The following is a 108,817-nucleotide window of genomic DNA, read 5'->3' as shown; positions in this document are numbered from 1 at the left end:
CGCGCAGGGTGGTGTAGAGGTTCTGCAGTTCCCGCGTGCGCTGGACGATCAGGCGCGACAGCTCGTAGCTGCGGTTCTCCAGGCTGATCCGGTACTGCTGGAACACCAGCGCATTGATCCCCGCGAACACCGGAAGGATCAGCAGCATGGCCACGAGGATGGCGGCGATCTGGCCGAGGCCCGCGACGCCCATGCCGCCGACGATGACCGGGCCCTCGACCGCCAGCAGCCAGAGGCCGGCCAGGGCGAGCGCAAACAGCACCCGTTTGGCGGCCACATAGCCCACCAGGGAGCCGAAGAAAGCGCGGGTGTAGCGGCTGATCACATTGCGGATGTCCCGGTCGCCCGGGAACCGCTCATCGATGCTGGCCTCGTAGAAGTCGTAGAAGCGGTCGGGCTTGCGCGCATGTTCCGAGAACGGGAACATATCCAGCGGCGTGTTGTAATAGCGGTCGATCTCGGCGCTGAGCTCGGCCTGCCGCTCAGGCGTCGGGTTGATATAGTCCGACTCCGAGATCTGACCCAGCTCATGGCGTGCGCGGTCGGGCGCCGGATCGGAACTCTCGCCGCTCATCTTGCTCATCCCATAGCCCTGGTCGCGCAGGTTACGGCATGCGCGGGCCGCGAGCCAGACGCCTCGCCGTAGACGAGAGCGTTCCTCGCCTCAGTGTTCGTGGTGATCGTCCTTGTCGGGGTCGAGCAGTTTGTGGGCATGGATGATGAAGTAGCGCATCAAGGCGTTGTCGACCGTCGACTGGGCCTTGGTCCGCCAGGCGGCGACCGCCTCGGCGTGACTGGCGTAGGCCCCAACCAGGTCGACCTTTGTCAGGTCGCGGAAGGTGTTGTGCTCAAGGTCTTCAAGTTCGCCGCCGATGACGAGGTGCAGGAGCTGCTTGTCGGGCATTGTTGAGGTTTTCCGAAGTGAATCAATTCCTCAAGGCGATATGCCCGACACGGTTAAGGATCAATGGCGCCAATCGCGGCGCCGCGCAGACAAGGCTCGGTTGCGAGGGATCTGCACGGTTGTAGGCGAAGGCCTGGCCCAGGTGGTCGCCGCAATAGGCGCCGGCCTCGCGGGCGATCAGGTCGGCGGCGGCCAGGTCCCAGTCGCTCTTGCGCACGATGGCGATGGCCGCATCGAAGGAGCCAGCGGCCACCAGGCACATGCGATAGGCCGTGGAGTTGCGGGCCTCGATCCGCATGGCGGGCCAGGGCTCCGGCCAGGCGGGATGGCCGAACATCCGCTCGTCGCCGATCATGCCGCAGCCCTCCACCAGGCCGCAGTCGCTGGCGCGGATACCGGCGTCATTGAGCTTGGCGCCCTGACCGGCGATGGCGGTGTAGGTCTCCTCGACATCGGGGGCGAAGACCACGCCGGCGATCGGCAGGCCGTCCTCCACCACGGCGATGGACACCGACCACCAGGGCCGGTCGCGGATGAAGGCCCGGGTGCCGTCGATGGGGTCCACCACGAACAGCCGGCGCTTGGCCAGCCGGTCGGCATTGTCGGCGGTCTCCTCCGACAGCCAGCCATAGTCGGGTCGCGCGGACCGTAGGCGCTCCGTCAGCAGGGCGTCGGTGGCGAGATCGGCGTTGGTGACCTGGGTCTTGTCGGACTTGATCTCGACGGTCAGGCCCTCGTCGCGCAGACGCACCGCGAGATTTCCGGCCTCCACCGCCGCGGCGACGATCAGCTCGAGATCGGCGTCCGCATCGGTCATTTCCCGGCGATGGCCAGGCCGTCCACGAGGATCGACGGCGCATTGGCCGAGCCCCGGAATTCCAGGTCCGATCCGGGGATCAGGCGGGCATAGATGTCGATCAGGTTGCCCGCCACGGTGATCTCGGCCACCGGATAGGCCAGGACGCCGCCCTCGAACCAGAAGCCCGCGCAGCCCACCGACCAGTCGCCGGTGTTGCCGTTCAGGGACGGGCCGAACATCGAGGTGATCAGCACTCCGGTCCCGGCCTGGGCCATCAGTTCGGCCTGGGTCTTGGTCCCCGGGAGCAGGGTGAGGTTGGTGGTCGAGACGCCGGGCGGACCGGCTAGGCCGCGCGAGGCGTGGCCCGTGGTCTCCAGGCCCAGCTGGCGTGCCGAGGAGGAGTTCATCAGCCAGGTGGTCAGCACGCCGTCGTCGATGATGTTCCAGGCGCGGTTAGCCACGCCCTCGTCGTCGAAGGGCGAGGAGCCCAGGCCGCGCACCTTGTGCGGGTCGTCGGTGACGTGGATGCCCTTGGAGAAGACCTGGCTGTGCAGCTTGTCCTTCAGGAAGGAGTTGCCGCGCGCGATGGCGGGACCCGAGATGGCGCCGATCAGCGGGCCGATCAGAGACATTGCCAGGCGGTTCTCGAAGATCACCGGGGCGGTGGTGGACGCGATCTTGCGGGCGCCCAGGCGGGCGGCGCCTCGGCGGCCGGCCTCGGCGCCGATGCTTTCGGGGGTCGGCAGGTCGGCCTGCCAGCGGGTGGTGCGGCCGTCATAGCCGCCTTCCATCTCGTCGCCGTCGCTGGCGATCACCGAGACCCCGATGGAGTAGCTCGACGCGCGGTGCACGCCGGAGAAGCCGCCCGACGTCACCAGCCGCCATTGGCCGGAAGAGGTCGAGGCCGAGCCGCCGTCGGAATTGCTGATGCGCGGCATGGCGCGGCCGGCGTCCTCGGCGGCCCGCGCGCGATCCTCCAGTTGCTCGGGTGTCGGCTCGGCGCCGTCATAGAGATCAAGGTCGGGGAAGGGGCCGCGGGCCAGGCGCTTGGCGTCCGCCAGGCCGGAATAGGGATCCTCCGGCGCCAGGCGGGCCATGGCCACGGCGCGCTCCACCAGCTTGGCGCGGGCCTCGGCGGAAACGTCGGAGCCGGAGACGGTGGCCTGCTGCTTGCCGACGAACACCCGCAGGCCGAGGTCGCGCGACTCCTCGCGCTCCACCTCTTCCAGCTTGCCCAGGCGGACATTGATCCCAAGGGCGGCGCGCTGGGCGCCAACGGCTTCGGCGGCGTCCGCGCCAGCCTTCAAGGCGGCGGCGACGACATCGGCTAACAGGCTCTCTTCCATCCCGTGGATATGGCCGGGTGGAGCGGCGGGGGCAAGCCCGCTTGACGAGACCCCGTCCCGCGCCGGCGACCTGCCGGACCAGACCCTGTCCCGGCTGACTTGGATCACGTCAGCCAGGATGAACTGGGTCGTGGGCTCTAGGGCCGCGCAGGGCGCTTCGGCGCCGGAAGCCCCAGAGCCAGACGCATGATTTCGAAGATGTCGGGCTGGTCGATCAGGCCATGGACGCGTTCGGCCCCCGGTCCTTGGGCGTAGAGCGCGACATCCTCCCCCGTGTGGGCGGCGCTCGACATGGGAATGGCCGCCTGGGCGACGTAGGCTGGGTCCAGGGTGTCCTTCGTGGCGGGATCGAAGCGGGTTTCGCCCGCTCCGGGAGCGCCAGGCCCGGTTTCGTAGTTCAGGATGCCGTAGGGTTTGCCGTCGGCCGCCAGTTTCGGCTTGCCGTCCGCGTCGGGAACCAGGCCCAGGATCGGACTGTTTCGCGCGCCCCCGCTGATGGTCAGGCCGTGGCTGTGATCGGCTGTGACGAGGATCAGGGTGTTGCGTGGATCCGTCATGGCCAGGGCCTGGACGATGGCGGCGTCGAACTCCACGGTTTCGTTCAGGGCCTCGTGGGCCAGGCCCACATGGTGCGCCTTGTCGATCAGGCCGCCCTCGACCATCAGGAAATAGCCCTTGGGGTTCTGCGACAGGAAGCTGATGGCGGACTTGGTCATGTCCGCAAGACGAGGCGCGTCGCTGGGCCGATCGGTTTCGCGTCTCATGTTGTTGCTGGCGAACAAGCCCAGGACGCGGCGGGTTCCGTTCGGCAAGGCAACCAGGGCCTGAGCGGTGTCGACGAATACCGATCCGGGCCGCCCGGCCCACTCGTGGGTCAGATCTCGGCCGTCCCGACGCTTGGCGGCCTTGAAGAATTCCGCGCCGCCGCCCAGGGCCAGATCGAGCCGCACGGCCTCCGGCGCTTCGACAAGCTGGCGGGCGATGTCGATACAACCCGCCGCCGCCGCCTCCGGCGGTATGACGAAATCCCCCTGCCAACTCCTTGCGCCGGTATGGGCGTAGAGGGCCGCCGGGGTGGCGTCGGTGATCGCCGCGGTGCTGACCGCGCCGGTCGAGAGGCCCCGGGCCTTGGCGAGTTCGGCCACGGTTTCAACCCGGGCCGCCAGGGCCGAGGCGCAGCTGTCGCGATCGACGCTGGCGTCAACGCCGAGCGCCCCATTGATGGTCCGCACGCCCGTCATCATGGCCGAGGCGCCGTTGGCGGAGTCGGTGACCAGGCTGTCGGCGGAGTAGGTCTTCACCAGAGCCAGGTTGGGGAATCGCTCGAAGCTCAGCCGATTGGACGCGCCGTCGGCCCCGCGCAGCTGACCCTGGTAGATCCGCGCCGCCGTCAGGGTCGAGACCCCCATGCCGTCGCCGATGAACAGGATGACGTTCTTGGCGTGGGCGGGCTCGGCCGCCGGCGCGGACCCGCAGAGGGCCAAGCCGGCGGCGAAGGCCGCAACCGCGCTACCAGCGCGTCGAAATCCGTAGGAAATACTCACGTCCGTCCACTCCCAAACCACCGGCCTCTGTGAAGGGCCGCCCGTCGTTGGAGCCGACAACCCGATCCGGACACTCATCGACCACGTTGATCACACCCGCATGAAGGCGGACGCGATCGGTGAGGTCATAGGCCGCCGAGATGTCCAGGGAGAGCTTCGACCCGAACACCTGGGTCGGACCCAGCGGCGCGGCGATCGCGCTGAGTACGTCGGCGAGGCGATAGCCAGCGCGCGTCAGGCGCCGTTCTAGGCGATGGCGTAGAACAGCAGGGCCACGCCGATGAAGACATAGGCGACCCAGGTGGCCAGGACGCCGATCACCCTCGGGAAGGAGGTGCCGCCGCTATTGGAGAGGCCGACGGCGTGCAGGCAGCGGCCGGCGAACATCACGAAGCCCGCCAGGTGAATGGCCAGGCTGGGGGCGTTGACCAGGGCCAGAACCGCAAGTCCGCACATGGCGGCAGGAACGTATTCGGTGGCGTTGCCGAAGGCGCGGATGGCCTGGGCCAGTTCCGGGATGCCCTCGTCGCCCAGCGCCACCTTGTGCTTCTGCCGCTGGCGGACCACCAGCAGGGACAGGACCAGCAGCAGGAACATGTGCAGGCCGACCCAGAGGGCGGCGGCGTTGCCCGATGTCGATGTTACGGCGTCCATGATGTCACTATCCCCGATTAGCGGCGGCAGTTGGGGTGGAAATCCCTGAAAGGGCAAGCCCTGCCGCTATTTGACGGGCGCGCCGCCGCCCGGCAGGCCGAGCCTCGACCACTTCTCGGTCACCAATTTTACCGTGGCTTCGTCCATGCCCAGCTTCTCGCCCCACTCGCGGTGGGTCTCCGGCGGCCACTTGTTGGTGGCGTCGAGGCCTACCTTCGATCCCAGCCCGCTCTCGGGCGAGGCGAAGTCGAGATAGTCGATGGGGGTGCCCTCGATCAGGGTGATGTCGCGGGCCGGATCCATGCGGGTCGACAGCGCCCACATGACGTCCTTCCAGTCGCGGGCGTCGATGTCGTCGTCCACGACGATCACCCACTTGGTGTACATGAACTGCCGCAGATAGCTCCAGACGCCCATCATCACGCGCTTGGCGTGGCCGGGGTAGGCCTTCTTCATGGAGACCACGGCGATGCGGTAGGAGCAGCCCTCCGGCGGCAGCCAGAAGTCGACGATCTCCGGGAACTGCTGGCGCAGCAGGGGGATGAAGACCTCGTTCAGCGCCTCGCCGAGCACCGACGGCTCGTCCGGCGGCCGGCCAGTGAAGGTGGTCAGATAGATGGGATTCTTCCGCATGGTGATGGCGGAGATTTGGAAAACCGGGAACTTTTCGACCGAGTTGTAGTAGCCGGTATGGTCGCCGTAGGGGCCCTCATCGGCGTATTCGTCCAGCAGGACGTGGCCCTCGATGACGATCTCGGCGTTGGCCGGGACCATCAGGGGGACGGTCTTGGCGGGAACAAGCTCCACCTTGGAGCCCCGCATCAGGCCGGCGAACTGATACTCCGACAGGGTCTCAGGAACCGGTGTCACCGCCGCCAGGATGGTGCCGGGATCGGCGCCGATCACCGCGCAGGCGGGCAGGGGCTCGCGCTTGCCGGCGCTCTTCCAGCGGCGATGGTGCTGGGCGCCGCCCCGGTGGGCCAGCCAACGCATGATGGTGCGGTCCTTGCCGATCACCTGCATGCGGTAGATGCCGAGGTTGTAATTGTCCTCGCGCTCTTGCGAAGGTCCGCGGGTGACCACCAGGGGCCAGGTGATCAGGGGGGCGGGCTCGCCGGGCCAGCAGGTCTGGATCGGCAGCTTGGAAAGGTCGATCTGGTCGCCGGTCCAGACGATCTCCTGCACCGGCGCCTTCTTCACGATGGCCGGCCGCATGGACATCACGGTCTTGGCCAGCGGCAGCATGTCTAGGGCGTCCTTCAGGCCGCGGGGCGGCTCGGGCGCGCGCAGGAAGGCCAGCAGTTCGCCCACCTCCCGCAGGTCGGCGGCCGTGGTGCGTTCGCGCCCGTCCAGGGTGACGCCCATGGCCACCCGTTTGACGGTGCCGAACAGGTTGACCAAGCAGGGCATGCCCGACGGCTCGCCGTCGGCGCGGGTGACATTCTCAAATAGGACCGCTGGCCCGCCCGTGGCCAGCAGCCGGCGTTGGATCTCGGTCATCTCAAGGACCGATGAGACCGGCTCGGTGACGCGCACCAGCTCGCCCGCGGCCTCCAGCTTGGCGATGAAATCCCGCAGGGACCGATAGGCCATGTGCTCTCCGAAACAGTTGGCCGGAAGCTAGGGCCGAGCCTTGCGTCTGTCACCCTTTGCGGCGCGAGACGGGAGGGGTAAAATCAAAGCCATGAAACGCCTCGACCTCGACGACCTTCCCCCCAAGCTCGCTCATCTGCTCACCGGCCTGGCCGAGGGGGAGGAACTGCTGCTGGTCCAGGACGGCATGGTGGCAGGCCACCTGACCGGCGGCGCGCCCGTGGCCAAGGCCGGCGAGAGCGAACCGGAACCGCCGCCCGAGGAACAGGCCAAGGAAATCTTCGAGCAGTTCCGCTCGATGATGGAGGACGAGTTCTAGAGCCTGATCCGTTGAGGTGGAATCGCTTCGCGATTCCGCCGATGCGGTGAATCAGGCTCCAGATTTAAGCGAGAGCATGATTCACGCTTCAGCCGGGACCGCGACGCGGTTCCGTCTAAAACGATCATGCTCTAGGCCCTGGCCGCGTCGAATTCCTTGATCAGCTTCTTCGGCGCGATCTCGCGCCACTTGCGGTCCAGGAAGTTGCGGAACGACCCGGGATGCAGGGTCTCGATGCGGGCCAGCACGCTGGGATAGTCCTTGTAGTGCGGGGTGGTGTGGAAGGTGGCGGGCTCGGCCTCCATCAGCATGTCGCGCTCGTCGAAGCTGACGCCGGTGAGCACGACGCTCTGATCCTCGCGGCGCAGGCGGGTGAAGAACTTGCCGTGCACCTTGTAGGCGGGCGCGCCATAGGACTCGCCCTCCTCGGCGCCGGGAAACGACAGGATGATCTCGCGCATCTCGTCGGGTGTCATGGCTCTCTCCGTTCCTTGAGCGAAGGCTCGCCCTGAGCGCCGCCGCCGTCAATTGCGTCGTGGGCCCGGCCTTGCCCGCGATGCCGCGCCGTCGCCGCCGGAGGACACTGCGCAGGGCGCCCGACCCCACCTTCTACAAGCCGACCGCAATCTCGGTTTCGCAGAACAGGGAATCCATCAGTAGCCGAGCGCTACCCCGTCCTTGCGCATCTCGGTGGCCGCGGCATAGCGGCCGGGCCAGCGCTCGATGGCCTGGTAGCCGCCATAGCCGCCGGGTTCGGGCGCCAGCACCCAGCCGATCTTGGCCAGGGCCTGCCTGGTGGCCTCAGGCACGCCGCTCTCCAGGTTGAGCACACCCACCCCCTGCTGCGCCTCGCCGGTGGGTTCGGTGGAGCCGCCGTGGTGCCAGCGTGGCGAGTCGCCGGCCTCCTGAACGCCCAGGCCGAAGTCCACCATGTTGGAGATGATCTGGGCCTGGCCCTGGGGCTGCATGTCCCCACCCATGACGCCGAAGGACAGCCACGGCTGGTCCCCCTTGGTCGCGAAGCCCGGGATGATGGTCTGGAAGGGCCGCTTGCCCGGGGCGTAGATATTGGGGTGGCCGTCGGTCAGGGCGAACAGCTCGCCGCGGTCCTGGAACATGAAGCCCAGGCCGTCGGGCATCAGACCTGAGCCCATGCCGCGATAGTTGGACTGGATGATGGAGACCATCATGCCGTCGGCGTCGCTGGTGGTGAAATAGGTGGTGTCGCCGTGGCTGGGCGCCTGGCCGGGATTGACCGGGGTCAGGATGGCGTCAGGGCGGATGAGCTTCGCGCGCTCCTTGGCGTAGGCCTTGGAGATAAGCCACTCGGTGGGGATCTTGGCGAAGTCGGGATCGGCGTAGTAGCGGGCACGGTCCTCGAAGGCCAAGCGCTTGGCCTCGACGCTGTGGTGGATCGCGGCGGCCGACTGGAAGCCCATCACCTTGAGGTCGAACTGCTCCATGATGTTCAGCGCCTGCAGGCTGGCCAGCCCCTGACTGTTGGGGGACAGGCCCCAGACGTCGACGCCGCGATAGTTGACCTTGTGCGGCGGGTCCCAGCGGCTGTGGTGGGCGGCCAGATCGGCCTTGGTCATCCAGCCGCCGATGCGTTTGAAGTAGCGCTCGATGGTGGTGGCGATCTCGCCCTCGTAGAAGCCGTCGCGGCCGCCATAGGCGATCAGGCCGTAGGTGCGGGCCAGCGCCGGATTGCGGAACACCTCGCCTTCCTTCGGCGTCTTGCCGTCGGGCGCCCAGATCGACTTGAAGTTCTCCACCTCCTCCAGGCCGGCGCCGGGCTTGGTGAAGTTGGTGAGCGAGCGGTCCAGATAGTAGGCGACGTTCTGGGTGACCGGCGCGCCCTCTTCGCAGTGGGTGATGGCGGGCTTGAACAGGTCCTTCCACGCAAGCTTCCCGTAGCGCTGGTGCAGGGTCCACCAGGCGTCGACCGCGCCCGGCACGCTGACCGAGACGGCGCCGTAGGATGGGATCAGGCCGTTCCTGGCGCGGCCGCGAACGGTCTCCAGGGAAAGACCCTTGGGGCTGCGGCCCGAGCCGTTGAGGCCCACCACCTGTTTGGTCTTCGGGTCCCACAGCATGACGAAGCAGTCGCCGCCGACCCCGCAGGAGATCGGCTCGACGAAGCCCAGCACAGCGTTGGCGGCGATGGCCGCGTCCACCGCCGAGCCGCCGGCCTTCAGGATCTCGATGGCGGCCAGGCTGGCCAGGGGATGGGCCGTGGCCGCCGCGCCATGGACACCCCAGGCGGCGCTGCGGCTGGCGAAGGTGGCGCCGTCCACCCGGTCGCCGCCGTGCACGTCGGGGCGGTTGCGGTTGGGATTGTCGGACCGGGCGTCGGCCAGGGCGCGGGTGGCGAGCGCCGCGGCGGGCAGGGCGGCGAGGAAGGTGCGGCGGCGCATGCGGACTCCTAGACTGGCCGCCACTATGGCGCCGGTCTCAGGCCTGAGTCAGATTTTCCGTGGGCAGGGTCCTCTAGCACCATCGATATCAGGGTGCGGCTTGCAGGTTCAGAAAGTCCAGGGCGTCGCCGATGGGGATGAAGAAGTTTAGCGTCGCGGGCTCGCCGTCCTCCCGGTGACCCCAGTCGGTTATGCCGATCACGGCGCCCTTTTCGTTCAGCAGGGGGCCGCCGCTGTTGCCGTGCGCCACCGCCACGTCGCTTTGGATGAAGGTGAACCCCTCGAAGATGCGATTGGCCGAGACGATGCCCTTGGTCACCGTGGTCTGAAACTTGAGGTCCAGCGGCGTCCCGACCGCGAACACTGTCGCGCCGGGAGCGGGGGAGCCGCGGTGGACATAGAGCGGCTGGCGCCCGTGCGGATTGGTGCGGATGAGCGCGACATCTCGGGCCTTGTGCCTGCGGACGACCTCCCCGTCGCTCTCGAAGCCGTCGGACCAGCGGATGCGGACCTTGGTGTCCTTGCCCACGACATGCTCGTTGGTGATAATATAGCCGTCGGCCGACACGAGGAAGCCAGTCCCATGGCCGGCCCCAGCCAGGACGGCGACCACCGCACCCGACGCCTCGGGAATCGCTTTCGCGCCGGGCGCCGCGCCCGTCAGCACGATGAGATTGTTTGACTGCGGCTTCTGCTCCTGAGCCGCCTGTTCAGCGTCCGCCACGAAGATTGTGCGGAACGCTTCTGACTCGGTCAGGGCGCGGACATTCTCCCGGAAGGCGCCCACCATCAGGGGGTTTATGACCCCGTCTCTTTGGAACCGGTCAATGGCGAAGGCGCCGCTGGTGGGGATGGTGGCCACCACCTTTCGCTGCAGCTTCGAATAGACCTGCCATTCGATCGTGAAGGACATCGAGCCCTTTTCGCGGTGGGAAACGTACTCGGATTCGGCGCTGCAAGCGTCCGCCGTCATACCTTTCACGCGTGCGCCGATGGTGAACTCGCCCGCGGAATCGGCCTCGTTGTCGAAAAGATCGTCGCTTCCGCTCTCGAACCCTGCGGCCCGCACTTCCCGTCGGAAAGTGTCTGGGAAGATGTTGTCGCTGACCTGCATGCGGCCTTCACGCCACTTCAGCTTCGACCATGGAATGCAAAGAAGCCCGCCCCGCCAATCCCCCAGCACTTGGCCCGGCGGAATATCGAAGACGACGCGCGCCAGATTCACCGGCAGGGTTTTCGAGCCGACAGATATTGGCTGGGCCATCGCCGGCCCGGCCATCAGCGCCAGCAACAATCCAACGAAGGCCACGCGACGCATACTCAGCCCCCCAGCTATCCGACTGGAATTACAGCACAGGCTCCACGCCCAACTCAATCCTCGGTGAAGACCGCCAGCTCATTCCCGCTGGGGTCGCGGAAGTGGAACCGCCGGCCGCCGGGGAAGCTGAAGATCGGCTTGACGATCGCCCCGCCAGCCGCGCTCACCTTGGCCAACATCGCCTCGATGTCGGTGGTGAAGATCACCACCAGGGGCGCGGCCGGCGCCTCGGCCGGATCGGCCTGGAAACCGCCGTCGAGGCCTGCGTCGCCGAAGGCGGCATAGGTCGGGCCGTAGTCGGTGAAGGTCCAGCCGAAGGCCTGGCCGTAGAAGCTCTTGGTGGCGGGCAGGTCCGCGCCCGGCAGCTCCACATAGTCGATCTTGCCGTCTTCGCGCATTTCGGTCGCCGCTTTCAGTTCTGTGTTTGTTCCCTTTTAGAAGGTCAGGCCGCGAGAGTCCAGACGGAGGTTTTCTTGACCTCCTGGTCCTCCAGCTCGCGGGTGGTGGCCACCTGGTACTCGGCCAGCTTGGTGAGGCCCGAGCGCGGGAAGTAGGAGCGCCCCGGATCGCCGATCAGGACGGCGGTCCCCCGCGCCCGCGCCTGCGCCAGCCAGGCCATCACCGCGTCGGCCATGGGCTTTTCGTAGCAGATGTCGCCGGCCAGGATGACGTCGGCGGCGGGGGCTGGGGTGTCGAGCAGGTTGGCGTCGGTGAAGTCCACGGCGACCCCATTGGCCTTGGCGTTGAGGGCCAGCGCCGCGCCGCAGAAGCCGTCGATGTCGGCGGCCAGGACGTGGGTCGCGCCGGCCTGCATGGCGGCGATGCCGACGATGCCGGAGCCCGAGGCAAAGTCGATCACCCGCTTGCCGGCGACCAGCTTGGGATTGTCCAGGATGTAGCGCGCCAGGGCCTGGCCGCCGGCCCAGGCGAAGGCCCAGAAGGGCGGCGGCAGGCCGATCTCGGCCAGGGCCTCCTCGGTCATCTTCCAGATCGGGGTGATCTCATCGGCGAGATGCAGCTGCAGCTCCGGGGTGTGGGGCGGGGTCTGCAGCCGGGTGTTTTCGAGGATGAAGGCGCGGCGGCCCTCGAAACTGGGATCGATCATCCCCTCGCTTAGCCGGACGCCTTACCTGCCGCCAGAGCCAGCACCTTCAAATACCCGCCCGGCTCCACCAGCATGCCGTCGGTTATTCCGGCCTTCGCCAGCGCCCGGTGCGCGCGGGGCAGCTGGTAGCAGGGCAGGTGCATGAACATGTGATGTTCGCAGTGGTAGTTCACATAGTAGGGGGCCAGCAGGGCGCGCTCGATCAGGTTGGCCTTGGTGGTCCGGGCGTGGCGCAGGGGATCGGGCTCGTCCTTGGCGATGCAGGCGTGCTCGGCGATGTTCCTCAGCCGCGTGATCATCGGATACCAGGTGGCCTGGGGCAGGACCCACAGCACTGGCCAGGCCCACCAGGCGCCGAAGGGGGCGCCGAGGGCGGTGATGACCAGGCCGCCCAGCAGCCAGCGGCGCTTGCGGCGGACCTCTTCGGCCAGGATCGGAGCCAAGGGTTCGCCCGGCTTGCGGGCCTTCAGCCGGGCGACCAGGTCGCCGAACCGCTGCTTGAAGAAGGTCTGGCCGGTGAGGTCGCGCACCAGCTTGCGCCGCAGGGACACTCGCGTGATCGGGAAGGGCGCCGAGAGGCCAAGGTCCGGGTCTTCCGCCTGCTGGGCGAAGCGGTGGTGGGTCAGGTGATAGGGGCGATAGCGGGCCAGGCCGCCGCCGGTCATCCACTCGCCGGCCCAGTCGTTGACCTTGAGGTTCTTGTGCAGGGCCCCGTGGGCGGCGTCATGCATCAGGATGGCCAGGCCCAGCTGCCGGCCGCCGATGATCATGACAGCCAGCGGCAGGGTCAGGGGCCAGACCACCACCATGGCCCCGGCCGCCAGGATCACGATCCAGGCGTGGGCGACGAGCGCCAGGCCGCGCCAGTTGGAGTGTGCGGCGAGGCGCGCCCAGGTCTCGGGCGGGAAATAGGTCTTGGGATCGACGCGGGCTGCGGCTGCCATGGCGACATAGTCCCACAAAACGTCGTGACGAAACAGCGTGACCCTAGGTCACGACGGCGGTTGGGGAACCGGCGGCCATGTCCTAGGCTGGAGCCTCGTCGCCTGGAGATCAGCATGCGCCAACGCCTCGCCGTCCTCACCCTCGCCGCGGCCCTCCTGGGCACGGGCGCCCAGGCCGCCAGCTTCAACTGCGCCCGGGCCCGCAGCCCCGACGAGAAGGCGATCTGCGGCAGCCTGACCCTGAACGACCAGGATGTGAGGCTGGCCCAGCTGTACGATATCACCCGCCACCTGGTGGCCATGGGGGGGCGTGGCGCGATCCAGGACGACCAGCAGGCCTGGCTGCAGAGCCGGCGCGCCTGCGGCGCCAACCGCGCCTGCCTGACCAAGTCCTATAGCCGCCGGATCGGCGAGCTGAACAAGGTGCTGGACCACGTCTACAGCCAGGGGCCGTTCTAGATACTGGAGGCCGGCCCCGACCACATGCCGGCGGCCATGGCCATCACCAGCAGCAGGCCGGCCAGGCTGTTGGACTTGAAGAGCGCCAACGCGGCCACGCCATCCTTCACGTCCAGCCGGGCGGCCTGCCGCGACAGGTGGACGCCGAACAGGGCGGCCGGCGGCAGGAAGAGGGGGCCGAGCCCTCCGACCCAGGCGGCGGCGAGCGCCAGGACGAAGGCCGCCACATAGAAGCCCAGCACCGCCTTGGGGGCTGCGTCGCCCAGCCGCAGGGCCGAGGACTTCACGCCGGCGAGCGCATCGTCCTCCAGGTCCTGGACCGCGTAGATGGTGTCGTAGCCCAGGGTCCAGAAGAAGCCCGAGGCATAGAGCAGGCCGGCGGGCCAGGACAGGTGGCCGGTGGCGGCGGCATAGCCCAGCAGGGCGCCCCAGTTGAAGGTGAGGCCCAGCCAGGCCTGCGGCCACCAGGTGATCCGCTTCATGAAGGGATAGGCGGCCACCAGACCCAGCGACGCGACGCCCAGCGCGATGGCGACCCAGCCCATGGTCAGCAGGATGGCCAACGAGACCAGGGCGCAGGCGACCACGAAGGCCCAGGCCTGCTTGACGCTGATCTGGCCCGACGGGATCGGGCGGCCCGCGGTGCGGGCCACCTTGGCGTCGAAATCGCGGTCGACGATGTCGTTATAGGCGCAGCCGGCGGCGCGCATCAGGGCCGCGCCGAGGAAGAATTCCAGCATCAGCACGGGGTTCGGCGCCTGACGCTCCATGGCGGCGGCCAGCGCGATCCCCTGCCAGCCCGGCAGCATCAGCAGCCAGATGCCGGTGGGCCGGTCGAAGCGTCCCAGCTTCAGCCACGGGCGCAGAGCTGCGGGCGCATAGCGGTCCACCCAGTTGGTGGGGGTGGCGTCGGGGAGGTGGTCAGTGGCGGTCATCTTGGCCCCTGCATACCAGACCGTGGCTTTCGCGCCGCAGTCAGAATTTGGCGTAACGCGGTCGCTTGACGCGGGAATCCCTCCCGCCTAGCTTCCCGGCTCCACAGACGACGTGACCGGAAAGGAGGGTCAGCAAAGATGAAAGTCATCCCAGCCACCGCCCTCACCGCACGCGCCGCCGCCGGGTCCTCCTGCTGACCTGAGACTTCCCCGGCCCGCGCGCCATCCGCGCCCGCCCCAAGGAATTCTCCCCTGTCCGCCGACCCGCGCTGGACGTTCCAGCCGCTCCCCATTTTCCATGACGTCGCCGATGCGCGGACTCTCGCAGCATCCCCCGCCGTCATCCGACACCAACGGCTCAAATGACCGACCTTCACGACGATGAGGACGATAACCGTCCCCGCACCCTGACCAACAGCCAGGTGATCGCCTTCATGGCGGGACACTGGATGGGCGAGCCCCGGCGGTTTGTGCTGATCGCGGTGCTGATGCTGGCCTCGACGGCCTGTGACCTGTCCATCCCCTGGGCGACCCGGGGCCTGATCGACGCGGTGGCGACCCCCACCTCGCCCACCGACAAGGCCTGGATCGCCTGGGCCAGCCTGTCGGCCCTGTACCTGGCCTTCTACAGCCTGCGCAGCGGCATGTTCCGCCTGTCCAACGGCTACTATTCGCGGATCATGGCGCGGATGGTGACGGGGGCGTTCGGGCGCGTGCAGGCCTTCTCCGCCGACTGGCATGCCTCCAACTTCGCCGGCGCCACGGTGCGGCGGGTCAGCCGCGCCATGTGGGGTTATGACAGCGCCTCTGACGCCCTGCTCTGGATGCTGACCCCGACGCTGATCGTGCTGTCGGGCCTGGCCATCTCCATCGGTCTGAAGTGGCCGGCGGCCGGCGTGTTCGTGGCCGTGCTGGTGGTGGCCTTCGCGATCTTCAACATCGTGGTCTCGACCCACTACATCCGCCCGGCGAACCTGGCCTCGACGGCGCTGGACTCCCAGATCGGCGCCAACCTGGCCGACGCCATCGGCGGCAATCCGGTGGTGAAGGGCTTTGGCGCCGAGGCCCGTGAGGAGCAGCGGTTCTCCCGTCACGTGGACACCTGGCGGGCGGCCCAGCACAAGACCTGGAACGCCTTCAACACCGTCAGCTGGGGCCAAAACCTGTTCCTGGTGGTCCTGCAGGCGGGGCTGACGGGGCAGTTGGTCTATGCCTGGAGCCATGGTCAGGCGACGCCGGGCGACGTGGCCTTCGGCATCACCTCCTTCATCGTCATGGCCGGCTACATGCGGAACTTCAGCGAGATCACCCGGATGCTGCAGAAGGGCCTGGACGACATGGTGGACGTCGCCACCTACATGCGGACCGAGCCGCAGCTCGCCGACAAGGCCGACGCCAAGCCATTCCGCGGCGAGCTGGGGGAGGTGATCTTCGACCGCGTCACCTTCGGCTATGAGAACGCCGCCCGGCCGCTCTACCAGGACTTCACCCTGGTGGTGGCGCCGGGCGAGCGCGTGGCCCTGGTGGGGCCAACGGGGGCCGGCAAGTCCACCTTCGTCAAGCTGCTGCAGCGGCTCTACGACGTGCAGTCCGGCCGCATCCTCATCGACGGCCAGGACATCGCCCACGTGGCCCAGGGCTCCCTGCGGCGCGCCATCGCCGTGGTGCCGCAGGACCCGGCCCTGTTCCACCGCACCATCGCCGAGAACATCAGCTACGCCCGGCCCGAGGCGACGGAGGAGGAGGTGATCCTGGCCGCAAAGCGGGCCCGCGCCCACGACTTCATCGCCGGCCTGCCCAAGGGCTACGACACCCTGGTGGGCGAGCGCGGCGTGAAACTGTCGGGGGGCGAGCGCCAACGGGTGGCGATCGCGCGCGCCTTCCTCGCCGACGCGCCGATCCTGGTGCTGGACGAGGCGACCTCGTCCCTGGACGTCGAGACTGAGCGTCAGGTGCAGGCGGCGATGGAGGAACTGATGGTGGGCCGGACCACGGTGGTCATCGCCCACCGGCTGTCGACCATCCGGGGCGCCGACCGCATCCTGGTGTTCGAGGGCGGCCAGCTGGTGGAGGAGGGCCGTCATGCGGACCTCGTGGCGAGGGGCGGCGCCTATGCCCGCCTGCATGCTGTGACGGAGGCCGGCGCGTGACCGAGCACTACGAAGAGGCCGACGAGTCCGCCAACCGGGTCCTGAGCAACCGCAAGGTCCTGGGATTCGTGATGGGCTACTGGCTGCGCAGGCCCTGGCTGCTGGCCGGCACCCTGGTGACCACCCTGGCCGGCATCGGTTTCGACCTGGCCCTGCCCTGGGCCTCGGGGCGGTTGGTGGACGCTGTCGCGGCGGGACCGTCGTCGCAGGACCTGGCCTGGGGCGCCTGGGGTCTGTTCGTGGGCGTCTATCTGGTGGGCTCCCTCATGCGCAACCTCGCGCCGCGGTTCTGGATCCCGCTGGCCGCCCGCAACATGCGCGAGATCACCGAGGAAGGGTTCGGTAAGGTGCAGTCGTTCTCGGCCGACTGGCACGGGGACAACTTCTCGGGCGCCACGGTGCGCAAGCTGAGCCGCGCCATGTGGGGCTATGACGAGGTGTCCGACGCCGTGGTCATGTGGCTGGGCCCGGCGCTGGCGGTGCTTCTGGGCCTGTCGGTGATGATGATCCTGCGCTGGCCGCTGGTGGGGCTGTTCTCGCTCGCCACGGTGGTCTTCTACATCGCCTCCAACATCTTCCTGACCACCACCTTCGCCCGGCCCCTGAACCTCAAGTCCGTGGGTCTGGACAGCCGGATCGGCGGGGCGATCTCCGATTCCATCGCCTCCAACGCCACGGTGCGCGGCTTCGGCGCCGAGGACCGGGAGTCGACGCGCATCGCCGGCGTGACCGCGCTGTGGTCCACCGCCGTCCAGCGCACCTGGACCCGGTTCACCGACATCTGGCTGGTGCAGAACCTGCTGCTGGTGCTGTTGCAGGCGGGGCTCACCGGCCTGCTGCTGCGGCTGTGGGCGCGGGGCGAGGCGACCGCAGGCGACGTGGCCTTCGGAGTCACCTCCTTCATGCTGATGAGCGGTTACCTGCGCAACATCGGCGACAACATCCGCATGCTGCAGAAGGGGCTGGACGATGTCGAGGACGTGGCCCGCTACCTGACGCTCGCGCCCCAGGTGGCCGATGCGCCCGGCGCTCCGGCCTTCGCCGGAGACCTGGGGGAGGTGGTCTTCGATCACGCCACCTTCGGCTACAAGTCGGCCCAGCAGACGCTCTATCGCGACTTCTCGCTGACCATCGCGCCGGGGGAGCGCATCGCGCTGGTGGGGCCGACGGGGTCGGGCAAGTCGACCTTCGTCAAGCTGGTGCAGCGGCTCTATGACCTGGACTCCGGCCGCATCCTGATCGACGGGCAGGATGTGGCCAAGGTGACCCAAGGCTCCCTGCGGCGCGCCATCGCCGTGGTGCCGCAGGACCCGGCCCTGTTCCACCGGACCATCGGCGAGAACATCAGCTATGCCCGGCCCGGCGCGACCGCCGACGAGATCGAGCTGGCCGCCCGCCGCGCCCGGGCCCACGACTTCATCACCAAGCTGCCCAAGGGCTACGAGACCCTGGTGGGGGAGCGGGGCGTGAAGCTGTCGGGGGGTGAGCGCCAGCGGGTGGCGATCGCGCGCGCCTTCCTCGCCGATGCGCCCATCCTGGTGCTGGACGAGGCCACCTCCTCCCTGGACGTGGAGACCGAGCGGGAGGTGCAGGCGGCCATGGAGGAGCTCATGGTGGGCCGCACCACCATCGTCATCGCCCACCGCCTGTCGACCATCCGCGGCGCCGACCGCATCCTGGTGTTCGAGAACGGCCAGGTGATCGAAGAAGGCCGCCACGCCGAGCTGGTGAAACGGGGCGGCGCCTATGCCCGGCTGCACGCGGTGACGATGGGGGTGGGATAGCCCTCTCCTGACCGTCATGGCCGGGCTTGTCCCGGCCACCCATGATCTCCGAGGTCCAGCAAGCACCCCCGGCGACGCCGTGTTTCCTGCGGCGAGGCGGAGATCATGGGTCCTCGGGACAAGCCCGAGGATGACGGTTGTTATGGTTGCAAGGCCGCGGACAACGAAGTCGCCAAATCGCCCTTGGGTTCGACGCGCACCGAGACGAGCCCCAGCCAACCCGCCATCAGCTTCAGTTCCGCCGCCAGCAGCCCGGGCGTTTCTGCATTGGCCCAGGGTTCGGCGTGGGCCGACTGCACCACCAGGACGCCGGCCTTGCGGTCGGCCTTGAGGTCGACGCGGGCGGTGATGGCCTCGCCCTGCAGGAAGGGCAGGACATAGTAGCCGTGCACCCGCTTGGGCGCTGGCGTGTAGATCTCCAGCCGCACGCGGACGCCGAAGATCCGCTCGGTGCGCTCGCGGAACCAGATCAGGTTGTCGAAGGGCGACAGCAGGGCGTTGGCGGTGATCTTGCGCGGGCGGCGCGCGGCGGGGTCGAGATAGGCCGGCTGGTCCCAGCCCTTCACGGACACCGGCGTCAGATCGCCGGCCTCAACGAGTTCAGCAAGACGCGCCTTGGTGTCGGCCACCGGCATGCGGAAATAGTCCCGCAGGTCGCGTTCCGTCGCCACGCCCTGGGCGCGGGCGGCGATGCGCAGCAGTTCGCGCTGGGCCTCGTCGCGCGGCGGGGTGGGGGCGTCGCGGACCGACTTGGGATGGACGTCGCCCGGAAGCCCGTAGACTCGTTCGAAGGTGGTGCGCCGGGTGGCCGTCGTGATCTCGCCGGCCCAGAACAGGCACTCCATGGCCCGCTTGCCCTCGCTCCAGCCCCACCAGCCGCCCGCCCCCTTCTTCTCGCCGATCTCCAGTTCGCCCGCCGAGATGGCGCCGCGGGTGTGAATCTCAGCGAGCGCCTTGTCGATGAAGGGCCGGTTCTCGCGCAGGAAGCGGGCGACGCCCTTCCAGAGGCCGACGCCCTCGCGAGCATCCTGCATCCGCCAGCGCATCAACGGCTGCAGGGCGTGGAGGGCCAGGGACGCCTCGTGCATCCAGTACTCGAACAGGACCGGCTTCCTGCCCCAGGCCAGGGTCTCCAGCAGCGTGCGGGGATAGACGCCCAGCCGAGAGAACAGCGGCAGGTAGTGGGTGCGGCTGACCACATTGACCGAGTCGATCTGCAACAGGCCCAGCCGCTCGATAGTCTTGATCAGGTGGCGCTTGCCGGGTTCAGCGGGTCGACGGTCGGCGAAGCCCTGGGCGGCCAGGGCGATGCGCCGCGCCTCGAGGGCGGTGAGGGTGTGCGTCATGAGCGGGTGAGGCCGAGGGCCTGGATGATGATCTCGGCGGCCTGCTCGGGCGCATTCGCCCCGGTGTCCACCACCAGTTCGGAGGCGATGGCCGGATAGTCCCAGACCCCCTTGGCGCGGAGATCCCGCAGCATCTCCAGATCCCGCAGCTTGCCGAACTGGACGCGCGACTCCGCATCGATGCGCCGCTCCTGCTCGGCGACGGGGGCGGTGAGCTCGACGAACCGCACTCGGCCGCCGTGCCGCTCCACCACCGCTTGCGTATCGGCTGGGAAGGTCACGGGAACCGAATGTTCGGGCGCGAAGGTGAAGACGAGCGACCGGCCGATCTTCGCGGCCTCCTCGAAGACCGACAGCCACATCTGCTCGCGCAGCCGGATGAAGGGCTCAGTCCCGAACTCGAACACCGCGTAGACGGCGTCCACCACCAGGTGATTGTGGAACAGGGCGAACCCGGTGCGGGCGGTGAGCTCGCGCGCCACCGTCAGTTTCCCGACCGCGGCCGGGCCGTGCAGGAAGATCAGCTCCATCGCGCGCCTACCGCTCCAGGCGCCCGTCGGTGAGAGCCTCGATCTCGAAGGGGAAGACCACCTTGGGGTCCGGGTCCTTGATCTTCTTGGCGATGTCCTTGGGCGCCATGGCGTTGACCAGGTAGCGCAGCACATTGAGCCGGCCTTCGGTCTTGTCGTCGTTGCGCACGCAGACCCAGGGGGTGCGGGGCGCATGTGTGCGCTTCAGCATCTCGTCGCGCGCCTTGGTGTAGTCGTCCCACTTGGATTGGGCGGCGGCGTCCAGCGGGCTGGACTTCAGCACCTTCAGGGGATCGGTGCGGCGTTCCTCCAGGCGCTTGGCCTGCTCCTTCTTGGAGACGTCCAGCCAGAGTTTCACCACGACGAGGCCGCTCTCCACCAGCATGGCCTCGAATGTGGAGACGTCACGCAGGAAGTTCTCGTGCTCCTCGGGGGTGCAGAACCCCATCACAGGTTCGACGCCGCCACGGTTGTACCAGGAGCGGTTGAGGATCACGACCTCGCCGGCCGCCGGCAGGTGACCGACATAGCGCTGGAAGTACCACTGGCTGCGTTCGCGGTCGGAGGGTTTGGGCAGGGCGATCACCCGGGTGGCGCGGACCGAGAGGTGCTCGATCACCCGCCGGATCGTGCCGTCCTTGCCGGCCGCATCGCGGCCCTCGAAGATGATCAGCACCTTGGCGCCGCTCTCCATCGCCCTCTGCTGGGCGCGGACCAGGGCGAGCTGGGCCTGCTCGAGATCGTTGAGGTCGTCGGATTTATCAGATTTGGACATGACGCAAGCCTAGTCCAGAAACGCGGCGCGGGCAGGGAAAAATCCCGCCGGGAGCCGCTGATGACAGACCTCGAAATCACCCTGGCCCAGCCGCACGAGCGCGAGGTGCTTGAGAACCTGATGCAGCTCTATGTTCACGACTTCTCGGAGCAGTGGTCGGACCAGCCCCGCGGCGAGGTGGGAGGGGACGGCCGGTTCGAGCCCTATCCGCTGGACCCCTACTGGAGCGATGCGAGCCACGTGCCTCTGCTGTTGCGCAGGGGCGGCCATATCGCCGGCTTCGCCTTGCTGGACGCCCACAGCCATGCGGGCCGCACGGTCGACCGCAACATGGCCGAGTTCTTCATCCTGCGGAAACACCGCCGGGGCGGGGTGGGCCTGGCCGCGGCCCATGCGATCTTCGCCCGCTATCCTGGTGTCTGGGAGGCGGCGGTGGCCCGGCGCAACATCGGCGCCCTGCACTTCTGGCGTAGGGCCGCGGCGCCCTATGCGGACGTCGAGGAGACCGATGTCGCCAGTGACGACTGGAACGGCCCGGTGCTGCGCTTCCGGGTCTAGGCGACCGGCAGGGGCTCCATGCCGAGCGCCCGGCGGAAGGTGTTGTGGTAGTGGTGCAGCGGGGGCTCGTTGCGGCCAAACAGCAGCTGATCCTGCAGGCCGGCGGCCAGGGCGCGCTGGGTGGTCTCGGCGGTGGCGTAGTCCTCGGCGGCCACGACCGCGGTGAACCCTTCCGCAAACAGCATCGCCATGCCCGGATTCTCCGCCAGGACCTCGCGGTCGAAATAGTAGCTGATCTGGGAGATCGAGCGTCCGGGGTCCTGGGGATCGGGATAGACCCGCACCACCGCGATGCGCTTGTTCCCGACGTTCACCACCACGTTGGGAAACAGGAAATAGACCGGGAAGCCGCCCTGCTCGATGGTCCAATCGGCCTCCGGCTGACCACGCAGCTCGTCGATCCCTCTCAGGCACAGGATCATCCGATGGTTGCGGTCGTAGGACCGGTAGGACAGCACGTCGCCGTGGAAGTTGTTGGCCAGGGTGTCCTTGTGCAGGCGCTTGAAGTGGTAGGTCTCGCCGAAGGTGTCGGTGGCCAGCTTCCAGTTCAGCTTCATGTCCAGGGTCTGCTCGTGAGCCAGGACGTAGCGGCCCCAATCCCAGTGCTCCAGATCGTCGGCGACACCCTGGAAAAGGGTCTCGGTGTCGATCACGCCCTTCGGATCGGAATGGACAAGCAGGAAGCCGAACCGCTCGGCGGCCGGCAGTTCGATCAGGCCCAGGCACGCCTTGTCGATGGTCCCGAACTGGTCCTCCTGCGGCACGCCGATCAGGGCGCCGGAGGAATCATAGGTCCAGGCGTGGAAGGGGCAGGAGAACCGCGACTTCCGGCCCCGGCGGGCCTGCTCCACCATCGGGCCGCGATGCCGGCAGGAATTGAGGAAGGCGCGGACCTGGCCCGCCTTGTCCCGGGTCACCAGGATCGGGATGCCCAGGTCGCTGCAGGTGATGAAGCTGCCGGGCTCGGGCAGGTCGGCGGTCATGCCGACGATCTGGGGATGGCCCCGGAAGAAGGTCTCCCATTCGCGGCCGGCCAGGTCAGGACAGGTATAGGTGCTGGCCGGGCAGGACATGACGCCGCCGGCGTCGGCGTTCACGCCCTCGTCGAGTTGGGACATCAGTTCACGCAGGACTTCGATCTGGACAGCGGGTTTCATGTCGCGGGAGCCTCGGTGGGGATGGCGGCGCTGAGCACGCGGAAGGTGGTGGCGATCTGGTCACGGCGGGCCTGGAGGGGCTGGGCGCGGCGGCTGGACACCCGCATGCCCTGGTTGACCAGCATGAGGAAGGCGGCGAGTTCGTCAGCCTGGTCTGGAGCGCATCCAGCGTCGCGCAGGCAGTCCTCGAACCCCGCCTGAACCTGCGCCAGCCGCGCGGCGGCGTGGGCGCTGAGCCCGTCATCGACATCGGCCATTTCCAGCACGGTGTTCACCAGCAGGCAGCCCCATTCGGCGTTGCCGCCGGGCGGGTCGACGACGCTACGGTCGAAGAACTGGCGCAGCGCCTCCAGGGGCGGTTGGCCGGTGCGGGCGCGGGCCAGGATCTGCAGGGTGCGGCGGGCGAACAGGTCGAGGCATTCGACCATCAGGCCGCGCTTGTCGCCGAAGGCGGCGTAGAGGCTGCTGCGGCTGATGCCCATGTCAGCGAGCAGGTCGGGGAGGGAGGCGGCCTGGTAGCCCTGGCGCCAGAAGACCCGCATCGCCCGGTCGAGGGCGGCGTCGCGGTCGAATTCCAGGGGGCGGGCCATGGCGATGTTGTGGACCGATCAGTCCAGAATCGCAAGCGGCGTTTGACGCGCTCGTTTTGGGGCTGTGAGCAGGCGTTTCCTCTCAGGCCTTGCCGCACTAGAAGCGTCCCATGATCCGCCTCTTCGTGCCCCAAGATCTCGCCGCCACCCTCGCCCTGCCGTTGGATGACGGGCAGAGCCGCTATCTGGCCGCCGTGATGCGCCAAGTGGTGGGCGACGAGCTGCTGGTGTTCAACGGCCGGGACGGGGAGTGGCGGGCCACCATCATCGAGACCGGCAAGCGCCGGGTGATCCTGCGGGCCGACGCGCTGGAGCGGGCGCAGAGCGTGGGACCGGACCTCGACCTGGTGATCGCGGTGGTCAAGCGTGGGCGGCTGGAGACCATCGTCGAAAAAGCTGCCGAGCTGGGCGCCCGCCGGGTGCAGCCGGTGCTGACCGAGCGGACCAACGCCGACCGGGTCCGCGTGGACCGCCTACAGGCCATCGCCGTGGAGGCCGCCGAGCAGACGGGCCGTCTGGACGTGCCGGAAATCCTCGAACCGGTGAAGCTGGACAAGCTGCTGAAGGGCTGGAGCGGCCGGCGTCTGCTGTTCTGCGACGAGGCCGGCGACGCCAAACCTGTGATCGAAGCGCTCTCAGGTGTGGCTTCCGAGCCATGGGCGATCCTGATCGGACCGGAGGGCGGGTTCTCTCCCAGCGAGCGCGAACGCTTGCGCAGCCTCGATTTCACGGTCCCGGCGACCCTTGGTCCGCGTATCCTGCGGGCCGACACCGCGGCCATCAGCGCCATGACCCTGTGGCAAGCTGCGCTGGGCGACTGGCGAACCACTTGAGCTTTCGAGAATTGCGCCCACCTGAGTGAACGGCGTAAAGATCGCCGCCGTTTGGGGATAGACGCCCGTGCGGCGTGTTTGTGTGGGTTGGGGAGATACATATGGCCGACGTCCTGGGCGACGACCGACCCCTCACGTTCGAGGATCTGGTTCACTGGTTCGAAGAAGGCGAGAAGCCTGCCGAACAATGGCGCGTGGGGGCCGAGCACGAGAAGTTCGTGTTCCGCCTGGGGTCCCACCAGCCGGTGCCCTATGACGGCGAGAAGGGCATCAAGGCGCTGCTGGACGGCCTGACCCGCTTCGGCTGGAAGGGCGTCTATGAGGGCGAGCACATCATCGCCCTGGAACGCGGCAAGGCCAATGTGAGCCTGGAGCCGGGCGGCCAGTTCGAGCTTAGCGGCGCGCCGCTGGAGACCATGCACGACATCTGCGAGGAGACCGGGACCCACCTGCAGGAGGTAAAGGTCGTGGCCGACGAGCTGGGCCTGGGCTTCCTGGGCCTGGGTCACACGCCGATCTGGAAGCGTGACGAGGTCCCGGTCATGCCCAAGGGCCGCTACAAGATCATGCGGGAATACATGCCCAAGGTCGGCGGTCTGGGCCTCGACATGATGTTCCGCACCTGCACCGTGCAGGCCAATCTCGACTTCGGCTCCGAGGCCGACATGATCGCCAAGTTCCGGGTGAGCCTGGCGCTGCAGCCCATCGTCACGGCCCTGTTCGCCAACTCGCCGTTCGTGGAGGGCAAGCCGTCGGGCTGGCTGTCGAGCCGCGCACGCATCTGGACCGACACCGACGCCGACCGCACCGGCATGCTGGGCTTCGTCTTCGAGGACGGGTTCACCTACGAGACCTACGCCCGCTACGCGATGAACGTCCCGATGTACTTCGCCAAGCGCGACGGCAAGTACATCGACCTGGCGGGCAAATCCTTCGTCAAGTTCATGGCCGGCGAACTGCCCGAGATGCCCGGCCAGCGCCCGAGCATCAAGGATTGGGCCGACCACACCACCACCCTCTTCCCGGAAGTGCGCCTCAAGCAGTACCTGGAGATGCGCGGCGCCGACGCCGGGCCCTGGAGCCGGCTCTGCGCCCTGCCGGCCCTGTGGACCGGGATCTTCTACGACCAGGCGGCCCTGGCCGCGGCCTGGGACCTCTGCAAGGACTGGTCGGTGGACGACCACGAGCGCCTGCGCGCCGACGTGGCCCGCATCGGCCTGAAGGCCCAGGTCAATGGCCGCAGCGTGCAGGACGTCGCCAAGGACATGGTGGCGATCGCGCGGGCTGGCCTGAAGAACCGCAACCGCCTGAACGGCGGCATGATCGACGAGACCGGCTACCTCACCGAACTGGAGGAGATTGCCGACAGCGGTGTCACCCCGGCCGAGCGCCTCCTGGAACTGTACAATGGCCCCTGGGCCGGCGACGCCAGCAAGGTGTTCGAAGCCTTCGCGTATTAGGATCGCGATCCCTTCTCCCCTTGCGGGAGAAGGATACCTCTCGATTAAACTCCCTCGGGCCTCGGCTTTTCATCGGTGTTGGCCGGCCAGTGTTCCTTCTGGCTAGCGCCGGAGCCTGAGTCGGTGTGCTGCACAGCCTCGTCTATAGTGCGACGTTCGGTGTGGACGTGGGTGGGGTCGACCTCGCCGTCGGCAACCTCGTAGATCTCGAACTTGTCGGGGTAGAAGGCCAGCCGCTCCCGGATCTGCTCCATGGCGGGGTAGGGCTCCTCATAGGTCCAGACGCCGTTCTCGGCGAACTCGCCGTCCATCAGCACCGTGTAGTAGGCCGCGTCGCCCTTGTACGGGCAATGGGTCGAACGATCGGTGCGAGAGAAGTACTCCATGGAGACGTCCTGCCGCGGGAAGTAGATGGCCGGCTTGTAGGCGGCCTCCTTCAGCACCAGGGCGTCGCCCGAATCGGCGATGACGTGGCCGGCGAACTTCACGCGCCAGCGGGAGCTGCCGGGGCTGATGGTGATGGGGTGGTCGGGACCGGGGATTTTCATGGGACGCGCCTCCTAGGCCTGCTTAACGCCTGAGATGGGGAGCCGGGTCCAGCCTTGCCATGGCAGGGGTGGCGGCTTGCTTGTGCTGGCGCCTTGGCCGTGATCTTCTCGCGCCAAACAAGCCCGGCGGGGGTGAAACAACCCCGATCGCTGCCGGCCTCCCAAGGATCGGAAGACCGACTTCATGTTCAACCTCGTCGTCATGCTCGGGATCGTCATCACGCTGGTGACCGGCCTGCCCGTGCTTCTGCAGCTTTTGAAAAATCACCCGCGCGGGCTGATCATCCTGTTCTTCGCCGAGATGTGGGAGCGGTTTTCCTATTACGGGATGCGCGGCATCCTGATCTTCTACCTGACCCAGCACCTGCTGTTCGACCAGGCCACGGCCTCGGCGCAGTACGGCTCCTACACCGCGCTGGTGTACCTGCTGCCGTTGTTGGGGGGACTGCTGGCCGACCGTTATCTGGGCACCCGCAAGGCCGTGGCCTTCGGCGCCCTGCTGCTGGTGGCCGGGCACTCGATGATGGCCTATGAGGGCCGCCCCGCGACCCAGACCCTGGAATATGCCGGGCAGAAGTACGAGGTGGCCGCGGAAGGTCGCGTCGACGCCCGCGAGGTGCGCCTGATCGTCGGCGGCAAGCCCTATGAGTTCGGTCCCGCCGACGGCGGCGGCCTGGAGATCAAGGGCCTGACGGGCGGTCCCCTGCCCTCGGTCCTGCCCAAGGACAGCTTCAAGATGGAGACCACCCAGGACAAGAGCGGCGTGAACGCCTTCTACCTGGCCGTCTCCCTGATCATCATGGGGGTGGGCTTCCTGAAGCCCAACATCTCCACCATCGTCGGGCAGCTATATCCGCAGGGCGATCCGCGGCGCGATTCAGGCTTCACCCTCTACTACTACGGCATCAATCTCGGCGCCTTCTGGGCCTCGGTGCTGTGCGGGCTGCTGGGCCAGACGGTGGGCTGGTGGGCGGGCTTCGGCCTGGCCGGGGTCGGCATGGCGGCCGGCTTCGTGGTCTTCGTGCTGGGCAAGAAGCACCTTCAGGGCAAGGGCGAGCCGCCGAACCCCGAACTGCTGGCGCGCCCGATCCTGGGCCCCATCAACCGCGAGTGGCTGATCTATATCGGCGGGATCCTGGGCGTGGGCCTGGTCTGGCTGCTGGTGCCGCGCAACGATCTGGTGGGCCTAGCCCTGTCGGCCTCCATCGTCGTCTCGCTGCTGGTGATCGCCTATGTCATCGTCGTGGCCTGCAAGACCTGGGTCGAGCGCCAGCGGATGATGCTGGCGGTGATCCTGATCTTCGGGGCGGTGGTGTTCTTCACCCTGTTCGAGCAGGCCGGGACCTCGCTGAACCTGTTCGCTTCCACCAATGTCGACATGACCATCACCCAGCACGCGGTGAGCGTCCTGGGCGTGCCGATCGGGACGCCGGACCAGATTCGGGCCATCGGCCTGGACCCCACCCGCGACCTGTTCATCGACTCCACCATCGGGGCGGCCCAGACCCAGTCCTTCAACGCCGCCTTCATCCTCATCTTCGCCCCGATCTTCGCGGCGCTGTGGGCCTATCTGGCCAAGCGCAACCTCGACCTGAACCCGACCATGAAGTTCGGCCTGGGCCTGCTGCAGGTGGGCCTCGGCTTCCTGGTGGTGGTCTGGGGCGCGGGACTGGCGGACGCCAGCTTCCGGGTGCCGCTGATGCTGCTGGGCTTGCTCTACCTGCTGCACACCACCGGCGAACTCTTCCTGTCGCCGGTGGGCCTGTCGGAGATCACCAAACTGTCCCTGCCCTCGGTGGCCAGCTTCATGATGGCGGTCTGGTTCCTGTCCTCCTCCATCGCCCAGTTCGTGGGCGGCAAGATCGCCGGCCTGATGGGCACCGAGAGCATCGGCGGCCAGGTGCTGGACCCGCACGCGGCCCTGGAGGCCTCGCTCGCCGGCTTCACCACGCTCGGCTGGGCCGGTGTCGGCTGCGGGGTGTTCTTCGTGCTGATCAGCTTCCTGGTCCGAGGCTGGGCGCATGGCGTGGAAGCCACCAAGCACCCGGACCCGGAGCTGCTTTAGGCGGCTGACGCCCCCTCTCCCTCACCGGAGACGGGGCGTCCGGCTAGAAGGTTTTTCTCACCCGGATATAGAGGCCGCGCCCGAACTGGATGTCGCTGTCGTCGACATACTTCACCGGGGCGGTGTTGCGTGGTCCGGCATAGGCTGTCGTGGTGTGACGAAAGCCGCGCTCGGTGGCGTTGTTGAGCTCCGCGCGGACGGTGAGATCGGGTTTGGGCTTCCACTCGGCGAACAGGATGACGAAGGTCTTCAGCTTGTCGGTGTAGATCGCGTTGTATTTGTAGGAGGTCTGGCGCCAGGCGCCGAACACGTCGGCGCCCCAGTTCATTCGCCACTGGGGAAGGTCGTGGGTGAAGTGGGCCTCCCATTCCAGGGGCCGCAGGCGGGAAATCTCGCGTTTCTCGCCCGTTGTGGGGTCGGTGACCTCTGACCGCCGCCACGTGGATTGGCCGCGCAGCTGGGCGCCCTTCAGGACCCTGTCCAGGGGCAGGGTGGCGTTGAAGATCAGCTCGTCCTTGGTCCCATCGCCGATATTGCTGGGGGCGTCGAACACCTGGGTTCCGGCGAAGATCGGCGCCCGGTCGATGACGTCGGTGAGCTTGGAATGGCGCAGGGTCAGCACCACCGCGCCCTTGGTCCAGAACCGGCGCTCGAAGGCCAGCTCGCTCACCCAGGCCTGTTCCGGCGTCAGGTTGGGATTGCCGACCGCGAAGCCGCCGTTGTTGGGGGAGGAGTCGGCCACGAAGTCCTGGAAGTTGAGCTGGCCCACGACCCGCTCGTAGCTGAAGCGGACCTGGCTCTTATCGTCGGGCGCCCAGCTTCCCGCGACCCGGGGCTTGAGGAAGTAGAGGGTCTTTTCCAGGGCCACGTCGCCCTCTGAGGTGAGGGAGGAGCCCTCGTAGCGCAGGCCGCCCTCCAGGGTGAGGGTAGAGAAGGGCTTCCACACCGCCTTGCCGAAGGCCTCGCCCCGGGTCTCGGTGACCTTGACGTCGGCGGCGGGCAGCTTGTCGGGGACGCCGTTGCTGAGCTGGTCGGTCTCGCTCTCCAGGATGTTCAGCGCGCCTTCGCCGCCCGCCTCGAAGGACAGGGTCTCGCTCTGGCGGTATTTCAGCACCGCGCGGCCGATGGTCTCGCTGGTCTTCTGGTCCAGGTAGAAGTCGCCGTTGAAGCCGGCCGACCGGAACGGCGAGACGATGTCGTGCCCCGCCAGCTTCTGAAGGCCGATAAGTTCCAGGTTGGTGCGGCCGCCCAAGGCCCGCTCGTAGCGGGCCCCGAACTCGGCCTGGTACTCGTCGTCGCTATAGGCTGACGACTCCAGGGCCGGGGCCGGGAATTTGATCCAGTCGAGTTGGTTGAACTCGTACCAGTTCCAGAAGCCGCGGGTGTTGAGCTTCAGCTTGCCGCCGGCGAAGGGGGTCTCATAGGCGCCGGTCACCACCCACTGATAGGCGCGGCCATGGCTGTCGATGTCGGACGAGATCAGCGGCGTGCCGGCCGCCGAGACCTGCACGTGGTGGCCGGGGCCGGAGCCGTCGTCGATGCCCTGGCCATAGCGCAAGCCGCCTTCCCAGTTCCCAGGCCCGGCCTGACCGGAGGCTTCGAGCCGGATGCCGGAGCTGTTGCGGCCGTCGTCCATGACGTGATTGTTGGCCAACGCGATCAGGCCCTGGAAGCCCGAGCCCTTCACCTTGACCACATTGGCCAGGACCGACTTGCCTTGCATGTCGATGCCCGGCGCGCCGCCGCGGATCAGCTCGACATGGTCCACCTGCTTGGCCGGGATGCGGCGCAGGATCTCCTCGATATCGTCGGTCTTGGAGGTGGGCCGCGCGCCGTCGATGAGGATGTTGCCGGCCGCGCCCTCGAAGCCGCGCACGTCGTCGCCGCCATCGATGGAGAAGCCGGGCAGGCGCTGCACCATGTCCAGGGCCGTGGTCGGGCGCTGCTCGGCGAAGTAGGCCGGGGGATAGCTGATCACACCCTGGGTCGCGGGCGGGGCTTGCGCAGAGGCGATGGCCGGTGCGGCGGCGGCCAGGGCGGCGATGAGGCTCAGAGCGTGTATCATGTGACGGTTCCCCCAGTGCCCGCGCAACTGGCCAGCGCCCTGGGCGCCATGCCAATTAAATGCCCGTAACCTGGATTAATTCGCCGAAAGGTTCGGGGTCCTGCGAGAACTACATTTGTAATTCTCAATGGAAACTACAAACGTAATTTTTTCTGTCAACCGGTGTTATCGAGCGCGCGATCTTTACCGTCGCGCGCCCTCGGGCCTTTTGCATTTTGCGTGCGACGGGCGGCTGAACCGGTATCCAGTTCAGGCTGTCACGCTTTAAGGTGGCGGCCATGCGCGCCGGCCAACTGAAGCTGAAGATCCAACTGCTATGCGGCGATGACCTGGCCATCGGCCCAGGCAAGGCCGACCTCCTGGAAGCCATCGACCGTGAGGGCTCCATCTCCGGCGGCGGCCGCGCCATGGGCATGAGCTATCGGCGCACCTGGCTGTTGGTGGACACCATGAACCGCTGCTGGACGACGCCGCTGGTGGAGGCCACGCCGGGCGGTGGCCAGCAGAAGGGGGCGCGGCTCACCGACGCCGGTCGGGAGGTCCTTTTCGCCTATCGCACCCTAGAGGCGCAACTGCTGGGCGCCGCCGACAGTCCGGCCCTGGCGGTGCTGTCGGGGTTGTTGCTGGCCGACCCCAAGCCGCCGCGCCAGGGGGTCAGCCCCGGCACGTCCTCGGCAGGGAAAAGCGCGGGTCGGTCCCGAAAGTCCGATCCATAAGGGTCGCCAGGAAGACCGTGAGGTCGGCCACCTGGTCGTCGGACGCGAGCCGCATGCTGGACGGTGTTAGACGCTGGTCCCGCCGACGGTCAGTCCCGTGATCTTCAGCGAGGGCTGGCCAACGCCGACGGGCACGCTCTGGCCTGACTTGCCGCAGACCCCGACGCCGGGATCGAAGCCGAAGTCGTTACCGATCATGGTGATGCGGGTGAGCGCCGAGGGGCCGTCGCCGATCAGGGTGGCGCCCTTCACCGGGCTGGTGATCTTGCCGTCCTCGATCAGGTAGGCCTCGGTGCACTGGAAGACGAACTTGCCGTTGGTGATGTCCACCTGGCCGCCGCCGAAATTGGCGCAGTAGAGGCCGCGCTTGGTGGCCTCGATCATCTCCGAGCGCGGGGTGTTGGTGGTCCCGTTGTCCATGCCGGTATTGGTCATCCGCGGCATCGGCATGTGGGCGTAGGACTGGCGGCGTCCGTTGCCGCCGGCCTTCATACCCATCAGCCGGGCGCTCATGCGGTCGTGCATGTAGCCGACGAGAATGCCGTCCTCGATAAGCACGGTGCGCTCCGTGGGGGTGCCCTCGTCGTCGACGGTGAGCGAGCCGCGGCGGCCGGGCAGGGAGCCGTCGTCGAACACGGTGACGCCGCGGGCGGCCACCTGCTCGCCGATGCGGCCGGCGAAGGCCGAGGTGCCCTTGCGGTTGAAGTCGCCCTCCAGGCCGTGGCCGACGGCCTCGTGCAGCAGGATGCCGTTCCAGCCGGCGCCGAGGACCACGTCCATCTCGCCGGCGGGGCAGGGGACGGCGTCCAGGTTCATCAGGGCCTGACGCAGGGCCTCCTCCGCCTGCTCCTGCCAATTGGCGGCGCTGATCCAGTTCTCGAAGCCGGCGCGGCCGCCGGCGCCGGTGAAGCCGTTCTCGCGGCGGCCGTCTTTCTCGACGGTGACCTGGACATTGATGCGCGACAGGGGCCGTACATCGCGGATCAGCCGGCCGTCGGCGCGCAGGATCTCCACCGTGCGGCGCTCACCGGACATCGAGGCCATGACCTGTACAACCCGGGGGTCGCGGGCGCGGCACCAGGCGTCGATCTCCTGCAGCAGGGCGACCTTTTCGGAGAAGGCCGGCGAGGCGGTGGGATCGTCCTCGCCATAGAGCTTGGTATTGGTGGCGCGCGGCGCTTCATCGGAACCAGAGATGCCGTCATAACCGCGCTTGGCGAGCGAGGCCGAGGCCGCCGCCCGGCGGATCGAGGCCTCGGAGATTTCGCTGGAATGGGAGTAGCCGGCGGTCTCGCCCGCCACCACCCGCAGGCCGAAGCCTTCGGACGAATCATAGGCCGCCGATTTCAATCGTCCGTCGTCGAAGAGGAACGATTCGCTCTCGGAACGCTCGACGAACAGTTCGCCGTCATCGGCGCCCTGGAGTGCGTCCCCAAGGATTTCGCGGGCCCGTTCGGGGGAGACGCCGGCGGAATCCAGGATGGAGGGGGCGGGGGAGTGGGCGTTCATGAGCGCATTGCCTTGACTGACTTGGACCAAGAGATAGGGGCTCCAGAGCCCCCCGTCACCCCAAACCGCGCCCCGCAGCGCCTTTCGGGCCCCGCAAGCGCCGCCCGCCCGTTCATCGATCATGGGTCGGCGCGGCGTGCGTCACATCGTCCAGAGCCCCTTGGCCCACCGCAGATTCCGCCCTCTGGCGACCTGCTCGCGCCATAGGGGGCTCTACCGCCTTGGCAAGGCGTCAGCGAGCGCGTATGCACCGCGCTGAAGGGCCGGGCCACGTCAGTTTGCGGGGCGCGTTCCTCTAATACGGCGGTGGCGGCGGCGATCGTATCGGCGAGACGCGGCCGGCCAAGCAGACCGAGGGGACATGAAGTCGAGGTTTCAAGGGATGCGAGCGCTGGCGGCAGGCGCCGCGGCGGGCGCGATGACAGCGTTTTGGGGCCTTTCGGCCCTGGCGGCTGAAGAACTCGTGGGGCAACCCACGCCGGGCGCGATCAATCTGCAGCCGGGGGTGACCCCGCTGCGCGACGACGCCATCTTCTTCCATGATAAGATCCTGCTGCCGATCATCACGCTGATCTGCTTGCTGGTGCTGGGGCTGATGATCTGGATCGTGGTTCGCTACAACAAGCGGTCCAACCCGATCCCGGCCAAGTGGAGCCACAACACCCCGATCGAGATCATCTGGACGGTGCTTCCGGTCCTGATCCTGATGGGCATCTCCATCTTCTCGTTCAAGCTGCTGTTCGCCTACCACGACATGCCCAAGCCCTACATGACAGTGAAGGCCACGGGGTATCAGTGGTACTGGGGCTTTGAGTATCCCGACAACAAGATCGGTGAATACGTCTCCAACATCCTTCCCGAGGACGAGGCCAAGGCCAAGAACGTCCCCTATCGCCTGGCGGCCACCGAGCCGCTGGTGGTTCCGGTCAACCAGGTGGTCCGCGTTCTGGTCACCGGCGCCGACGTGATCCACGCTTTCGCGGTCCCCTCCTTCGGGGTGATCACCGACGCCGTCCCCGGCCGGGTCAACGAGACCTGGTTCAAGGTGGACCGTCCGGGCATCTATTACGGCTCGTGCCGTGAGCTGTGCGGCGTCGATCACGCCTTCATGCCGATCGAGGTCCATGCCGTGAGCCAGGCCGAATACGACGCCTGGGTCGCCAAGAAGGGCGGCTCCGCCGTCGGCGCCAAGCCCGAGGCTCCGGCCGCGGCGGACGCCGCGGTTGCGGTCTCGGCCACTGCGCCGGCCCCCGCCTCGCCCATGAATCCCGCCGCGCCGGCTCCGGCGCCGGCGACGCCGACTTCCACGCCGCCTGCGCCCGTTCCGGCGCCGGCCGCGCACTGATCTAGGACACGCGTACGATGGCACACGCCGCCGCTCACGATCATCACGACGATCACGACCACAAGCCCGGGTTCTTCACCCGCTGGTTCTTCTCCACGAACCACAAGGACATCGGCACGCTCTATCTGATCTTCGCCATCATGGCGGGGATCGTCGGTGGGGCCCTCTCGGGCCTGATCCGCTGGGAGCTGTACGAGCCGGGGATTCAGATTTTCTCCCCGACCTCGGGCATCCACCTGTTCGGCCTCGTGGAGCAGTCCAAGCACGGCTACAACGCCGTGGTCACCGCCCACGCCCTGATCATGATCTTCTTCATGGTCATGCCCGCCATGATCGGCGGGTTCGGCAACTGGTTCGTGCCGCTGATGATTGGCGCGCCGGACATGGCTTTCCCGCGGATGAACAACATCTCCTTCTGGCTGCTGGTGGCCGCCTGGGTGATGCTGTGCATCTCGCTGTTCGTCGACGGCGGCCCCGGCCGCGGGTTCGGCGGCGGCTGGACGCTTTATCCGCCGCTCTCCACCTCGGGCCACACAGGTCCTGCCATGGACTGCGCCATCCTGTCGGTCCACCTGGCCGGCGCCAGCTCCATCCTCGGAGCCATCAACTTCATCACCACGATCTTCAACATGCGCGCGCCGGGCATGACCCTGCACCGCATGCCGCTGTTCGTCTGGTCGATCCTGGTGACGGTCTTCCTGCTGCTGCTCTCGCTGCCCGTCCTGGCCGGCGCGATCACCATGCTGCTGACCGACCGCAACTTCCACACGCACTTCTTCGACGCCGCCGGCGGCGGTGATCCCGTGATGTACCAGCACCTGTTCTGGTTCTTCGGGCACCCGGAAGTGTACATCCTGATCCTGCCGGCCTTCGGCATGATCAGCCACATCGTCTCGACCTTCTCCAAGAAGCCGGTCTTCGGCTACCTCGCCATGGCCTACGCCATGGTGGCCATCGGCTTCATCGGCTTCGTCGTGTGGGCCCACCACATGTACACCGTGGGCATGACCATCAACCTGCGCGCCTACTTCGTGGCCGCGACCATGGTCATCGCCGTGCCGACGGGCGTGAAGGTGTTCTCCTGGATCGCCACGATGTGGGGCGGCTCCATCGACTTCAAGACGCCCATGCTGTGGGCGATGGGCTTCATCTTCCTGTTCACCGTCGGCGGCGTGACCGGCGTGGTGCTGGCCAATGCGGGCGTCGACTACAGCCTGCACGACACCTATTACGTCGTGGCCCACTTCCACTACGTGCTCAGCCTCGGCGCGGTGTTCGGAATCTTCGCGGGCTTCTACTACTGGTTCGAGAAGATCTGGGGCGTGAAGTACCGTGAGTGGCTGGGCGCCACCCACTTCTGGATCACCTTCGTCGGGGTGAACCTGATCTTCTTCCCGCAGCACTTCCTGGGCCTCCAGGGCATGCCGCGCCGTTACGTGGACTATCCCGACGCGTTCGCGCTCTGGAACAAGGTCTCCTCGATCGGCTACATGATCACCGCCTTCGGCGTGGTCATCTTCCTGATCCTGCTGGCCGAAGCCGCCATCTCGCGCCGCAAGGCCGAGGCCAATCCCTGGGGCGAAGGCGCCACGACGCTGGAGTGGACTCTGTCCTCGCCGCCGCCGTTCCACCAGTTCAACGAACTGCCGGTGATCAAGCCCGACCTCCACTAGGGTCCAGCCTCACCCGAGACTTCAAGAGGGGCGCGGGCTGGAACAATCCGGCGCGCGCCCCTCGACCGTTGAGAGTAGAACCATGACGATGTCGTCAGCCCTTCCCACGAGCCGTGCGCCCGCGCGCTGGCAGGACTTCCTGCAGCTGCTGAAGCCGCGTGTGATGTCCCTGGTGGTGTTCACCGCCATCACCGGCATGGTCTGCGCCGACTCCCCGATCAATCCGATCCTGGGCGCCATCGCCATCCTCTGCATCGCCGTGGGCGCGGGAGCCTCGGCCTCGCTCAACATGTGGTTCGACGCCGACATCGACGCCAAGATGCGCCGCACGCGGGGCCGTCCGGTGCCCGCCGGCCGTGTCCAAGGCGCCGACGCCCTGGCGCTTGGGATCGTGCTGTCGATGTTCTCCATCATGCTGCTGGGCATGACCGTGAACTGGCTGGCGGCGGGCCTGCTGGCCTTCACCATCGTCTTCTATGCGGTCGTCTACACGATGTGGCTGAAGCGCTCGACGCCGCAGAACATCGTCATCGGCGGCCTGGCCGGCGCCTTGCCGCCGGTCATCGGCTGGGCCGCGGCGACGGGAACCGTGCCGCTTAACGCCTGGCTGCTGTGCGCCATCATCTTCATGTGGACCCCGCCCCACTTCTGGGCGCTCTCGCTCTACACCAGCGAGGACTACGAAAAGGCCGGCGTCCCGATGATGCCGGTGGTGGCCGGCGCCAAGTCGACCCGCAAGCAGATCTTGATCTACAGCCTGCTGTTCACACCGCTCTGCCTGGTCCCGGCCTTTACGGGCCTGGGCGGCCTGACCTATCTGGCTGTGGCGGCCGGCGGCGGCCTGATCTTCCTGATTCTGGCCTGGCGAGTGTTCAAGAGCCGGGCTGGCGATGCCGCCGATCCGCGCCAGGACGACGGCCTCTATGACGTCAAGGCCGCGGCCAAGGATGCGCGCAACCTGTTCGCCTTCTCGATCCTCTACCTGACCCTGCTGTTCGCCACCCTGCTGGCCGAGCACCTTCTCGACCTGCCCGCCTTCGGAGGATTCCAATGAGCGACCCGCAGAACGAAGGTCCCGTAGACGCCAAGGCGCGACGCGGCCGCAATATCGCGCTCGCGCTCGGCCTGGTGCTATTCGTGGTCCTGGTCTTCATCGTGACGGTGGTGCGCATGGGCGCCAACACGCCCCATGGCTAAGCGCCCCCTTACCCCCCAGCAGAGCCGCAACCGCAAACTGGGCGTCATCTGCTTCGTGACCTTCCTGGGGATGGTGGGCGCGTCCTATGCCGCGGTGCCGCTGTACAAGGCCTTCTGCCAGGCCACCGGGTTCGACGGCGCCGTGCGCCGGGCCGAGAAGGCCCCCGACACCGTGCTGGCCCGCAAGCTGCAGGTCCGCTTCGACACCAATGTCCGCGACCTGCCCTGGACCTTCACGGCCGAGCAGACCAGTCAGGACGTGCGAATCGGCGAAACCGGCCTTGCCTATTTCAAGGTCACCAATAACGGCAAGACGCCGATCACCGGTCGGGCCATGTACAATGTCGTGCCCGAGGCCGCCGGCGCCTACTTCCAGAAGCTGGAATGCTTCTGCTTCTCCGACCAGACCATCCCGGCCGGAAAAACCATCGAGTTTCCCGTGGTTTACTTCGTAGATCCGAAATACGCGACCGACTTCGAGACCAAGGGCAAGCCCGAGGTGACGCTGTCCTACACCTTCTACCCGTCCGTTGACGCGGAGAAGGCGAGCCGGCGCGCCGATGCATCGCAGGCCAAGGCGCCTTCGGCCCTTGGCGGGACCACCAAGGCGGGGCTATAGCCTCCGTTACGACGGCTGTGGGACGCGGAGAGGCGCCCACGGTTTTGAGATTTGAGAGGGGTTAGGACCGATTATGTCTGCCGGCGATGTGAAGCACGACTACCACCTGGTGAATCCCAGCCCCTGGCCCCTCGTCGGCTCGATCGCCGCGACGGTCATGGCCCTGGGCGGCGTGATCTGGATGAAGGGCCTGTTTGGCCTGCCCGTCCACACGCCCTGGGTCTTCTTCGCCGGTCTGGCCGGCGTGCTCTACACCATGCTCGGCTGGTGGATGGACGTGGTGAAGGAAGCCAACCAGGGCGACCATACCCCGGTCGTCGCCATCGGACTGCGCTACGGCATGATCATGTTCATCGCTTCGGAAGTGATGTTCTTCGTCGCCTGGTTCTGGATCTTCTTTGAGATGGCCTTGTTCCACGAGGCCCGCACGCTGTCCTCCATCGAGGAAGTCCGCACCGCCTGGGCCACCTGGCCGCCCGCCGGCGTCGAGCTGGTCCCGGCCTGGAACCTGCCCCTGGTCAACACGCTGACCCTGCTGCTCTCGGGCACCACGGTCACCTGGAGCCACCACGCGCTGCAGACCGGCGACCGTAAGGGCGCGAAGATCGGCCTGGTGCTGACCATCCTGCTGGGCGCGATGTTCACCGCCATCCAGGCCTACGAGTACCACCACATCCTGGAGCATAAGTACTTCTTCAGCGAAGCGGCCTCCAACGCCGGCCTCTATGGCTCCTCCTTCTTCATGGCCACGGGCTTCCACGGCTTCCACGTTCTGATCGGCACCATCTTCCTGACGGTCTGCCTGATCCGCATGCTGGGCACCGGCTTCACCCCCAAGCAGCACTTCGGCTTCGAAGCCGCCGCCTGGTACTGGCACTTCGTGGACGTGGTCTGGCTGTTCCTGTTCGCCTTCATCTACGTCGTGTTCGGCGGAGCGGCTGGCGCCCACTAATCCGATGAGGGGTCACAATCCGCTGCTGGCGGGGCTCGCGGGCCGCTGCCCAAACTGCGGAGAAGGGCCCCTCTTCTCGGGCTTCCTCAAGGTGGCCGAACGCTGTGAGGCGTGCGGCTACGATCTGGCCAAGGCCGACTCAGGCGACGGCCCCGTGGTCTTCGTGATTCTGCTCGCGGGCTTTCCCTGCGTCTTCGGGGCCCTCTTCACCCAGTTCGCCTTTGATCCGCCGATCTGGGTGACCATGGTGATCTGGATGCCCCTGATCCTCATTCTCAGCTTTGGCCTGATGCGACCGCTGAAGGGCGTGTTGTTAGCCGCCCAGTTCGCCAACAAGGCCTCCGAGGCGCGTCGTGACGGACAGGACTGACACCCTCTCCCGCAAGGCCTTCCCCCTCGGCCTGACGATCGCGACGCTCATCGCGGCCGGGATCCTGGTCTGGCTGGGAGCCTGGCAGCTGCACCGCCTGGCCTGGAAGGAAGACCTGCTGGCCCGCATCGCCGCCCTGCAGGCCGCGCCCGCCCGCCCCCTCGGCCCCGTCCTCGACAGCCTGGCCCACGGCGGCCAGGGCGACTTCATCCGGGTGAAGGTAGACTGCCCCGGCCTGGGCGCCGCGCCCTATCTCGAGCTCTATTCGGTCCGTGAAAGCGGCGCCGGCCTGCGACTGATCTCCGCCTGCGTGGTGGAGAGCGCCAAGTACCGCACCATCCTGGTGGACCGCGGCTTCATCGCCGACACCATCTCCGCCCGGCCTCCGATCGACCTTGCGGACAAGACGCCGGTGTCGCTGGTGGGGGTCCTGCGCTCGCCAGACAAGGCCACCTTCGTGACCCCGCCCAACGACCTGGCGGGCAACCACTGGTATTCGCGCGACATCGCCGCCATGTCCGCCCACCTGAAGGCGCCTGCGCCTGCGCCCATCATCCTGGCGGCGGAGACCAGCTCCAATCCCGGCTGGCAGGCCCTGAAGCCCCAGCCTCTGCCGGCGGAAATCCCCAACCGCCATCTCGAATACGCCCTGACCTGGTTCGGCCTTGCGGGGTCCCTGGCCGCCGTCTATGCCGCCATGCTCTGGCGGTGGTGGAAGGCGTGATGCGATACGTTTCTACGCGGGGACAGTCCCCCGCGGTCGGCTTTGTCGATGCGATCCTGGCGGGCCTGGCGCCCGACGGCGGCCTCTATGTGCCGGAGGAATGGCCGACCCTGACCCACAGTCAGATCGCCGCCTTCGCAGGCAAGCCCTACGCCCATGTGGCCACCGAGGTGCTGGCCTGCTTCGTGGGCGACGAGATCCCGCGCGAGACCCTGGCCGAGATGTGCGCCGAGGCCTACGGCACCTTCACCCACGCCGCCGTAGTCCCGGTGAAGCAGCTCTATCCGGGCGGCTTCCTATGCGAGTTGTTCCATGGGCCGAGCCTTGCGTTCAAGGACGTGGCCATGCAGCTGCTGGCCCGCATCAGCGACCATGTGCTTGCCGCCCAGAAGCGCACCCAGACCATCCTCTGCGCCACCTCGGGCGACACCGGCGGGGCGGCGGTGGAGGCCTTCCGCGGTCGCGCCAACACCCGGATCGTCGCCATGTTCCCGGACGGCCGCATCAGCGAGGTGCAGCGCCGCTTCATGACCACGGCCGGCGATGACAATGTCCGTTGCGTGGCGGTCTCGGGCACCTTCGACGACTGCCAGGCCATCCTGAAGGACGCCCTGTCGGATCAGAGCCTGAAGCAGTCGGTGGGGCTGTCGGCGGTGAACTCCATTAACTTCGCCCGCATCGTCGCCCAGGCGGTCTACTACTTCACCAGCGCGGTCGCGGTCGGCGCGCCGCATCGGCCGGTGGCCTTCTCCGTGCCCTCGGGCAATTTCGGCGACGGCTTCGCGGGCTTCATGGCCAAGCGCATGGGCCTGCCGATCTCCAAGATCATCGTGGCCACCAATTCCAACGACATCCTGGCGCGCGCCTTCCAGGACGGCCGATACAGCCGCGGCGCGGTGGCCCAGACCCAGTCGCCGGCCATGGACATCCAGTCGGCCTCCAACTTCGAGCGGCTCTATTTCGAGGCCGTCCGACGCGACGGCGTCGAGACCGCGCGGGCCTTCAAGGCGTTCAACGATACCGGCGTGATCGACATCCCGCCCGGCGCGCTGGCCACCATGCGCGAGACCTTCGTGGGCGTCTCCATCGGCGAGCGCGAGACCAGCGGCTCCATCGTCGCCACCCTCAATGAGACCGGCGAACTGATCGATCCGCACACCGCCGTGGGTATGGCCGCATTCCGCAAGGCGCGCGAGATCACCGACCCTGTCGTGATCCTGTCGACCGCCCATGCCGCCAAGTTCCCGGAGGCCGTCAGCGCCGCCTGCGGCGAGACCCCGGTCATGCCGCGCAGCGCCCAGAACCTGGCCGGCAAGGCCGAACGCTTCGACCGCCTGCCGGCCGACGCCGACACGATCAAGGCCTACGTCCGGGCCTTCGCGGAAAGCTGACCCTGGCCACGCTCCACACCCTCTCCAACGGCGTCCGCGTCGTCTGCGACCCGGTCCCGGGCCTTGAGACCGTGGCGCTCTCCGTCGTCGCTGGCCGCGGCGCGCGGTTCGAGGACGAGGCCCGGTCGGGCTGGTCGCACCTGCTCGAACACATGGTCTTCAAGGGGGCCGGTGATCGCTCGGCCCGCGAGATCGTCGAGGTGGTCGAGGCCGAGGGCGGCTCCATCAACGCCGCCACCGGTTATGAGCGCACCAGCTTCCAGATCCGCGCCCTGGCCGGCGGCCTCGAGCTGGGCTCGGCGGTGCTGGCCGATCTGATCCAGCGACCCGTCATCGACCCCACCGATCTGACCCGTGAGAAGCAGGTGGTGGGCCAGGAGATCGCCGAGGCCACCGACACCCCTGACGACGTGGTCTTCGAGATGGCCCAGGGCGCGGCCTTCCGCGACCAGGCCCTGGGGCGGTCCATCCTCGGCACCGACGCCTCCATCGCGCCCGCCACCCAGGAGACACTGGCCGACTGGCGCGCAGCCCTCTATGCGCCACAGACCCTGATCTTCGCCGCGTCCGGCGCCGTCACCGAGGACGAGGTGCTGAAGCTCGCCGAGCGGGACTTCGGCCAGGCTGCCGGCAAGCCCATCCCGGACGCCTCGCCCGGCGCCTTCACCGGCGGGACTGAGACGGCGTCCAAGTCGCTCGAACAGGCTAACCTCGTCTTCCTGCTGCCGGCGGTGGGCGTCCGTCACGACGACTATTTCCCCCTGCGCCTGTTCGCTGAGATCCTCGGCGGCGGCATGGCCTCGCGGCTGTTCCAGGAGGCCCGCGAGAAGCGCGGCCTGGCCTATGCGGTCGACGCCTATTCCGAGACCTATGCCGACACCGGCATCCTGGGGATCTTCGCCGGCTGCGCGGCCAAGGACGCCGCCGAACTGGCCAAGGTGGCGGCCGGCGAGATCCAGGGCCTGGCCGAACGCGTCGAGCCCGCGGAGCTGGCCCGCGCCAAGGCCCAGTTGAAGGCCGGGATGTTCATGGCCCGAGAGTCGCTGCAGGCGCGCGCCGAGCAGGCCGCCGGTCAGGTGCTGCTGTTTGGCCGCCTGCTGTCCACCGCCGAGATCGCCGAGCAGATCGACGCCGTCGAGGCGGCTGACCTCGCCCGCCTGGGGGCCTCCTTGCTGGCGCCTGGCAAGGCCGCCGTCAGCGTGCTGGGTCCCAAGGCCGCGCTCAAGGCCGCCGATGCGTTCCAGAATGCGTTGTTCGGCTAGAGCATGATCGTTTTAGACGGAACCGCGTAGAGGTCCCGGCTGAAGCGTGAATCATGCTCTCGCTTAAATCTGGAGCCTGATTCACCGCATCGGCGGAATCGCGAAGCGATTCCACCTCAACGGATCAGGCTCTAGAGAGCTTGACGGCCCTCGCGGGGCGTCGGACCTTCCTCCCATGGCCCTGCTGGACTGGATCGCGCCGGAAAGCGGCCTACGCGTGGAAGGCGAAGGCGTGTTCCTGCGTCCGGCCCGCAACGGCGACTTCGAGGAATGGCGCGAACTGCGGGCGGCCTCGCGGGATTTCCTGCAGCCGTGGGAGCCGACCTGGCCGGCCGACGATCTGAGCCGCGCGGCTTTCCGCCGCAGACTGACCGCCTATGCCCGCGATCGCGAGGCGGGTGTCGCCTATCCGTTCTTTGTTTTCCGCTCGAGCGATGAGGCCCTGACCGGCGGGATCACGCTCTCCAACGTCCGCCGCGGCGTCGCCCAGATGGGCTCAGTGGGCTACTGGTGCGGCCAAGCCTTTGCCCGGCAAGGACAAACCCTGGCCGCCGTCCGGGCCCTGACGCTTTTTTCCTTCCGCACGCTCGCCCTCCATCGCCTGGAGGCCGCCTGCCTTCCCACCAACGAACCCAGCCGAAAACTGCTCAATCGCGCGGGGTTCACGGAGGAAGGATATGCGAAGGCTTATTTGAAAATTAACGGCGTTTGGCGAGATCATGTCCTGTTCGGACTTGTGTCGCCGCTTCGCGCGGCCCTTGAGCCCGATCAGGGAGTGTCGGTCTAGCCGGCACATGGGCAAAGTTAGTCAAGTCGATGGCGAACGACCGTTGGATCTGGGACGCCACGACGACGCTTGAGGCGTTGGGCGCCGCCGACGTGGCCCTGTGGCTATGGGAGCCGGAGCGCGACCGGCTGCGTATCACCGGCGCGTCGCGCGCCCTGGGTCTCGGGCCCCTCGCCCCTGAATGTTCATCTGCCGCCATGCGCGCCCTCGCCATGCCCCAGGACCGGGCGCTCGCCGAGGAAGTCCTGCGCGTGCAGGAGCCGGGTAGCGAGATCGCCGTGCGCCTGCGGATGCGGGCCGGCGGCGTCTGCATCTGGCGCGGCGTCTGGCTGGAGGAAGGGCTTCGGGCCGCGGGCGTCGTGGCGCCGGAAACCAAATTCGCCGCCTCCGACGTCGACAAGCTGACCGGCCTTCTCGACCGCAAGAGTTTCGTCGCCCAGGCCCGCGAGCGGCTGCAGACCCCAGGCGTACACGAACTGGTGGTGGCCGACCTCGACCGTCTGCGCCGCCTGAACGAGGCGCTCGGCCACGAGCGTGCCGACCTGGTGCTGGCGGCCCTCGGCTCGCGCATGGCCGCGGCCTTCCCGCCCGGCGTGCTGATGGCCCGTATCGGCGAGGATGAGTTCGCTCTCCTGACCCCCATCCGCGCCATCAGCGCGGCGGAGACCCTGCGCAAGGCCCTCGAGCAGCCCCTGCGGGTGGCCGGCTTCGATATCCATCCCACCCTGTCGATCGGCGCTGTCGAGGCCATGGGCGGCGACGAGGCGCCGGAGGCCGCCGAACTGCTGCGCCGGGCCGAGCTGGCCGTGGAATCAGCCAAGAGCAACGGCCGGGGCGGCGGGGCCGCCTATGGCCGCACCATGGAGACCGACGGACTCTCGCGCCTGGCCCTGGAGAGCGACCTGCGCGGCGCCATCGGGCGCGGCGAACTCACCGCCTATTACCAGCCCATCGTGCGGCTCTCGACCGGAGCGTTGTCGGGCTTCGAGGCCCTGGTGCGCTGGAAGCACCCGCGCCGCGGCCTGCTGACCCCCGACCAGTTCCTGCCGCTCTGCGACGAGATGGGGCTGATGAGCGAGCTGGGCGCCCTGATGATGCGCCAGGCCGCCGAGCAGCTGGCCGTCTGGCGCAACAACCACCGCGCCGCCGGGGACCTGACCGTGGCGGTGAACCTTTCCACCGGCGAGATCGACCGGCCCGACCTGGTTTCTGACGTCATGCGCATCCGCCGCGACACCGGCCTGCCGCCCGGCGCGCTGAAGCTGGAGGTCACCGAGGGCGACGTCATGCGCGACCCCGACCGGGCCGCTGTGATTCTCGGCAATCTACGCGAGGCCGGGGCGGCGTTGGCCCTCGACGACTTCGGCACCGGCTTCTCGTCGCTGAGCTACCTGACGCGGCTGCCCTTCGACACCCTGAAGATCGACCGCTACTTCGTGCGCACCATGGCCACCAACGAGGGCTCGGCGAAGATCGTCACCTCCGTGGTGAAGCTGGGCCAGGACCTCGCCCTGGAGGTCGTCGCCGAGGGCGTCGAGAACGCTCAGATGGCCAAGGCCCTGCTGGCCGTCGGCTGCGACTACGGCCAGGGCTTCGGCTACGCCCCGGCCCTGTCCCCCCAAGAGGCCGAGGTCTATCTCAACGAAAGCTATGTCGACGGCGCGGCGCCCGTGAAGGCGCGGGGCTGATCTCTCTCCACTCATCCCGGCCTTCGCCGGGATGAGTGGGTTTGAGTTACGCCCGCCCCGCCTCCGCCGTCAGCAGGCTCGCGTCCACGCCCAGCTTGGCGAGCGCCTTGGTCCACTTCCGGTCGTGGTCGGGGTCGAAGATCAGCGCCTCGTCGGCGGGGCAGGTGAGCCAGACGTTCTCGCGGATCTCGTATTCCAGCTGCCCGGCCCCCCAGCCGGCATAGCCCAGGGCCAGCAGGGCGCGACGCGGGTGATCCTGCGCGCCCATGGCTTCGAGCGCCTCGCGGGTGGGGGTGAGCGCCACGCCGCCGCCCAGTTCTATGCTATGGTCGCCGGCGCTGTAGTCGTCGGTATGGACCACGAAGCCGCGCTCGCGTTGCACCGGCCCACCGATCAGCACCAGGTCGGGCGGGATCTCGATCTCCGACTTCACCTCCAGGCGCCTGAGCAGGTCGGGAATGGTCAGGCCCTCGACGGGGCGGTTGACCGCGATGCCCATGGCGTGGGTCTCGTCATGGGCGCAGACCAGCACCAGGGCGCGCTCGAAGCGCGGGTCACCGATGCCGGGCATGGCGATCAAGAGCTGGCCTGAAAGGAAGGTGGCGTCGTCCATTGTTCCTAGTTTGAAGGCGAACGCGGCGCTTTCAAGTCTCGACCCCAGAAGTTCTGCGTTGAATGGGGCTCGCGCGGGGTTATCTGGTTTCCAACGCCATCACGGGAGATAGACCATGACCATCAAAGTCGGCGACAAGCTGCCCAGCGCCAACCTCATCGCCGGAACCGCCGAGGGTCCCAAGCCCACCACCACCGACGAAATCTTCGGCGGCAAGAAGGTGGCCTTCTTCGCGGTCCCCGGCGCCTTCACCCCCACCTGCTCGGCCAAGCACGTGCCCGGCTACAAGGACCTCGCCTCCGACATCACGGCCAAGGGCGTCGACGCCATCGTCTGCCTTTCCGTCAACGACGCCTTCGTCATGAAGGCCTGGGGCGAGAACCAGGGCGTGATGGACACCATCCAGATGATCGCCGACCCGGCCGGCGATTTCACCAAGGCCGTTGGCCTGGACATGGACGGCTCCAAGTTCGGCCTGGGCCTGCGCTCGCAGCGCTATTCCATGATCGTCGAGGACGGCGTGGTGAAGGAACTGAACGTCGAGGCCCCCGGCGAATTCAAGGTCTCGGCCGCCGACTACCTGCTGGCGCAGCTCTAAGCGCACTACGACTTCGGGAAAGGCCGGCTCAGGAATCTCGAGCCGGCCAGACCGTAGCGCCAGGGGGTCTGAACTCCCTTGGTGAGGCCGATGCGGGGCCCCACCGCGATCTCCCACTCCTGCAACGAAGGCTCCAGGTCGAAGGGCGGCCCGTCCAGGGCCAGCCCGTCATGGGCGCGGGATATCCCGAGCGCCTGGCAGAGGCGGCCTGGGCCCGCGCAAAGCAGGCGCAGGGTCTCCATACCGCGCCGTTCCCGCATCCGCTCGATCCCCGCCGTCGGCTCCAGCGCGCGGATCAGCACCGCGCTGCCAGGCGTGTCGCCGCAGACGAAGTTCAGGCACCAGTGCAGGCCGTAGGCGCGGTAGACATAGGCGTGGCCTATTGCGCCGAACATGGCCCCGTTACGCGGCGTTTGCCCGTTGTAAGCGTGGGATGCCGGGTCCTCATGGTGGTAGGCCTCGGTCTCGACAATGCGGCCGCCGACCCCGTCCACGGTGACGACCATGCCGATCAGGGCTCGCGCCACGTCGGCCGGATGGCGTTCGAACAGCTTGACGCCGTGTTCGCTTGGGTCCGAACTGCCGGAAAGAAAAGAACTCATCAGGGAAGAACGCCATGCCTTACGTCGAGGGTCAGACCATCCATGACGCCGACAGTCATGTGATGGAGCTTCCCGGGGCCATCATCCCCTATGTCGAGGCCCGCCACCGCGAGGAGTTCGCCGCCAAGACCATCAAGAAGAACGCCTTGGTGGAGTGGACCGCCAAGGCGCAGGCCCTGCACGACGACCCGGAGTTCCGCGCCGGCGACGAGGCCAACCTGCTGCTGCGCAAGAACTACCAGGCGATCGGCTCGTTCCGGAATGAAGACCGGCCCCGGGCGCTGGATATGCTGGGCTTCACCAGCCAGCTGGTCTTCACCACCGCCGCGCTTGGCAACTACGGGCTGGAGGAGATGGGCGAGGTCGAACTCGCCGTCGCCGGCGCCCGCGCCCACAACCGCATGATGACCGACTTCTGCTCGGTGGACCGCCGGCTGCTGGCCACCGGCTATGTCACCCTGGTGGACATCGACCGGGCCGCCGACATCGCCCGCGAGGCTATCGCTCTGGGGGCCAAGGGCCTGGTCATCCCCTCGCGGCATCCGCCGCAACATTCCCCCAGCCACAGCGGCCTCGACCCCCTGTGGGCGGTGGCGCAGGAGGCCGGGGTGCCGATCCTGTTCCACGTCGGCGGCGAGGAGAAGATGCACAAGGCCTATCTGGAGAACGGCGGGCCGCAGGTGCTGGACTTCCACGGCGGGGCGGAGAACTTCACCTCCCTGACCTTCATGACCATCCCGCTGTCGGTCTGGCAGACCCTGTCGGCCCTGGTGATCGACGGCGTCTTCGACCGGTTCCCGAACCTGAAGTTCGGAGCCATCGAACTGGGGGCCTCCTGGCTGCCCAGTCTGATGCGGTTCATGGATAGCGGCGCCGCGGCCTTCGGCAAGGAGGAGCGGCTGCAGAAGCTGAGCGCCAAGCCCAGCGAGATCCTGCGCCGCCAGCTGCGGGTGACCCCCTATCCGCACGAGGACACCGCCTGGATCATCGCCAATTCGGGGCCGGAGATGTGCCTGTTCTCCTCGGATTTCCCGCACGTCGAGGGCGGCCGCAATCCGCTGAAGCGGTTCAACGACGCTCTGGAGGGCGCCTCGGACGCCGCCAAGCGCGGCTTCTACCGCGACAACTTCATCGACCTGATGGGCAAGGGGCTGGACCGCTCCCTGCACGATCATCCGGCGCTGATGGCGGCGGAATAGCGCCGCAATAGCCCTCCCCGCGAGGGGAGGGCCGCAGGCGCGTCAGTGCTTGGCGCTCATCATGGAGTCGGTCGACATGGCGTCTGCCATGGGCTTTTCCGCCATCGGCTTGGCGGCCATGGCGGGCTTCTTCTTCATCGGCGTCATCTTCTTGGCGGGCTTCTTGGCCATCTTGTCGGCGGCCATATGGTCGCTGGCCATGGCGTCAGAGGCCATGGCGTTGGTCGCCATCGGCTTGGCCATCATCTTGTCGCTGGCCATCTTGTCCTGGGCGGTGGCGGCGCCGGCGAGGCTGAGGGCGGCGAGGGCGGCGAGAACGGTGAGTTGGGTCTTCATGGCGTTTCTCTCTGGCTTGAATGTCGGGCAGGCCGACGGGCGCGCCGCCGGGATGGAGGCGCAGGCTCGCGACGTCCGAATCCGGGAAACCGGAGGGCGGAGGCGTCAGGAGTGGGGGTGAAGGTCTAGGTCTTGGCGGCGGCCAGGATCGGACCGCCGGGTCCGGCCTGGACCAGGATGGCGGTCTTAAGCCTGGGATCGGCGCCCGCCGGCAGGCGATAGGTCAGGGCCTGGCCGGTATAGGCGCCCAGCCGGGTCATCTCGCGGACCACGTTGCGGTGAGGCAGGGTCTTGCCGGTGTTCTCGCCGCGCTTGACCGGCACCTGGACGATGGCCGGGTCATAGCGCACCAGCCAGACGTCGGCCTTGGCGGGCTTGGCCGCGCTGAGCGTCAGGACGCCGTCGCTGACGGAAAGTTGGGGACCCGCGACGATTGGCGCCTTACGGGCCGCGCCTTCGATCTCGGCGAGCTTGATTCCCACCACGTCGGTGCGGCCGTTGACCACCACCTGGGGCGTCCAGACCTGATTGTGGTGCAGGCCCTTGGCATAGGCCCACTGGCGGTCGGTGTAGGCCTTGCTGGCGAAGGTGTCCTTCCAGCCGAGCTGGTCCCAGTAGGTGACGCCGAAGCTGAGGGCCAGGACGTCGGGGCGGTCGGCCAGCTTGGCGAGGTTGGCGTTGGCCGGCGGGCAGGAAGAGCAGCCCTGGCTCGTGAATAGCTCCACCACGGTGAGCGGCCCCGCCTGAGCCACGGCGGGCAGGGTGAGGATCAGGCTGAGGGCAAGACCGAGGAGACGGGGCATTTGAGCACTCCCTTTCGCTCAACAGGTTCGCCGCGCCAGCGGGATCGGTTACAGCTAGGCTCGTTGTAACGAATCCCGCCTTGCCCGCGTACCTGAGGGAGACACGTGGACCAGACCGAAGCGCGACTGCGGGCCTTGATGCTCGCCGGCCTGGCCGGCGACGCCGCGGCGCATCGCGCTCTGCTTGGGGAGCTGGGCCGCCTGCTGCGCCGCTATTACGCCCGGCGGCTGGGCTTCGGAACCCCCGAGGCTGAAGACCTTGTCCAGGAAACCTTGATCGCCGTGCATACCCGTCGCGCCACCTATGATCCGCAGCAGCCCTTCACCGCCTGGGCCTATGCGATCGCGCGCTACAAGATGATCGACCATCTGCGGCGGATGAAGTCACGCCCCTCCTCGCCCCTGGAGGAGGCCGACGACCTGTTCACCGACGGCGGCGCCGAGGACCTGGTGGTCAAGCGCGACCTCGACACGGTGCTGGCCGAGGTCTCGGCGCGCACCAGCGCCCTGATCCGCGACGTGAAGGTGGAGGGCCTGTCGACCCGCGAGGCCGCCGAGAAGCACGGCCTGAGCGAGACCGCGGTGAAGGTCGCCGTCCATCGCGGCCTGAAGGCGCTGACGGCAAAGTTCGGAGGCGCCCGTGAAAACGGATGACCTGATCGAACGGCTGACCGCCGACCTGGAGCCGGCCTCGCCCTGGTGGGTGACGCGGCGCATTCTGATCGGCCTCTCCAGCGGAGCCTTCTTCTCGGCCCTGCTGATGATCTTCTGGCTGGGCGTTCGGCCTGACCTGATGGACGCCATGACCGGGACGATGTTCTGGATGAAGTTCGCCTACACCCTTGCCTGCTCGGCGATCTTGGCCTGGGCCCTCATCCGCGTGGCGCGGCCGGGCGGGTCGATGGGCTCACTCGCCTGGGCGCTGGCGGCGCCCTTCGCCCTGGTGGCGCTGATGGCCGTGGCGCGGCTGGCCAAGGCCGATCCGGTGATCGCCCGCGGCATGCTGATGGGGGATTCCGCCGACGTGTGCCCCTGGCGGATCGCTATCCTCGGTCTCCCGATCTTCGCCGGCGCGGTCTGGGCGCTGAGGGGGCTGGCCCCCACCCGGCTGGTGCTGTCGGGCTTCGTGGCCGGCGGCTGCGCCGGGGCCATGGGGGCCTGGATCTACGCCTTCCACTGCAACGAGAGCGCCGCGGCCTTCGTGGCGGTCTGGTACACGGCGGGCATGGCGGCGGTCGCCCTGCTGGGCGCGCTGGCGGGACGTAGGCTGCTGCGGTGGTGATCCCGAGCCTTCCTCCTCGATGGGGAGGGTTGGATGGGGTGCATCTGCTGAGTTGAGGCGAGGGCGCGTTTGAGCGCGCTCAGCCAGGCCCCTCAAGTTCCCGGGTCAAGGCCTGAAGGGACGGCCATGGCGGACCCTTGCGTAGGGTATGGATGAAGTGTTGGGCCCATTGCCGGCCGTTCGGAAACTCGTCGTCCCTGTCCCATCGCCAAGCCGCGACCATTGCAAGAACAAGCGCGCGGCACTCGCCCAGCAGCGACGGATCAACGTCTGGATAGTGCTCGATGACCGCCTCAGGCACGTGAGCAAGGTCGAACTCGATCGGACCACGGCAACAGGTCTCGAGGTCAATGAACAGCGGGCCGATTTTCGTGTTCAGCACATTGCCCGCGTGCGGCTCGCCGTGGAGCAACTGCTCGGCTGCGCCCAGACCGACGATCTTTTTCCTGAGGTCCTTCAACATGCCACGGAGCAGCTCTCGGTCCAGGTCGACGAGCTCAGGCGTCTGGTCGCGGTTGGCCACAAGTTGCGCGGCTTCTTCGACCCGGTCGGTGAAGTGCGGCGCCGTGATCTCGATCTTCCGCATGCCGGTGTGCAGACGCGAGAGCGCCTTGGCGTAGTCGGCGGGGGCGAGCTCTGGCGTCACCGATGCGTAGTAGGTCCAAAGCGTAACCGCGAAGCCGTCGCGCTCGTAGACGCGCCGTGGAACCCGAGGTTCGAGAGCCGCCGCAGGACTCCCGGTCTCGGCAAGCCGCCCGGCAAGCTCGATCTCGAACTGCGCCACCTGATGCGCCAGGGGGGCGACCCTGGCGAAGGCGTCGCAGGGGAGCAGGCGCACGGCGAGTTTGTTTGAGTTGTGAAGAACAACCGTGTCGTCGACCTGGAGGCCCAGTGTTTTGGCGGTCCAGATGGCCGCGGCCACCGCACGCTGAAGGTCGGGGGCCTGCACGCCCTACCCCCCAAGGGCGTGGGCGCTGACCGCCTCGTAGTCGCCTGCGCCTTCCATGACCCCTTCGGCCAGGCCCGGCGCCTGGGCCAGGATCTGGGCTGAGTAGACGCGGGCGAGCGCCGCCTTGCTGGCCGACCAGTCGTCGGTAGCGCCCACGAGCGCCAGGGCTTGCAGGCCTAGCATCCAGCCGCCCACCACGTCGCCGGCCAGCTTAAGATAGGGGGTGGCGCCCGAGAGCGCGTTAGGCCCCTTGTTGGCCAGGATCCAGTCGGTGGCGCGCTCCAGGGCGGCGACGCCGGCCTCAAGGCGGGCGCCGACGGTTTCGAGACCGGGCGTGCCCGACAGCGCGTTCGCCGTCTCGTGCATTTCGGCGGCCAGGGCGTCCACCACCGCGCCGTTCTCCATCGGCGCCTTGCGGCCCACCAGGTCGATGGCCTGGATGCCGTTGGTGCCCTCATAAATCGGGGCGATGCGGGCGTCGCGATAGTGCTGGGCCGCGCCGGTCTCCTCGATGAAGCCCATGCCGCCGTGGATCTGCACCCCCATGGAGGCCACCTCCACGCCGATGTCGGTGGACCAGGCCTTGGCGATGGGGGTGAAGAGTTCGGCCCGGGCCTTGGCCACGGCGCGGGCAGCCTCGTCGACAGCCAGCCGGGCCACGTCGTTGAGCACCCCGGTGGACAGGCAGATGGCGCGGGCGGCCTCGATCTTGGCCTTCATCAGCAGCAAGGAGCGGCGCACATCCGGGTGGCCGTAGATGGCGCCATCGGGCGCCCAGGCGGCGCGGCCCTGTTTGCGTTCCTGGGCGAAGGCCAGGGCCTGCTGGAAGGCGCGCTCGGCGATGGCCACGCCCTGGACGCCCACCTGAAGGCGGGCGGCGTTCATCATGACGAACATGTGGGCGATGCCGTTGTTCAGTTCCCCCACCAGCTCGGCCTGGGCGCCCTCGAACAGCATGACGCAGGTGGGCGAGCCGTGGATGCCCAGCTTGTGCTCGATGGAGCCGGCCCGCAGGTCGTTGGGATCGCCGAGGTTCCCCGCGTCGTCCACCAGCCGCTTGGTTGCCAGGAACAGGCTGATGCCTTTCACGCCGGGCGGGGCGTCGGGCAGGCGGGCCAAAACCAGGTGGCAGATGTTGTCGGCGGCGTCGTGGTCGCCCCAGGTGATGTAGATCTTCTGGCCGTGCAGCCGATAGCCGCCCTTCCCATCGGGTTCGGCCCGGGTGGCGACGGCGGCGAGATCCGACCCCGCCTGCGGCTCGGTGAGGTTCATGGTGCCGGTCCATTCGCCGGAGACCAGCTTGGGCAGGACGAGGCGCTTCTGCCGCTCGGTGCCGTGCAAAGCGAGCGCCTCGATGGCGCCCTGGGTCAGCATCGGGCAGAGGCCGAAGGCCATGTTAGAGGCATGCACCATCTCGAAGACCGCCAGGCCCAGCGCCCCGGTCAGGCCCTGGCCGCCGTATTCGGGGTCGGACGACAGGGCGTTCCAGCCGCCGGCGACGAAGGCCTGGTAAGCCGCGGCGAAGCCGGGCGCGGCGGTGACCTTGCCGTTGGCGTACTTGGCGCCTTCGGTGTCGCCCTTGCGGTTCAGGGGGGCGAGCTCGCTCTCGGTAAAGGCGCCGGCGGCCTCCAGCACGGCCAGGACGGTATCCTCGTCCAGGTCGGGGAAGGCCTGGGCCATCAGGGCCGAGTGGCCGACCGTCTTGAGCGCGAAGGCGAGGTCGCGGACCGGGGCGCGGAAGGTCATGGGCGGGCTCCTGAAACTCCAGGCGCTGTGTAGCCTCTGGCGCAGGAGGATGGAACCTGCAGCGCTCCAGGGCAGCGCGGTCACGGCTTCGTGAGCCGGCCGCCGTCTTTCGGCCCCGGACAAGCATGACCATGTCGGCCATTCGCCAGGAGGCTTTCCCATGATCCGCACCGCCCTCGCCGCCGCCGCTTTCAGTTTGCTCGCGGTCACGGGAGCCCTGGCCAACCCGGGCAGCCAGGACCCGGCCAAGGTTCCTGCAGGGAACTACGTCCTCGACAAGCGTCATGCCAGCCTGCTGGTGAAGGTCCCGCACATGGGCGGCTTCTCGAAGTTCACCATGCGGTTTGACCGCCTCGACGGGAGCTTCGCCTACGAGCCGGCGACCTGGGCCACCACCAAGGTGACCATCACCGCCGACCCCACCTCGATCAACACGGGCCTGCCCGACTTCGACAAGACCATAGCGGGGCCGAGCTATTTCGACAGCGCCAAGTATCCTGCCATCACCTTCGTCTCCACCAAGGCTGAGGGCGCCGACGGCAAGGGCACGGTGAGCGGCGACCTCACCTTCCACGGGGTGACCAAGCCGGTGGTGCTGGACGTCACCTTCAATGGCGTCGGCCCGGGCATGATGGGGGCCGGGACACGGATCGGGTTTTCCGGAACCACTCACTTGAAACGCTCTGATTTCGGCGTCACCACCATGAGCCAGTTCGCCGGCGATGACCTCGACCTGCTGTTCGAGGTCGAGTTCGTGAAGAAGTAGGACCGTGCGCCGGGACCGCTACGCCACCGTCGCCATCGTCCTGCACTGGCTGATCGCCGCGGCGATCCTGTTCCAGATGCAGCTGCCATGGCGGTTCGTCGACCTGAAGACGCCGGAAGCCTTCGCGCTGATCCAGCTGCACAAGTCGGTGGGGATCACCATCCTGGTGCTTAGCCTCGCGCGGCTGGGCTGGCGGCTGGCCAATCCGCCGCCGCCGGAGCCGGAGGGCCTGGCGCTCTGGGAGGTCTGGCTCTCGAAGATCGTCCACTGGGGCCTCTACGCCCTGATGATCGGCATGCCGATCACCGGCTGGATCATGGTCTCCACCAGCAAGACCGGCATTCCCACGGTGCTCTACGGCCTGATCCCCTGGCCCCACGTGCCGGGCCTGGCCGAACTGCCCGCCGCGGGCAAGGCCGCCTGGAACGGGCTGGCCCGTGAGAGCCACGAGCTGCTGGGTTGGGGGTTCTATGTCCTGATCGGCCTGCACGTGGCCGGCGCGCTGAAGCACCAGCTGTTCAGCCGCGACGAGCCGGTTCTGGCCCGCATGGCGCCTGGTGCTGTCCCAGGCCGTTGGTTGGAGCCGCGTCTGGCGCTGATCGCACTCGGCGTCATCGCGGCGATCGGCGGCGCCTGGCTGATCCATCCCAGGCCGCCGGCGTCCGCGCCCCTGCCGCCGCCGCCCGTCCAGGCCGCCGAACCGGTGGCCGCGCCCGCAGCGCCGCTCGCGCCGGTCGCCGCCACGCCCGCGGCGGAGGCGGTGCAGACGCCCGCGGAAGCCTCCAAGTGGACGGTGGGCAAGGGCTCGACTCTCGGCTTCTCCACCTCCTGGGGCGGCCAGACCCTGGAGGGCCGCTTCGACCAGTGGACCGCCGACATCGCCTTCTCGCCGGACGCGCTGGACCACAGCCACGTCAAGGTGACCATCGACCTGGCCTCCGTGGCCACAGGTGATCCGCAGCGGGACGTGGCCCTGCCTGGGGCCGACTTCTTCGACGTGGCCGACCATCCCAAGGCGATCTTCACCGCCGACAGCTTCGAGGCCGCCGGCCAGAACCGCTACGTCGCCAAAGGCAAGCTGTCCTTGCGGGGGGTCACCAAGCCGGTGCGGCTGCCCTTCACCCTGAAGATCGACGGCGACAAGGCGCGCATGAGCGGTGTAACCAGCCTCGACCGGACCGCCTTCGGCGTGGGGCAGGGCGAGTGGCAGGCGACCGATCAGATTCCAGCTCAGGTGAAGGTGAGCGTTCAGCTCACGGCGACCCGCTAGAGACCGCGGTCGCGGCCCTGCGCGTCGGGGCGCTGGTGATCCTGCCCACCGAGACAGTCTATGGCCTGGGCGCCGACGCGGCCAATCCCGCCGCCGTGGCCGCCATCTACGAAGCCAAGGGCCGCCCGCGGTTCAATCCGCTGATCAGCCATGTGGCTGACCTCGCCACCGCCGAACGGCTGGCGGTGTTCGACGACCGGGCGCGAGCGTTGGCCGCGGCCTTCTGGCCGGGCCCCCTGACCCTGGTCCTGCCGATCAAGCCCGACACCGTGGTCTGCGATCTGGCCCGCGCCGGGCTGGAGACCATCGCCATCCGCGTCCCCGCCCACCCGCTGGCCCGCGAGCTGCTGGCCCGTTTCGGCGGTCCGGTGGTGGCGCCTTCGGCCAACCGCTCGGGGCGGCCCAGCCCGACGACCTATGCCGACGCCATGGAGGAGACTGGCGAGAAGGCCGCCGCCAGCCTCGATGGCGGGCCCTGCGCCGTGGGCCTGGAATCCACCGTCGTCGCCCTGCTGGACCAACCGCGCCTGCTCCGGCCGGGATCAGTGACGCGCGCGCAGATCGAGGCGGTGATCGGACCCCTCGCTGAAGCCGAAGACGACGCCAAGCGCTCGCCCGGCCGGCTGGCGCGGCACTACTCGCCGGAAGCTCCGGTGCGGTTGAACGTTCAGGCGCCGGAGGCCGGTGAGGCTTATCTGGCCTTCGGTCCGACCTCGGTCACCGGCAATGTCGTGAATCTCAGCGCGACGGGCGATCTGCGCGAAGCCGCCGCCAACCTCTTCGCCTACTTGCGCGCCGCCGATCGCACGGCGCCCACCGCCATCGCCGTCGCCCCCATTCCCGCCGAGGGCCTGGGCGAGGCTATCAACGACCGCCTGATCCGCGCCGCCGGCTACGTCGGCTGAAGCGCCGAGCGGATGTCGGTGCGGGCGAAGTCGTCGCCCTTGTAGAGCAGCGGCGCGTCGAGCTTCTTGGCCAAGGCATAGGCGAAGCTGTCGCCGAGATTGAGGCGGGCCGGGTGATAGCCACGACCGAAGGCAAGGTAGGCTCTGAGGGCTTCCGTATGATCGGCGCCCCCTGCATAGACCGTGACGCCGATCTCAGAGAGCCAGCGGTTCAAGTCCTTCTCGTCAGACAATCGGCCTCGTCCGATCAGAACGAGGCCTGCTTCAAAGGCGTTCACGCTCGAAATCAGCGCCGCGGCGCTGTTTTGCAACGCTTCTGCAAACGCCGCAGCGTCGTCCTCGCCATCACTGAGAGCCACGAGCGCCGAAGCGTCCACGACCATCATGGGCGGTTATCCAGATCCTCGGACTCCGCCCACAGATCATCGAAGGTTTGTTTCGTGGCGTTCACCTTGCGCTTGTCCAGGCCCACCGCCTTTCTGAAGCGCTCCGTTGCGGCCATGATCTCGGCCATCGTCGGGCGCGGTTTCACCTTGGCGTTTTCCAGGGCCAGCCGCAGCTTTAGCGCCTCGTCGATCGCGCCGGTCAGGCTCTCGCCAGTGAGGGCCGCGAGCTCCCGCGCCCGCTTCTCAACATCGACATTCTTGATCAGGATGGCCATGGCCGATCTCCTATATATACTGGAGTATATACTGGCCTGCGCCGAGACGGAAGCGTAGGCTCCGGCCCCATGACCATCTCCGTTCCCGCCGATGTCCTGTCCCGCCTGAAGGCCGTGCTTGGCGAGGGCGGGTGGAGCCAGGACCCTGACCGCCTGGCGCCCAAGCTGCTGGAATGGCGCGACCGCTGGAAAGGGACCACGCCCTTCCTGGCCCTGCCCAGGACCACGGCGGACGTCTCGGCCATCGTCGGCATTTGCCATGAGGCCGGTGTGCCGATCACGACGCAGGGCGGCAACACCGGCCTCGTCGGCGGCCAGATTCCGCAGGGGGAAATCCTGCTCTCCACCGAGCGGCTATCGACCATCCGCGACGTGGACGCCTTCGACGACGTGATCGTGGCCGAGGCCGGCGTGACGCTCGCCGCCGTCCACGAGGCGGCGCTGCAGGTGCGGCGGCGCTTCCCCATGGGCCTGGCCTCGGAGGGCACGGCCACCATCGGCGGCATCGTGTCGACCAACGCCGGGGGCACCGCGGTGCTGCGCTATGGCAACACCCGCGACCTGGTGCTGGGGATCGAGGCGGTGCTGCCCAATGGCGAGATCTGGAACGGTCTGAAACGCCTTCGCAAGGACAACACCGGTTACGACTTGAAGCAGTTGTTCATTGGCGGAGAGGGGACCTTGGGCGTCGTCACCGCAGCGAGCCTCAAGCTGTTCCCGATCCTCGCAAGCCGCGCCACGGCGGTGGCGGCGGTGGAGTCGCCGGAGGTGGCGATCCAGCTGCTGGTCCGTGCCAAGGAGGAGGCCGGTGGGGCGGTCGAGGCCTTCGAGCTGATGGGCCGGCGGGGTGTCGAGTTCGTCCTGAAGAACATCCCAAACCAGCGCGACCCGCTGCACCGGTCCTATCCCTGGTACGTGTTGATCGAGATCGCCTCGGGCGAGCCCGGCGCGGCCGGGGCGGCCATGGAGCGGTTGCTGGGCAAGGCGCTGGAGGACAGCCTGATCCTGGACGCGGCCATCGCCCAGAGCGAGGCCCAGGCCAAGGCCTTCTGGTCGGTTCGGGAGAACCAGTCCCCGGGCCAGAAGCCCGAGGGGGCCACCTGGAAGCACGACATCTCCGTCCCCGTCAGTCAGGTGGCCAAGTTCATCGCCCAGGCGACCGCGGCCATGGAGGCCTTCGCGCCGGGCTGCCGGATCACCGCCTTCGGTCACGTCGGCGACGGCAATATCCACTACGATGTCATCCGCCCGGACGGCGGCGACGACGCGGCCCACTCGGCCAAGCGCAACGAGGGCTCGCGCATCGTGCACGATATCGCCGCGGCCATGGGCGGCTCGATCTCCGCCGAGCACGGCCTGGGCTCGATGAAGACCGAGGAGGCCCGGCGTTACAAAAGCCCGGTGGAGGTTGCGGCGCTGTCTGCGATCCGGCAAAGCCTGGACCCCAAGCGGATCATGAATCCCCGCGTCTTCTTCTGAGCCGCCATGCTGATTGTCCTGTCCCCCGCCAAGGCGATGAACTTCGCCGCGCCGGACAAACCCCTGCCGATGACCACCCCGGAAATGGCCGAGGATATCGCCCTCCTGTCGCAGACCACGCGAAAGCTGACCGTGGCCCAGGTGAAGCGGCTGATGAGCCTGTCGGACAATCTCGCCAAGCTGAACCGCGACCGCTTCCAGGCCTTCGACCCGGCCATGGAGGAGGGGCTGCAGGCCGCCTTCGCCTTCAACGGCGACGTCTATATGGGCTTCAAGGCCCGTGAGCTGGACAAGAAGGCCCTGGCCTTCGCCCAGGACCATGTCCGCATCCTGTCAGGGCTCTATGGCCTGCTGCGGCCGCTGGACGGCATCCAGCCCTACCGGCTTGAAATGGGCACGCGGCTGAAAACCAAGCGCGGTCCCAGCCTCTACGCCTTCTGGGGCGACAAGGTCGCCAAGGCGCTCAACGAGCAGGCTGCCGGCCATAAGGACCCGACCCTGGTGAACTGCGCCAGCCAGGAATATTTCGGCGTCGTGGACCTGAAGGCCCTGACGCTGCCGGTGGTGAACGTGCGCTTCGTCGAGGAGAAGGACGGCGAGGCCAAGGTGATCAGCTTCTACGCCAAGAAGGCCCGTGGCCTGATGGCCCGCTACGCCGTCGACCATCGCATCCAGAGCGCGTCGGACCTGAAGGCCTTCGACAGCGAGGGCTATCGTTTCCAGCCCCAGGCCTCCAGCGACACCGAATGGGTGTTCACCCGGCCCCAGCCGCGGCTAGTGAGCGCCCGCAAGCCGGGTTAGGGTCTGACTTGAACGCGGCCGATCCGAGCCGCCGGGGGAAGCATATGAGCAAGAGCGACACCGGACCTGTGGTCCTGATCACCGGGACCTCCACGGGGGTGGGCTTGCACACCGCCATCGCCTTTGCGCGGGCCGGCTACGTCACCATCGCCACCATGCGCGACACTTCGAAGAAGAAGGACCTGTTGGCCCAGGCCAAGGCGGCCGGGGTGAAGGTCAAGGTCGAGAAACTCGACGTCCAGAAGAAGAAGTCCATCGCGGCCTGCGTCGAGAAGGTGATCCGCAAGCACGGCGGCATTGATGTGCTGGTGAACAACGCCGGGGCGGGTTTCCTGGGCAGCCTGGAACAGACCACCGACGCCGACCTTGAGCGGACCATGGGCATCAACTTCTTCGGCGTCTGGCGGATGACCAAGGCGGTCTTCCCGCACATGCGCGAGCGCGGCTCGGGGCGGATTATCTCGGTGACCAGCATCGGCGGCCTGATCGGCCAGCCCTTCAACGACGCCTATTGCGCAGCGAAGTTCGCGGTGGAAGGGATGATGGAATCCCTGGCGCCCCTGGCCAAGCGGCTGGGCGTGCAGATCAGCCTGATCGAGCCCGGCCCCATCAATACCGAGTTCGTCAACAGCGTCCGCGCCGTCAGCGACCTCTCGGCCTACGCCCCGCCCTATGACGCCATCGTGCAGAAATACATGGGGGCCAGCACCGGCGTCTTCGCCCAATACGGCCAGACCGGCGCCGACATCGCCGAGGTCATCCTGGGCGCCGCCACTGTCGAGACGCCCGACTTCCGCTACATCACCTCTGACTTCGCCAAGCAGGTGGTGGGGCCCAAGGTCGTGGACCCCACCGGCAACAACGTGGTGGAAGCCTTCGCCAGCCGTCTCTAGCCTATTTCTTCAGCCCATCGACGGCGGCCAGGACCGCGGCGACCGGCGGGCGGGACTTGTAGCCCTCCTCGGCGAGCTTGGCCTGGACGACGCCCCGCGGCGAGATGACGAAGATCGCCGGCATGGGGACGCCATAGGCGAAACTGTCGGGCTTGTACTGCGGGTCACGCAGCTTGAAGGCGTCGATGGTCGCCGATCCGGTATCCGAGAGGAAGGCGTAGGGGATTTCCCGCTGCTCAGAAAAGCGGGTCAGGACCTCGGGCGGATCGTAGCTGAGGGCCACCAGCCGGTAGCCGCGCTGGGCCAGGGGCGCCTTGGCGTCCTTCAGCTCGATGAGCTGCTTCTGGCAATAGGGGCACCACTTCGCCGACCGGAAGAAGACCAGCACCACGCCATTCTTGTCCGACAGATCCCGGACGGTCACGGGCTTGCCCGCCATGTCGCGGGCCGCGATGGGCGGGATGCGGGAGCCCACCGCGGGACCGGGATCAAAGGCGGCCGCGGCGGCGGGCCAGGCGAGCAGCAGGGCGGCGAACAGAGGGGCGAGTTTCATCGGGATCTCCCAGCCGCCGACACGGCGGACGTCATCTGTCCTTCGGGCCGATCCGGGCAAAGGTTTCAGCCGAAGGTCGGGCTGAAGCGGATAGTGTCGCGGGCCAGGCCGTCCATGACCACCTGGGCGCCGCCGCTCTTGATCATCCATTCCAGGCGGTGGTCGCGGTACTCGCGCTTGAATAGGCCCTGTTTCACCAGCTCGGCGACATTGGGCATGGCCGAGGCGGCGGCCGCCGCGCCGGCTTCCTTGGTCGTTTCGGCGACCGAGGGGCGGGCGTTGGCGCGGGTGAGCCAGTCGGAGAGCCTGCTGCCGGCGGCCGGCGGATTGCCGTGGCCCACTGAGCCGTTGAGATAGGGGACCACGGCCAGATCGCCCCAGCCGAAGCTCTCGCCGTTGAACCAGGGCCGGTCGGCGAGCTGGCTTTCCAGCCAGGCGAAGAAACCGGCCGTCTGTTCGGCGGCCTTGGCGATCAGGGTCTGGGCCAGGTCACCCTCGGCGCGGCGGAACCAGTAGATCTCCGACAGGCCCCAGTTGATGGCCTCGAAGTGGGTGTCCATCACCTCCTCCAGCATCCGGACCCGCGCGCGCTCGGCGGGGCTGGCGGGCAGCAGGGCCGGGTTGGGCCAGCGGTCCTCGATATATTCCAGGATGATGGTGGAATCGAAGATGGCCGTTTCGCCGTCCACCAGGGCCGGGACCTCGGCGCGCGGATTGGCGGCCAGGAAATCGCCTTGCGCGCCGCCGGCGCCTAGACCGCCCGGCGACACCGCCTGGAAGGGCTGACCCTTCTCGCGCAGGGCGATCTTGACCTTCTGGGCATAGGGCGAGAGCGGGTGGTCATAAAGCGTCAGCATGGCGGTCCTCCCAGCGTTTTCGCCAGGAGGGCCGCCCCAACGCCGGGGAAGTCAAATGGCCTGGCCCGCCGCTTGACGGACCGGGCGTAACCCCGGCCTCTGTAATCCCAACACGTCCAAGAAACGGACTCGGGAGCAGACGCCATGGCCTACAAACCCTTCGACCTGACCGGCAAGGTGGCCCTTGTCACCGGCGGCAATGGCGGCATCGGCTTTGGCATGGTCGAGGCGCTCGCCCAGTCCGGCGCTGACGTGGTGATCTGGGGGTCGAACCCCAAGAAGAACGCCGACGCGGAAGACAAGTTGAAGAGCTTCGGCGTGCGAGTCCTGACTCAGGTGGTGGACGTCGCCGACGAGCACGCGGTGAAGGCCGGGATGGCCGAAGCGATCGCCAAGATGGGCCGCATCGACACCGTGATCGCCAACGCCGGGATCGGGGGCGGGGCGCCGTCCTTCTCGGACTTTTCCACTGAGATGTATCGCAAGGTGCTTTCGGTGAACCTGGACGGGGTGTTCTTCACCTTCCGCGAGGCCTGCAAGCACATGGTCGAGCGGGCGGGTTCCGGCGACAAGGCGGGCGGTTCGCTGGTGGTGATCTCGTCGCTCTCGGCCCTCGACGGCGCGCCGAAGAACGAGGCCTATGCCGCCACCAAGGGCGCGGTGATCTCGATGATCCGCGCCATCGCCGTGGAACACGCCCGCTATGGCGTCCGGGCCAACGCCATCCTGCCCGGCTGGATCGCCACCGATATGACGGCGGGCGCCCAGGGCAACGACAAGTTCAACGACGCCGTGATCAAGCGGGTGCCCGTGCGCCGCTGGGGCCAGCCGGCCGACTTCGGCGGCATGGCGGTCTATCTGGCGTCGGACGCCTCGTCCTTCCACACCGGCGACAGCTTCCTGATCGACGGCGGATACGGCGTCTTCTGATGCTCTGACCTTGGGTCATGGTTCCCATGGACGGCGTGCGGCGCCATCCTGCCTGACAAAGAAACTTCGGGAGAAAACGCCATGACGCTGCACACCCCGCTTTGCGACCTCTTGGGAGTCAAGCACCCGATCATGCTGGCCGGCATGGGAGGTGTCTCCTATGCCGAGCTGGTGGCGGCGGTCTCCAACGCCGGGGGCTATGGCGTGCTGGGCATGGCCGGCCGCACGCCGGAGTTCATCCGCGACGAGATGCGCAAGGTCAAAAGCCTCACCGACAAACCCTTCGGCGTCGACCTGCTGGCCGCGTCCCCGGAGAGCCTGACGGCCTCGGTGGAGATCATCATCGATGAGGGCGCCTCCAGCTTCGTGGCCGGCCTGGGCGTGCCTATGCCGATCATGGAGAAGCTGAAGAAGGCCGGCCTCAAGGTCATGGTGGTGTGCGGGGCGGTGAAGCACGCGGTGAAGGCCGAGCAGGCCGGCTGCGACGCGGTGATCTGCCAGGGCGGCGAGGGCGGCGGCCATACCGGCCTCGTCGGCACCATGCCCCTGGTGGCCCAGGCCGTGGAGGCCGTGAAGATCCCGGTGGTGGCGGCCGGCGGCCTCTATGACGGGCGCGGCCTGGCCGCGGCCCTGACCCTCGGCGCCGTCGGCGTCTGGATGGGCACCCGCTTCATCGCCAGCGACGAGGCCCATGCCGGCGAACTCTACCGCCAGACCATCGTCGAGGCCGCCGACGAGGACACCGTTCGCACCCGCTCCTATTCCGGCAAGCCGATGCGGGTGCGCAAGAACCCCTATGTCGAGGACTGGGAAACCCGTCCCCAGGACATCCAGCCCTTCCCCCAGCAGGCCATGCTTTCGAGCCGCGCCGGCGTCATGGGCGGCATCGGCGGCCAGATCGAAGGTCTCGACGCCGACAAGTCCTGCTTCGCCATGGGCCAGTCGGCGGGCGGCATCCACGCGGTGCTGCCGGCGGCCCAGATCGTGGCGAACTTGGTGAGCGAAGCCGAGGCCGCGCTCGCCCGGGCGAGCAAGCTGGTGAAGGTGACGGCCTAGACTGCTTCTCCCTCCCCTTCATGGGGAGGGGCAGACCGCGTTAGCGGTCGGGGTGGGGGAGTCTGGCCAGTGCTCCCCACCCGTCCGGCGTTCCGCCGTCCTCCCTCCCCATGAAGGGGAGGGAGGGTCAGGGCCGCTCCGTGAACGTGTGGATCGCGCGGACTTCCATCACCCAGCCGAACTGCTCGCCGGCCGGCAGGGCGGCGCACCAGGGTGAGGCTGGTCATTCACCTTGCCCCTCGGCGGCTCGCGCCTCGCGCTCCTTGGCCTCGGCGTGAGCCGCCAGCCGGTCGAGTTTGGGCGACCAGAACCGCTGGTAGCGGGCCAACCAGTCGGTGGCGGCGCGCAGGGGTTCGGGGACGAGGCGGACGGCGACGGTACGGCCGGACTTGGTGCGGGTGATCAGGCCGGCGTCGCCCAGCACATCGAGGTGCTTCATCACCGCCGGCAGCTTGATGGCGAAGGGCTCGGCGAGCGCGCTGATGGACAGGCTGTCCTCCTGCTCCAGGCGCGCCAGGATAGCCCGGCGGGTGGGATCGCCCAGGGCGGTGAAAAGCCGGTCCAGGTCGCGGGGTTCATAGTTCACCATGTGGTGTACTATTTGGGCGACGCGGGGATTTGTCAATCGAGGGGCGCGGTCGGGGTGGAGGCGCTGGACGCCTCCACCCCTCGCGAGCCGCTGGGCTGGGGGTCAGCCTCGGCGGCGGGGGCCGTCGTCCTCCGGGGGAGGTCGGAACGCCGGCGCGTCGGTTACGCAGCCAGCTTGGCGGCGGTCTGCGCGATCTTGCGGCCCTGATAGCGGGCGCCGGTGAGTTCGTTCTCGCTGGGCTGACGCGAGCCGTCGCCGCCGGCGATGGTCGAGGCGCCATAGGGGCTGCCGCCGGTGATCTCATCGAGGGTCATCTGGCCGGCGTGGCCGTAGTCCAGACCGACGATCACCATGCCGAAGTGCAGCAGGTTGGTGATGATCGAGAACAGGGTGGTCTCCTGGCCGCCGTGCTGGGTGGCCGTCGAGGTGAAGGCGCCGCCGACCTTGCCGTGCAGGGCGCCCTTGGCCCAGAGGCCGCCGGCCTGGTCCAGGAAGCTGGCCATCTGCGAGGGCATGCGGCCGAAACGGGTGCCGGCGCCGACGATGATGGCGTCGTAGTCGGCCAGGTCTTCGATCTTGGCGATGGGGGCGTCCTGGTCGAGCTTGAAGTGGGCGCCCTTGGCGATCTCTTCGGGGACGGTCTCGGGGACGCGCTTGATGTCCACCGTGGCGCCGGCCTCGCGGGCGCCTTCGGCCACGGCCTTGGCCATGGTTTCGATGTGCCCGTAGGCGGAGTGGTAGAGGACGAGGACCTTGGTCATGGCGGGGTTTCCTGGGGAGGAGAAAGCGAAGGGGGCCGCCCCGGCTTTCACCGGGGCGGGAAGGGTTTAGGCGGCGTCGACGAGGACGAGTTCGCTGTCTTCCAGGGCTGTGACCCGGACCGTGGCCTCGTCGCGGATGGCGGCGCCGTCACGGGCGTTCAGGGTCACGCCATTGACCTCCACAGAGCCGGTGGCGGGCACCAGGTAGCCGAAGCGGTCGGCGCCCAGTTCGTACTCGGCGGTCTCGCCGGCTTTCAGCGTGGCGGCCACGACGCGGCCGTTGGTGCGGATCGGCAGGACATCGGTGTCGCCTTCGACGCCGCTGGCCAGGGTGACGAACCGGCCGGCGCGGTCACCCTTGGGGAAGGGCTTGGCGCCCCAGCTGGGGGCCCCGCCGGTCCTGTTGGGCTGGATCCAGATCTGGAACAGGGTGGTGGGTTCGTTTTCCAGGTTGAACTCAGCGTGACGGATGCCAGAGCCCGCGCTCATCACCTGAACGTCCCCAGCCTCGGTGCGGCCTTCGTTGCCCAGGCTGTCCTTGTGGGTGATGGCGCCGGTGCGCACATAGGTGATGATCTCCATGTTCGCGTGGGGGTGCGGCGGGAAGCCGGAATTCGGCGCGATCTTGTCGTCGTTCCAGACCCGAAGCGGGCCCCAGCCCATGCGCTTGGGGTCGTGGTACTCCGCGAAGGAGAAGTGGTGCTTGGCGTCGAGCCAGCCGTGGTTGGCGCCGCCAAGCGAGTCAAAGGATCTGCGTTCGATCATCTCGAGGTCTCCTGGTTTGGTGAGGGCCGCTGGCCGGGAGGCCGCGCCGCTGTTGAGATCAAAGTAGACCTTCCTCCACATTCCGAAATAGAAACGATGGAAACAGATCGTTTCGGAAATCGTCATGTCCCGTCTTCCCGACTTCGAGGCCTGGGCGGTGTTCGCCAAGGTGGCCGAGACCGGCGCCTTCGCCCGCGCCGCCCTTGAGTTGGAGCTCTCCAAGGCCACGGTCTCCAAGGCGGTGTCGCGGCTGGAGCAACGGCTGGGGACCAGCCTGTTCCACCGGACCTCGCGCAAGCTGGCCCTGACCGAGAGCGGTCGCACCGCCCTGGAACGGGCGTCGCGCATCCTGGCCGAGGGGGAGGCGGTGGAGGCCGAGGCCGCCGCCCAGTCGACGACGCCCCAAGGTCTGGTGCGGCTGGCCGCGCCGATGTCCTTTGGCACGCGGCACCTGGCGCCCCTGCTGCCGGAATTCCTGCGGCTGTATCCCGAGGTCTCCGTCGACCTCAGCCTGTCGGACCAGAAGGTGGATCTGGTGGGGGAGGGGTTCGACCTGGGCCTGCGGATCGGCAAACTGGCCGATTCCTCGCTGCTGTCGCGGCGGCTGTGCGGGGTGCGGTTGGTGCTGGTGGGGTCGCCGGCCTATCTGGCCGAGCATGGGACGCCGGCCCATCCCCGCGATCTGCTGTTCCACAAGGCCCTGACCTACGCCTACGTCCTGACCCCGGAGGTTTGGCGGTTCGTGCACGCGACCCAGGGCGAGCAGGCGGTGAGCGTGTCGGGGCCCCTGAAGGTCAACAATTCCGACGCCCTGATCCCGGCCTTGCGGGAAGGGCTGGGCCTGGCCCTGCAGCCGGAGTTCATCGTCTGGCCGGAACTCGCGGACGGCGCCTTGGTATCTGTGATGTGCGACTGGCAGGCGCCCGCCATCCCCCTGCACCTGGTCTCGCCCCCCGGTCGGCTGCGGCCGGCCCGGGTGCGGGTGCTGTACGACTTCCTGGCCCAACGCCTGGCGACGGCGCCCTGGGCGATGGTGGAGGAGGCTAGTTCGCCACCGGCTTCGTGAACGACCCGAAGCTGGCCAAGCAGCCCTGCCAGACGCCGATGTGCTGCTTCACCTCCTCGGTGGTCATCCGCAGGTTCACCAGGGTGGCATAGGCGACGTTGGGCTTGCCGTCATCGGCGATGAAGGCGCGGCAGGCGACCTGGCCCTGGTTGAAACTGTTGATCTGGTTGAGGCTCACCCCCTTGGCGGCGAAGGCGGTGGAGAAGATCAGGGCGTGGCAGGCCTTGCCCTTGGCGTCGCAGTCGACGTACTGGGCGCCGAAGTCACCGCCGGGGGTGGTGATGTTCAGGAACACTACGGTGGCCTCGGTCTTCGCGATCTCGGCCTTGGCGTCCATCGACTTCAGCAGGGTGACCAGGGCCGCAGGGTCGCGGATGTCGAACGGGCCGGACTTCGGCGCCGCCGGCTTGGCCGGGGTGGCGGCTTGGGCGGCGACCGCCAGGGCGGCGATGGCGGCGGCGAGAGTGGCGATACGCATGGAGCTTCCTTGGACGTTCGAGCCGTGGATAGTTCCACGCATCCGGCGGCAGGAGAATGGCGCTCGCCTTGTGCGCGCTGCGGGATGACAAAATCGGCGATCATCCCTTAAGTAAGCAGATGCGCCGTTTGATGCTGACCCTCGCGCTTGCCGCCATGGCCTTCCCGGTCCTCGCCCAGGATCGTAGCCCGGCCCTGCGTCAGAACCTGGTGGACCTGGCCTATGTGCTGGGGGAGAGCCACGCCCTGCGCCAGGCCTGCGCAGGTCTCGACGACCAGTACTGGCGCACCCGGATGATGAACCTGGTGAGCACCGAGAAGCCTGACACGGCGCTGGACGCCCGCCTCAAGGAAAGCTTCAACACCGGCTTTGCCTCGCGCCAGAGCGAGTTTCAGGCCTGCAGTCCCGCCAGCCGTCGGGCCGAGCTGGCCGCCGCCAACCACGGCCTGGATATCTCCAATCGCCTTGCCAAGGTGATGATCAAGACCGACCGGGAAGCCCCGCCCACCATCTTCGAGATGAACGCGACAGGCGAGCAGTCCCCGCGCTAAACTCTCCGGACGCTTAGAGCGTGACAGCCTGAAGTGGATGCCGGTTCAGGCGCCCGTCACGCTCTAAACTCAAAGTGACGAGCCTGTTTATCCGTTTCAGATGAGGCCATCTGAAACGGACAGGCTCTTGTCGGAGATCTCGTCATGGCCGCCGCGACCATCGCGTCTATCGCCTTCCTCATCCTGGCCCTGGTCATCGTGCTGGGCGCCATCAAGATCGTGCCCCAGGGCCGCGAGTTCACCGTTGAGCGGTTCGGCCGCTACACCCGCACCCTCAAGCCCGGCATCTCCTTCCTGACCCCCTTCGTCGAAGGTGTGGGCCGGCGCATCAACATGATGGAGCAGGTGCTGGACGTGCCGCGCCAGGACGTGATCACCAAGGACAACGTCTCGGTCCAGGTGGACGCCATCGTCTTCATCCAGGTGATGGACGCCGCGGCCGCCGCCTACCGCGTGACCAATCTCGACTACGCCATCACCCAGCTGACCATGACCAACCTGCGCACCGTGGTGGGCAATATGGAGTTGGACGAGGTGCTGAGCCAGCGCGACCAGATCAACACCCGCCTGCTGGATGTCATCGACCAGGCCACCAGCCCCTGGGGGGTGAAGGTGGCGCGCATCGAGATCAAGGACCTGCAGCCGCCGCCGGACATCACCAACGCCATGGCGCGGCAGATGAAGGCCGAGCGCGAACGCCGCGCGGTGATCACCGAGGCCGATGGCGAGAAGCAGGCCGCCATCACCGTGGCCGAGGGCGCCAAGCAGGCCGCCATCCTGCAGGCCGAGGGCAGGCGGGAGGCCGCCTTCCGCGACGCCGAGGCTCGGGAACGGGCGGCCGGCGCCGAGGCTGAGGCCACCAAGCTGGTGTCGGACGCCATCGCCAGCGGCGACGTCAACGCCATCAACTACTTCGTGGCCCTGAAATACGTGGAGGCCTTCGCCAAGCTCGCCGAGAGCCCGCAGCAGAAGACCGTCATCGTGCCCGCCGACATGGGCTCGCTGGTGGGCTCCATCGCCGGCATCGGCGAGCTGGTGAAGTCGATCCAGTCCGACAACCCGCCGCCGCGTCCGCCGCAGCCGCCGCGGGCGACGGCGGTTCCCAAGGCGGGGAGCTGAGCCGGTGGGCGGCCTGATCCAACTGGCGGTGGCCAATCCGTTCTGGGTGTGGGCGGCCGTGGCCGCCCTGATCCTGGCGACCGAGGTGGCGACGGGGTCCGGCTGGCTGCTGTGGCCGGCCGCGAGCGCCGCGGCCGTGGCCATCGCGGCGCAGCTGTTTCCGCAACTGGGCTGGGTCGGGGCCGTGGTCCTGTGCGCGGGTCTGACCATCGTCACCACCCTGTTGGCGCGGCGCTTCTGGCCGCCGCATCAGCCGGGCGACGCCCACGACATCAACGACAATACCGCCCGTCTCGTCGGCCATCACGGCAAGGCGGTGGCCGACTTCCGCGACCGTTCGGGCCGGGTGTTCATTGACGGCAAGGAATGGGCGGCCGAGCTGGACGAGGACGCCGTCCTCGCCCATGGCGCACCGGTCGAGGTGACCGGTGTCAGCGGAACGCGTTTGCGGGTGCGCCCGGCTCGCTGATCTCCGAGAGGAAGACCCGCAGGGCCTTCAGGAAGGGCGTGGCGGCCCTGAACTCCTCGTCGGTGAAACCGTCGCGCAGGGCTTCGGTCTTGGTCTTCATGTCCCGCATGACGCCGTTGGACACCTCAATCCCCGCCCGCGTGATCTTCACCCGCTTCTTGCGGCCGTCGGCGGTGTCGGCCAGCACGGCGATCCAGCCCATCTGGGACATCTTCTGCAGGATATTGGTGATGGCGCCCTTGGTCATCAGCAGGATGCGGGCGAGCTCGGCCGGGGTCTGGCCGTCGCCGTGGCGCATGAACCACTGCAGCAGTTCAAAGTGGGCGTGGGTCATGCCGGGCGGCAGATGCTTGGTCACCGCCATGCGCAGATAGTGCTCGATGGCGCCGATCTCGGAGAACACCTCCACGAAGGGGTGAGCCTGGACGGCGGGCGCGTTGCGAAGGGTTGGCGTCGACATGCGCGCCTCCATATCGTTCAATCGTGAACGATATGGGAAGCTCTGCTTGTGGCCGCAACCCGCCCGCGATCTTTATTCCGCCCTTATGCGCCGGCGCGATCTCCGGAATTCAATCCTTAGGCGTGCAGGGTGCATGATGCGCTCCGCGAGTGGCGATGCGCTCCCGCATCGTGCGCGTCGTCCCAGAGACATTGCTACGCATGACCCCCGAGCCCAGCGTCGCGACCGCCCACCCGCCGCGCCGCTTCCTGCCTCTGGCCCTGGGGTCCATCGGGGTGGTGTTCGGCGACATCGGCACCAGTCCCCTCTACGCGTTCAAGGAGGCGGTGGGCCAGGCCGCCAAGGATGGCCTGACCCCGCCCGAGGTGATGGGCGTGGTGTCCCTGGCGCTCTGGGCCCTGATTATCGTGGTGACGGTGAAGTACGTCGTCTTCCTCATGCGCGCCGACAACAGGGGCGAGGGCGGCGTGCTGTCGCTGATGGCCCTGGCCCAGAGGGCCGTGGGGCGTCGGACGCCGCTGATCCTGATGCTGGGCCTCGGCGGCGCGGCCCTGTTCTACGGCGACGCGGTGATCACCCCGGCCATCTCGGTGCTCTCGGCCATCGAAGGGCTGCGGTCGGTGCCCGCCATCGCAGACCACATCACCCTGGGGGTGGTGTTGAGCATCACCATCGCCATCCTGGTGGGGCTGTTCCTCATTCAGTCCTCAGGCACCAGCAAGGTGGCCCGGTTCTTCGGGCCCATCTGCCTGCTGTGGTTCGCGGTCATCGCTGTCCTGGGAGCCATCCACCTGCGCGACGCGCCGGGGATCGTGATGTCCATCAACCCCTATTTCGGCGCGCGCTTCATGCTCGACCACGGGATGGCGGGCCTGCTGGTGATGGGTTCGGTGTTCCTGACGGTGACCGGCGCCGAGGCCCTCTATGCCGACATGGGCCATTTCGGGCGCTGGCCGATCCAGTCGTCCTGGTTCTTCATTGTGCTGCCGGCCCTGATCCTCAACTATCTGGGTCAGGGCGCCCTGACCCTGGCGACCCTGCATAAGGTCACCGAGCAAGGACAGGCGTTCCAGAACCTCGACTGGTTCTTCCTGCTGGCCCCGGAGATGCTGCGCGCGCCGCTGGTGGTGCTGGCCGCCTGCGCCACGGTGATCGCCAGCCAGGCGGTGATCACCGGCGCGTTTTCCCTTTCGCAGCAGGCGATCCAGCTTGGTCTGCTGCCGCGCATGACCCTGCTGCGCACCTCGGAAACCGAGGCCGGTCAGATCTATGTGCCGCAGATCAACCTGCTGCTGCTGGTGGGGGTGATCCTGCTGGTGGGGGTGTTCAAGACCTCCACGGGCCTGGCTCAGGCCTACGGCCTGGCGGTCACCGGGACGATGGTGGTGACCACCTCCCTGGCGATCATCGTGGTGCGCCGGCTGTGGAAGTGGAGCCTGCTGGCGACGGTGGCCCTGATCGGGCCGCTGCTGCTGGTGGACCTGGTCTTCCTGGGCTCAAACGCCCTCAAGCTGCTGTCCGGCGGTTGGATCCCGCTGGTAATCGGCGGCTCGCTCATGGTGCTGATGGGCGTGTGGGTGAAGGGCTCCCGGTTGCTGCAGGAGAAGCGCCGCCAGGACTCCCTGCCGCTCGACGACTTCCTGAAGCTGATCGCCCCACGCGCCAAGCGCGTCCCGGGCGCGGCCGTCTATCTCACCGCCGACCCAGCCGTGACGCCCGGCGCCCTGCTGCACAACCTGAAGCACAACAATGTCCTGCACGACCGCAACGTGCTGCTGGCGGTCGAGATCGACGATGCGCCCCGCGTCTCCGACGCCGACCGGTTGACCTATGAGACCCTGAGCGAGGGGTTCAGCATCGTGCGCCTGCGCTACGGCTTCATGGAGCGGCCGAGCATTCCGCGCGGCATGCTGCTGTTGCGCAAGCAGGGGGTGACCTTCGACGTCATGAACACCTCCTTCTTCCTGGGGCGCCGGACCGTGGTCGCCGGGCGGTCCTCCAAGCTGGCCAGGTGGCAGGAAAAGCTGTTCATCTTCCTGACCAAGAACGCCGCCAGCCCCACGGACTTCTTCCAGATTCCGCCGGGGCGGGTCGTGGAGCTGGGGGCCCAGACAACGGTCTAGCGCTTGGCCAGGGCTTCCTTGAGCCCCTTGCCCGCCAGGAAGTCGGCGTGCTCGTTGAGCTCATGGCCGGCGTGGCCCTTGACCCAGCGCCAGTCGACGGTGTGACGGTCGCGGGCGGTGTCGAGCCGGCGCCAGAGGTCCTCGTTCTTCACCGGCTTCTTGTCGGCGGTCTTCCAGCCGCGCTTCTTCCAGCCATGGATCCACTCCGAGATGCCCTTCATGACGTAGGTCGAGTCGGTGTGCAGCTCGACATGACAGGGCTTGATGAGCGCCTCCAGCGCCTGGATGGCGGCCATCATCTCCATGCGGTTGTTGGTGGTGTCGGGCTCGCCGCCGCAGATGTCCTTGCGATGGCCGCCGGAGATCAGCAGCGCGCCCCAGCCGCCCGGCCCCGGATTCCCCGAGCAGGCGCCGTCGGTATAGATGACCACCTTGGTGTCGCTCACGCCTGATCCCCGAACAGTACGAGGTCAGGCGCCTCGCGGTGGACCGCCAGCTTGCGCTCGTATTCCAGCGGGTCCTTGGGGCGGACCAGAGCGCCGGCCGGGGTCGAACCCCAGGCTTCGAGCCGAGTCAGGAAGAACCGCATGGCCGCGCCGTGAGCCAGGATCGGCAGGGCCTGACGCTCGGCCGGGCTCAGCGGGCGGTGGGTCTCGTAGCCAGCCACCAGGGCGCGTGCGCTGGTGATGTTGAAACTGCCGTCGGCCTCGAAGCACCAGGCGTTCAGGGCCACGGCGATGTCATAGGCCAGGGTGTCGACGCAGGCGAAGTAGAAGTCGATGGCCCCGGCGAACTTACCCCCTGAGAAGAACACGTTATCGGGGAAGTAGTCCTCGTGGATGATCCCCTGAGGCAGGCCCTGGGGCCAGGTCCGGGCCAGCCTGTCCAGGTCCGTGCCGATGGTGGCGGCAAGCCCCGGCTTCAGAGCCTCGGCGTCCTCCCGCAGCGTGGCGAACAGCGGCGCCCAGGCGGCCTGGCCCAGGGCGGGCTTTCGCGTCCCCGGGAAGCCCCGCGCGGCCAGGTGCAGTCGCGCCAGACCCTCACCGGCCTCGCGGCAGTGGGCGGCGGTGGGCCGGCGGACCGAGAGGCCCGGCAGGAATTCGATGATGGCGGCGAGCTTGCCGCGCACCTGCTTTATGGTCTGGCCCGCGCGGTCGGCGACCGGCGAGGCGCAAGGGTAATCGTGCCGAGCCAGCCAGCGCATCAGGTCCAGGAAGAACGGCAGCTCCTCCGCCTTCATCCGCTTCTCGTACACGGTCAGGAAATAGCGCCCGACCGTGGTCTCCAGCATGAAGTTGGAATTCTCCACGCCCTCCGCGACGCCCTTGAACGCCACGGCGGTCCCGAGGTCGTAGTCGGCGAGCAGGAGCGCGAGCTCCTCATCGTTGATGTCGGTATAGACGGCCATGTCGGGCTCGGGATGGGGGAGCCCGCGCCGGGCGTCAAGCCTTGGCGACCACCCACAGGTCCTGGCCGCCGTCATAGTCGGCGGGCGCCGCCCAGGCGCCCCTGTGGAACGACACCAGCTTCAGGCCGGCCGCGGCGATGGCCCCGGCCAGGGCGTCGTGATCGTGGGCGATGGCGCGCTCAGGGCTGCGCGCGTCCACCACGCTGGAGGTGGCGTCATACGGCTGGAAGTCGAACAGCGGGTTCGCAGCCTCGCGCGGCGAGAAGGCCGTGAAGGCGAACCGGCCGCCGGGCTTGAGCACCCGGACGGCCTCCCGGAGGTAGTGGCTCATGGCCCCGAACCGCATGTGGGTGAAGACCGACATGGCGAAGGCGACATCCACCGACGCATCCTCCGCCGGGAACGCGACCTTGTCCTCGGCGATGGATCCGGTGCGGTTGTAGTCGCCGTTCCAGACGTCGAGATGGACGAAGTTGAGCTTCGGATAGCGGCGCTGGCACATGGCGATCGCGGCCTTGGCGAGGTCAAAGCCCGTATAGGGATGGTCGGTCAGGTGATGGGCCATCCGGCCGGTGCCGCAGCCGATGTCCAGCACGGCGTCGCCGGGCTTCAGGCCCGCATAGGTCTTCAGCCAGCCCACCGCCTGCAGGCCGATGGCGTAGTGGTCGCCGTTGCCGACATTGTGGATCACGCTCCACGGATCGCCGCGCCGCCGGGTCGGCAGGCTCTTGATATCCAGCCACAGGCCGGAAAGGGCGCGCCGCAACGGCGGGGGGGCGTAGGCGGCGAGGGCGCGGATCGCCGACATCAGCCTTCCACCAGCACCCGGGGCAGCTTGAAGCTGACGGTCTCGCGGACGGCGTCGACCTCTTCGACGGTGACATCGAAGACCGCGCTGAGCGCGTCGATCACGCCCTGGACCAGAACCTCGGGGGCCGAGGCGCCGGCGGTGACGCCGACGGTCTGAGCGCCCTCGATCCAGGCGAGGTCCAGGAAGCTGGCGTCGTCGATCAGGTGGGCCTGCGCCACGCCCTCACGCTTGGCGACTTCCACCAAGCGTACCGAGTTGGAGGAATTGGCCGAGCCCAGAACCAGCAACACGTCGCTGCGGGCCGCCACGCTCTTCACCGCCTCCTGACGGTTGGTGGTGGCGTAGCAGATGTCTTCCTTGTGCGGCGCGGAGATCTCCGGGAACCGCTCGCGCAGGGCCGCGACGATGGCGGCGGTGTCGTCCACCGAGAGCGTCGTCTGGGTGGCGAAGGCGACATTGGTCGCGTCCTTCGGCGTGAAGGCGCGCGCGTCCTCCACCGTCTCGATCAGAGTCACGGCGCCCTCGGGCAACTGGCCCATGGTGCCGACGACCTCCGGGTGGCCGGCGTGGCCGATCAGCACGATCTCCATGCCGGCGTCGTAGTGGCGCTGGGCCTCGACATGGACCTTGGAGACCAGGGGGCAGGTGGCGTCGAGATAGAGCATGTTGCGCGACCTGGCGTCGGCGGGCACCGACTTGGGCACGCCGTGGGCCGAGAACACCACCGGACGGTCGGTGGGGCACTCGTCCAGTTCCTCGACGAAGATGGCGCCGAGCGCCTTCAGCCTGTCCACCACATGGCGGTTATGGACGATCTCGTGGCGCACATAGACCGGCGCGCCGTATTTCTCGATCGTGCGCTCGACGATCTGGATGGCGCGGTCGACCCCAGCGCAGAAACCCCGCGGGGTGGCGAGCAGGACCTTCAACGGGCGGCGGGCGGGGGACGGTTCGGACATGACCCCAAACTAGGCGTCCGGGCCTTCTACCGCCAGCCGCGTTGCGGCCTCAATCGATAGTCAGTAGTACAGGTGCCGCGCGGACCCCTGCGCCGAGACCTCTACTCCTGTTCTGGACGACCCCATGCGCCGTTCTCTTCTGCTTGCAGCCTGCGCTTTCATCGCGGCCGCGACCGTCCTTCCCGACCTGGCCTCCGCCCAGTCGCCCCGCCGCGGCAGCGACGAGCAGCGCCAACAGCAGGAGGCGGCCAAGAAGAAGAAATCCAAGGAAGAGTGGAACGACGTCCAGGCGCCGCTGGCCGCCCTGCGCAACGCCGGCCCGTGCCCGTTCGTGAAGGTGCTCTACGACGCCGGCCGCTACATCGAGTTCAAAGACAACAAGGAAGCCTCGGCCAATGTCGCCTACACGGGCGAGATCCAGGGCATCTCGGCCGGCTGCCAGTACAAGGACGACAAGCCGATCCAGCTGCAGATGGAAGTTCTGTTTGAACTGGGCAAGGGCCCGCAGGCCACCGGCACCTCCAAGAATTACCGCTACTGGGTAGCTGTGACCAAGCGCAACGAGGCGGTCATCGCCAAGCAGTATTTCGACCTGCCGGTGAACTTCGGCCCCAACCAAGACCGCGTCTACGTCACCGAGACGATGGCCCAGATTGTCATCCCGCGCGCCAAGGACACCACCAGCGGCGCCAATTTCGAGGTGCTCGTCGGCTTCGACGTGACGCCGCAGATGGCGGCCTTCAACCGTGACGGCAAGCGCTTCCGGGTGAACGCCGGCACATCGGCTGTCGCCGCGGCGGGGACCACCGAACGTAAATGAGCGATCTGAAACGGGGCCTGAGCGAAGCGGTCGCCGCCGCCTTCGCCGCCGCGGGCCTGCCGGCTGAGCTCGGACGCGTCACGCCGTCCGACCGGCCCGACCTCGCGGACTTCCAGTGCAATGGCGCGCTCGCCGCGGCCAAGACCGCGCGCCGCGATCCACGCGAGATCGCCGCCGGGGTGACCGCGACCCTGGCCGCCGATCCGCGCCTGTCGGTCGTCGAGATCGCCGGTCTGGGCTTCATCAACATGCGGGTCTCCGACACCGCGCTCTCGGAGCGCGCCAACGAGATCGCCGCCGATCCGCGCCTGGGCGCTGCGGTGGTGGAGACCACGCGGCGCATCCTGGTGGACTATGCCGGGCCCAACGTCGCCAAGCCGATGCATGTGGGCCATCTGCGGTCGTCCATCATCGGCGAGGCCATCAAGCGGATCTACCGGTTCCGGGGCGACATCGTGGTGGGCGACGCCCACTTCGGCGACTGGGGCTACCAGATGGGCCTGCTGATCGGCGCCGTCATGGACGAGAACCCGTTCGTCAAGGCGCTGATGGATCAGCTTAACAGCCGCGCTGCGCCGATCACGTCGGAGGAGGAGAAGACCGCCTTCGCCGCCCTGCAGGATCGCGTCAGCCTGGATGACCTGGACCGCCTCTATCCGGAGGCCGCGGCCAAGGGCAAGGCTGAGATCGAGTACCGCGAGCGGGCCCGCAGGCTGACCGCCGAACTCCAGTCCAAGACCCCGGGCTATCACCTGCTGTGGCGTCACTTCGCCCGGGTCACCAAGGTCGCCCTGGAACGGGACTTCCATTCGCTTGGGGTCGATTTCGACCTCTGGAAGGGCGAGAGCGACGTCGACGACCTGATCGCGCCCATGGTCAAGGACCTGGACGACAAAGGCCTGCTGGTGGACGACCAGGGCGCCCGGATCATCCGCGTCGCCCGCCAGGGCGACAAGCGCGATCTGCCGCCGCTGCTGGTGGTCTCGTCGGAAGGCTCGGCCATGTACGGCACCACCGATCTGGCCACCGTGCTGGACCGGGAGAAGAGCTTTGATCCCGACCACGTCCTCTATGTGGTTGACCAGCGTCAGGCCGACCACTTCGAAGTGGTGTTCCGGGCCGCCTACCTGGCCGGCTACGCACCGGAGGGCAGCCTGGAGCACATCGGCTTTGGCACCATGAACGGGATCGACGGCAAGCCCTTCAAGACCCGCGAGGGCGGGGTGCTGAAGCTCAACGATCTGATCGAGATGACCCGCACCAAGGCGCGCGAGCGTCTCCGCGAGGCCGATCTGGGCGCCGAGCTCGACCCCGACGCCTTCGACGACACTGCCCACAAGGTGGCGGTGGCGGCGCTGAAATTCGCCGACCTGCAGAACTTCCGCGGCACCTCCTACGTCTTCGACCTCGACCGCTTCTCCAGCTTCGAGGGCAAGACCGGCCCCTATCTGCTGTACCAGGCGGTGCGGGTGAAATCCTTGCTGCGAAAGGCGCAGGGCGAGGGCGTGAAGCCCGGACCGATCACCGTGGCCGATCCGGCCGAGCGGGACCTGGTGCTGCTGCTGGACGCCTTCGACCAGGCGCTGACCGACGCCTACGAAAAGCGCGCGCCGCACTTCGTGGCCGAGCACGCCTTCAAGCTGGCTCAGGCCTTCAGCCGCTTCTATGCCGCCTGTCCGATCCTGTCGGCGGAGCCTACCTTGCGCTCGTCGCGTTTGGCGCTGGCCGACACCACCCTGCGCCAGCTGGAGCAGGCCCTGGACCTGCTGGGGATCACCGCGCCCGCGCGGATGTAGCAGCCAGAAAACGGTCGCGATTCGACTTCTCCACGCCAACTTACGCGTGGTTGTCGCCCGCGAGACTTTGCGCGTTGACTCGGGCCCACCCTTCGAACAGTTTCCGCCTCGACTCTCGCGGGAGAGACCGGGCTTCGAGCCCGGAGCCGAAGGCGCAACCGCCCCGGAAACGCTCAGGCAAACGGACCGCGAAGGCTGATGAACGCTGGAAAGTAGCGCCCCCTCGGGAGCGCTCGCCGAAGGAGCAAGGAGCGTCCCACCGATCGGGGCGGTCTGAAATCTCTCAGGTCCAAGGACAGCGGGGGCAGGGCGACGGCGGAGCTTTTTCGCCTGCGCCTGCAATCGTCAGCCGGAGTCTCATACGTGTCCGATGAAGTCCTGAAGACCACCCCGCTCGCCGACGCGCACGTGGCCGCCGGCGCGCGCATGGTGCCCTTCGCGGGCTATTCCATGCCGGTCCAGTACAAGGACGGCGTGCTGAAGGAGCACCTCTGGACCCGCGAGCACGCCGGCCTGTTCGACGTCTCCCACATGGGCCAGGCCCGGCTGCGGGGCGTCTCGCCGCTGTCGGCCTTCGAGGAGATCACGCCCGGCGACTTCATCGGTCTGAAGCCCGGCAAGCAGCGCTACTCGGTCCTGCTCAACAAGCAGGGCGGGGTGATCGACGACCTGATGGCCGCCCGGCCCGACGACGACGGCCTGTTCGTGGTGGTCAACGGCGCCTGCAAGGACAACGACTTCAAGGTCATCGACAACGAGCTGGCTGGACAGGTCACTATTGAGCGGCTGGAGAACCGCGCCCTGCTGGCGCTCCAGGGCCCCGAGGCCGCCGCCGTCATCGGCCGCCACCTGCCCGCCGCCCTGCGCATGGTATTCATGGACTCACGCGCCATGCCGGGCTTTGGGACCAACATCCTGATTTCCCGCTCGGGCTATACCGGCGAGGACGGCTACGAGATCTCGGTCCCCAACCACTTGGCCGAAGCGATCTGGAACCTGCTGCTGGAGGACGAGCGTGTCCGGCCCATCGGCCTGGGCGCGCGGGACTCCCTGCGCCTGGAGGCCGGCCTGCCGCTGTACGGCCATGACGTGGACCAGAGCGTCAGCCCCATCGAGGCGGACCTCGCCTTCGCCGTCTCGGTGAAGCGCCGCGATGCGCGGGATTTCCCTGGCGCGGCCCGGATCGCCAAGGAACTGGCCGAAGGCCCGTCGCGCAAGCGGGTCGGCCTGAAAGTGCTGGAAGGCGCGCCGGCCCGCGAGGGCGCCGAGATCACCGACGGGTCGGGCGCCGTCGTCGGCGTCGTGACCTCGGGCGGCTTCTCGCCGAGCCTCGGCTATCCCATCGCCATGGGCTTCGTGCCGCCGGCCCTGGCCGCGCTCGGGACTCAGTTGAAAGTCATTGTCCGGGGCAAGCCGCAGGCCGCGCAGGTCGTGGCGATGCCCTTCGTTCCCAACCGCTACGTCCGCAAGATCTGAGGAGATCATCCCGATGCGTTTCACCAAGGATCATGAGTGGGTCGTCCTCGAGGGCGAGGTGGCCACCATCGGCATCACCGCCTACGCCGCCGAGCAACTGGGCGACGTGGTGTTTGTCGAGACCCCCGAGGTCGGCAAGGTCGTGAAGGCCGGTGACGGCTTCGCGGTGGTCGAGAGCGTCAAGGCCGCCTCCGATGTCTACGCCCCCATCGCCGGCGAGGTCGTCGAGACCAACACCGACCTGGGCGAGGCCCCCGACACCGTGAACGCCCTGCCGGAATCCGGCGGCTGGTTCGCCAAGCTGAAGATCGCGGACAAGGCGCAGTACGACGCCCTGATGGACCGCGACGCCTATGAAGCCTTCCTCGGGACCCTGTAAGCACCCATGCGCTATCTGCCCCTGACCCCGGCCGACCGGGCCGAGATGCTCGGCGTCATCGGTGTGGCCACCATCGACGACCTGTTCGTCGACGTCCCCGCCGCCGCCCGCAAGGCCGACCTCTTCGACCTGCCGCTGCATGCCGGCGAGATGGAGGTGGAGCGCGCATTGGCGGCCCTGGCGGCCAAGAACCGTTCGGCCGGCGCCGGGCCGTTCTTCTGTGGGGCGGGGGCCTACAAGCACCACGTGCCGGCCACGGTGGACCACATCATCCAGCGGTCGGAATTCCTCACCAGCTACACGCCCTACCAGCCAGAGATCGCCCAGGGCACCCTGCAGGTGCTGTTCGAGTTCCAGACCCAGGTGGCGGCCCTGACCGGACTGGATGTGGCGAATGCGTCTATGTACGACGGCTCCACGGCCTGCGCCGAGGCGGTGATGATGGCCCAGCGGGTCACGCGCCGGAAGAAGGCGGTGCTGTCGGGCGGCCTGCATCCGCACTATGCGGCGGTCACCCAGACCATCGCCCATGCCGAGGGCATGGAGATCAGCCGCCAAGCTGTGGCTATCGACGCTGAGGCCGCCGTGCTTTCGGCCATCGACGCCGAGACCGCCTGCGTCGTGGTCCAGACCCCCAACGTGTTCGGCGTCGTCACCGACGTCAGCAAGATCGCCGAGGCGGCCCACGCCGCCGGCGCTCTGCTGATCGTGGTGACCACCGAGGCCGTCTCCTACGGCCTGCTGAAGTCTCCCGGCGAGATGGGCGCGGACATCGCTGTGGGCGAGGGGCAGTCGATCGGGGTCGGCCTGAACTATGGCGGTCCCTATGTCGGCCTCTTCGCCGCCCGGGAAAAGTTCGTCCGCCAGATGCCGGGCCGGCTCTGCGGCGAAACGGTGGACGCCGACGGCGCGCGGGGCTTCGTCCTGACCCTGTCGACCCGCGAGCAGCATATCCGCCGCGAGAAGGCGACCTCCAACATCTGCACCAACTCCGGTCTCTGCGCGCTCGCCTTCACCATCCACATGACGCTGCTGGGGGAGCGCGGGCTGCGGGAACTCGCGGCCCTGAATCACAGTCGGGCCCGCGAGCTGCGCGATGCGCTCGCCGCCGTTCCCGGGGTGGAGATCCTGTCGCCGCGCTTCTTCAACGAGTTCGCGATCCGCGTTCCGGGCAAGGCCGCCGAGGTCGTCGAGGCTCTGCTGGCCGACGGTGTTGTCGCCGGCGTGCCCTTCAGCCGTCTCGATCCCAAGGCCGGGATGGACGACGTGCTGCTGGTGGCCGCCACCGAGACCACGACGCGGGGTGATATCGCCGCCTTCGCCCAGGCCCTGAAGGGGAGGACCGCCTGATGGCCATGTCCAATATCGGCCGTCCGACCCAGCCCCAGGCTGGCGGCGCCACCTCCGCCCACACCTCGCTCACCGGCGCCCGCGGCCTGCTGCAGGACGAGGCCCTGATCTTCGAGATGGGCGGCTGGGACAAGAGCGGCGTCGATTTCGACCTGCCCAGCCAGGACGCCTCTGACCTGGGCGACCTGGTCCGCACTGCGCCGATCGGCCTGCCGGGCCTGTCGGAACCCGAGGCCATGCGCCACTTCGTGCGCCTGTCCCAGAAGAACCACGCCATCGACCTGGCGCTGTATCCGCTGGGCTCGTGCACCATGAAGCACAACCCGCGGCTCAACGAGAAGATGGCCCGCCTGGCCGGCTTCGGCGACCTGCACCCGATGTCGCCGCAGTCGACGACCCAGGGCGCCCTGGAGCTGATGGACCGCCTGGCCCATTGGCTGAAGACCCTGACCGGCATGCCCGCCGTGGCTCTGTCGCCCAAGGCCGGCGCGCACGGCGAGCTGTGCGGCCTGCTGGCCATCAAGGCGGCCCATGAGGCCAAGGGCCAGGCCCATCGCCGCACTGTCCTGGTGCCTACCTCCGCTCACGGCACCAATCCCGCCACCGCAGCCTTCGTCGGCTATGACGTGGCCGAGATCGCCCAGACCGCGGACGGGCGCGTCGACCTCGCTGATCTGGAGGCCAAGCTGTCGCCGGACGTGGCGGCGATCATGGTCACCAACCCCAACACCTGCGGCCTGTTCGAGCGCGACATCATCGAGATCGCTCGCCTGACCCATGCGGCCGGGGCCTACTTCTACTGTGACGGCGCCAACTTCAACGCCATCGTCGGCAAGGTGCGCCCTGGCGACCTGGGCGTCGACGCCATGCACATCAACCTGCACAAGACCTTCTCCACGCCCCACGGCGGCGGTGGGCCCGGCGCGGGTCCGGTGGTGCTGTCGGAGGCCCTGGCTCCCTACGCCCCCACCCCCTGGGTGGTGAGCGCCGGCGAGGGCTTCAAACTGGTGGAGGAGGCCGAAGACGAGGCCGCCGACACCTTCGGCCGGATGGTCGCCTTCCACGGACAGATGGGCATGTTCGTGCGCGCCTACGCCTACATGCTCAGCCACGGGACCGACGGCCTGCGCCAGGTGGCCGAGGACGCGGTGCTGAACGCCAACTACATCAAGGCCAAGCTGTCGCCGGTGATGAGCCCGGCCTTCCCGGACGGGCCCTGCATGCACGAAGCCCTGTTCGACGACAGCTGGCTGGAGGGGACGGGGGTCACCACGCTGGACTTCGCCAAGGCGATGATCGACGAGGGCTTCCACCCCATGACCATGTACTTCCCGCTGGTGGTGCACGGGGCCATGCTGATCGAGCCGACGGAGACGGAGTCCAAGCAGGAGTTGGATCGGTTCTGTAATGCTCTGACCCTGCTGGCGGAGGCCGCCAAGGCGGGCGATGTGGAGCGGTTCACCGGCGCGCCCTACCTGGCGCCTCTGCGACGCCTGGATGAGACCCTGGCCGCCCGCAAGCCTCGGTTGACGTGGCGCCCGGAGCCCACAACTGTGGCGCCGGCGCCCATGGCGGCTGAATAGCTACAGTCTGGACGAAATTTAACCCGCGCGAACCTTTACGACTCCGTCGAGCGTTCCCATACCTGACTCGTGCGGTCACCGACCGACCTCCCCGTTTGACGGGCCGCGCACTCCAGGTTTGAAAACGTGTCCTACGCCATCCCCAGCGTGCGCGCTCTGCGCGCCAACGACGACTCTGCCCGCGAACTGGCGGCCAAGATTGGCCGATTCCTGCTCGTGATGCTCGGTCTCGCCATCATGGCCGTGGGTCTTGTGACGTCGGTGCTGCCCGGTCACCTGGGTCTGCCGATCCTGGTGGTTGGTCTGATGATCGTGCTGCGCAATTCCTTCAAGGCGCGCCGCCGCTTTGTCGGCATTCAGCGGGCGCACCCGAAAATGGTCTTCCCCCTGCGCCGCCTGATGCGTCGGGAGCCGGAGATCGCCGCGGTGTTCTGGCAACAGATGCTGCGGATGGAGAAGGTGATCCTGCCGGGCCGCTATCGCTTCGCCCGCAAGGTTCGCCGCTGGCTGCACCCCAGCCGCTCAGGCTCGATCTTCGCCAAATAGGGTCTGCCAGGTCGGACAAGGTGTGGCGCCCGCGCCGCGCGAGGTCTGAATTGGACATAAACCTTAAAATTTAACCGGCCTGTCGCCTTTACGAGGCATCCCTGCGTTCGCATATGCGTCTACAGGACAACCGCCCGACCTCCCCAAGCGGACGCGCGTCCCAAATCCTGGTTTGAACCAAAGTGTCCTACGCCATGCCCAGCGTGCGCGCCCTGCGCGCCTCCGATGACTTCGCCCGCGAGCTGGTGGCTCGGATGGTGCGCGTCGGTCTGGCCTCGCTGGGGTTGCTGATCGTGCTGGCCGGGATCGCCGTGGCGCCCCTGCCGGGCCCCGGCGGCCTGCCGGTGATCGTGGTCGGCCTGATGCTGGTGCTGCGCAACTCCTTCAAGGCGCGGCGCACCTTCGTTCGTTTCCAGCACGCCCATCCGAAGATGATCTTCCCGATCCGCCGCCTCCTTCGGCGCGAGCCGGAGATCCTGCTGGTGGCCTGGCAACAGGCGCTGCGGATCGAGCGACTGATCGTGCCGCGCAAACTTCGCTTCGCCGTGCGCACCCGCAAGCGCTTCCGGCGCGCCCGCGTTTCCTAGACGCCAACGAAAAAGGCCTCCCGCGAGGGAGGCCTTTGAACGTCGTCGATGAAGCCAGGTCCTATTGGAGCTTGGCGCCCATCTGCGTGATCGCCCCGTCGATCAGCGGGTCGGACTTCAGACCCGTCAGCCGGCTGGTCAGCACGCTCTCGGCGATCTGGGTCGCCAGATCGGCGGCGGCGGCCTTCACCTCGGCGGAAGCTTGGGCTTCGGCCGTCGCGATCTTGCGTTCGGCCAGTTCACCGCGACGCTTGATCTGCTCTTCCAGCTGAGCCTTGGCCTCGATCGCCATGCACTTGGCGTCTTCCTGGGCGTTGGCCAGCAGCTCGGCCGACAGCTTTACGGCGTCGGCGCGTTGTTGCTTGACCTCGGCCAGCAGGCGAGTGGCTTCGTCGCGCAGCGCCTGGGCTTCGTCCAACTGCGCCTGGATGGCCTTGCCGCGGGCGTCGAGCGCCCCCACGGCCATGCCGGGCACCTTGGCGTAGATCAGGGCGCCGATGAACACCAGGAGGCCGACAGTGACCCAGGTGTGCGCGTCTTGCAGGAGTTCCACGTCGGAGTCTTTCTAAGCTAGGCCTTGGCGGCGGCTTTGAGCTCGGCCGCCGAGGCGGCCTTACCGGTCAGCTTGGCCACGATGGCTTCGGCGGTGTCGGAGGCGATGCCGGCGACTTGGCTGAGGGCCTTGTCGCGAGCTTCGAAGATCCGAACCTCGGCGGCGGCCAGGCTCTTGGCGAGCTTGGCTTCCTCCTCGGCTTGGCGGACGGCGCTTTCACCCTTGGCCTTCGCCTTGGCGTCGCCGGCAAGCTTCTGAGCTTGGGCGCGCGCCTGAGCGACTTCCTGGGCGACCGCGGCGGCCTGCGCCTCGGACTCTTCCTTCATTTTCCGCGCCGCGGCGATGTCACCGGAGATCCGGTCCTCGCGCGCTTCGATGGTCCCGCCCAGCTTGGGGACGAAGACCTTGGAGAACAGGAAGAAGAGGATGCCGAAGATGATCAGCATCCACACCATCTGGCCTGGCCATTGGGCCAGGTCGAACTGCGGCAGACCGCCCGAGCCATGCTCGACGGCGGCGCCCGCTACGGCGTGAGCCGCTTCGGTCACGGGCTCGGCCACGACGGCTTAGACCTGAACGAAGAGGATGATGAAGGCCATCACGAGGGCGAAGATGCCCATGGCTTCCGTCACGGCGAAGCCGAGGAACAGCATGCCGCGTTCGGCGGCCGCGGCCGACGGGTTGCGCATGGCGGCTTGCAGATAGTTGCCGAACAGGATGCCGAGGCCGGCGCCGGCGCCGATGAGGCCGGTCATGGCAAGGCCCGCACCGATGTACTTGGCGGCAGTAACGTCCATTTTGGATAGTCCCTTTGTAGAGGTGGGGTTAGTGGCCGTGATCGAGGTTCACGACATCGCTGAGATAGGTGCAGGTCAGGGCCGCGAAGACGAAGGCCTGCAGGAAGGCGACGATGAATTCCAGGGCCATCAGAGCGATGACCATGGAAAGGCTGAGAGCGGAGCCGACCAGGCCGAGATAGGCCAAGCCGCCGTTGGCGATGGCGAAACCGCCCAGGCCGACGACGAAGCTGCCGAACATATACATGACCACGTGGCCGCCGATGATGTTGCCGAACAACCGCATGGCCAGGGTGACTGGGCGCACCAGGAACGAGATGAACTCGATCGGCACCAGGATGAACAGCATCGGCCAGGCCACGCCCGACGGCACGAAGAGCTTGAAGAAGCCCAGGCCATTCTTGGCGAAGCCGACGATCAGCACGATGAAGAAGGTCAGGAGGGCCAGGGTCGCGGTCACCGCCAGCTGGGCGGTCACGGCGAACTGCTCGGGGAACATCCCGATCAGGTCCAGCACGGCGACGAAGGAGAAGAGGGTGAAGATGAAGGGCAGGAACGGACGGCCGCGATCACCGATCATCGAGCCGGTCAGGCCCTTGTCGACCAGGTCGTAGACGGTCTCGGCCAGTGCCTGCATCCGGCCGGGCACCACAGCGCCACGCGACGAGAACAGGAAGAAGGCGGTGATGAGGGCGGCGGCGCCCATCATGGTGGCCACGGAGTTGGTGATCGACAGATCGATCGCGCCAACGCCGGGAACCGTCACGGGCGGCAGGCTCACGATCTTCTGGATCATGAACTGGTGCATGGGCTCGATGGCGGCCATTAGCGGTTCAAGTCCTCATCCTCGTTACGCACGACCGGCGGCGCCGGGGCATTCAGTTTCGCCGCAGTCCGGTTCGCGGACGTGTAGGCGTTATAGGCCGACAGGGCGGTTCCCAGCATCAAGCCGGCGACCATTCCCCAGGGCGTGGTGTGCAGGAAGTGGTCGAACAACCACCCGAACCCCAAGCCCCCCAAGACCCCGCCGATCACCCCTCCGAGGAGGCGATAGCCTTCGCCCATCGCGGCCTCGCTTGAGGCCTTGTGGGGGCCCCGCTTGGTCGCGGTCTCGAAGGCGTCGAGCCGTTCGTCGAGGCGCTTGATGGCCTCTTCGTTCGAGTCGTCCGGCTGCGGCATTGCTTCAGGTCTTTAAAGGGACCGCGACAACTGTCCGCGGCCCGGCCAGGTCGCGGCGGAACCTATAGAGCCGGGTGCAGTGCGTCAAGGTCGGGAAACTGTTATTTAAGAGCCTGATTTCTATCAGCTTTTCGACCCGCGGCAAACGGCCTCGTCCGCGACTCCTGACGGTGGAGTATCCCGAGGCTCTTCCTGTCCCTGTTCGGGCGCGAGCGCTACTGCGCCGCCATGGCCTCGGCCTGGCGAAGGTCGACCGAGACGAGCTGGCTGACGCCGCGCTCGGCCATGGTGACGCCGAACAGCCGGTCCATGCGGGCCATGGTCACAGGGTTGTGGGTGATGGCGATGAAGCGCGTCTCGGTGCGCCGCCGCATCTCGTCCAGCAGGTTGCAGAAGCGGTCGACATTGGCGTCGTCCAGGGGCGCGTCCACCTCGTCCAGCACGCAGATGGGGGCGGGGTTGGCCAGGAAGACCGCGAAGATCAGGGCCGCGGCGGTCAGGGCCTGCTCGCCGCCGCTCATCAGGCTCATGGTGGCCATGCGCTTGCCGGGCGGGCAGGCGAAGATTTCCAGCCCCGCCTCCAGCGGATCGTCGCTTTCCACGAGCCGCAGTTCGGCGACGCCGCCCTCGAACAGGGTCTCGAACAGGGCCTTGAAGTGCTCATTGATGACCTCGAAGGCGGCCACCAGGCGCTCGCGGCCCTCGCCGTTCAGTTCGTCGATTCCCTGGCGCAGCTTGCCGATGGCGCCGGTCAGATCCAGGCGCTCGGCCTGCATGGTCTCCAGGCGGCTGGCGTGTTCGGCGGCCTCTTCCTCGGCCCGCAGGTTCACGGGGCCAATGGCGTCGCGTTGGCGCTCCAGGTTGAAGAGGTGAGCCTCCATTCCGCCCGCGTCGCCGGGGATGGCGATGGCGGCGTCGGCCAGGCTCTGGGCCAGGTCGGCGGGCTCTACACGCGCCGTCTCGCGGATCTGGGTGGTGATCTCGGCCAGGCGCTCGGCGGCGGCCTCCAGCTTCGCCGACAGGCTGGCGCGAAGCTCGCGGGCCTGGCTCGCGGCGGCGTCGCTGGCCCGGACCGCGCGATCGGCCTCGGCCCGCGCGCCTTCGGCCTGGGCGAGCGCATCGCTGCTCTTGGCCCGGCGGGCCTCGGCCGTGGCCAGTTCGTCCAGCAGCTTCTCGAAGCGGTCCTGATGGGTGGCAGGCGCGTCGTTGGCCCGGTCCAGCAAACCCTTGGCCTTGGTCCGCGCCTCTTCCAGGTGATCCAGGCGCTTGGCGGCCCCTTGAGCTCGGCGAGTCCAGTCGTCTCGGTCGCGGGTCAGGTTTTCCAGTCGGCGCGCCCGCCCCTCGCGCTCGCGGGCCTCGATCTCCATGGCGCTGCGGGCCTCGGCGGCGGCCTCGCGGGCGGGACCGGCGGCGGCGCGAGCGGCGGCCAGCTTGGCGCTCAGGTCGCCGACGGCGGTGTCCTCGGCCGATTCTGATTGCGCGACCCGCAGGATCGATTCGGTGTCGGCCAACTCGGCCTCGAAGCGGCGGATGACGTCGTCCAGGGACTGGGCGTGGGCCTCGCGGCGGGTCGCCTCGCGGTCCAGCTTTTCCAGCACGGCCCGAGCGGCCGCCACCTTCTGCTCGGCGCCCTGGGGCTGGCGGCGCGCCTCGCGCAGGGTCTCGTCGGCGGCGCGGACCCGGGCGTTGGCGGCCGCCTGGATTTCGCGGGCGGCCTTGGCCCTGGGTTCGAGGGTCTCGATCTCGGCCTCGATCTCGCCCAGCCGGGTCTTCTGCTCCATCCGGATCGCGGCGGGCTTGGGCGCATCGGCGCGGGCGGTGAACCCATCCCAGCGCCAGAGGTCGCCTTCCCTGGAGACCAGCCGCATCCCGGGTTGCAGGGCCAATTGCAGGCGGTCGCCGTCAGCGCGGGCGACAAGCGCCACATAGGCCAGCCGCGCGCCCAGGGCCCCCGGCGCCTTCACCAGCGGACCGAGCGGAGTCGCGCCCTCAGGCCAGGTTGGCGCCTGGGCGTCGCGGCCGCCCCAGAAGGCCGGCGCCTTGGGATCCAGGGCCGCGTCCAGGTCGTCGCCAAGCGCGGCGGCCAGGGCCTGCTCATAGCCCCGGTCGGGGGAAACCTCGTCGAGGGCCGGGGTGAAGCCGCCGCGCTTCTGCTGGGCGACGATGCCGGCCAGGGCGCGGGCCTCGGCGGTCAGGCGGCCCAGCTGTTCGTCGGTCTTGCGGGCGGCCTCGCGCGAGGCGAGCTCGGCCTCCTGGGCCTTGGTGCGTTCGTCCTCGGCTGCCTCCAGGGCCACGCGCAGGGCGGTGAGCGTCGCCTCGGCCCGCTCCAGTTCGGTCCTGGCCTCAGCCGCCTGGGGATTGACCGCGGGGCCGATCTGTTCGCGTTCGTGTTTGGCCTGATCCAGCGCCCGTCGGGTGCGGTTGACCCGGCCCTGGGCTTCCTCCACGCGGGCGGCGCCGGCCCGGCGGCGGGCTTCGTCGGCGGCGGCCTGGGCGGCCAGGGCCTCGACCGCCGCGTCGGCCTCGACGCGGGCGGCGTCGGCGGCCCTGGCGGCGGCCTCAAGTTCGGGGGCGCGTTCCGGCGCCGCGGCGATGGCGGCCTCCAGGGCCTCGAGGTCGCCGGCCATGCGGGCCAGCGCCAGCTGGGCGTCCTCCACCATCTGCGTCTCTCGTGCGCGGTCGGCGTCGATGCGCGAGACGTCGCCGGTCAGGCGCTCCACCTCGGCGGCCAAGGCCTCACCCTCCCGCTCCAGGCGGTCGCGGTCGATGGCCAGGCGGTGCAGGACCGCGGCGGCGATGGTCTCGGCCTCGCGGAGCGGCTTGATCTGTTCCTCGGCGGCGGCGGCCCGCGTGGTGGCCCCGGCGGCCTCGCGGGCGGTCTCTTCCACGGCGCGGATGGCTTCGGAAGCCTCGGCCTGCAGTCGTTCGGCGGCGCCGCGCGCCTCGTTCCAGCGGGCGTAGAGCACCGCGCCCTGCAGGGCGCGAATCTCCGCCGACATCTTCTTGTAGCGGTCGGCCTGCCGGGCCTCGCGCTTCAGCCGGTTCAGCGTGCTCTCCAGCTCCTTGGCGACGTCCTCCAGCCGGGTGAGGTTCGTCTCCGCCGCCCGCAGGCGCAGCTCGGCCTCATGGCGCCGCGTGTGCAGGCCCGAGACGCCGGCGGCCTCCTCCAGGATCATCCGCCGGTTCTGCGGCTTGGCGGCGATCAGCTCGGAAATCTGCCCCTGGCGCACCAGGGCCGGAGAATTCGAGCCCGTTGACGCATCTGCAAAGAGCAGCTGCACGTCGCGGGCGCGCACCTCACGGCCGTTGATCCGGTAGGTGGAGCCCTCGCCCTTGTCGATGCGGCGCACCACCTCCAGGACCGGATGGTCGTTGAAGGCGGCGGGCGCGCGACGGTCGGCGTTGTCGATGGTCAGCGTCACCTCGGCGTGGTTGCGCGAGGCGCGCCCGCCCGAGCCGGCGAAGATCACATCGTCCATCCCGCCGGCCCGCATGGCCTTGGCGGAGTTGGCCCCCATCACCCAGCGCAGGGCCTCGAGCAGGTTCGACTTGCCGCAGCCGTTGGGTCCGACGATGCCCGTGACTCCGGGCTCGATGCGGAACTCGGTCGCATCGACGAAGGACTTGAAGCCCGAAAGGCGAAGCCGCTGGAAGTGCACTTGAGTGCGGGGCCCTTCCTACTTCTTGGCTTGGGCGGCGGCGATGGCGGCGTCGAACTCGGCCAGGGTGGCCTCGCCTTCCTTGAAGGTCTTGCCGTTGATCTGGAAGGTGGGGGTCGAGGTGATCTTCTCTTCCTTGCTCGCCTTGTCGACGCGGGCGTTCAGGGCCTTGAGCGCCTCTTCATCGGTGATGCAGGCGTTGAACTGCTTCTCGGTCATGCCCGAGGACTGGGCCACGCGGAGCAGGACGCCGCGCATGTCGCCGGTGGTGAACATCTCTTCCTGGGCGTGGAAGACGGCGTCGAGGACGCTGAAGTACTTGTCCTTGCCGGCGCAACGGGCGGTGAGGAAGGCGGCGGCGGCCACCTCGACCGGCGGGGTCAGGAACTCGCGGAAGGTGTAGTGGACCTTACCGGTGTCGATGTATTTCGCCTTGAAGGCCGGGAAGACCTCGTTGTTGAACTTGGCGCAGTGGACGCAGGAAGCCGAGGCGTACTCGGTGATCTGGATCGGCGCCTTGGCGTCGCCCAGGGTCATGTCGGCGGCGTCGGTCTTCGCTCCCCCCTTGGAACAGCCGGCCAGGGCGAGCAGGCTCATGGCGGCGACGACGAGGAGGCGACGGCTGAAGTTCGGCATTGGACCCTCTACGGAATTCCGAAGGAAAGATTAAAGCGCGATTCCCCCCAGGCCGGGGGCAAAGTCAACGGGTGCGGCGATCGCGCAACACGCCCCGACCCAAGCTCAGCAATGCGGCCTTCAGAGGGCCGTCCGGCTCGGCGGCCAGGCTGGCGGCCAACTCGGCCTCCTTGGCGGCGTCCAGCGGGGGCAGGGGACGGCGCACGGGCCGCACCGTCTCGGGGTTCACATTGCGCAGGGGGCCCTGGACGATGCGTAGCTTATTCACCGCCCCGGTCCCCAGGAACAGGTTCACGCGAGCCACGATCTCCGGCGCCTGATGCTGGATCAGGGCCGCGGCGGCGCCGGCCACCCGGATCTCCAGGGCCGCGGGCTCTCCGGCCTTCACCTTTGAAAGCTTCACCGGCTCGGTGCGCTTGGCGATCTGCTCGCCGACGATCTCCTTCCAGCGGGCCTGCAGCGCGCCCGGCCCCTGGCCGAAGCGGGCGTCCAGGTCCTTCAGCAGCTTGGACAGGCCCCGTCCGGCGGCCGGCGGCGGCCGTCGCTGCGGCCGCGTCCGCTTGCGCGACAGGATGAAGGCCGCCTCCGCAGAGGTGGGCAGGGGACGCTTGGACATGGGGCGCAGCATACAATCCTTTTCCGCCCCTGCGTAGCGGCGGAGGGCAAGGCGAGGTCTTCGCCTTGACGCCCCCGCCCTCAGGTTCCAATCACCACCGCGACAGCCGGGGAGCCACCATGTCCGACAGCAAGCCCGCGGCCTCGCACCGCCGTATCCTGGCCGCCAGCCTGGTGGGGACGGCGGTCGAGTTCTACGACTTCTACATCTACGCCACCGCCGCCTCCCTGGTGTTTGGCAGGCTGTTCTTCCCGGTGGCCTCTCCATCGGCGCAGCTGATGAGCGCCTACGCCACCTTCGCGCTCGCCTTCTTCGCGAGACCCCTGGGCGCGGCGGTGTTCGGCCACTTCGGCGATCGGCTGGGGCGCAAGTCGACCCTCGTGGCCTCGCTGATGTTGATGGGAGGATCCACCCTCGCCATAGCTTTCCTGCCCACCTACGCCCAGGCCGGCTGGGTCGCGCCCTTCCTGCTTTGCGTCCTGCGGTTCGGCCAGGGCTTTGGCCTCGGCGGCGAGTGGGGCGGTGCGGCCCTGCTGGCGGTGGAGAATGCGCCGCCCGGCTGGCGCGCCCGCTTCGGCATGTTCCCCCAGCTCGGCGCCCCGGTGGGCTTCATCGCCGCCAATGGCCTGTTCCTGCTGCTGGGGGTGCTGCTGACCCCTGAACAGTTCCTGGCCTGGGGCTGGCGCATCCCCTTCCTGCTGAGCATCGTCCTGGTGGGGGTCGGTCTCTGGGTGCGGCTGAAGCTCACCGAGACTCCGGCCTTCGCAGAGGCCATGAAGGAGGCGCCGCCCGCCAAGGCGCCGCTGGGCGAACTGCTGCGCGACTTCCCGCTGCAGACGCTCGCCGGCACCTTCGCCGTGGTCTGCTGCTTCGCCATCTTCTACCTGACGACGGCCTTCGCCCTCGGCTACGGGACCACCAAGCTGGGCTATAGCCGCGAGACGTTCCTGGGGGTGCAGCTGGGCGCCATCGGCTTCATGGCCGCGGGCATCATCGCCGCCGGCTACTGGGCTGACGCCACCAGCCCCAGGCGGGTGCTGATGGCCGGCTGCATCGCCACGGTGGCGGGCGGCTTCCTGCTGGCCCCGATGATGGGTTCGGGCTCGCTGTGGCTGATCTGGGGATTCCTGTCGCTGGGCCTCGCCATGATGGGCCTGGTCTATGGCCCGCTGGGCGCCTTCCTGCCCGGCCTGTTCCCGGCCCGCGTCCGCTACACCGGCGCTTCAGTGGCCTTCAACATCGGCGGCATCCTGGGCGGCGGCCTGGCCCCGATGATCGCCCAGGCCCTGGCCGACAAGGGCGGCCTGGTCCCGGTGGGCTACTACCTCAGCGGCGCGGCCGTCATCAGCCTGGTGGCTCTGCTCTTCCTCAGGCGCCAGGCCGAATGAACCCGGAGGCTCTGCGAGCCAAGTTGCTGGCCTGGTACGACGGGGAGGCGCGCGATCTCGCCTGGCGGGTGGGGCCGACCGACGGCCGCGCCGGCGTGCGCCAGGACCCCTACCGGGTCTGGCTGTCGGAGGTGATGCTGCAGCAGACCACCGTGCCGCATGCGACGCCCTATTTCCTGAAGTTCACCGCCCGCTGGCCCACGGTCACGGCCCTGGCCAACGAGGACGACGGCGAGGTGATGGCGGCCTGGGCGGGGCTGGGCTACTACGCTCGCGCCCGCAACCTGCTGGCCTGCGCCCGGGCCGTGGCCAAGGATCACGGCGGGATTTTCCCGGACACCGAGGAGGGACTGCGCGGCCTCCCGGGCCTGGGCCCCTATACCGCCGCCGCCGTGGCCGCGATCGCCTTCGACCGGGCGACCAATGTCGTGGACGGCAATGTCGAGCGCGTCGTGTCGCGCCTGTTCGCCGTCGAAACCCCGCTGCCCGACGCCAAGCCGGAGCTGAAGCGGCTGGCCGAAACCCTGGTTCGCGACGATCGCCCCGGCGACTGGGCCCAGGCCCTGATGGATCTGGGCGCCACCATCTGTAAGCCGAAGTCGCCGCTCTGCGACCGCTGTCCGGTGGCGTCGGCCTGCGCGGCCCTGGCCACCGGCGCCCCGGAGACCTATCCGCACAAGACGGCCAAGGCGATCCGGCCGCATCGCCACGGCGTGGCCTATGTCTTGACCCAGGGCGACCTTGTGGCCCTGGTCCGCCGCCCCCCCAAGGGGCTGCTGGGCGGCATGCTGGCCCTGCCCACCAGCGACTGGCGCAGCGCGCCCTTCACGGAGGCCCAGGCCCAGGCCGCCGCCCCCGCGCCCGCCGACTGGCGCCATGTCGGCGAGGTGGAGCACGGCTTCACCCACTTCACCCTGACCCTCACGCTGCTGCGGGCCGAGGGCGAAGCAGACGGCGTGATCTGGTCGCCGCGGCGTGACCTGGACGGCCTGCCCAGCGTGTTCCTGAAGGCGGCGCGGGCGGCGTTGTCGAACCTGATCTAGCGCGTCAGCGAGACGTGGAACGGGAAGTGCATCTGCAGTTCGCCGCCCTGGGCCAGTTGCTCGGGGCCGAAGGTGCGTGTCAGCTGGGCGACCACCTCGGGCGGCACGGTGTTCTGAGACGCCACGGGATTGCGCGCCAGTCGCTCGCGGAATGCGGCGTCGTCGGCGTCTCGGTCACCGCTCAGGTCCCCCACACGGTCGCAGACGATGGGCGTGGCCACCAGGCCGGGCGGCGCGCCGGCGGCGGCGCCAAGCACAATCCCGTCCAACCGCATCGGCCGCTGCACGACCCCGCAGTTGAGCATGATGAAGGTCATCGCGCCGGTATGGGCCTCGGTGGTGATGCAGCAGATATGGTTTCGGACCGGCAAGGCCCAGCCGGTGAACACGATCTCGCCCATGCCCAGCCGGATTTCCAGCAGGCCATTGTCGTCGTGGCGGCGGACCAGGCACTGGTCATGGAAGAACAGGCCCGGCGCGCGCGACGCGGTCCGTGTCGTCTCGAAGAAGCCTTCCAGATCTGCGCCCCGGGCCAGGGTCGCCTCTCGGATCTCGGCAAGGCCCGCCACCGGCAGACCCTCGACAGGTGTTGCATCGACCCGCGGCAGGTCGGCGCCCACCAGGGTCGCGAACTCGGCCATGTCCCGATCCCAGGCCAGCATGGTGAAGCCGGGCATTCTTTCGGCGATATGGTGGGTGAGCAGGGCCAGGTTGTGCTTTGAAGGGGTGACCGCCCCGCTCGCCCATCGGCCGACCACCGACTTGTCAACGTTCAGGCCCGCCGCCAGACGCCCTCGGCTCAGCGATAACACTTTCAACACCAGCTCGAGTTTCTCGCCGAATGGGTTGGCGGGCATAGGGGGCCTCTCATGACGCTCGCGGCATCAGACCCCGTAATGCTCAAGCTGTGCAACCCCGGCGCACAACCGTTGCACGCTCTCTGGCAGACGAGCGCAACCGACCGCAGCCCGCCTGCGCCTCCTAAATCGGACGCCACGGCGGTCGCGGCGACGGCGCGGCCGGGAACTTCGCCCTCGAGCATGATCGTTTTAGACGGAACCGCGTCGCGGTCCCGGCTGAAGCGTGAATCATGCTCTCGCTTAAATCTGGAGCCTGATTCACCGCATCGGCGGAATCGCGAAGCGATTCCACCTCAACGGATCAGGCTCTAGACAGGCGCGTCGGCCGCCATTTCCAGGATCAGGGCGGGCCAGGTGAAGCCGCCCACCTCGCCGGCCCCGTGGCCCCTTCCGGTCACGGCGCTGTAGAACTCGCGGAAGCCAGAGCCTTCGATGAGGACCCCAAGTTCGGCCGTCGCCCTCTGGGCGGTCTCGATGCGCCCCAGTCGGGAGAGCACCAGATGGGCCCAGTACTGGGTCGCACCCCAGACCACGTCGCCGCGCCAAAGCAGCGCCTTTGGATTGATCTCCGCCCCGTCGAGGGGGTTGAAGGCCACGCCAGCCGGACCCCAGAAGCGCGATGTTTCCGGAATGAGATGGGCGTCGGCCACCTGGGTCGCGATACCGGCGTCGATCATGTGACGGCTCCCGGCCGCGATGACGCCCCCGAGCGTGGCGACGCAAAGCTGGCGCTCTCCAACATGGTCGTAGCCTACGAAAAGCTTGAGGTCGTCAGACCACATCAGCCGGATCATCTCGGCGGCCAGGGCGGCTGCGCGCTGCTCGAAACTCTCGGCCCGGCCCGGCGCGCCGGCCCGCCGCCAGGCGTCTGCCACGGCTTCCAGCGCCATCAGATGCCAGCCGCAGAAGATGGGGTCGGCGACAACGAAACCATGATTGCCGGCGCGGGCCAGGCCGAGGTCGTAGCCAATGGCGTCCAGGGCCACGCTAAGCGCTCGGTGGTGCGTCAGCAGCGCCCGCCGCGAGCTGGTGTCCACCAGGGCGTCGAACAGCGGTGACACGTCGGCCCCCGACTCAAGGGGATGCAGAATGACGGGCGCGCCGCCTGGGGTGAGGGTCCGGTGAGTGTCGGTTGCTGTCAGGTGATCGCTGGCGAGCTGCAGCAAGGTGTCGTCGGCGTCCAGGGCGAGATCGTAGATCCGCGCCGCCGCATAGGCCGCCACGGGAGGGTCGATAAGCCAGCTGCGGCCGTCGGGGCGATAGATGGGGCCCAGCCATTCGGTCACCAGCTTTGTGCGCGCTTCGGCGCCGGGCAGGGGCCGCTCGTGGGCCAGCAAACCGCCTTCGGTGAGATTGGCGCCGTAAAGGGTCAGCAGCTCCTCGATCGCCTGGGTCCGATCAACGTGGCGTAGCGCCAGGGCGTGGTAGCCGCTGTCCCAGGCGAAGGCGCAGCTGTACTCGAGGCCCGCCGGAACGTGGATGGCGCCGCCGAACACCTCGACACGATGCTGGGCGAACATCGCTTTGCAGGCGCGGCGGATGGGTTCGATCGACGCCATGGCGGCTAGTTCGCGCCTGTTTGGGGGGCTAGCGGTCGTGGATATAGTAGCGCCAGCGTGGTCAGCGCCGTCAGCGACAGGGCAAGGGCCGCGCCGGGAATCGCCGGCACCCCGTAGGCCGCGAGCGCCGCGCCGCCGACCGTCGAGCCAAGGGCCTGGCCGACGGAGATCACCGAGCCGTTGAGCGCCAGGGCAACCGGGGCGCCGCCGGTGGCTTGGATCAGGCTGGATTGGATCACCGGGGTGATCGAGAACAGCGCCGTGGCCGCCAGGAAGATGCCAAGCGCCACCAGAACGGCGCTTGGCCAGCCCGAAGGCAGGACGTGGTGGGTGGCGGCGAAGTGCACGCTCATGGCCGTCGCCTGGATGATGAAGCCCTGCAGGATCCAGTTCCGGCCCGCATTGCGGTTGGCGGCCCGTGCGCCCAACCACAGGCCGGCGATGGAGCCCACCCCGATCATCGCCTGGAAGGCGCCGACGCCAGCCCCCGTCACGCCTGCGCCCACCCGCACGATGGGGGCGATGTAGAGGTTGAGCGTCATGTTGGCGGCGAAGGTCAGGAAGGTGGTCAGGTAGAAGGGCCAGATGGTGGGCAACAGCACCTTCACCGTGTCGCCTCCGCCCTCGCGCTTTGGCGGCGCAGGGATCCTGGGCAGGAAGAACAGCACCGCCACCAGGGCGACGGCGGAGATGCCCGCGGCGAACAGGAAGGTGGCGCGCCAGTCGAACACCGAGCCGATGATACTGCCCAGCGGGATGCCCACCACGAAGGCCAGCGTCATGCCGCCCGACACCATGGCCAGGGCCGAGCCCCGGCGCTCGGGGGGAACCAGGGAGGCGGCGGCCACGCTGGCGGCGGGCCCCGACATGGCGCCGGCCAGACCCGCCAGGGCCCGCAGAACCATCAGGCTGCTGAAGTTGGGGGTGAACGCGCAGGCGACGTGCAGGGCCGCGCCCAGGGTCAGGGCCGCCACCACCATGATCTTGCGGTCGACCCGGCCGAACAGCCAGGCCGCCACCGGACCCAGGGCCGCCGAGGTCAGGACGAAGACCGTCTGCAACTGCCCCGCGACGGCTGTGGTGACGCCAAGGTCGGCCGCCAGGGTCTCCAGCAGGCCGGCGAAGATGAAGGCCCCGGACCCGAAGGCGAAGGTCACCAGGGTCAGGACATAGATACGCGGGTTCATGACCCGAGCTTAACCGCGAGCGTACCGACCGCCAGACAAATTGGCGGCCGGGACGATTTTCAGGCGCGAGGGACGAGGAGACGTGGGAATCGGTTTTCCGCCCGCGTCCCTCTCCAACAAGAATCTAGATCACCAAGGTGATCTAGGCGGCCAGTTGCGCCAGGGACGAGCGCATCTTCATCCGCAGGACGTCGATGGGGGCCAGGCCCTTGTCGGTCTTGAAGTGCCAGTAGGTCCAGCCGTTGCAGGCCGGCGCCGACTGGATCATGGCGCCCACCTTGTGGATGGAGCCCGCCATGTCGCCGATCACCAGGCTGCCGTCGGCCCGCACCCGGGCCGACCGCTCGCCCTTTGAACAATAGAGCATATCGCCCGGACGCAGCAGGCCGCTCTCCACGATCTGGCCGAAGGGGATGCGCGGCTCCGAACGCTTTGAGCCCATGGTCTCCAGGTCGGCCTCGGTCAGCGGGACCACCTTGGCGATCCGCTCGCGGGCCAGGGTGGCGTACTGCTCCTCGCGCTCCAGGCCGATGAACTTGCGGCCCAGCTGCTTGGCGGCCGCGCCGGTGGTGCCGGTGCCGAAGAAGGGATCGAGGATGATGTCGCCCGGCTTGGTCGACGCCAGGATCACCCGGCGCAGCAGGGCCTCGGGCTTCTGGGTCGGGTGGGCCTTCACCCCGTTCTCGTCCTTCAGGCGCTCGTCGCCGGTGCACAGCGGGAAGGTCCAGTCCGACCGCATCTGCAGGTCGTCATTGGCCATCTTCATGGCGTCGTAGTTGAAGGTGTAGCGGCGCGAGCCCCGTCCCTTGGCGGCCCAGATCAGGGTCTCGTGGGCGTTGGTGAAGCGGGTGCCCTTGAAATTCGGCATCGGGTTGGACTTGCGCCAGACGATGTCGTTGAGGATCCAGAACCCCAGCGTCTGCAGGATGGCGCCGACCCGGAAGATGTTGTGGTAGCTGCCGATCACCCACATGGCGCCGTCGTCCTTCAGGACGCGCTGGCACTCGCTCATCCACGCGGTGGTGAAGCGGTCATAGGTCTCGAACGAGTCGAAACGGTCCCACTCGTCATCGACGGCGTCGACCTTGGAGTTGTCGGGACGCAGCAGGTCGCCGCCGAGCTGCAGATTGTAGGGCGGATCGGCGAACACGAGGTCCACGGATTTCGACGGGAGCTTCTTCAAGCTCTCGATGCAGTCACCCAGGATGACCGTGTTGGTGGCAATCGCGCCCATATCCGCCTCGCTTCTAAGGAAACGGAATCCTGAGTCTTCGTGGTGAAGGACGCGTGTCCAAACGTGGTGAACGGACGGTTAATCGATCAATTCAACCACTTAACCCACGCGCCGTGCGGGTGAACCTCGGCGAGACGCCGTTCCTGGCCGCCCGGCCACAGGGTCAGCCGCACCTCCATGACCGCCATGTTCTGGGGCGACGGCTCCATGCGCAGCCAGGCGAAGGGGGCTTGCGGGGTCGCCGCGGCGCCATGGTCGGCGATGACCTGCGCAAGGGCGACCTGGCTTTCCGGCGGCATGTATTGCCAGAAGACCGAGTGATAGAGGACGGTCACTGCGCCCGCCTGCGGCGCTGCGACGCGGGCGGTCCAGGCCACGGCGTCGGCGGCCTCCACGGTGACCCCCAGCGTTAGCGCCAGGTCGATGGCCGCGCGTATGCGGTCCAGGCGCTCGAACTGGTCGGGCCAGATATAGGCCAGCAGCCGGCGGCGCTGGACCGGATCGGTCAGGTCGCCCGGGCGGCGGTCGCAGGCGGCGCGTTCGATCACCTCGACCTTGGCGTCGACAGGCGGCGGACCGCCGGTCCACTCGGTGTCCATCACCACCCGCGCGCCGGGATCACCCCAGGCGCTGTCGCCGAACTGGAAGCGGTACCTGTCCCAGCTCAGGTTCAAGCCAGCGCTGGCCGCCACCTCGAAGGCACGGATCGGCAAGCCGGTCTCCGCCGCGATGGTCAGGAAGCCCGGCGCCAGGCAGGCCGAGCGGCGAACTTCGTTGGTCTGCGGCTCGTGAGTCATGAAGGCCGCGATCCGGTCGTGGTGGCCGATCAGCGCCGCACGGGCCGCGATCCAGGCGGAGGCGGCGTCGGCCTCTCGCCCCGGCTTGGGGTAGGTGGCCGCCAGCGCCGGGTCATCGCCGCTGAGCACCAGGTCGTGCAGGCCGCCCAGCAGGCGCAGGGGCATGGCGTCGTCGAACAGCCTGCGAAGATCAGCGTTGGCCCAGGGGCCCAGCAGGGCGGCGACGGGGCCGCCGGACTCCAGGTCCAGAGCTGCAAGCTCCAGAAGATCACCATGGAAAGGCGAGCCGAGGTTGCGGCAGCTCGCGGCCTGCAGGCGTAGCGAGCGGGGAAGTTCGGGATTGTCCATGACCGCGATCTCCCGCCGCGGCGGGCGGGGGGTCAATCTTGATTCAGATGATCAAGCGCCAGTTCGCCGTTCCCCAGCTCACCCATCAGGGCCAGCTTCACCGGCGCCCAGCCCATGCGGTGGATCTCGCAGGGACCTAGGGTGCGCAGGGCCTCGACGTGGATGGGGGCGTGATAGCCCTTGTGGGCGGCGAAGCCGTAGCCCGGATAGAGGCCGTCCATCTCGGCCATCAGCCGGTCGCGGGCCACCTTGGCCAGGATCGAGGCCGCGGCGATGGAGCTGCTGATCCCGTCGCCCTTGATCACCGTCCTGATGGGGCAGGGCAGCTTGAAGCGGTAGTTGCCGTCCACCAGGGCGAAGGCCGGCGTGACCGACAGCTCGCCGATGGCGCGGCACATGGCCAGGCCGGCGGCGTGCAGGATGTTGAGCTCGGCGATCTCGTCGACCGAGGCGAAGCCGACGCCCCAGGCGATGGCCATGTCCTTGATCTCGATCTCCAGGGCTTCGCGCTGCTTGGCCGAGAGCTTCTTGGAGTCGTTCAGGCCCTTGGGCAGCCGGTCGGGATCCAGGATCACCGCGCCGGCCGAAACCGGTCCCGCCCACGGCCCACGGCCGGCCTCGTCCACGCCACAGACAGGCCCGGGACAGGCGCTCTCCAGCAGCATATCGGGCATCAGGCGCTCATCCGGTTGATGGGGCCGTGGCGGTGGCAGCAGGCCAGGTGGTCGTTCACAAAGCCGGTGGCCTGCATGAAGGCGTAGACGATCACCGGGCCGACGAACTTGAAGCCCTTCTGCTTGAGCCCCTTGGCCATCTGCTCGGCGACCTCGGTCTTGGCCGGCACGTCACTGATGGATTGCCAGGTATTGTGGATCACCCGGCCGTTGGTGAAGCTCCACAGGAACTGGGAGAAGTCCTCGCCCTTGTCGCGCATATCCAGATAGATGCGCGCGCCGTTGATGGCGGCGTCGATCTTGGCGTTGGAGCGCACGATCCCGGCGTCGGCCATCAACCGGGCGCGCTCCTCATCGCCATAGCGGGCGACCACTTCGGGATCGAAGTCGGCGAAGGCGGCGCGGAAGGCGTCGCGCTTCCGCAGGATCGTGATCCAGGAGAGCCCGGCCTGGAACCCGTCCAGCACCAGCTTCTCCCACAGGGCGCGGGAATCGTATTCCGGCACGCCCCATTCCGTGTCGTGATAGGCCTCGTACAGGGGATCGCCCTGCATGCCGCGCCAGCCGCAACGAATCGGTTCGGAAGTCATGGCAGGTCTTTTCGCAGGCGCGGCCGCGGCCAATCAAGCAGGACCAGACAAGATGGCGTTCGAAGGCTTCAACCTGTCGCGGGTGGATCTTGGCGACGTCACCGTCCGGGTCCGCCACGGCGGCTCAGGCCCGCCGCTGCTTCTGCTGCACGGCTATCCTGAGACCCACATGATGTGGAGCCGGGTCGCAGGCGACCTTGCCCGCGATTTCACCGTCATCGCGCCCGACCTGCGCGGCTATGGCGAGAGCACCGCGCCGGCCACCACGCCCGACCACGAGACCTATTCAAAGCGCGTGATGGCTCGCGACGCCGTGGCCCTGATGAATCATTTCGGCTTCGACCGCTTCAATCTCGCGGGCCATGACCGAGGCGGACGCGTGGCCTATCGCCTGGCGCTTGATCATCCCGATGTTCTGCTGAAGCTCTCGATTCTCGACATCATCCCGACGGCGGACGTCTGGAAGCGGGCCAACAAGGCCTTCGCCCTGGCCTACTGGCACTGGTCATTCTTGGCTCAACGCCATCCCTTCCCGGAGACGGTGATCGGCGCCGATCCGGAATACTTCCTGTTCCGGGGCTCGGGCGGGATGTTCGATCCCGCATCCTATGCCGACTATGTCCGCTGCCTGCAGAACCCCTCCATGGTCCACGCCATCTGCGAGGACTACCGCGCCGGGGCGAGCTACGACGTCGCCGCTGACGAAGCCGACCGAGGCAAGACCAGGATCAAGGTCCCGGTCCAGGTGCTGTGGGGGTCGAAGGGGGCCCTGGCCGCCTGGTACGACGTCCTGGCGATCTGGCGCGAGTGGGCCGACGACGTCTCCGGCCACGCCATCGAAAGCGGCCACTTCATCCCGGAAGAGAACCCGGCGGAGACGCTGAAGGCGTTGCGGGCGTTCTTCCTCTAGAGCGGCAACCAACTTGGCCGGTCGACCGCCACCGTCTTGCCGTCCACGGTCAGCTCGCCGTCGATGCGGTCGAGCCTCACCAGGGCCATCGCTCGCCCCTCCTGCCCCGACAGCACCTCGCCGGCCCGGCGGTCGCCCAGCAGGACCTCGGCGTCGAAGGCGGGCGGGGCTCCGTCGAAGGTGATCGGCAGCATGCGGTTCTTGATCTGGCCCCGGCGCTTCATGCGCGAGGTGGTCTCCTGGCCGACGAAGCAGCCCTTGTGGAAGTCTATGCCGTTCAACAGGTCGAAATTGGCCTCGATGGGATAGGTTTTCTCGCTGCCCCAGTCGGCGGGGCCGGGCACGCCGAGCGCCAGACGGTGAGCGTCGTAGGCGGCCTCGTCGACCGGCGTGGTGTCGGAGGGCGCGCTCACGCCGTAGCCGCGCCAGCCCAAGGCCTCCAGCCGGGGATCGGCGATCCAGCCCTCCGGCGCGCCATCGCCGCCGAACAGAACCGCCACCGGTGTCTCGTCCGCCGCGATCGTCACCTTGGCCCGCAGCCGGTACAGGGTCAGCCGCAGGATGAGCGCCGCGCGATACTCGGCCCCCACGTCCAGCCAGGCGCCGTCAGGCCGGCCCACGACGAACAGGTCGAACAAAAGCCGTCCTTGCGGGGTGAGAAGGGCGCCGAAGCGCGCCTCGCTGTCCTGGAGCGTTTCCACATCCTGAGTGATCAGGCCCTGGAGAAAGTCGCGCCAGTCCTCGCCTCCGAGGGCGATCAGGGCGCGGCTCTTCAGAATGGCGTAGGAGCGATCGGTCGTCATGGGGTCGAAGTTAGGGACGGCACGGGTGGAGCGCCAGCGCGCGGAGCCTTATAGAGGGGAGATGACCCCCGGGTCCTTTCCGATTCTGTTCATCACCGCCACGCGGATTGGCGACGCCGTGCTCTCTTCCGGGCTCATCCGGAAACTGCTGGCCGAAATTCCGAGCGCCCGTTTCACCATCGTCGCCGGGCCTGTCGCTGCGCCCTTGTTTCTGGACGTGCCGAACCTCGATCAGATTATCGTTTTTGAGAAGGCCAAGGACGGTCGCCACTGGTTCCGCCTCTGGCGCCAGGTGCGCAAGCGCCGCTGGGGCCTGGTGGTGGACCTGCGCGGCTCGGCCATCTCGGGCTTCCTGAAGCGCGACCGCCGTGCGGTGTTCAAGCGCCCGCCGACCCCGATGCACAAGGTGGTGGAGGCCGCCCGCGTCCTGCAGATCGAGGACGATCCCCCCGCACCCCACCTCTACACCTCTCCCGAGACCGAGGAGATGGCCGCCGGGTTGACCGCCGGCGAGGGCCCGATCCTGGCGTTGGCGCCGTCGGCCAACTGGGTCGGCAAGACCTGGCCCGTGGAGCGCTTCGCCCAGACCGCCATCCAGCTGCTCGGTGACGACGGCCCGCTGGCCGGGGCGCGGCTGATGGTGCTGGGAGGACCCGAGGACGCCCAGGCGACCCAGTCTCTGCGGAATGTGGTCCCCAAGAGCCGCTTCATCGACCTGGTGGGGAAGGTCGATCTGCTCACCGCCTATGCCTGCCTCAAGCATGCGCGCCTGTTCATCGGCAATGACTCCGGTCTGATGCACATCGCCGCCGCCGCGGGCGTGCCCACCGTCGGCCTGTTCGGCCCCTCTGATGAGAACCTCTACGGCCCCTGGGGCGCCGATACCCGGGTGGTGCGGGGACCGCGCGATTTCGCCGCCATCCAGGCGGTCGATCCGGGCTTCCAGCAGGCGCTCTGTCATATGATGGACCTGCCCGTCGACACCGTGGTCGCCACCGCGCGGGAGCTGCTGGCGACGACGGCCAGGACAGGATGAGCAAGACCTGATCATCCGAGGCGGCCTCGCTGCTGACGCGAGTCGGCTTGTCAGGACACCCCCGGCGTGCAAACCTGTGCATGGTTTGTTCTGGGGGGTTACATGTCCATATCCGATGACGCCGCGCTACCGCGCGGCGAGAGCCTGGTGTTCGGCCAGAGCCTGAAGCCCAGCAGCCTGGTGGGCCTGAGCTTCAAGAACGGCCTGCTGAACATCGTCACCCTGACCCTCTATCGCTTCTGGGCGAAGACCGAGGTTCGGCGGCGGATCTGGAAGGGCGTGACCCTCAACGGCGAGGCCTTCGAATATACCGGCCGCGGGAAGGAGCTGTTCCTGGGCTTCCTGCTGGCCCTGCTGCTCGTGGTCCTGCCGCTGCTGATCGTGGTGTTCACCGCGCAGTTCCTGGCCCCGAAACTGGCCGTCCTGATCATCCTGCCGGTCTATCTTCTGTTGTTCTACCTGATGGGGTTCGGGCGGTTCACGGCCTTCCGCTACCTGGCCAGCCGTACGAGCTGGCGAGGGGTCAGGTTCGCCTTGAAGGGCTCTCCCTGGCGATACGCCTGGAGCTACATCGGCAACATGCTGCTGATCGTGATAAGCCTTGGCTGGTTCGCGCCGGCCGCGGAGCGCCGCCTGGCCGCGCCCCTGTGGGATGGCCTGCGGTTCGGCGACCGTGAGTTCCACTTCGATATCGACCAGGCGCGGAAGGTCGGGCTGTACGGCCCCTTCACGCTCTTCTGGGTCAGCGGCGTTGTCCTCTACAGCGTCTTCATCGGCGTCATGGTGGGCCGGATGGCGACCATGATGCCGCAGACCGCGACGGAGCCGAGCCTGGCCTTCATCGGGTTCGTCTATGCCGGCCTGTTCGTCTGGGTGGTGATCATGACGATCCTGTCGGCGCCCTATCAAGCGGCCGTCCTGCGCACCTTGGCGGCCGGGACCTCGCTGGAGGCGGCGAGGTTCAGCTTCAAGGTGGGCTGGGTGGAACTGGCGGGGCTGATGCTCACCAACCTGCTGCTGGTGATCTTCACCCTCGGGTTCCTGACCCCGGTGATGGAGGCCCGCACGGCCCGGTTCCTCATCCGCCGCCTGCGCAGCGAGGGCGTGGCCGACCTGGCCGCCGCCCGCCAGGCCGAGCAGGGCCCGCGGACCGGGGAAGGCCTGGCCGACGCCTTCGGCATGGCCACGGTCTGACCCCTCGTGCAGGCCAGTTTCAATGACGGGCTGACGGCTCGGTCTGCGCCCGTCGAGCTAATCGTCGAGGGCGAGCGACTGACGTTCGACGCCGATGGCCAGGCCCATGTCTGGTCGCTGGCCGATCTGCAGATCGAGGACCTGGGCGAACGCCTGCGGCTGTCGCACCCGAAGATCGGTGACGGACGCCTGACCGTGGACGCCGCCGCCTGGCGCGCCTCGGTCGGTGGCGTGCGCGCCGAGCGCCGCCACCGGTCGCGGGAGACGCGGCTCGTGGTGGGCCTGGCCGTGGCCGGCCTGGCCATAGCCGCGGTGGTGTTCATCGGTGTCCCGGCCGCCTCGGGTCCCCTGGCGCGGGCGACCCCGCCGGACATCGAAAAGCGCATGGGCCGCAACTTCGAGGGTCAGCTCTCCCTCGGCTTCCGACGCTGCAACGGCGAGGCGGGTCAGACGGCGCTGGCCACCTTCGGTCACCGGCTGCAGGACGCCGCCGACACCCCCTTCGATATCCGGGTCCGCGCGGTCCAGGCGCCGATGGCCAACGCCTTCGCCCTGCCGGGCGGTGCGGTGATGGTCACCGATGACCTCATCGACATGGCCAAGACTCCCGACGAGCTTTCCGCCGTCATCGCCCATGAGGCCGCCCATGTGGAGCGCCGCCACGTGATGCAGGCCGTCTGGCGCTCCCTGGGCCTCGGCCTGGTGCTGGACGCTGTTGTGGGCGGCGGCAGCGGGGCCGGACAGCAGGCCGTGTTGTTGGCGGGCTCGGTGGCCGACCTACGGTTCAGCCGCAGCGCCGAACGCGAGGCCGACATCCGCGGCCAGCAATTGCTGGAAAAGGGCGGCCTGTCGTCCCAGGGCATGGCGCCCTTCTTCCAGCGCATCGCCGCCAAGGGTGATGGACCCAACGCCGCGGCCGTAAAGGAGCTGATGTCCAGCCACCCTGACAGCCTGCGCCGGGCCCATGAGAGCGCTGCTCGCGCCCATCCTGGCGCAGCGGCCTTCACGCCTGCGGAGTGGACGGCGATCAAGGCGGCCTGCCACAAACCCAAGCGGACCCTGGAGCGGATACTCAAGGACCCCCTGGGCGCCTGATCATCGGTTGCGGAATTTTCGCAGACCCTGTCGAATCCGCGTGGGGCGGCGCGTCTCTCCCACAGACGACAAGCTGAAAGGAGATTTCGATGCAGTACATGCTTCTGGTTTATGAACCCGAGCGCCTGAACCAGGGCGCCGAGGGCCAGGCCAGACTGATGGAGGTTAGCGGCAAGCACATGGCGCTGGCCAAGGCCATGAGCGAGGCCGGCGCCATGCAGGCCGGCGCGGGCCTGCAGCCGGTGGCGACGGCCACCACGGTGCGCACATCCGCCGGGGGCCAGACCCTGCACGACGGCCCCTTCGCCGAGACCCGCGAACACCTGGGGGGCTTCTACATGATCGAGGCGGCGGATCTGGACGAGGCCATCAAGTGGGCGAGACAGGTGCCGGTCCGGCCGGGCGGCTCGTGCGAAGTGCGGCCGGTCGCCACCCACTGATCCATGGATATCGGGCGGGCGATCTCGGAGGCCCGGCCTCGCGTCGTGGCCGCCCTGGCCGCCCGCCTGCGTGACCTCGACCAGGCCGAGGAGGCCTTCGCCGAGGCCAGCGCCGCGGCGGTGCCGGCCTGGCGCGCCCAGCCGCCCCGCGACCCGGCCGCTTGGCTATGGCGGGCGGCCTGGCGCCGGGCCCTGGACGCGAAACGTAGGGCTTCGGTGCGCCAAAGGCTGGCGCCTGATGACCCCGAGCCCGCGCCCAGCCCGGAGGACGAGCTGATCGCCGCCAACGAGCCCATCCCCGACGAGCGCCTGCGGCTGATCTTCGTCTGCTGCCACCCGGCCATCGCCGCCGACAGCCGCGCGGCCCTGACCCTGAAGCTGATCTGCGGTCTTTCCACCGACCGCCTGGCCCGCGCCTTCCTGATGGCCGAGCCCGCCATGCTGCAGAAGATCACCCGCGCCAAGCGCAAGATCCGCGACGCCGGCGTGCCCTTCGAGGTGCCGAGCCGCGACCTGTGGCCCGAGCGGCTGGAGGCGGTGCTGGCCACCCTGGAGATCGCCTACGCCCAGGCCTATGAGGACGCAGCCCTCTCCGCCGAGGGCGCCCCCTTCGCCCAGGAGGTGCTGCGGCTGTCGGGCCTGCTGGCCGAACTCATGCCGCAGGAGGGCGAGGTGCTGGGCCTGGCCGCCCTGGTCCGTTTCGCCGAGGCGCGGCGGCCGGCGCGCCTTGACGCCACCGGCGCCATGGTCCCGCCGAGCGAACAGGACATGGACCTCTGGCGCGGCGACCTGATTGGCGAGGGCGCGCGCCTGCTGGACGCCGCCGCCAACCTTGGCAGGACGGGACCCCGGCAACTTCTGGCGGCGATCCACGCCCTTCACCTGTCGCGGCGGGAAACCGGTGTCACGCCCTGGTCCGAGATCGTCGAACTCTATGAGGCGCTCACCCTGTTCCGCCCCGACGCCGTGACGGCGGTGAACCGCGCTGTGGCGGTGGGAGAGGCGCGTGGCGCGCGAGCGGGACTGGCGGCCCTGGACGCGGTTGCGGGCCTCGCACGGCTGACCGGCTGGCTGCCCTATCAAGCGGCGCGCGCCGGGCTCTGCGAGCGGGCGGGGCTCAAGGGGGATGCGGCCGCCGCCTATCACGCGGCCCTGGCGCTGGGTCCCGCGCCCGCCGAACGGCTCTACCTGGAACGGCGGCTCGCGAGGCTGGGCTGAAGGTTCGCGCTTTCCATCCTCGCCCGGGGAGCGATAAGCCTAGGGACATGGACGCCGACCTGAACCTCGCCACCGCCCCCTTCCGCGACGCACGCTTCGCCCCCCGCCGGGTCGAGATCGAGCATCGCGACAATGGCGAGATCATCGTCAGCAACCCGACGCCCTATTCCACCGCCTTCACGACGACGACGGAGGCCCTGGCGCATTGGGCGGCCAGGACGCCCTCGGCAACCTGGCTGGCGGAGCGGTTCGGCGAAGGCTGGCGGACCATCTCCTATGCCGAGGCCTTGGGTTCCGTCAGCGCCATCGCCGGCGGTCTTCGCGAGTTGGGCGTCGTCAGCGAGCGGCCCCTGCTGATCCTGGCCCGCAACGGCATCGACCACGCGCTCATCAAGTACGCGGCCATGAGCCAGGGCATGCCCGTGGCGCCGGTCTCGCCGCAATATGGCCTGCCGGGCGCCAACCTCTCGCGGCTGGCCCATGCGGTGGAGGTGCTCAAGCCCGCCGCCATCTACACCGAGGACGCCGAGCTGTTCATCGCCGCCCTGGAGGCGCCGTTCCTGGGCGGCCTGCCGGTGATCGCGGGCAAGAACGCGCGAGCGGGCGACGTGCCGCTGGAGCGGCTGCTGAAGTCCCGGCCCGCCGCGCCAACGGCCCAGCCCGACGACCACGCCAAATATCTGCTGACCTCGGGCTCCACGGGCCTGCCCAAGGCGGTGATCTGCACCCATCGGAGCATGGCCTGGAACGCCGCCCAGATCCGCGCCTGCTTCGAGGACGATGAGGCCCCGGTGATGGTCAACTCCGCGCCCTGGAGCCACAGTCTGGGGGCCAACTCCATCCTGCACATGTCCACCCACCGAGGCGGGGCGGTCTATATCGACGCCGGCCAGCCGGTGGCCGGGCGGTTCGCCGAGACGGTGCGCAACCTCAAGGACATCGCGCCCACCTACCAGAACATGGTGCCCGCCGGCTGGATGCTGTTCGCCGGTGAGCTGGAGCGGGACGACGACCTGGCGAGGACCTTCTTCTCGCGGGTTCGCCTGCTGCAGTACGGCGGCGCGGCCCTTGGCCAGGAGATCAACGACCGCATCCAGGCCGTCGCCATCCGCACGGTCGGCGAGCGAATCTCCTTCGCTTCGGGCTATGGCGCGACGGAGACCGGGCCGACGGCGGCGACGGTTCACTGGCACAACGGCCGCATGGGCCTGATCGGTCTGCCGGTGCCGGGCACGACGGTGAAGCTTGCGCCCTCGGGCGAGAAGCTGGAATTCCGGGTCAAGGGTCCGCAGATCACGGCGGGTTACCTCGGCCGCCCCGACCTCACCGCCCAGAGCCGCGATGAGGAGGGCTTCTATCTGCTGGGCGACGCCGCACGCTTCGTCGATCCCGCCGACCCGGCCCAGGGCATGGTCTTCGACGGCCGGCTGTCGGAGAACTTCAAGCTGGCCAGCGGCACCTTCGTCACCGTCGGCGACCTGCGGGTGGCCGCCGTCTCGGCGATCGGCGACGCCGTCACCGACGCGGTGGTGTGCGGCGAGAACCAGGAGGGCGTCGGCCTGATGTTCTATCCCAATCCCGACATTGCGCCGGTGGCGGTGGCCGCCGCCGTGCGCCTGGGCCTGGAGGCCTTCAACGCCAAGGCCAAGGGCGCCGGGGGCCGGATCGGCCGAGCGCTCGTCCTCGACGGCCCGCCGGACGCTGGCGCGGGCGAGATCACCGACAAGGGCTATATCGCCCAGGCCCTGGCCCGCTCACGGCGCTCCGAAACCGTGGCGAAGCTGTTCGCCGATCCCCCTTCCTCCGATGTGATGGTGTTCTGACATGAACGGCGCCGACGCCCTGATCGAGACGCTCGTGGACAACGGCGTCACCGCCTGTTTCGCCAATCCCGGCACCAGCGAGATGCAGTTTGTCGCCGCCCTGGACCGCCAGCCGAAGATGCGCCCGGTCCTGTGCCTGTTCGAGGGCGTGGCCACCGGCGCGGCCGACGGCTATGGCCGCATGAGCGACACGCCCGCCTGCACCCTGCTGCACCTGGGGCCGGGCTATGGCAACGGTCTGGCCAACCTGCACAATGCGCGCAGGGCCTATACCCCGATCATCAACGTGATCGGCGACCACGCCACCTATCACCGGCAGTACGACGCGCCGCTGAACTCCGACATCCCCTCC

At 68.2% G+C, this 108,817-nt stretch carries 113 protein-coding genes and 1 riboswitch (2 of these 114 only partly in view); of the genes, 56 read left to right on the top strand and 57 right to left on the bottom strand.

What is annotated here, in order from left to right; translation table 11 throughout:
- The 7 genes from JKL49_RS17655 to JKL49_RS17625 form a co-directional block, all read right to left on the bottom strand.
- On the bottom strand, window positions 1-583 hold the 5' portion of the coding sequence (locus tag JKL49_RS17655) for a hypothetical protein (protein WP_215342226.1). It extends 485 nt beyond the left edge of the window; only the first 583 of its 1,068 coding nucleotides appear in the window; it begins with the start codon at window positions 581-583; its stop codon lies beyond the left edge, outside the window.
- A gap of 81 nt (window positions 584-664) precedes the next feature.
- On the bottom strand, window positions 665-904 hold the full coding sequence (locus JKL49_RS17650) for a DUF4170 domain-containing protein (protein WP_215342224.1): 240 nt from the start codon (window positions 902-904) through the stop codon (window positions 665-667).
- A 22-nt stretch (window positions 905-926) separates the two neighbouring features.
- Complete coding sequence (locus tag JKL49_RS17645; RefSeq protein WP_215342222.1) at window positions 927-1,721, bottom strand: 3'(2'),5'-bisphosphate nucleotidase CysQ; 795 nt, start codon at window positions 1,719-1,721, stop codon at window positions 927-929.
- Window positions 1,718-3,049, bottom strand: a complete 1,332-nt coding sequence (locus JKL49_RS17640; protein ID WP_215342220.1) for a TldD/PmbA family protein — start codon at window positions 3,047-3,049, stop codon at window positions 1,718-1,720. Before JKL49_RS17640 ends, JKL49_RS17645 begins: the two co-directional genes overlap by 4 nt.
- Window positions 3,050-3,186: 137 nt before the next feature.
- Window positions 3,187-4,593: an alkaline phosphatase gene (locus tag JKL49_RS17635; protein ID WP_215342218.1), complete on the bottom strand. Its 1,407-nt coding sequence runs from the start codon at window positions 4,591-4,593 to the stop codon at window positions 3,187-3,189.
- Window positions 4,594-4,839: 246 nt separating this feature from the next.
- Entirely contained in the window at window positions 4,840-5,247 is a 408-nt protein-coding gene (locus JKL49_RS17630; protein WP_215342216.1) for an MAPEG family protein, read from the bottom strand.
- 66 nt (window positions 5,248-5,313) lie between these two features.
- The gene (locus tag JKL49_RS17625; protein ID WP_215342214.1) at window positions 5,314-6,840 is read right to left on the bottom strand and encodes a UbiD family decarboxylase; all 1,527 of its coding nucleotides are present in this window, start codon (window positions 6,838-6,840) and stop codon (window positions 5,314-5,316) included.
- 91 nt (window positions 6,841-6,931) lie between these two features.
- Between JKL49_RS17625 and JKL49_RS17620 the strand changes: the two genes are divergently transcribed.
- Window positions 6,932-7,159 (top strand): hypothetical protein, encoded by a 228-nt coding sequence (locus JKL49_RS17620; RefSeq protein WP_215342212.1) that lies wholly within the window; start codon window positions 6,932-6,934, stop codon window positions 7,157-7,159.
- Window positions 7,160-7,290: 131 nt separating this feature from the next.
- Here JKL49_RS17620 and JKL49_RS17615 read toward each other — a convergent pair whose 3' ends face one another.
- The 6 genes from JKL49_RS17615 to JKL49_RS17590 all read right to left on the bottom strand — a co-directional run bounded on the left by JKL49_RS17615 (window position 7,291) and on the right by JKL49_RS17590 (window position 12,943).
- Window positions 7,291-7,635, bottom strand: coding sequence for an MmcQ/YjbR family DNA-binding protein (locus JKL49_RS17615; protein ID WP_215342210.1), 345 nt, complete (start codon window positions 7,633-7,635; stop codon window positions 7,291-7,293).
- Between the two features lie 177 nt (window positions 7,636-7,812).
- Window positions 7,813-9,576 (bottom strand): gamma-glutamyltransferase, encoded by a 1,764-nt coding sequence (gene ggt / locus JKL49_RS17610; protein WP_215342208.1) that lies wholly within the window; start codon window positions 9,574-9,576, stop codon window positions 7,813-7,815.
- Between the two features lie 88 nt (window positions 9,577-9,664).
- Complete coding sequence (locus JKL49_RS17605) at window positions 9,665-10,894, bottom strand: S1C family serine protease (RefSeq protein ID WP_215342206.1); 1,230 nt, start codon at window positions 10,892-10,894, stop codon at window positions 9,665-9,667.
- Window positions 10,895-10,947: 53 nt separating this feature from the next.
- Entirely contained in the window at window positions 10,948-11,292 is a 345-nt protein-coding gene (locus tag JKL49_RS17600; protein ID WP_215342204.1) for a VOC family protein, read from the bottom strand.
- A gap of 44 nt (window positions 11,293-11,336) precedes the next feature.
- Window positions 11,337-11,999: a class I SAM-dependent methyltransferase gene (locus tag JKL49_RS17595; protein WP_215342202.1), complete on the bottom strand. Its 663-nt coding sequence runs from the start codon at window positions 11,997-11,999 to the stop codon at window positions 11,337-11,339.
- 8 nt (window positions 12,000-12,007) lie between these two features.
- A complete protein-coding gene (locus JKL49_RS17590; RefSeq protein ID WP_215342200.1) occupies window positions 12,008-12,943 on the bottom strand; it encodes a fatty acid desaturase family protein in 936 nt (311 codons plus the stop codon).
- Between the two features lie 114 nt (window positions 12,944-13,057).
- Between JKL49_RS17590 and JKL49_RS17585 the strand changes: the two genes are divergently transcribed.
- Complete coding sequence (locus tag JKL49_RS17585; RefSeq protein ID WP_215342199.1) at window positions 13,058-13,402, top strand: lysozyme inhibitor LprI family protein; 345 nt, start codon at window positions 13,058-13,060, stop codon at window positions 13,400-13,402.
- Here JKL49_RS17585 and ubiA read toward each other — a convergent pair.
- Complete coding sequence (gene ubiA, locus JKL49_RS17580) at window positions 13,399-14,337, bottom strand: 4-hydroxybenzoate octaprenyltransferase (protein ID WP_215342197.1); 939 nt, start codon at window positions 14,335-14,337, stop codon at window positions 13,399-13,401. The two genes, JKL49_RS17585 and ubiA, sit on opposite strands and share 4 nt — an antisense overlap.
- A 362-nt stretch (window positions 14,338-14,699) precedes the next feature.
- On the opposite strand from ubiA, the gene JKL49_RS17575 reads away from it, so the two are divergent.
- The gene (locus JKL49_RS17575; protein ID WP_215342195.1) at window positions 14,700-16,487 is read left to right on the top strand and encodes an ABC transporter ATP-binding protein; all 1,788 of its coding nucleotides are present in this window, start codon (window positions 14,700-14,702) and stop codon (window positions 16,485-16,487) included.
- Window positions 16,484-18,271: an ABC transporter ATP-binding protein gene (locus JKL49_RS17570; protein WP_215342193.1), complete on the top strand. Its 1,788-nt coding sequence runs from the start codon at window positions 16,484-16,486 to the stop codon at window positions 18,269-18,271. The genes JKL49_RS17575 and JKL49_RS17570 overlap by 4 nt, the downstream gene beginning before the upstream one ends.
- A 140-nt stretch (window positions 18,272-18,411) precedes the next feature.
- Here JKL49_RS17570 and JKL49_RS17565 read toward each other — a convergent pair whose 3' ends face one another.
- Genes JKL49_RS17565 through ppk2 form a run of 3 tightly spaced genes read right to left on the bottom strand, consistent with a single transcriptional unit; the run spans window position 18,412 to window position 20,922 of the window.
- Window positions 18,412-19,617, bottom strand: coding sequence for a winged helix-turn-helix domain-containing protein (locus JKL49_RS17565; protein ID WP_215342191.1), 1,206 nt, complete (start codon window positions 19,615-19,617; stop codon window positions 18,412-18,414).
- Window positions 19,614-20,147: a P-loop nucleotide/nucleoside kinase family protein gene (locus JKL49_RS17560; protein WP_215342189.1), complete on the bottom strand. Its 534-nt coding sequence runs from the start codon at window positions 20,145-20,147 to the stop codon at window positions 19,614-19,616. Before JKL49_RS17560 ends, JKL49_RS17565 begins: the two co-directional genes overlap by 4 nt.
- Window positions 20,148-20,154: 7 nt before the next feature.
- Complete coding sequence (gene ppk2, locus JKL49_RS17555) at window positions 20,155-20,922, bottom strand: polyphosphate kinase 2 (RefSeq protein ID WP_215342187.1); 768 nt, start codon at window positions 20,920-20,922, stop codon at window positions 20,155-20,157.
- 60 nt (window positions 20,923-20,982) lie between these two features.
- Between ppk2 and JKL49_RS17550 the strand changes: the two genes are divergently transcribed.
- The gene (locus JKL49_RS17550) at window positions 20,983-21,480 is read left to right on the top strand and encodes a GNAT family N-acetyltransferase (protein ID WP_215342185.1); all 498 of its coding nucleotides are present in this window, start codon (window positions 20,983-20,985) and stop codon (window positions 21,478-21,480) included.
- On the opposite strand, the gene JKL49_RS17545 is transcribed toward JKL49_RS17550, so the two are convergent.
- Both JKL49_RS17545 and JKL49_RS17540 read right to left on the bottom strand, forming a co-directional pair.
- Window positions 21,477-22,637, bottom strand: coding sequence for an aromatic ring-hydroxylating oxygenase subunit alpha (locus JKL49_RS17545; protein WP_215342183.1), 1,161 nt, complete (start codon window positions 22,635-22,637; stop codon window positions 21,477-21,479). The two genes, JKL49_RS17550 and JKL49_RS17545, sit on opposite strands and share 4 nt — an antisense overlap.
- The gene (locus JKL49_RS17540; protein WP_215342181.1) at window positions 22,634-23,227 is read right to left on the bottom strand and encodes a TetR/AcrR family transcriptional regulator; all 594 of its coding nucleotides are present in this window, start codon (window positions 23,225-23,227) and stop codon (window positions 22,634-22,636) included. The genes JKL49_RS17545 and JKL49_RS17540 overlap by 4 nt, the downstream gene beginning before the upstream one ends.
- A gap of 110 nt (window positions 23,228-23,337) precedes the next feature.
- Between JKL49_RS17540 and JKL49_RS17535 the strand changes: the two genes are divergently transcribed.
- Both JKL49_RS17535 and JKL49_RS17530 read left to right on the top strand, forming a co-directional pair.
- Complete coding sequence (locus JKL49_RS17535) at window positions 23,338-24,060, top strand: 16S rRNA (uracil(1498)-N(3))-methyltransferase (protein ID WP_215342179.1); 723 nt, start codon at window positions 23,338-23,340, stop codon at window positions 24,058-24,060.
- Between the two features lie 101 nt (window positions 24,061-24,161).
- The gene (locus tag JKL49_RS17530; protein WP_215342177.1) at window positions 24,162-25,520 is read left to right on the top strand and encodes a glutamate--cysteine ligase; all 1,359 of its coding nucleotides are present in this window, start codon (window positions 24,162-24,164) and stop codon (window positions 25,518-25,520) included.
- Window positions 25,521-25,564: 44 nt separating this feature from the next.
- On the opposite strand, the gene JKL49_RS17525 is transcribed toward JKL49_RS17530, so the two are convergent.
- Window positions 25,565-26,068 (bottom strand): DUF427 domain-containing protein, encoded by a 504-nt coding sequence (locus JKL49_RS17525; protein ID WP_215342175.1) that lies wholly within the window; start codon window positions 26,066-26,068, stop codon window positions 25,565-25,567.
- A gap of 184 nt (window positions 26,069-26,252) precedes the next feature.
- Between JKL49_RS17525 and JKL49_RS17520 the strand changes: the two genes are divergently transcribed.
- Window positions 26,253-28,133: a peptide MFS transporter gene (locus JKL49_RS17520; RefSeq protein ID WP_215342173.1), complete on the top strand. Its 1,881-nt coding sequence runs from the start codon at window positions 26,253-26,255 to the stop codon at window positions 28,131-28,133.
- A 43-nt stretch (window positions 28,134-28,176) separates the two neighbouring features.
- On the opposite strand, the gene JKL49_RS17515 is transcribed toward JKL49_RS17520, so the two are convergent.
- On the bottom strand, window positions 28,177-30,198 hold the full coding sequence (locus tag JKL49_RS17515; protein WP_215342171.1) for a TonB-dependent receptor plug domain-containing protein: 2,022 nt from the start codon (window positions 30,196-30,198) through the stop codon (window positions 28,177-28,179).
- A gap of 278 nt (window positions 30,199-30,476) precedes the next feature.
- Here JKL49_RS17515 and JKL49_RS17510 point away from each other — a divergent pair, with 278 nt between their 5' ends.
- Complete coding sequence (locus JKL49_RS17510) at window positions 30,477-30,914, top strand: winged helix-turn-helix domain-containing protein (protein WP_215342169.1); 438 nt, start codon at window positions 30,477-30,479, stop codon at window positions 30,912-30,914.
- A gap of 66 nt (window positions 30,915-30,980) precedes the next feature.
- Here JKL49_RS17510 and tldD read toward each other — a convergent pair whose 3' ends face one another.
- Window positions 30,981-32,423 (bottom strand): metalloprotease TldD, encoded by a 1,443-nt coding sequence (gene tldD / locus JKL49_RS17505; protein WP_215342167.1) that lies wholly within the window; start codon window positions 32,421-32,423, stop codon window positions 30,981-30,983.
- Between the two features lie 361 nt (window positions 32,424-32,784).
- On the opposite strand from tldD, the gene coxB reads away from it, so the two are divergent.
- From coxB to JKL49_RS17445, 12 genes are all read left to right on the top strand, one after another.
- The gene (gene coxB / locus JKL49_RS17500; RefSeq protein ID WP_215342165.1) at window positions 32,785-33,768 is read left to right on the top strand and encodes a cytochrome c oxidase subunit II; all 984 of its coding nucleotides are present in this window, start codon (window positions 32,785-32,787) and stop codon (window positions 33,766-33,768) included.
- Window positions 33,769-33,785: 17 nt separating this feature from the next.
- Window positions 33,786-35,441, top strand: a complete 1,656-nt coding sequence (gene ctaD, locus JKL49_RS17495) for a cytochrome c oxidase subunit I (protein ID WP_215342163.1) — start codon at window positions 33,786-33,788, stop codon at window positions 35,439-35,441.
- 82 nt (window positions 35,442-35,523) lie between these two features.
- Window positions 35,524-36,495: a heme o synthase gene (cyoE, locus tag JKL49_RS17490; RefSeq protein WP_215342161.1), complete on the top strand. Its 972-nt coding sequence runs from the start codon at window positions 35,524-35,526 to the stop codon at window positions 36,493-36,495.
- Window positions 36,492-36,638 carry a hypothetical protein gene (locus tag JKL49_RS17485; protein ID WP_215342158.1) on the top strand — a complete coding sequence of 49 codons (147 nt, stop codon included), beginning with the start codon at window positions 36,492-36,494 and terminating at the stop codon, window positions 36,636-36,638. The genes cyoE and JKL49_RS17485 overlap by 4 nt, the downstream gene beginning before the upstream one ends.
- Window positions 36,631-37,257, top strand: a complete 627-nt coding sequence (locus JKL49_RS17480) for a cytochrome c oxidase assembly protein (protein WP_215342156.1) — start codon at window positions 36,631-36,633, stop codon at window positions 37,255-37,257. Before JKL49_RS17485 ends, JKL49_RS17480 begins: the two co-directional genes overlap by 8 nt.
- Window positions 37,258-37,330: 73 nt before the next feature.
- Window positions 37,331-38,209 (top strand): cytochrome c oxidase subunit 3, encoded by an 879-nt coding sequence (locus JKL49_RS17475; protein ID WP_215342153.1) that lies wholly within the window; start codon window positions 37,331-37,333, stop codon window positions 38,207-38,209.
- Between the two features lie 4 nt (window positions 38,210-38,213).
- Complete coding sequence (locus JKL49_RS17470) at window positions 38,214-38,579, top strand: DUF983 domain-containing protein (RefSeq protein ID WP_215342152.1); 366 nt, start codon at window positions 38,214-38,216, stop codon at window positions 38,577-38,579.
- Window positions 38,563-39,303 carry an SURF1 family protein gene (locus tag JKL49_RS17465; protein ID WP_215342150.1) on the top strand — a complete coding sequence of 247 codons (741 nt, stop codon included), beginning with the start codon at window positions 38,563-38,565 and terminating at the stop codon, window positions 39,301-39,303. Before JKL49_RS17470 ends, JKL49_RS17465 begins: the two co-directional genes overlap by 17 nt.
- Window positions 39,303-40,694: a threonine synthase gene (thrC, locus tag JKL49_RS17460; protein WP_215342147.1), complete on the top strand. Its 1,392-nt coding sequence runs from the start codon at window positions 39,303-39,305 to the stop codon at window positions 40,692-40,694. The genes JKL49_RS17465 and thrC overlap by 1 nt, the downstream gene beginning before the upstream one ends.
- A 2-nt stretch (window positions 40,695-40,696) precedes the next feature.
- On the top strand, window positions 40,697-41,956 hold the full coding sequence (locus JKL49_RS17455; protein ID WP_215342860.1) for a M16 family metallopeptidase: 1,260 nt from the start codon (window positions 40,697-40,699) through the stop codon (window positions 41,954-41,956).
- A gap of 175 nt (window positions 41,957-42,131) precedes the next feature.
- On the top strand, window positions 42,132-42,743 hold the full coding sequence (locus tag JKL49_RS17450) for a GNAT family N-acetyltransferase (RefSeq protein ID WP_215342145.1): 612 nt from the start codon (window positions 42,132-42,134) through the stop codon (window positions 42,741-42,743).
- Between the two features lie 29 nt (window positions 42,744-42,772).
- Window positions 42,773-44,431 carry a putative bifunctional diguanylate cyclase/phosphodiesterase gene (locus JKL49_RS17445; RefSeq protein ID WP_215342143.1) on the top strand — a complete coding sequence of 553 codons (1,659 nt, stop codon included), beginning with the start codon at window positions 42,773-42,775 and terminating at the stop codon, window positions 44,429-44,431.
- A 46-nt stretch (window positions 44,432-44,477) separates the two neighbouring features.
- Here JKL49_RS17445 and JKL49_RS17440 read toward each other — a convergent pair whose 3' ends face one another.
- Entirely contained in the window at window positions 44,478-45,044 is a 567-nt protein-coding gene (locus JKL49_RS17440; RefSeq protein ID WP_215342141.1) for a YqgE/AlgH family protein, read from the bottom strand.
- A gap of 115 nt (window positions 45,045-45,159) precedes the next feature.
- Here JKL49_RS17440 and JKL49_RS17435 point away from each other — a divergent pair, with 115 nt between their 5' ends.
- Window positions 45,160-45,642: a peroxiredoxin gene (locus tag JKL49_RS17435; protein ID WP_215342139.1), complete on the top strand. Its 483-nt coding sequence runs from the start codon at window positions 45,160-45,162 to the stop codon at window positions 45,640-45,642.
- A 5-nt stretch (window positions 45,643-45,647) separates the two neighbouring features.
- Here the strand turns inward: JKL49_RS17435 and JKL49_RS17430 are convergent, their stop codons facing one another.
- Window positions 45,648-46,244: a DNA-3-methyladenine glycosylase gene (locus JKL49_RS17430; protein WP_215342137.1), complete on the bottom strand. Its 597-nt coding sequence runs from the start codon at window positions 46,242-46,244 to the stop codon at window positions 45,648-45,650.
- 14 nt (window positions 46,245-46,258) lie between these two features.
- On the opposite strand from JKL49_RS17430, the gene JKL49_RS17425 reads away from it, so the two are divergent.
- Window positions 46,259-47,443 (top strand): amidohydrolase family protein, encoded by a 1,185-nt coding sequence (locus JKL49_RS17425; protein ID WP_215342135.1) that lies wholly within the window; start codon window positions 46,259-46,261, stop codon window positions 47,441-47,443.
- A 42-nt stretch (window positions 47,444-47,485) separates the two neighbouring features.
- Here JKL49_RS17425 and JKL49_RS17420 read toward each other — a convergent pair whose 3' ends face one another.
- Window positions 47,486-47,779 carry a hypothetical protein gene (locus JKL49_RS17420; RefSeq protein ID WP_215342133.1) on the bottom strand — a complete coding sequence of 98 codons (294 nt, stop codon included), beginning with the start codon at window positions 47,777-47,779 and terminating at the stop codon, window positions 47,486-47,488.
- A 125-nt stretch (window positions 47,780-47,904) separates the two neighbouring features.
- Window positions 47,905-48,582: a DUF1223 domain-containing protein gene (locus JKL49_RS17415; protein ID WP_215342131.1), complete on the bottom strand. Its 678-nt coding sequence runs from the start codon at window positions 48,580-48,582 to the stop codon at window positions 47,905-47,907.
- Window positions 48,583-48,687: 105 nt separating this feature from the next.
- Between JKL49_RS17415 and JKL49_RS17410 the strand changes: the two genes are divergently transcribed.
- Together JKL49_RS17410 and JKL49_RS17405 are read left to right on the top strand one after the other, a co-directional pair.
- A complete protein-coding gene (locus JKL49_RS17410) occupies window positions 48,688-49,236 on the top strand; it encodes a sigma-70 family RNA polymerase sigma factor (protein WP_215342129.1) in 549 nt (182 codons plus the stop codon).
- Window positions 49,223-49,864: an NrsF family protein gene (locus JKL49_RS17405; protein WP_215342128.1), complete on the top strand. Its 642-nt coding sequence runs from the start codon at window positions 49,223-49,225 to the stop codon at window positions 49,862-49,864. Before JKL49_RS17410 ends, JKL49_RS17405 begins: the two co-directional genes overlap by 14 nt.
- A 79-nt stretch (window positions 49,865-49,943) precedes the next feature.
- Here the strand turns inward: JKL49_RS17405 and JKL49_RS17400 are convergent, their stop codons facing one another.
- Complete coding sequence (locus JKL49_RS17400) at window positions 49,944-50,813, bottom strand: phosphotransferase family protein (RefSeq protein WP_215342126.1); 870 nt, start codon at window positions 50,811-50,813, stop codon at window positions 49,944-49,946.
- 3 nt (window positions 50,814-50,816) lie between these two features.
- The gene (locus JKL49_RS17395; RefSeq protein WP_215342124.1) at window positions 50,817-52,559 is read right to left on the bottom strand and encodes an acyl-CoA dehydrogenase family protein; all 1,743 of its coding nucleotides are present in this window, start codon (window positions 52,557-52,559) and stop codon (window positions 50,817-50,819) included.
- A gap of 160 nt (window positions 52,560-52,719) precedes the next feature.
- Between JKL49_RS17395 and JKL49_RS17390 the strand changes: the two genes are divergently transcribed.
- The 3 genes from JKL49_RS17390 to JKL49_RS17380 are packed head-to-tail and all read left to right on the top strand — an operon-like array spanning window position 52,720 to window position 55,500.
- Complete coding sequence (locus JKL49_RS17390; protein WP_215342123.1) at window positions 52,720-53,325, top strand: YceI family protein; 606 nt, start codon at window positions 52,720-52,722, stop codon at window positions 53,323-53,325.
- Window positions 53,326-53,329: 4 nt separating this feature from the next.
- The gene (locus tag JKL49_RS21340) at window positions 53,330-54,595 is read left to right on the top strand and encodes a YceI family protein (protein ID WP_347340402.1); all 1,266 of its coding nucleotides are present in this window, start codon (window positions 53,330-53,332) and stop codon (window positions 54,593-54,595) included.
- Window positions 54,596-54,612: 17 nt separating this feature from the next.
- On the top strand, window positions 54,613-55,500 hold the full coding sequence (locus JKL49_RS17380) for an L-threonylcarbamoyladenylate synthase (protein WP_215906613.1): 888 nt from the start codon (window positions 54,613-54,615) through the stop codon (window positions 55,498-55,500).
- Here JKL49_RS17380 and JKL49_RS17375 read toward each other — a convergent pair.
- Together JKL49_RS17375 and JKL49_RS17370 are read right to left on the bottom strand one after the other, a co-directional pair.
- A complete protein-coding gene (locus JKL49_RS17375; RefSeq protein ID WP_215342119.1) occupies window positions 55,488-55,886 on the bottom strand; it encodes a type II toxin-antitoxin system VapC family toxin in 399 nt (132 codons plus the stop codon). The genes JKL49_RS17380 and JKL49_RS17375 overlap by 13 nt on opposite strands.
- Window positions 55,883-56,161 carry a type II toxin-antitoxin system VapB family antitoxin gene (locus JKL49_RS17370; protein WP_215342117.1) on the bottom strand — a complete coding sequence of 93 codons (279 nt, stop codon included), beginning with the start codon at window positions 56,159-56,161 and terminating at the stop codon, window positions 55,883-55,885. The genes JKL49_RS17375 and JKL49_RS17370 overlap by 4 nt, the downstream gene beginning before the upstream one ends.
- Before the next feature lie 69 nt (window positions 56,162-56,230).
- Between JKL49_RS17370 and JKL49_RS17365 the strand changes: the two genes are divergently transcribed.
- Genes JKL49_RS17365 through JKL49_RS17355 form a run of 3 tightly spaced genes read left to right on the top strand, consistent with a single transcriptional unit; the run spans window position 56,231 to window position 59,334 of the window.
- Entirely contained in the window at window positions 56,231-57,640 is a 1,410-nt protein-coding gene (locus JKL49_RS17365; protein ID WP_215342115.1) for an FAD-binding oxidoreductase, read from the top strand.
- A 6-nt stretch (window positions 57,641-57,646) separates the two neighbouring features.
- Window positions 57,647-58,441, top strand: a complete 795-nt coding sequence (yaaA, locus tag JKL49_RS17360) for a peroxide stress protein YaaA (protein WP_215342113.1) — start codon at window positions 57,647-57,649, stop codon at window positions 58,439-58,441.
- A gap of 44 nt (window positions 58,442-58,485) precedes the next feature.
- A complete protein-coding gene (locus tag JKL49_RS17355; protein ID WP_215342111.1) occupies window positions 58,486-59,334 on the top strand; it encodes an SDR family oxidoreductase in 849 nt (282 codons plus the stop codon).
- A 1-nt stretch (window position 59,335) separates the two neighbouring features.
- Here JKL49_RS17355 and JKL49_RS17350 read toward each other — a convergent pair whose 3' ends face one another.
- The gene (locus tag JKL49_RS17350) at window positions 59,336-59,887 is read right to left on the bottom strand and encodes a peroxiredoxin family protein (RefSeq protein WP_215342110.1); all 552 of its coding nucleotides are present in this window, start codon (window positions 59,885-59,887) and stop codon (window positions 59,336-59,338) included.
- Window positions 59,888-59,952: 65 nt separating this feature from the next.
- The gene (locus JKL49_RS17345; protein WP_215342107.1) at window positions 59,953-60,744 is read right to left on the bottom strand and encodes a glutathione S-transferase family protein; all 792 of its coding nucleotides are present in this window, start codon (window positions 60,742-60,744) and stop codon (window positions 59,953-59,955) included.
- 144 nt (window positions 60,745-60,888) lie between these two features.
- Between JKL49_RS17345 and JKL49_RS17340 the strand changes: the two genes are divergently transcribed.
- A complete protein-coding gene (locus JKL49_RS17340; protein WP_215342105.1) occupies window positions 60,889-61,674 on the top strand; it encodes an SDR family NAD(P)-dependent oxidoreductase in 786 nt (261 codons plus the stop codon).
- A gap of 81 nt (window positions 61,675-61,755) precedes the next feature.
- Complete coding sequence (locus JKL49_RS17335; RefSeq protein ID WP_215342103.1) at window positions 61,756-62,730, top strand: NAD(P)H-dependent flavin oxidoreductase; 975 nt, start codon at window positions 61,756-61,758, stop codon at window positions 62,728-62,730.
- 223 nt (window positions 62,731-62,953) lie between these two features.
- On the opposite strand, the gene JKL49_RS17330 is transcribed toward JKL49_RS17335, so the two are convergent.
- From JKL49_RS17330 to JKL49_RS17320, 3 genes are all read right to left on the bottom strand, one after another.
- On the bottom strand, window positions 62,954-63,319 hold the full coding sequence (locus JKL49_RS17330; protein WP_215342101.1) for an ArsR/SmtB family transcription factor: 366 nt from the start codon (window positions 63,317-63,319) through the stop codon (window positions 62,954-62,956).
- Between the two features lie 161 nt (window positions 63,320-63,480).
- Window positions 63,481-64,080 carry an NAD(P)H:quinone oxidoreductase gene (gene wrbA, locus JKL49_RS17325; protein ID WP_215342099.1) on the bottom strand — a complete coding sequence of 200 codons (600 nt, stop codon included), beginning with the start codon at window positions 64,078-64,080 and terminating at the stop codon, window positions 63,481-63,483.
- A gap of 66 nt (window positions 64,081-64,146) precedes the next feature.
- Window positions 64,147-64,845: a pirin family protein gene (locus JKL49_RS17320; RefSeq protein WP_215342097.1), complete on the bottom strand. Its 699-nt coding sequence runs from the start codon at window positions 64,843-64,845 to the stop codon at window positions 64,147-64,149.
- 124 nt (window positions 64,846-64,969) lie between these two features.
- On the opposite strand from JKL49_RS17320, the gene JKL49_RS17315 reads away from it, so the two are divergent.
- Window positions 64,970-65,911: a LysR family transcriptional regulator gene (locus tag JKL49_RS17315; RefSeq protein ID WP_215342095.1), complete on the top strand. Its 942-nt coding sequence runs from the start codon at window positions 64,970-64,972 to the stop codon at window positions 65,909-65,911.
- On the opposite strand, the gene JKL49_RS17310 is transcribed toward JKL49_RS17315, so the two are convergent.
- On the bottom strand, window positions 65,889-66,389 hold the full coding sequence (locus JKL49_RS17310) for a type III secretion system chaperone family protein (protein ID WP_215342093.1): 501 nt from the start codon (window positions 66,387-66,389) through the stop codon (window positions 65,889-65,891). The two genes, JKL49_RS17315 and JKL49_RS17310, sit on opposite strands and share 23 nt — an antisense overlap.
- Window positions 66,390-66,508: 119 nt before the next feature.
- Between JKL49_RS17310 and JKL49_RS17305 the strand changes: the two genes are divergently transcribed.
- The 3 genes from JKL49_RS17305 (at window position 66,509) to JKL49_RS17295 (ending at window position 68,528) form a co-directional block, all read left to right on the top strand.
- Window positions 66,509-66,940 (top strand): TIGR02301 family protein, encoded by a 432-nt coding sequence (locus JKL49_RS17305; RefSeq protein WP_215342091.1) that lies wholly within the window; start codon window positions 66,509-66,511, stop codon window positions 66,938-66,940.
- 144 nt (window positions 66,941-67,084) lie between these two features.
- A complete protein-coding gene (locus JKL49_RS17300) occupies window positions 67,085-68,059 on the top strand; it encodes an SPFH domain-containing protein (protein WP_215342089.1) in 975 nt (324 codons plus the stop codon).
- 4 nt (window positions 68,060-68,063) lie between these two features.
- Window positions 68,064-68,528, top strand: coding sequence for an NfeD family protein (locus JKL49_RS17295; protein WP_215342088.1), 465 nt, complete (start codon window positions 68,064-68,066; stop codon window positions 68,526-68,528).
- On the opposite strand, the gene JKL49_RS17290 is transcribed toward JKL49_RS17295, so the two are convergent.
- On the bottom strand, window positions 68,491-68,988 hold the full coding sequence (locus JKL49_RS17290; protein ID WP_215342086.1) for a MarR family winged helix-turn-helix transcriptional regulator: 498 nt from the start codon (window positions 68,986-68,988) through the stop codon (window positions 68,491-68,493). The two genes, JKL49_RS17295 and JKL49_RS17290, sit on opposite strands and share 38 nt — an antisense overlap.
- 200 nt (window positions 68,989-69,188) lie before the next feature.
- Here JKL49_RS17290 and JKL49_RS17285 point away from each other — a divergent pair, with 200 nt between their 5' ends.
- Window positions 69,189-71,111, top strand: a complete 1,923-nt coding sequence (locus JKL49_RS17285) for a potassium transporter Kup (protein ID WP_249778107.1) — start codon at window positions 69,189-69,191, stop codon at window positions 71,109-71,111.
- On the opposite strand, the gene rnhA is transcribed toward JKL49_RS17285, so the two are convergent.
- The 4 genes from rnhA to ispH are packed head-to-tail and all read right to left on the bottom strand — an operon-like array spanning window position 71,108 to window position 74,289.
- Window positions 71,108-71,557 (bottom strand): ribonuclease HI, encoded by a 450-nt coding sequence (gene rnhA / locus JKL49_RS17280; protein WP_215342082.1) that lies wholly within the window; start codon window positions 71,555-71,557, stop codon window positions 71,108-71,110. The genes JKL49_RS17285 and rnhA overlap by 4 nt on opposite strands.
- Window positions 71,554-72,519 (bottom strand): homoserine kinase, encoded by a 966-nt coding sequence (gene thrB, locus JKL49_RS17275; protein WP_215342081.1) that lies wholly within the window; start codon window positions 72,517-72,519, stop codon window positions 71,554-71,556. The genes rnhA and thrB overlap by 4 nt, the downstream gene beginning before the upstream one ends.
- Window positions 72,520-72,553: 34 nt before the next feature.
- Window positions 72,554-73,327, bottom strand: a complete 774-nt coding sequence (locus JKL49_RS17270) for a class I SAM-dependent methyltransferase (RefSeq protein ID WP_215342080.1) — start codon at window positions 73,325-73,327, stop codon at window positions 72,554-72,556.
- The gene (gene ispH / locus JKL49_RS17265; RefSeq protein WP_215342079.1) at window positions 73,327-74,289 is read right to left on the bottom strand and encodes a 4-hydroxy-3-methylbut-2-enyl diphosphate reductase; all 963 of its coding nucleotides are present in this window, start codon (window positions 74,287-74,289) and stop codon (window positions 73,327-73,329) included. The genes JKL49_RS17270 and ispH overlap by 1 nt, the downstream gene beginning before the upstream one ends.
- 124 nt (window positions 74,290-74,413) lie before the next feature.
- Between ispH and JKL49_RS17260 the strand changes: the two genes are divergently transcribed.
- From JKL49_RS17260 to JKL49_RS17225, 8 genes are all read left to right on the top strand, one after another.
- Window positions 74,414-75,109 carry a Tat pathway signal sequence domain protein gene (locus JKL49_RS17260; RefSeq protein ID WP_215342078.1) on the top strand — a complete coding sequence of 232 codons (696 nt, stop codon included), beginning with the start codon at window positions 74,414-74,416 and terminating at the stop codon, window positions 75,107-75,109.
- A complete protein-coding gene (locus JKL49_RS17255) occupies window positions 75,106-76,905 on the top strand; it encodes an arginine--tRNA ligase (RefSeq protein WP_215342077.1) in 1,800 nt (599 codons plus the stop codon). Before JKL49_RS17260 ends, JKL49_RS17255 begins: the two co-directional genes overlap by 4 nt.
- A 108-nt stretch (window positions 76,906-77,013) precedes the next feature.
- A riboswitch (glycine riboswitch) is annotated at window positions 77,014-77,104 on the top strand.
- Between the two features lie 164 nt (window positions 77,105-77,268).
- Window positions 77,269-78,381 carry a glycine cleavage system aminomethyltransferase GcvT gene (gcvT, locus tag JKL49_RS17250; protein ID WP_215342075.1) on the top strand — a complete coding sequence of 371 codons (1,113 nt, stop codon included), beginning with the start codon at window positions 77,269-77,271 and terminating at the stop codon, window positions 78,379-78,381.
- A 13-nt stretch (window positions 78,382-78,394) separates the two neighbouring features.
- Window positions 78,395-78,760 carry a glycine cleavage system protein GcvH gene (gene gcvH, locus JKL49_RS17245; RefSeq protein ID WP_215342074.1) on the top strand — a complete coding sequence of 122 codons (366 nt, stop codon included), beginning with the start codon at window positions 78,395-78,397 and terminating at the stop codon, window positions 78,758-78,760.
- A 6-nt stretch (window positions 78,761-78,766) separates the two neighbouring features.
- Complete coding sequence (gene gcvPA, locus JKL49_RS17240; RefSeq protein WP_215342072.1) at window positions 78,767-80,110, top strand: aminomethyl-transferring glycine dehydrogenase subunit GcvPA; 1,344 nt, start codon at window positions 78,767-78,769, stop codon at window positions 80,108-80,110.
- The gene (gcvPB, locus tag JKL49_RS17235) at window positions 80,110-81,693 is read left to right on the top strand and encodes an aminomethyl-transferring glycine dehydrogenase subunit GcvPB (RefSeq protein ID WP_215342070.1); all 1,584 of its coding nucleotides are present in this window, start codon (window positions 80,110-80,112) and stop codon (window positions 81,691-81,693) included. Before gcvPA ends, gcvPB begins: the two co-directional genes overlap by 1 nt.
- 126 nt (window positions 81,694-81,819) lie before the next feature.
- A complete protein-coding gene (locus JKL49_RS17230; protein WP_215342067.1) occupies window positions 81,820-82,239 on the top strand; it encodes a hypothetical protein in 420 nt (139 codons plus the stop codon).
- 194 nt (window positions 82,240-82,433) lie between these two features.
- Window positions 82,434-82,826 (top strand): PGPGW domain-containing protein, encoded by a 393-nt coding sequence (locus JKL49_RS17225; RefSeq protein WP_215342858.1) that lies wholly within the window; start codon window positions 82,434-82,436, stop codon window positions 82,824-82,826.
- Window positions 82,827-82,887: 61 nt separating this feature from the next.
- On the opposite strand, the gene JKL49_RS17220 is transcribed toward JKL49_RS17225, so the two are convergent.
- The 8 genes from JKL49_RS17220 to JKL49_RS17185 all read right to left on the bottom strand — a co-directional run bounded on the left by JKL49_RS17220 (window position 82,888) and on the right by JKL49_RS17185 (window position 90,266).
- The gene (locus JKL49_RS17220; protein WP_215342065.1) at window positions 82,888-83,379 is read right to left on the bottom strand and encodes a F0F1 ATP synthase subunit B family protein; all 492 of its coding nucleotides are present in this window, start codon (window positions 83,377-83,379) and stop codon (window positions 82,888-82,890) included.
- Window positions 83,380-83,396: 17 nt separating this feature from the next.
- Window positions 83,397-83,927, bottom strand: coding sequence for a F0F1 ATP synthase subunit B family protein (locus tag JKL49_RS17215; protein WP_347340401.1), 531 nt, complete (start codon window positions 83,925-83,927; stop codon window positions 83,397-83,399).
- 18 nt (window positions 83,928-83,945) lie between these two features.
- Entirely contained in the window at window positions 83,946-84,176 is a 231-nt protein-coding gene (locus JKL49_RS17210) for a F0F1 ATP synthase subunit C (protein ID WP_215342062.1), read from the bottom strand.
- 28 nt (window positions 84,177-84,204) lie between these two features.
- On the bottom strand, window positions 84,205-85,002 hold the full coding sequence (locus JKL49_RS17205) for a F0F1 ATP synthase subunit A (protein ID WP_215342060.1): 798 nt from the start codon (window positions 85,000-85,002) through the stop codon (window positions 84,205-84,207).
- Window positions 85,002-85,355 carry an AtpZ/AtpI family protein gene (locus tag JKL49_RS17200; protein WP_215342058.1) on the bottom strand — a complete coding sequence of 118 codons (354 nt, stop codon included), beginning with the start codon at window positions 85,353-85,355 and terminating at the stop codon, window positions 85,002-85,004. Before JKL49_RS17200 ends, JKL49_RS17205 begins: the two co-directional genes overlap by 1 nt.
- A 215-nt stretch (window positions 85,356-85,570) precedes the next feature.
- Entirely contained in the window at window positions 85,571-89,014 is a 3,444-nt protein-coding gene (smc, locus tag JKL49_RS17195) for a chromosome segregation protein SMC (protein ID WP_215342057.1), read from the bottom strand.
- Window positions 89,015-89,032: 18 nt separating this feature from the next.
- Complete coding sequence (locus JKL49_RS17190; protein ID WP_215342055.1) at window positions 89,033-89,650, bottom strand: thioredoxin domain-containing protein; 618 nt, start codon at window positions 89,648-89,650, stop codon at window positions 89,033-89,035.
- Window positions 89,651-89,714: 64 nt separating this feature from the next.
- Window positions 89,715-90,266: a DUF721 domain-containing protein gene (locus JKL49_RS17185; protein WP_215342053.1), complete on the bottom strand. Its 552-nt coding sequence runs from the start codon at window positions 90,264-90,266 to the stop codon at window positions 89,715-89,717.
- Window positions 90,267-90,385: 119 nt separating this feature from the next.
- Here JKL49_RS17185 and JKL49_RS17180 point away from each other — a divergent pair, with 119 nt between their 5' ends.
- Together JKL49_RS17180 and mutY are read left to right on the top strand one after the other, a co-directional pair.
- Window positions 90,386-91,654: an MFS transporter gene (locus tag JKL49_RS17180; protein WP_215342051.1), complete on the top strand. Its 1,269-nt coding sequence runs from the start codon at window positions 90,386-90,388 to the stop codon at window positions 91,652-91,654.
- Window positions 91,651-92,697 carry an A/G-specific adenine glycosylase gene (gene mutY / locus JKL49_RS17175; protein WP_215342049.1) on the top strand — a complete coding sequence of 349 codons (1,047 nt, stop codon included), beginning with the start codon at window positions 91,651-91,653 and terminating at the stop codon, window positions 92,695-92,697. Before JKL49_RS17180 ends, mutY begins: the two co-directional genes overlap by 4 nt.
- On the opposite strand, the gene JKL49_RS17170 is transcribed toward mutY, so the two are convergent.
- The 7 genes from JKL49_RS17170 to JKL49_RS17140 form a co-directional block, all read right to left on the bottom strand.
- Window positions 92,694-93,554 (bottom strand): helix-turn-helix domain-containing protein, encoded by an 861-nt coding sequence (locus JKL49_RS17170; RefSeq protein ID WP_215342047.1) that lies wholly within the window; start codon window positions 93,552-93,554, stop codon window positions 92,694-92,696. The two genes, mutY and JKL49_RS17170, sit on opposite strands and share 4 nt — an antisense overlap.
- Window positions 93,555-93,865: 311 nt before the next feature.
- Window positions 93,866-95,116 (bottom strand): MGH1-like glycoside hydrolase domain-containing protein, encoded by a 1,251-nt coding sequence (locus tag JKL49_RS17165; protein WP_215342045.1) that lies wholly within the window; start codon window positions 95,114-95,116, stop codon window positions 93,866-93,868.
- A gap of 5 nt (window positions 95,117-95,121) precedes the next feature.
- Window positions 95,122-96,303 carry an MFS transporter gene (locus tag JKL49_RS17160; RefSeq protein WP_215342043.1) on the bottom strand — a complete coding sequence of 394 codons (1,182 nt, stop codon included), beginning with the start codon at window positions 96,301-96,303 and terminating at the stop codon, window positions 95,122-95,124.
- A 142-nt stretch (window positions 96,304-96,445) separates the two neighbouring features.
- A complete protein-coding gene (locus JKL49_RS17155) occupies window positions 96,446-97,537 on the bottom strand; it encodes a site-specific DNA-methyltransferase (protein ID WP_215342041.1) in 1,092 nt (363 codons plus the stop codon).
- Between the two features lie 86 nt (window positions 97,538-97,623).
- Window positions 97,624-98,682, bottom strand: coding sequence for a DUF2332 domain-containing protein (locus JKL49_RS17150; RefSeq protein WP_215342039.1), 1,059 nt, complete (start codon window positions 98,680-98,682; stop codon window positions 97,624-97,626).
- A 32-nt stretch (window positions 98,683-98,714) separates the two neighbouring features.
- The gene (rnhB, locus tag JKL49_RS17145; protein WP_215342037.1) at window positions 98,715-99,356 is read right to left on the bottom strand and encodes a ribonuclease HII; all 642 of its coding nucleotides are present in this window, start codon (window positions 99,354-99,356) and stop codon (window positions 98,715-98,717) included.
- Window positions 99,356-99,946: a DNA-3-methyladenine glycosylase I gene (locus JKL49_RS17140; protein ID WP_215342035.1), complete on the bottom strand. Its 591-nt coding sequence runs from the start codon at window positions 99,944-99,946 to the stop codon at window positions 99,356-99,358. The genes rnhB and JKL49_RS17140 overlap by 1 nt, the downstream gene beginning before the upstream one ends.
- Window positions 99,947-99,998: 52 nt before the next feature.
- On the opposite strand from JKL49_RS17140, the gene JKL49_RS17135 reads away from it, so the two are divergent.
- Window positions 99,999-100,856: an alpha/beta fold hydrolase gene (locus tag JKL49_RS17135; protein WP_215342033.1), complete on the top strand. Its 858-nt coding sequence runs from the start codon at window positions 99,999-100,001 to the stop codon at window positions 100,854-100,856.
- Here the strand turns inward: JKL49_RS17135 and ygfZ are convergent.
- Complete coding sequence (ygfZ, locus tag JKL49_RS17130; RefSeq protein WP_215342030.1) at window positions 100,853-101,659, bottom strand: CAF17-like 4Fe-4S cluster assembly/insertion protein YgfZ; 807 nt, start codon at window positions 101,657-101,659, stop codon at window positions 100,853-100,855. The genes JKL49_RS17135 and ygfZ overlap by 4 nt on opposite strands.
- A 61-nt stretch (window positions 101,660-101,720) precedes the next feature.
- Between ygfZ and JKL49_RS17125 the strand changes: the two genes are divergently transcribed.
- The 7 genes from JKL49_RS17125 to JKL49_RS17095 all read left to right on the top strand — a co-directional run.
- A complete protein-coding gene (locus JKL49_RS17125) occupies window positions 101,721-102,695 on the top strand; it encodes a glycosyltransferase family 9 protein (RefSeq protein WP_215342029.1) in 975 nt (324 codons plus the stop codon).
- A gap of 102 nt (window positions 102,696-102,797) precedes the next feature.
- Entirely contained in the window at window positions 102,798-103,889 is a 1,092-nt protein-coding gene (locus tag JKL49_RS17120) for a YjgN family protein (RefSeq protein WP_215342027.1), read from the top strand.
- A 6-nt stretch (window positions 103,890-103,895) separates the two neighbouring features.
- The gene (locus tag JKL49_RS17115; RefSeq protein WP_215342025.1) at window positions 103,896-104,984 is read left to right on the top strand and encodes a M48 family metalloprotease; all 1,089 of its coding nucleotides are present in this window, start codon (window positions 103,896-103,898) and stop codon (window positions 104,982-104,984) included.
- 89 nt (window positions 104,985-105,073) lie between these two features.
- Window positions 105,074-105,424, top strand: a complete 351-nt coding sequence (locus JKL49_RS17110) for a YciI family protein (protein WP_215342024.1) — start codon at window positions 105,074-105,076, stop codon at window positions 105,422-105,424.
- 3 nt (window positions 105,425-105,427) lie between these two features.
- Window positions 105,428-106,642, top strand: a complete 1,215-nt coding sequence (locus JKL49_RS17105; RefSeq protein ID WP_215342022.1) for an RNA polymerase sigma factor — start codon at window positions 105,428-105,430, stop codon at window positions 106,640-106,642.
- 47 nt (window positions 106,643-106,689) lie between these two features.
- The gene (locus JKL49_RS17100) at window positions 106,690-108,465 is read left to right on the top strand and encodes a feruloyl-CoA synthase (protein ID WP_215342020.1); all 1,776 of its coding nucleotides are present in this window, start codon (window positions 106,690-106,692) and stop codon (window positions 108,463-108,465) included.
- A 1-nt stretch (window position 108,466) separates the two neighbouring features.
- Window positions 108,467-108,817, top strand: partial view of an acetolactate synthase large subunit gene (locus JKL49_RS17095; RefSeq protein WP_215342018.1) — the beginning only. It continues 1,191 nt past the right edge of the window; only the first 351 of its 1,542 coding nucleotides appear in the window; the start codon lies at window positions 108,467-108,469; its stop codon lies off the right edge, out of view.

It is taken from the genome of Phenylobacterium glaciei (assembly GCF_016772415.1).
In the GTDB taxonomy this organism is placed as follows: Bacteria; Pseudomonadota; Alphaproteobacteria; order Caulobacterales; family Caulobacteraceae; genus Phenylobacterium; species Phenylobacterium glaciei.
Note: the sequence above shows the minus strand (reverse complement) of the source record. Positions and strands in the feature narration are given on the sequence as shown.

What these genes read in the sequence shown, in the direction of transcription:
- JKL49_RS17650 (WP_215342224.1), bottom strand. Translation starts at nt 904, where the DNA reads ATGCCCGACAAGCAGCTCCTGCACCTCGTCATCGGCGGCGAACTTGAA.
- JKL49_RS17645 (WP_215342222.1), bottom strand. Translation starts at nt 1,721, where the DNA reads ATGACCGATGCGGACGCCGATCTCGAGCTGATCGTCGCCGCGGCGGTG.
- JKL49_RS17640 (WP_215342220.1), bottom strand. Translation starts at nt 3,049, where the DNA reads ATGGAAGAGAGCCTGTTAGCCGATGTCGTCGCCGCCGCCTTGAAGGCT.
- JKL49_RS17630 (WP_215342216.1), bottom strand. Translation starts at nt 5,247, where the DNA reads ATGGACGCCGTAACATCGACATCGGGCAACGCCGCCGCCCTCTGGGTC.
- JKL49_RS17625 (WP_215342214.1), bottom strand. Translation starts at nt 6,840, where the DNA reads ATGGCCTATCGGTCCCTGCGGGATTTCATCGCCAAGCTGGAGGCCGCG.
- JKL49_RS17620 (WP_215342212.1), top strand. Translation starts at nt 6,932, where the DNA reads ATGAAACGCCTCGACCTCGACGACCTTCCCCCCAAGCTCGCTCATCTG.
- JKL49_RS17615 (WP_215342210.1), bottom strand. Translation starts at nt 7,635, where the DNA reads ATGACACCCGACGAGATGCGCGAGATCATCCTGTCGTTTCCCGGCGCC.
- ggt (WP_215342208.1), bottom strand. Translation starts at nt 9,576, where the DNA reads ATGCGCCGCCGCACCTTCCTCGCCGCCCTGCCCGCCGCGGCGCTCGCC.
- JKL49_RS17605 (WP_215342206.1), bottom strand. Translation starts at nt 10,894, where the DNA reads ATGCGTCGCGTGGCCTTCGTTGGATTGTTGCTGGCGCTGATGGCCGGG.
- JKL49_RS17600 (WP_215342204.1), bottom strand. Translation starts at nt 11,292, where the DNA reads ATGCGCGAAGACGGCAAGATCGACTATGTGGAGCTGCCGGGCGCGGAC.
- JKL49_RS17595 (WP_215342202.1), bottom strand. Translation starts at nt 11,999, where the DNA reads ATGATCGATCCCAGTTTCGAGGGCCGCCGCGCCTTCATCCTCGAAAAC.
- JKL49_RS17590 (WP_215342200.1), bottom strand. Translation starts at nt 12,943, where the DNA reads ATGGCAGCCGCAGCCCGCGTCGATCCCAAGACCTATTTCCCGCCCGAG.
- JKL49_RS17585 (WP_215342199.1), top strand. Translation starts at nt 13,058, where the DNA reads ATGCGCCAACGCCTCGCCGTCCTCACCCTCGCCGCGGCCCTCCTGGGC.
- ubiA (WP_215342197.1), bottom strand. Translation starts at nt 14,337, where the DNA reads ATGACCGCCACTGACCACCTCCCCGACGCCACCCCCACCAACTGGGTG.
- JKL49_RS17575 (WP_215342195.1), top strand. Translation starts at nt 14,700, where the DNA reads ATGACCGACCTTCACGACGATGAGGACGATAACCGTCCCCGCACCCTG.
- JKL49_RS17565 (WP_215342191.1), bottom strand. Translation starts at nt 19,617, where the DNA reads ATGACGCACACCCTCACCGCCCTCGAGGCGCGGCGCATCGCCCTGGCC.
- JKL49_RS17560 (WP_215342189.1), bottom strand. Translation starts at nt 20,147, where the DNA reads ATGGAGCTGATCTTCCTGCACGGCCCGGCCGCGGTCGGGAAACTGACG.
- ppk2 (WP_215342187.1), bottom strand. Translation starts at nt 20,922, where the DNA reads ATGTCCAAATCTGATAAATCCGACGACCTCAACGATCTCGAGCAGGCC.
- JKL49_RS17550 (WP_215342185.1), top strand. Translation starts at nt 20,983, where the DNA reads ATGACAGACCTCGAAATCACCCTGGCCCAGCCGCACGAGCGCGAGGTG.
- JKL49_RS17545 (WP_215342183.1), bottom strand. Translation starts at nt 22,637, where the DNA reads ATGAAACCCGCTGTCCAGATCGAAGTCCTGCGTGAACTGATGTCCCAA.
- JKL49_RS17540 (WP_215342181.1), bottom strand. Translation starts at nt 23,227, where the DNA reads ATGGCCCGCCCCCTGGAATTCGACCGCGACGCCGCCCTCGACCGGGCG.
- JKL49_RS17535 (WP_215342179.1), top strand. Translation starts at nt 23,338, where the DNA reads ATGATCCGCCTCTTCGTGCCCCAAGATCTCGCCGCCACCCTCGCCCTG.
- JKL49_RS17530 (WP_215342177.1), top strand. Translation starts at nt 24,162, where the DNA reads ATGGCCGACGTCCTGGGCGACGACCGACCCCTCACGTTCGAGGATCTG.
- JKL49_RS17525 (WP_215342175.1), bottom strand. Translation starts at nt 26,068, where the DNA reads ATGAAAATCCCCGGTCCCGACCACCCCATCACCATCAGCCCCGGCAGC.
- JKL49_RS17520 (WP_215342173.1), top strand. Translation starts at nt 26,253, where the DNA reads ATGTTCAACCTCGTCGTCATGCTCGGGATCGTCATCACGCTGGTGACC.
- JKL49_RS17515 (WP_215342171.1), bottom strand. Translation starts at nt 30,198, where the DNA reads ATGATACACGCTCTGAGCCTCATCGCCGCCCTGGCCGCCGCCGCACCG.
- JKL49_RS17510 (WP_215342169.1), top strand. Translation starts at nt 30,477, where the DNA reads ATGCGCGCCGGCCAACTGAAGCTGAAGATCCAACTGCTATGCGGCGAT.
- tldD (WP_215342167.1), bottom strand. Translation starts at nt 32,423, where the DNA reads ATGAACGCCCACTCCCCCGCCCCCTCCATCCTGGATTCCGCCGGCGTC.
- coxB (WP_215342165.1), top strand. Translation starts at nt 32,785, where the DNA reads ATGAAGTCGAGGTTTCAAGGGATGCGAGCGCTGGCGGCAGGCGCCGCG.
- ctaD (WP_215342163.1), top strand. Translation starts at nt 33,786, where the DNA reads ATGGCACACGCCGCCGCTCACGATCATCACGACGATCACGACCACAAG.
- cyoE (WP_215342161.1), top strand. Translation starts at nt 35,524, where the DNA reads ATGACGATGTCGTCAGCCCTTCCCACGAGCCGTGCGCCCGCGCGCTGG.
- JKL49_RS17485 (WP_215342158.1), top strand. Translation starts at nt 36,492, where the DNA reads ATGAGCGACCCGCAGAACGAAGGTCCCGTAGACGCCAAGGCGCGACGC.
- JKL49_RS17480 (WP_215342156.1), top strand. Translation starts at nt 36,631, where the DNA reads ATGGCTAAGCGCCCCCTTACCCCCCAGCAGAGCCGCAACCGCAAACTG.
- JKL49_RS17475 (WP_215342153.1), top strand. Translation starts at nt 37,331, where the DNA reads ATGTCTGCCGGCGATGTGAAGCACGACTACCACCTGGTGAATCCCAGC.
- JKL49_RS17470 (WP_215342152.1), top strand. Translation starts at nt 38,214, where the DNA reads ATGAGGGGTCACAATCCGCTGCTGGCGGGGCTCGCGGGCCGCTGCCCA.
- thrC (WP_215342147.1), top strand. Translation starts at nt 39,303, where the DNA reads ATGCGATACGTTTCTACGCGGGGACAGTCCCCCGCGGTCGGCTTTGTC.
- JKL49_RS17450 (WP_215342145.1), top strand. Translation starts at nt 42,132, where the DNA reads ATGGCCCTGCTGGACTGGATCGCGCCGGAAAGCGGCCTACGCGTGGAA.
- JKL49_RS17445 (WP_215342143.1), top strand. Translation starts at nt 42,773, where the DNA reads ATGGCGAACGACCGTTGGATCTGGGACGCCACGACGACGCTTGAGGCG.
- JKL49_RS17440 (WP_215342141.1), bottom strand. Translation starts at nt 45,044, where the DNA reads ATGGACGACGCCACCTTCCTTTCAGGCCAGCTCTTGATCGCCATGCCC.
- JKL49_RS17435 (WP_215342139.1), top strand. Translation starts at nt 45,160, where the DNA reads ATGACCATCAAAGTCGGCGACAAGCTGCCCAGCGCCAACCTCATCGCC.
- JKL49_RS17430 (WP_215342137.1), bottom strand. Translation starts at nt 46,244, where the DNA reads ATGAGTTCTTTTCTTTCCGGCAGTTCGGACCCAAGCGAACACGGCGTC.
- JKL49_RS17425 (WP_215342135.1), top strand. Translation starts at nt 46,259, where the DNA reads ATGCCTTACGTCGAGGGTCAGACCATCCATGACGCCGACAGTCATGTG.
- JKL49_RS17420 (WP_215342133.1), bottom strand. Translation starts at nt 47,779, where the DNA reads ATGAAGACCCAACTCACCGTTCTCGCCGCCCTCGCCGCCCTCAGCCTC.
- JKL49_RS17415 (WP_215342131.1), bottom strand. Translation starts at nt 48,582, where the DNA reads ATGCCCCGTCTCCTCGGTCTTGCCCTCAGCCTGATCCTCACCCTGCCC.
- JKL49_RS17395 (WP_215342124.1), bottom strand. Translation starts at nt 52,559, where the DNA reads ATGACCTTCCGCGCCCCGGTCCGCGACCTCGCCTTCGCGCTCAAGACG.
- JKL49_RS17390 (WP_215342123.1), top strand. Translation starts at nt 52,720, where the DNA reads ATGATCCGCACCGCCCTCGCCGCCGCCGCTTTCAGTTTGCTCGCGGTC.
- JKL49_RS17375 (WP_215342119.1), bottom strand. Translation starts at nt 55,886, where the DNA reads ATGATGGTCGTGGACGCTTCGGCGCTCGTGGCTCTCAGTGATGGCGAG.
- JKL49_RS17370 (WP_215342117.1), bottom strand. Translation starts at nt 56,161, where the DNA reads ATGGCCATCCTGATCAAGAATGTCGATGTTGAGAAGCGGGCGCGGGAG.
- JKL49_RS17365 (WP_215342115.1), top strand. Translation starts at nt 56,231, where the DNA reads ATGACCATCTCCGTTCCCGCCGATGTCCTGTCCCGCCTGAAGGCCGTG.
- yaaA (WP_215342113.1), top strand. Translation starts at nt 57,647, where the DNA reads ATGCTGATTGTCCTGTCCCCCGCCAAGGCGATGAACTTCGCCGCGCCG.
- JKL49_RS17355 (WP_215342111.1), top strand. Translation starts at nt 58,486, where the DNA reads ATGAGCAAGAGCGACACCGGACCTGTGGTCCTGATCACCGGGACCTCC.
- JKL49_RS17350 (WP_215342110.1), bottom strand. Translation starts at nt 59,887, where the DNA reads ATGAAACTCGCCCCTCTGTTCGCCGCCCTGCTGCTCGCCTGGCCCGCC.
- JKL49_RS17345 (WP_215342107.1), bottom strand. Translation starts at nt 60,744, where the DNA reads ATGCTGACGCTTTATGACCACCCGCTCTCGCCCTATGCCCAGAAGGTC.
- JKL49_RS17340 (WP_215342105.1), top strand. Translation starts at nt 60,889, where the DNA reads ATGGCCTACAAACCCTTCGACCTGACCGGCAAGGTGGCCCTTGTCACC.
- JKL49_RS17335 (WP_215342103.1), top strand. Translation starts at nt 61,756, where the DNA reads ATGACGCTGCACACCCCGCTTTGCGACCTCTTGGGAGTCAAGCACCCG.
- JKL49_RS17330 (WP_215342101.1), bottom strand. Translation starts at nt 63,319, where the DNA reads ATGGTGAACTATGAACCCCGCGACCTGGACCGGCTTTTCACCGCCCTG.
- wrbA (WP_215342099.1), bottom strand. Translation starts at nt 64,080, where the DNA reads ATGACCAAGGTCCTCGTCCTCTACCACTCCGCCTACGGGCACATCGAA.
- JKL49_RS17320 (WP_215342097.1), bottom strand. Translation starts at nt 64,845, where the DNA reads ATGATCGAACGCAGATCCTTTGACTCGCTTGGCGGCGCCAACCACGGC.
- JKL49_RS17315 (WP_215342095.1), top strand. Translation starts at nt 64,970, where the DNA reads ATGTCCCGTCTTCCCGACTTCGAGGCCTGGGCGGTGTTCGCCAAGGTG.
- JKL49_RS17310 (WP_215342093.1), bottom strand. Translation starts at nt 66,389, where the DNA reads ATGCGTATCGCCACTCTCGCCGCCGCCATCGCCGCCCTGGCGGTCGCC.
- JKL49_RS17305 (WP_215342091.1), top strand. Translation starts at nt 66,509, where the DNA reads ATGCGCCGTTTGATGCTGACCCTCGCGCTTGCCGCCATGGCCTTCCCG.
- JKL49_RS17300 (WP_215342089.1), top strand. Translation starts at nt 67,085, where the DNA reads ATGGCCGCCGCGACCATCGCGTCTATCGCCTTCCTCATCCTGGCCCTG.
- JKL49_RS17290 (WP_215342086.1), bottom strand. Translation starts at nt 68,988, where the DNA reads ATGTCGACGCCAACCCTTCGCAACGCGCCCGCCGTCCAGGCTCACCCC.
- JKL49_RS17285 (WP_249778107.1), top strand. Translation starts at nt 69,189, where the DNA reads ATGACCCCCGAGCCCAGCGTCGCGACCGCCCACCCGCCGCGCCGCTTC.
- thrB (WP_215342081.1), bottom strand. Translation starts at nt 72,519, where the DNA reads ATGGCCGTCTATACCGACATCAACGATGAGGAGCTCGCGCTCCTGCTC.
- JKL49_RS17270 (WP_215342080.1), bottom strand. Translation starts at nt 73,327, where the DNA reads ATGTCGGCGATCCGCGCCCTCGCCGCCTACGCCCCCCCGCCGTTGCGG.
- ispH (WP_215342079.1), bottom strand. Translation starts at nt 74,289, where the DNA reads ATGTCCGAACCGTCCCCCGCCCGCCGCCCGTTGAAGGTCCTGCTCGCC.
- JKL49_RS17260 (WP_215342078.1), top strand. Translation starts at nt 74,414, where the DNA reads ATGCGCCGTTCTCTTCTGCTTGCAGCCTGCGCTTTCATCGCGGCCGCG.
- JKL49_RS17255 (WP_215342077.1), top strand. Translation starts at nt 75,106, where the DNA reads ATGAGCGATCTGAAACGGGGCCTGAGCGAAGCGGTCGCCGCCGCCTTC.
- gcvH (WP_215342074.1), top strand. Translation starts at nt 78,395, where the DNA reads ATGCGTTTCACCAAGGATCATGAGTGGGTCGTCCTCGAGGGCGAGGTG.
- gcvPA (WP_215342072.1), top strand. Translation starts at nt 78,767, where the DNA reads ATGCGCTATCTGCCCCTGACCCCGGCCGACCGGGCCGAGATGCTCGGC.
- gcvPB (WP_215342070.1), top strand. Translation starts at nt 80,110, where the DNA reads ATGGCCATGTCCAATATCGGCCGTCCGACCCAGCCCCAGGCTGGCGGC.
- JKL49_RS17225 (WP_215342858.1), top strand. Translation starts at nt 82,434, where the DNA reads ATGCCCAGCGTGCGCGCCCTGCGCGCCTCCGATGACTTCGCCCGCGAG.
- JKL49_RS17210 (WP_215342062.1), bottom strand. Translation starts at nt 84,176, where the DNA reads ATGGACGTTACTGCCGCCAAGTACATCGGTGCGGGCCTTGCCATGACC.
- JKL49_RS17205 (WP_215342060.1), bottom strand. Translation starts at nt 85,002, where the DNA reads ATGGCCGCCATCGAGCCCATGCACCAGTTCATGATCCAGAAGATCGTG.
- JKL49_RS17200 (WP_215342058.1), bottom strand. Translation starts at nt 85,355, where the DNA reads ATGCCGCAGCCGGACGACTCGAACGAAGAGGCCATCAAGCGCCTCGAC.
- JKL49_RS17190 (WP_215342055.1), bottom strand. Translation starts at nt 89,650, where the DNA reads ATGCCGAACTTCAGCCGTCGCCTCCTCGTCGTCGCCGCCATGAGCCTG.
- JKL49_RS17185 (WP_215342053.1), bottom strand. Translation starts at nt 90,266, where the DNA reads ATGTCCAAGCGTCCCCTGCCCACCTCTGCGGAGGCGGCCTTCATCCTG.
- JKL49_RS17180 (WP_215342051.1), top strand. Translation starts at nt 90,386, where the DNA reads ATGTCCGACAGCAAGCCCGCGGCCTCGCACCGCCGTATCCTGGCCGCC.
- mutY (WP_215342049.1), top strand. Translation starts at nt 91,651, where the DNA reads ATGAACCCGGAGGCTCTGCGAGCCAAGTTGCTGGCCTGGTACGACGGG.
- JKL49_RS17170 (WP_215342047.1), bottom strand. Translation starts at nt 93,554, where the DNA reads ATGCCCGCCAACCCATTCGGCGAGAAACTCGAGCTGGTGTTGAAAGTG.
- JKL49_RS17165 (WP_215342045.1), bottom strand. Translation starts at nt 95,116, where the DNA reads ATGGCGTCGATCGAACCCATCCGCCGCGCCTGCAAAGCGATGTTCGCC.
- JKL49_RS17160 (WP_215342043.1), bottom strand. Translation starts at nt 96,303, where the DNA reads ATGAACCCGCGTATCTATGTCCTGACCCTGGTGACCTTCGCCTTCGGG.
- JKL49_RS17155 (WP_215342041.1), bottom strand. Translation starts at nt 97,537, where the DNA reads ATGGGCGCGATTGCCACCAACACGGTCATCCTGGGTGACTGCATCGAG.
- JKL49_RS17150 (WP_215342039.1), bottom strand. Translation starts at nt 98,682, where the DNA reads ATGGACAATCCCGAACTTCCCCGCTCGCTACGCCTGCAGGCCGCGAGC.
- rnhB (WP_215342037.1), bottom strand. Translation starts at nt 99,356, where the DNA reads ATGCCCGATATGCTGCTGGAGAGCGCCTGTCCCGGGCCTGTCTGTGGC.
- JKL49_RS17140 (WP_215342035.1), bottom strand. Translation starts at nt 99,946, where the DNA reads ATGACTTCCGAACCGATTCGTTGCGGCTGGCGCGGCATGCAGGGCGAT.
- JKL49_RS17135 (WP_215342033.1), top strand. Translation starts at nt 99,999, where the DNA reads ATGGCGTTCGAAGGCTTCAACCTGTCGCGGGTGGATCTTGGCGACGTC.
- ygfZ (WP_215342030.1), bottom strand. Translation starts at nt 101,659, where the DNA reads ATGACGACCGATCGCTCCTACGCCATTCTGAAGAGCCGCGCCCTGATC.
- JKL49_RS17125 (WP_215342029.1), top strand. Translation starts at nt 101,721, where the DNA reads ATGACCCCCGGGTCCTTTCCGATTCTGTTCATCACCGCCACGCGGATT.
- JKL49_RS17120 (WP_215342027.1), top strand. Translation starts at nt 102,798, where the DNA reads ATGTCCATATCCGATGACGCCGCGCTACCGCGCGGCGAGAGCCTGGTG.
- JKL49_RS17110 (WP_215342024.1), top strand. Translation starts at nt 105,074, where the DNA reads ATGCAGTACATGCTTCTGGTTTATGAACCCGAGCGCCTGAACCAGGGC.
- JKL49_RS17105 (WP_215342022.1), top strand. Translation starts at nt 105,428, where the DNA reads ATGGATATCGGGCGGGCGATCTCGGAGGCCCGGCCTCGCGTCGTGGCC.
- JKL49_RS17100 (WP_215342020.1), top strand. Translation starts at nt 106,690, where the DNA reads ATGGACGCCGACCTGAACCTCGCCACCGCCCCCTTCCGCGACGCACGC.